Source organism: Mucilaginibacter lutimaris (assembly GCF_042676625.1).
GTDB classification, from domain to species: domain Bacteria; phylum Bacteroidota; class Bacteroidia; order Sphingobacteriales; family Sphingobacteriaceae; genus Mucilaginibacter; species Mucilaginibacter lutimaris.
In genome coordinates this window covers 1727992-1841066 of record NZ_JBHTIA010000003.1, presented here as the reverse complement: position 1 = coordinate 1841066, position 113075 = coordinate 1727992, and the positions used below count along the sequence as shown (strand labels likewise).

At 42.6% G+C, this 113075-nt stretch carries 123 protein-coding genes, 1 other RNA gene and 1 riboswitch (2 of these 125 only partly in view); of the genes, 64 read left to right on the top strand and 60 right to left on the bottom strand.

The annotated features are described in order from the left end of the window. Window positions 1-428, bottom strand: partial view of a hypothetical protein gene (locus tag ACFQZI_RS09270; protein WP_377141519.1) — the 5' portion only. It extends 154 nt beyond the left edge of the window; 428 of the gene's 582 nt are visible here — the first part of the coding sequence; its start codon is at window positions 426-428; the stop codon falls past the left edge of the window. A 360-nt stretch (window positions 429-788) separates the two neighbouring features. Between ACFQZI_RS09270 and ACFQZI_RS09265 the strand changes: the two genes are divergently transcribed. The 6 genes from ACFQZI_RS09265 (at window position 789) to ACFQZI_RS09240 (ending at window position 5609) form a co-directional block, all read left to right on the top strand. Continuing rightward, window positions 789-1502, top strand: coding sequence for a CoA transferase subunit A (locus ACFQZI_RS09265; RefSeq protein WP_377141516.1), 714 nt, complete (start codon window positions 789-791; stop codon window positions 1500-1502). Window positions 1503-1512: 10 nt separating this feature from the next. Next, window positions 1513-1863 carry a four helix bundle protein gene (locus tag ACFQZI_RS09260; RefSeq protein ID WP_377141513.1) on the top strand — a complete coding sequence of 117 codons (351 nt, stop codon included), beginning with the start codon at window positions 1513-1515 and terminating at the stop codon, window positions 1861-1863. 40 nt (window positions 1864-1903) lie between these two features. After that, complete coding sequence (locus ACFQZI_RS09255) at window positions 1904-2560, top strand: 3-oxoacid CoA-transferase subunit B (RefSeq protein WP_377141510.1); 657 nt, start codon at window positions 1904-1906, stop codon at window positions 2558-2560. 120 nt (window positions 2561-2680) lie between these two features. Beyond that, window positions 2681-3331, top strand: coding sequence for a ribulose-phosphate 3-epimerase (rpe, locus tag ACFQZI_RS09250; RefSeq protein ID WP_377141508.1), 651 nt, complete (start codon window positions 2681-2683; stop codon window positions 3329-3331). Between the two features lie 170 nt (window positions 3332-3501). Then, the gene (serC, locus tag ACFQZI_RS09245; RefSeq protein ID WP_377141506.1) at window positions 3502-4569 is read left to right on the top strand and encodes a 3-phosphoserine/phosphohydroxythreonine transaminase; all 1068 of its coding nucleotides are present in this window, start codon (window positions 3502-3504) and stop codon (window positions 4567-4569) included. 83 nt (window positions 4570-4652) lie between these two features. Continuing rightward, complete coding sequence (locus tag ACFQZI_RS09240; protein WP_377141504.1) at window positions 4653-5609, top strand: D-2-hydroxyacid dehydrogenase; 957 nt, start codon at window positions 4653-4655, stop codon at window positions 5607-5609. Window positions 5610-5672: 63 nt separating this feature from the next. Here ACFQZI_RS09240 and ACFQZI_RS09235 read toward each other — a convergent pair whose 3' ends face one another. From ACFQZI_RS09235 to ACFQZI_RS09220, 4 genes are all read right to left on the bottom strand, one after another. Beyond that, window positions 5673-5867: a hypothetical protein gene (locus ACFQZI_RS09235; RefSeq protein ID WP_377141502.1), complete on the bottom strand. Its 195-nt coding sequence runs from the start codon at window positions 5865-5867 to the stop codon at window positions 5673-5675. Between the two features lie 44 nt (window positions 5868-5911). Next, entirely contained in the window at window positions 5912-6919 is a 1008-nt protein-coding gene (locus ACFQZI_RS09230; RefSeq protein ID WP_377141500.1) for a hypothetical protein, read from the bottom strand. Between the two features lie 112 nt (window positions 6920-7031). Beyond that, entirely contained in the window at window positions 7032-8156 is a 1125-nt protein-coding gene (gene corA, locus ACFQZI_RS09225; protein WP_377141498.1) for a magnesium/cobalt transporter CorA, read from the bottom strand. Further along, window positions 8156-8767: a WbqC family protein gene (locus ACFQZI_RS09220; protein WP_377141495.1), complete on the bottom strand. Its 612-nt coding sequence runs from the start codon at window positions 8765-8767 to the stop codon at window positions 8156-8158. Before ACFQZI_RS09220 ends, corA begins: the two co-directional genes overlap by 1 nt. A gap of 35 nt (window positions 8768-8802) precedes the next feature. Between ACFQZI_RS09220 and ACFQZI_RS09215 the strand changes: the two genes are divergently transcribed. After that, window positions 8803-9687: a lysophospholipid acyltransferase family protein gene (locus tag ACFQZI_RS09215; RefSeq protein ID WP_377141493.1), complete on the top strand. Its 885-nt coding sequence runs from the start codon at window positions 8803-8805 to the stop codon at window positions 9685-9687. Next, window positions 9684-10742: a glycosyltransferase family 2 protein gene (locus ACFQZI_RS09210; protein WP_377141491.1), complete on the top strand. Its 1059-nt coding sequence runs from the start codon at window positions 9684-9686 to the stop codon at window positions 10740-10742. Before ACFQZI_RS09215 ends, ACFQZI_RS09210 begins: the two co-directional genes overlap by 4 nt. A 30-nt stretch (window positions 10743-10772) precedes the next feature. On the opposite strand, the gene aroQ is transcribed toward ACFQZI_RS09210, so the two are convergent. After that, window positions 10773-11195 (bottom strand): type II 3-dehydroquinate dehydratase, encoded by a 423-nt coding sequence (gene aroQ, locus ACFQZI_RS09205; protein WP_377141489.1) that lies wholly within the window; start codon window positions 11193-11195, stop codon window positions 10773-10775. Between the two features lie 40 nt (window positions 11196-11235). Between aroQ and xerD the strand changes: the two genes are divergently transcribed. Both xerD and ACFQZI_RS09195 read left to right on the top strand, forming a co-directional pair. Next, on the top strand, window positions 11236-12141 hold the full coding sequence (gene xerD, locus ACFQZI_RS09200; protein ID WP_377141487.1) for a site-specific tyrosine recombinase XerD: 906 nt from the start codon (window positions 11236-11238) through the stop codon (window positions 12139-12141). A 132-nt stretch (window positions 12142-12273) separates the two neighbouring features. Further along, window positions 12274-12645 (top strand): hypothetical protein, encoded by a 372-nt coding sequence (locus ACFQZI_RS09195; RefSeq protein WP_377141485.1) that lies wholly within the window; start codon window positions 12274-12276, stop codon window positions 12643-12645. On the opposite strand, the gene prmC is transcribed toward ACFQZI_RS09195, so the two are convergent. Further along, window positions 12646-13509 carry a peptide chain release factor N(5)-glutamine methyltransferase gene (prmC, locus tag ACFQZI_RS09190; protein WP_377141482.1) on the bottom strand — a complete coding sequence of 288 codons (864 nt, stop codon included), beginning with the start codon at window positions 13507-13509 and terminating at the stop codon, window positions 12646-12648. It abuts the gene before it with no gap. 33 nt (window positions 13510-13542) lie between these two features. Between prmC and ribD the strand changes: the two genes are divergently transcribed. The 5 genes from ribD (at window position 13543) to bioB (ending at window position 18566) form a co-directional block, all read left to right on the top strand. Continuing rightward, window positions 13543-14595: a bifunctional diaminohydroxyphosphoribosylaminopyrimidine deaminase/5-amino-6-(5-phosphoribosylamino)uracil reductase RibD gene (gene ribD, locus ACFQZI_RS09185; RefSeq protein ID WP_377141480.1), complete on the top strand. Its 1053-nt coding sequence runs from the start codon at window positions 13543-13545 to the stop codon at window positions 14593-14595. A gap of 12 nt (window positions 14596-14607) precedes the next feature. Beyond that, entirely contained in the window at window positions 14608-15471 is an 864-nt protein-coding gene (locus tag ACFQZI_RS09180; protein WP_377141478.1) for an EamA family transporter, read from the top strand. A gap of 3 nt (window positions 15472-15474) precedes the next feature. Beyond that, complete coding sequence (locus ACFQZI_RS09175) at window positions 15475-16089, top strand: IMPACT family protein (protein ID WP_377141475.1); 615 nt, start codon at window positions 15475-15477, stop codon at window positions 16087-16089. Between the two features lie 81 nt (window positions 16090-16170). Continuing rightward, window positions 16171-17520 (top strand): magnesium transporter, encoded by a 1350-nt coding sequence (gene mgtE / locus ACFQZI_RS09170; protein WP_377141472.1) that lies wholly within the window; start codon window positions 16171-16173, stop codon window positions 17518-17520. Between the two features lie 29 nt (window positions 17521-17549). Further along, window positions 17550-18566, top strand: coding sequence for a biotin synthase BioB (gene bioB, locus ACFQZI_RS09165; protein WP_377141469.1), 1017 nt, complete (start codon window positions 17550-17552; stop codon window positions 18564-18566). A gap of 73 nt (window positions 18567-18639) precedes the next feature. Here bioB and ACFQZI_RS09160 read toward each other — a convergent pair whose 3' ends face one another. Both ACFQZI_RS09160 and ACFQZI_RS09155 read right to left on the bottom strand, forming a co-directional pair. Continuing rightward, window positions 18640-18918, bottom strand: a complete 279-nt coding sequence (locus ACFQZI_RS09160) for a UBP-type zinc finger domain-containing protein (RefSeq protein ID WP_377141466.1) — start codon at window positions 18916-18918, stop codon at window positions 18640-18642. A gap of 42 nt (window positions 18919-18960) precedes the next feature. Next, window positions 18961-19587 carry a class I SAM-dependent methyltransferase gene (locus ACFQZI_RS09155; protein WP_377141463.1) on the bottom strand — a complete coding sequence of 209 codons (627 nt, stop codon included), beginning with the start codon at window positions 19585-19587 and terminating at the stop codon, window positions 18961-18963. A gap of 123 nt (window positions 19588-19710) precedes the next feature. Here ACFQZI_RS09155 and ACFQZI_RS09150 point away from each other — a divergent pair, with 123 nt between their 5' ends. The 4 genes from ACFQZI_RS09150 (at window position 19711) to ACFQZI_RS09135 (ending at window position 24964) form a co-directional block, all read left to right on the top strand. Next, a complete protein-coding gene (locus ACFQZI_RS09150; RefSeq protein WP_377141460.1) occupies window positions 19711-20967 on the top strand; it encodes a putative DNA modification/repair radical SAM protein in 1257 nt (418 codons plus the stop codon). 2 nt (window positions 20968-20969) lie between these two features. Further along, on the top strand, window positions 20970-21728 hold the full coding sequence (locus ACFQZI_RS09145) for a TIGR03915 family putative DNA repair protein (RefSeq protein ID WP_377141453.1): 759 nt from the start codon (window positions 20970-20972) through the stop codon (window positions 21726-21728). A 1069-nt stretch (window positions 21729-22797) separates the two neighbouring features. Continuing rightward, a complete protein-coding gene (arr, locus tag ACFQZI_RS09140; RefSeq protein ID WP_377141451.1) occupies window positions 22798-23223 on the top strand; it encodes an NAD(+)--rifampin ADP-ribosyltransferase in 426 nt (141 codons plus the stop codon). Window positions 23224-23329: 106 nt separating this feature from the next. Beyond that, window positions 23330-24964, top strand: coding sequence for an ABC-F family ATP-binding cassette domain-containing protein (locus ACFQZI_RS09135; RefSeq protein ID WP_377141449.1), 1635 nt, complete (start codon window positions 23330-23332; stop codon window positions 24962-24964). 45 nt (window positions 24965-25009) lie between these two features. On the opposite strand, the gene ACFQZI_RS09130 is transcribed toward ACFQZI_RS09135, so the two are convergent. Both ACFQZI_RS09130 and ACFQZI_RS09125 read right to left on the bottom strand, forming a co-directional pair. Next, a complete protein-coding gene (locus tag ACFQZI_RS09130) occupies window positions 25010-26128 on the bottom strand; it encodes an FAD-dependent monooxygenase (protein WP_377141447.1) in 1119 nt (372 codons plus the stop codon). 76 nt (window positions 26129-26204) lie between these two features. Next, window positions 26205-27077: an AraC family transcriptional regulator gene (locus tag ACFQZI_RS09125; protein ID WP_377141444.1), complete on the bottom strand. Its 873-nt coding sequence runs from the start codon at window positions 27075-27077 to the stop codon at window positions 26205-26207. Between the two features lie 117 nt (window positions 27078-27194). Between ACFQZI_RS09125 and ACFQZI_RS09120 the strand changes: the two genes are divergently transcribed. After that, on the top strand, window positions 27195-28544 hold the full coding sequence (locus ACFQZI_RS09120; protein ID WP_377141441.1) for a PhoH family protein: 1350 nt from the start codon (window positions 27195-27197) through the stop codon (window positions 28542-28544). Between the two features lie 109 nt (window positions 28545-28653). Here the strand turns inward: ACFQZI_RS09120 and ACFQZI_RS09115 are convergent, their stop codons facing one another. Together ACFQZI_RS09115 and ACFQZI_RS09110 are read right to left on the bottom strand one after the other, a co-directional pair. Beyond that, window positions 28654-28977: a hypothetical protein gene (locus ACFQZI_RS09115; protein ID WP_377141438.1), complete on the bottom strand. Its 324-nt coding sequence runs from the start codon at window positions 28975-28977 to the stop codon at window positions 28654-28656. A gap of 4 nt (window positions 28978-28981) precedes the next feature. Further along, window positions 28982-29104 (bottom strand): hypothetical protein, encoded by a 123-nt coding sequence (locus ACFQZI_RS09110; RefSeq protein WP_377141436.1) that lies wholly within the window; start codon window positions 29102-29104, stop codon window positions 28982-28984. 367 nt (window positions 29105-29471) lie between these two features. On the opposite strand from ACFQZI_RS09110, the gene ACFQZI_RS09105 reads away from it, so the two are divergent. Further along, a complete protein-coding gene (locus tag ACFQZI_RS09105; RefSeq protein ID WP_377141433.1) occupies window positions 29472-29654 on the top strand; it encodes a hypothetical protein in 183 nt (60 codons plus the stop codon). A gap of 185 nt (window positions 29655-29839) precedes the next feature. Here the strand turns inward: ACFQZI_RS09105 and proC are convergent, their stop codons facing one another. Both proC and argB read right to left on the bottom strand, forming a co-directional pair. Further along, window positions 29840-30655 (bottom strand): pyrroline-5-carboxylate reductase, encoded by an 816-nt coding sequence (proC, locus tag ACFQZI_RS09100; protein ID WP_377141431.1) that lies wholly within the window; start codon window positions 30653-30655, stop codon window positions 29840-29842. A gap of 1 nt (window position 30656) precedes the next feature. Beyond that, the gene (gene argB, locus ACFQZI_RS09095) at window positions 30657-31448 is read right to left on the bottom strand and encodes an acetylglutamate kinase (RefSeq protein ID WP_377141429.1); all 792 of its coding nucleotides are present in this window, start codon (window positions 31446-31448) and stop codon (window positions 30657-30659) included. A 259-nt stretch (window positions 31449-31707) separates the two neighbouring features. Between argB and ACFQZI_RS09090 the strand changes: the two genes are divergently transcribed. The 3 genes from ACFQZI_RS09090 (at window position 31708) to ACFQZI_RS09080 (ending at window position 35174) form a co-directional block, all read left to right on the top strand. Beyond that, window positions 31708-32076 carry a BlaI/MecI/CopY family transcriptional regulator gene (locus ACFQZI_RS09090; RefSeq protein WP_377141427.1) on the top strand — a complete coding sequence of 123 codons (369 nt, stop codon included), beginning with the start codon at window positions 31708-31710 and terminating at the stop codon, window positions 32074-32076. Then, window positions 32073-33761 carry a M56 family metallopeptidase gene (locus ACFQZI_RS09085; protein ID WP_377141425.1) on the top strand — a complete coding sequence of 563 codons (1689 nt, stop codon included), beginning with the start codon at window positions 32073-32075 and terminating at the stop codon, window positions 33759-33761. The genes ACFQZI_RS09090 and ACFQZI_RS09085 overlap by 4 nt, the downstream gene beginning before the upstream one ends. Before the next feature lie 162 nt (window positions 33762-33923). Further along, window positions 33924-35174 carry a cation:proton antiporter gene (locus ACFQZI_RS09080; RefSeq protein ID WP_377141423.1) on the top strand — a complete coding sequence of 417 codons (1251 nt, stop codon included), beginning with the start codon at window positions 33924-33926 and terminating at the stop codon, window positions 35172-35174. A 25-nt stretch (window positions 35175-35199) separates the two neighbouring features. Here ACFQZI_RS09080 and ACFQZI_RS09075 read toward each other — a convergent pair whose 3' ends face one another. The 7 genes from ACFQZI_RS09075 to ACFQZI_RS09045 all read right to left on the bottom strand — a co-directional run bounded on the left by ACFQZI_RS09075 (window position 35200) and on the right by ACFQZI_RS09045 (window position 40998). After that, window positions 35200-36150, bottom strand: coding sequence for an acetylornithine carbamoyltransferase (locus ACFQZI_RS09075; protein WP_377141421.1), 951 nt, complete (start codon window positions 36148-36150; stop codon window positions 35200-35202). A gap of 71 nt (window positions 36151-36221) precedes the next feature. After that, window positions 36222-37352, bottom strand: coding sequence for an aspartate aminotransferase family protein (locus ACFQZI_RS09070; RefSeq protein ID WP_377141418.1), 1131 nt, complete (start codon window positions 37350-37352; stop codon window positions 36222-36224). A gap of 57 nt (window positions 37353-37409) precedes the next feature. Beyond that, window positions 37410-38405, bottom strand: a complete 996-nt coding sequence (gene argC / locus ACFQZI_RS09065) for an N-acetyl-gamma-glutamyl-phosphate reductase (RefSeq protein ID WP_377141415.1) — start codon at window positions 38403-38405, stop codon at window positions 37410-37412. Continuing rightward, entirely contained in the window at window positions 38386-38736 is a 351-nt protein-coding gene (locus tag ACFQZI_RS09060) for a cupin domain-containing protein (RefSeq protein WP_377141412.1), read from the bottom strand. The genes argC and ACFQZI_RS09060 overlap by 20 nt, the downstream gene beginning before the upstream one ends. Window positions 38737-38738: 2 nt before the next feature. Next, window positions 38739-39932, bottom strand: a complete 1194-nt coding sequence (gene argG, locus ACFQZI_RS09055) for an argininosuccinate synthase (RefSeq protein ID WP_377141409.1) — start codon at window positions 39930-39932, stop codon at window positions 38739-38741. A 30-nt stretch (window positions 39933-39962) separates the two neighbouring features. After that, window positions 39963-40325, bottom strand: a complete 363-nt coding sequence (locus ACFQZI_RS09050) for a four helix bundle protein (protein WP_377141406.1) — start codon at window positions 40323-40325, stop codon at window positions 39963-39965. A gap of 19 nt (window positions 40326-40344) precedes the next feature. Next, window positions 40345-40998 (bottom strand): GNAT family N-acetyltransferase, encoded by a 654-nt coding sequence (locus ACFQZI_RS09045; protein WP_377141403.1) that lies wholly within the window; start codon window positions 40996-40998, stop codon window positions 40345-40347. A gap of 358 nt (window positions 40999-41356) precedes the next feature. On the opposite strand from ACFQZI_RS09045, the gene ACFQZI_RS09040 reads away from it, so the two are divergent. After that, the gene (locus tag ACFQZI_RS09040) at window positions 41357-41860 is read left to right on the top strand and encodes a 2'-5' RNA ligase family protein (RefSeq protein WP_377141400.1); all 504 of its coding nucleotides are present in this window, start codon (window positions 41357-41359) and stop codon (window positions 41858-41860) included. On the opposite strand, the gene ACFQZI_RS09035 is transcribed toward ACFQZI_RS09040, so the two are convergent. The 4 genes from ACFQZI_RS09035 to ACFQZI_RS09020 form a co-directional block, all read right to left on the bottom strand. Beyond that, a complete protein-coding gene (locus ACFQZI_RS09035; RefSeq protein WP_377141397.1) occupies window positions 41850-42806 on the bottom strand; it encodes a YpdA family putative bacillithiol disulfide reductase in 957 nt (318 codons plus the stop codon). The genes ACFQZI_RS09040 and ACFQZI_RS09035 overlap by 11 nt on opposite strands. 100 nt (window positions 42807-42906) lie before the next feature. Continuing rightward, window positions 42907-43005: signal recognition particle sRNA small type (ffs, locus tag ACFQZI_RS09030), an RNA gene on the bottom strand. A 98-nt stretch (window positions 43006-43103) separates the two neighbouring features. Beyond that, window positions 43104-43676: a 2'-5' RNA ligase family protein gene (locus tag ACFQZI_RS09025; protein ID WP_377141394.1), complete on the bottom strand. Its 573-nt coding sequence runs from the start codon at window positions 43674-43676 to the stop codon at window positions 43104-43106. A 5-nt stretch (window positions 43677-43681) separates the two neighbouring features. After that, entirely contained in the window at window positions 43682-44281 is a 600-nt protein-coding gene (locus ACFQZI_RS09020; RefSeq protein WP_377141391.1) for a 2'-5' RNA ligase family protein, read from the bottom strand. Between the two features lie 71 nt (window positions 44282-44352). Between ACFQZI_RS09020 and dinB the strand changes: the two genes are divergently transcribed. Beyond that, the gene (dinB, locus tag ACFQZI_RS09015; RefSeq protein ID WP_377141388.1) at window positions 44353-45537 is read left to right on the top strand and encodes a DNA polymerase IV; all 1185 of its coding nucleotides are present in this window, start codon (window positions 44353-44355) and stop codon (window positions 45535-45537) included. Between the two features lie 164 nt (window positions 45538-45701). On the opposite strand, the gene ACFQZI_RS09010 is transcribed toward dinB, so the two are convergent. From ACFQZI_RS09010 to ACFQZI_RS08995, 4 genes are read right to left on the bottom strand one after another with little or no spacing between them, the layout of a single operon-like run. Further along, a complete protein-coding gene (locus ACFQZI_RS09010) occupies window positions 45702-46232 on the bottom strand; it encodes a GNAT family N-acetyltransferase (protein WP_377141385.1) in 531 nt (176 codons plus the stop codon). 3 nt (window positions 46233-46235) lie between these two features. Further along, window positions 46236-46826: a hypothetical protein gene (locus tag ACFQZI_RS09005; RefSeq protein WP_377141382.1), complete on the bottom strand. Its 591-nt coding sequence runs from the start codon at window positions 46824-46826 to the stop codon at window positions 46236-46238. Beyond that, window positions 46813-47310, bottom strand: coding sequence for an RNA polymerase sigma factor (locus tag ACFQZI_RS09000; protein WP_129875093.1), 498 nt, complete (start codon window positions 47308-47310; stop codon window positions 46813-46815). Before ACFQZI_RS09000 ends, ACFQZI_RS09005 begins: the two co-directional genes overlap by 14 nt. Window positions 47311-47353: 43 nt before the next feature. Continuing rightward, window positions 47354-47881 carry a hypothetical protein gene (locus tag ACFQZI_RS08995; RefSeq protein WP_377141379.1) on the bottom strand — a complete coding sequence of 176 codons (528 nt, stop codon included), beginning with the start codon at window positions 47879-47881 and terminating at the stop codon, window positions 47354-47356. Window positions 47882-47930: 49 nt separating this feature from the next. Here ACFQZI_RS08995 and ACFQZI_RS08990 point away from each other — a divergent pair, with 49 nt between their 5' ends. From ACFQZI_RS08990 to rpmA, 4 genes are all read left to right on the top strand, one after another. Beyond that, a complete protein-coding gene (locus ACFQZI_RS08990) occupies window positions 47931-49328 on the top strand; it encodes a dicarboxylate/amino acid:cation symporter (RefSeq protein ID WP_377141377.1) in 1398 nt (465 codons plus the stop codon). A gap of 132 nt (window positions 49329-49460) precedes the next feature. Continuing rightward, window positions 49461-49883, top strand: coding sequence for a hypothetical protein (locus ACFQZI_RS08985; protein WP_377141374.1), 423 nt, complete (start codon window positions 49461-49463; stop codon window positions 49881-49883). A gap of 68 nt (window positions 49884-49951) precedes the next feature. Continuing rightward, a complete protein-coding gene (gene rplU / locus ACFQZI_RS08980; protein WP_377141371.1) occupies window positions 49952-50260 on the top strand; it encodes a 50S ribosomal protein L21 in 309 nt (102 codons plus the stop codon). Between the two features lie 50 nt (window positions 50261-50310). Beyond that, window positions 50311-50721, top strand: a complete 411-nt coding sequence (gene rpmA / locus ACFQZI_RS08975; RefSeq protein WP_377141368.1) for a 50S ribosomal protein L27 — start codon at window positions 50311-50313, stop codon at window positions 50719-50721. Window positions 50722-50785: 64 nt separating this feature from the next. Here rpmA and ACFQZI_RS08970 read toward each other — a convergent pair whose 3' ends face one another. The 4 genes from ACFQZI_RS08970 to rnr are packed head-to-tail and all read right to left on the bottom strand — an operon-like array spanning window position 50786 to window position 54710. Further along, window positions 50786-51181, bottom strand: coding sequence for an energy transducer TonB (locus ACFQZI_RS08970; protein ID WP_377141365.1), 396 nt, complete (start codon window positions 51179-51181; stop codon window positions 50786-50788). 1 nt (window position 51182) lies between these two features. Beyond that, window positions 51183-51578 (bottom strand): energy transducer TonB, encoded by a 396-nt coding sequence (locus ACFQZI_RS08965; RefSeq protein WP_377141362.1) that lies wholly within the window; start codon window positions 51576-51578, stop codon window positions 51183-51185. A 9-nt stretch (window positions 51579-51587) separates the two neighbouring features. Next, window positions 51588-52562 (bottom strand): polyprenyl synthetase family protein, encoded by a 975-nt coding sequence (locus tag ACFQZI_RS08960; RefSeq protein WP_377141359.1) that lies wholly within the window; start codon window positions 52560-52562, stop codon window positions 51588-51590. Window positions 52563-52571: 9 nt separating this feature from the next. Beyond that, a complete protein-coding gene (rnr, locus tag ACFQZI_RS08955) occupies window positions 52572-54710 on the bottom strand; it encodes a ribonuclease R (protein WP_377141356.1) in 2139 nt (712 codons plus the stop codon). 143 nt (window positions 54711-54853) lie between these two features. Between rnr and ACFQZI_RS08950 the strand changes: the two genes are divergently transcribed. Continuing rightward, window positions 54854-56173: an MFS transporter gene (locus ACFQZI_RS08950; RefSeq protein ID WP_377141353.1), complete on the top strand. Its 1320-nt coding sequence runs from the start codon at window positions 54854-54856 to the stop codon at window positions 56171-56173. Window positions 56174-56188: 15 nt separating this feature from the next. Beyond that, window positions 56189-56917, top strand: coding sequence for a (Fe-S)-binding protein (locus ACFQZI_RS08945; protein ID WP_377141350.1), 729 nt, complete (start codon window positions 56189-56191; stop codon window positions 56915-56917). A gap of 645 nt (window positions 56918-57562) precedes the next feature. Here the strand turns inward: ACFQZI_RS08945 and ACFQZI_RS08940 are convergent. Continuing rightward, on the bottom strand, window positions 57563-58960 hold the full coding sequence (locus ACFQZI_RS08940; RefSeq protein ID WP_377141347.1) for an MBL fold metallo-hydrolase: 1398 nt from the start codon (window positions 58958-58960) through the stop codon (window positions 57563-57565). Between the two features lie 339 nt (window positions 58961-59299). Continuing rightward, a complete protein-coding gene (locus ACFQZI_RS08935) occupies window positions 59300-61138 on the bottom strand; it encodes an ABC transporter ATP-binding protein (RefSeq protein ID WP_377141344.1) in 1839 nt (612 codons plus the stop codon). A 260-nt stretch (window positions 61139-61398) separates the two neighbouring features. Here ACFQZI_RS08935 and ACFQZI_RS08930 point away from each other — a divergent pair, with 260 nt between their 5' ends. Continuing rightward, window positions 61399-61611, top strand: a complete 213-nt coding sequence (locus tag ACFQZI_RS08930) for a hypothetical protein (protein ID WP_377141341.1) — start codon at window positions 61399-61401, stop codon at window positions 61609-61611. On the opposite strand, the gene ACFQZI_RS08925 is transcribed toward ACFQZI_RS08930, so the two are convergent. Next, the gene (locus ACFQZI_RS08925; RefSeq protein ID WP_377141338.1) at window positions 61595-62371 is read right to left on the bottom strand and encodes an SAM hydrolase/SAM-dependent halogenase family protein; all 777 of its coding nucleotides are present in this window, start codon (window positions 62369-62371) and stop codon (window positions 61595-61597) included. The two genes, ACFQZI_RS08930 and ACFQZI_RS08925, sit on opposite strands and share 17 nt — an antisense overlap. A gap of 102 nt (window positions 62372-62473) precedes the next feature. On the opposite strand from ACFQZI_RS08925, the gene ACFQZI_RS08920 reads away from it, so the two are divergent. The 4 genes from ACFQZI_RS08920 to ACFQZI_RS08905 are packed head-to-tail and all read left to right on the top strand — an operon-like array spanning window position 62474 to window position 65779. Next, window positions 62474-63439, top strand: coding sequence for a PhoH family protein (locus ACFQZI_RS08920; RefSeq protein WP_377141335.1), 966 nt, complete (start codon window positions 62474-62476; stop codon window positions 63437-63439). Between the two features lie 29 nt (window positions 63440-63468). Then, a complete protein-coding gene (locus ACFQZI_RS08915) occupies window positions 63469-64413 on the top strand; it encodes a phosphoribosylaminoimidazolesuccinocarboxamide synthase (protein ID WP_377141332.1) in 945 nt (314 codons plus the stop codon). A 53-nt stretch (window positions 64414-64466) separates the two neighbouring features. After that, window positions 64467-64844 carry an STAS domain-containing protein gene (locus ACFQZI_RS08910; protein ID WP_377141329.1) on the top strand — a complete coding sequence of 126 codons (378 nt, stop codon included), beginning with the start codon at window positions 64467-64469 and terminating at the stop codon, window positions 64842-64844. A gap of 17 nt (window positions 64845-64861) precedes the next feature. Beyond that, window positions 64862-65779 carry a ribonuclease Z gene (locus ACFQZI_RS08905; protein ID WP_377141326.1) on the top strand — a complete coding sequence of 306 codons (918 nt, stop codon included), beginning with the start codon at window positions 64862-64864 and terminating at the stop codon, window positions 65777-65779. A 26-nt stretch (window positions 65780-65805) separates the two neighbouring features. On the opposite strand, the gene ACFQZI_RS08900 is transcribed toward ACFQZI_RS08905, so the two are convergent. Continuing rightward, the gene (locus ACFQZI_RS08900) at window positions 65806-66396 is read right to left on the bottom strand and encodes an acetate uptake transporter (RefSeq protein ID WP_377141323.1); all 591 of its coding nucleotides are present in this window, start codon (window positions 66394-66396) and stop codon (window positions 65806-65808) included. 99 nt (window positions 66397-66495) lie between these two features. Here ACFQZI_RS08900 and gpmA point away from each other — a divergent pair, with 99 nt between their 5' ends. After that, window positions 66496-67188, top strand: a complete 693-nt coding sequence (gene gpmA / locus ACFQZI_RS08895) for a 2,3-diphosphoglycerate-dependent phosphoglycerate mutase (RefSeq protein WP_377141320.1) — start codon at window positions 66496-66498, stop codon at window positions 67186-67188. Window positions 67189-67238: 50 nt separating this feature from the next. Here the strand turns inward: gpmA and ACFQZI_RS08890 are convergent, their stop codons facing one another. From ACFQZI_RS08890 to ACFQZI_RS08875, 4 genes are all read right to left on the bottom strand, one after another. Beyond that, window positions 67239-70049: a S9 family peptidase gene (locus ACFQZI_RS08890; protein ID WP_377141317.1), complete on the bottom strand. Its 2811-nt coding sequence runs from the start codon at window positions 70047-70049 to the stop codon at window positions 67239-67241. A gap of 82 nt (window positions 70050-70131) precedes the next feature. After that, a complete protein-coding gene (locus tag ACFQZI_RS08885; protein ID WP_377141314.1) occupies window positions 70132-70464 on the bottom strand; it encodes a hypothetical protein in 333 nt (110 codons plus the stop codon). 142 nt (window positions 70465-70606) lie between these two features. After that, the gene (gene lepB / locus ACFQZI_RS08880) at window positions 70607-71707 is read right to left on the bottom strand and encodes a signal peptidase I (protein WP_377141311.1); all 1101 of its coding nucleotides are present in this window, start codon (window positions 71705-71707) and stop codon (window positions 70607-70609) included. Between the two features lie 360 nt (window positions 71708-72067). After that, window positions 72068-75112, bottom strand: a complete 3045-nt coding sequence (locus tag ACFQZI_RS08875) for a GH92 family glycosyl hydrolase (protein WP_377141308.1) — start codon at window positions 75110-75112, stop codon at window positions 72068-72070. Between the two features lie 171 nt (window positions 75113-75283). On the opposite strand from ACFQZI_RS08875, the gene ACFQZI_RS08870 reads away from it, so the two are divergent. Beyond that, window positions 75284-75676 carry an ester cyclase gene (locus ACFQZI_RS08870; protein ID WP_377141305.1) on the top strand — a complete coding sequence of 131 codons (393 nt, stop codon included), beginning with the start codon at window positions 75284-75286 and terminating at the stop codon, window positions 75674-75676. A gap of 45 nt (window positions 75677-75721) precedes the next feature. Here ACFQZI_RS08870 and ACFQZI_RS08865 read toward each other — a convergent pair whose 3' ends face one another. From ACFQZI_RS08865 to ACFQZI_RS08855, 3 genes are all read right to left on the bottom strand, one after another. Then, window positions 75722-76501, bottom strand: coding sequence for an amidohydrolase (locus ACFQZI_RS08865; RefSeq protein ID WP_377141302.1), 780 nt, complete (start codon window positions 76499-76501; stop codon window positions 75722-75724). Between the two features lie 53 nt (window positions 76502-76554). Further along, window positions 76555-77700, bottom strand: coding sequence for a methionine aminotransferase (locus tag ACFQZI_RS08860; protein WP_377141299.1), 1146 nt, complete (start codon window positions 77698-77700; stop codon window positions 76555-76557). Between the two features lie 65 nt (window positions 77701-77765). Then, window positions 77766-79016: a TPR end-of-group domain-containing protein gene (locus ACFQZI_RS08855; protein WP_377141297.1), complete on the bottom strand. Its 1251-nt coding sequence runs from the start codon at window positions 79014-79016 to the stop codon at window positions 77766-77768. A 114-nt stretch (window positions 79017-79130) separates the two neighbouring features. Here ACFQZI_RS08855 and ACFQZI_RS08850 point away from each other — a divergent pair, with 114 nt between their 5' ends. From ACFQZI_RS08850 to ACFQZI_RS08830, 5 genes are all read left to right on the top strand, one after another. Then, window positions 79131-80102 (top strand): ABC transporter substrate-binding protein, encoded by a 972-nt coding sequence (locus ACFQZI_RS08850; protein WP_377141295.1) that lies wholly within the window; start codon window positions 79131-79133, stop codon window positions 80100-80102. Beyond that, window positions 80102-80968 carry an ABC transporter permease gene (locus ACFQZI_RS08845; RefSeq protein ID WP_377141293.1) on the top strand — a complete coding sequence of 289 codons (867 nt, stop codon included), beginning with the start codon at window positions 80102-80104 and terminating at the stop codon, window positions 80966-80968. The genes ACFQZI_RS08850 and ACFQZI_RS08845 overlap by 1 nt, the downstream gene beginning before the upstream one ends. Beyond that, window positions 80965-81714, top strand: coding sequence for an ABC transporter ATP-binding protein (locus ACFQZI_RS08840; protein ID WP_377141290.1), 750 nt, complete (start codon window positions 80965-80967; stop codon window positions 81712-81714). Before ACFQZI_RS08845 ends, ACFQZI_RS08840 begins: the two co-directional genes overlap by 4 nt. Window positions 81715-81749: 35 nt before the next feature. Beyond that, window positions 81750-81998, top strand: a complete 249-nt coding sequence (locus ACFQZI_RS08835) for a hypothetical protein (protein ID WP_377141287.1) — start codon at window positions 81750-81752, stop codon at window positions 81996-81998. A 345-nt stretch (window positions 81999-82343) separates the two neighbouring features. Beyond that, window positions 82344-82820, top strand: a complete 477-nt coding sequence (locus ACFQZI_RS08830; protein ID WP_377141284.1) for a hypothetical protein — start codon at window positions 82344-82346, stop codon at window positions 82818-82820. Between the two features lie 81 nt (window positions 82821-82901). Here the strand turns inward: ACFQZI_RS08830 and ACFQZI_RS08825 are convergent, their stop codons facing one another. After that, the gene (locus ACFQZI_RS08825) at window positions 82902-84212 is read right to left on the bottom strand and encodes a PQQ-dependent sugar dehydrogenase (protein ID WP_377141282.1); all 1311 of its coding nucleotides are present in this window, start codon (window positions 84210-84212) and stop codon (window positions 82902-82904) included. 277 nt (window positions 84213-84489) lie between these two features. Between ACFQZI_RS08825 and ACFQZI_RS08820 the strand changes: the two genes are divergently transcribed. Then, complete coding sequence (locus ACFQZI_RS08820; RefSeq protein WP_377141279.1) at window positions 84490-85398, top strand: hypothetical protein; 909 nt, start codon at window positions 84490-84492, stop codon at window positions 85396-85398. A gap of 74 nt (window positions 85399-85472) precedes the next feature. Here ACFQZI_RS08820 and ACFQZI_RS08815 read toward each other — a convergent pair whose 3' ends face one another. Next, window positions 85473-86423, bottom strand: a complete 951-nt coding sequence (locus ACFQZI_RS08815) for an aldo/keto reductase (RefSeq protein WP_377141276.1) — start codon at window positions 86421-86423, stop codon at window positions 85473-85475. After that, the gene (locus tag ACFQZI_RS08810; RefSeq protein WP_377141273.1) at window positions 86423-86656 is read right to left on the bottom strand and encodes a hypothetical protein; all 234 of its coding nucleotides are present in this window, start codon (window positions 86654-86656) and stop codon (window positions 86423-86425) included. The genes ACFQZI_RS08815 and ACFQZI_RS08810 overlap by 1 nt, the downstream gene beginning before the upstream one ends. A 164-nt stretch (window positions 86657-86820) precedes the next feature. Between ACFQZI_RS08810 and ACFQZI_RS08805 the strand changes: the two genes are divergently transcribed. From ACFQZI_RS08805 to ACFQZI_RS08795, 3 genes are all read left to right on the top strand, one after another. Beyond that, entirely contained in the window at window positions 86821-87057 is a 237-nt protein-coding gene (locus ACFQZI_RS08805) for a helix-turn-helix domain-containing protein (RefSeq protein ID WP_377141270.1), read from the top strand. 50 nt (window positions 87058-87107) lie between these two features. Then, window positions 87108-87347, top strand: coding sequence for a DUF3820 family protein (locus ACFQZI_RS08800; protein WP_377141267.1), 240 nt, complete (start codon window positions 87108-87110; stop codon window positions 87345-87347). 289 nt (window positions 87348-87636) lie between these two features. Beyond that, window positions 87637-88734, top strand: a complete 1098-nt coding sequence (locus ACFQZI_RS08795) for an AAA family ATPase (RefSeq protein WP_377141264.1) — start codon at window positions 87637-87639, stop codon at window positions 88732-88734. A 49-nt stretch (window positions 88735-88783) separates the two neighbouring features. On the opposite strand, the gene ACFQZI_RS08790 is transcribed toward ACFQZI_RS08795, so the two are convergent. From ACFQZI_RS08790 to ACFQZI_RS08780, 3 genes are all read right to left on the bottom strand, one after another. Further along, on the bottom strand, window positions 88784-90268 hold the full coding sequence (locus tag ACFQZI_RS08790) for a reverse transcriptase domain-containing protein (RefSeq protein ID WP_377141261.1): 1485 nt from the start codon (window positions 90266-90268) through the stop codon (window positions 88784-88786). Between the two features lie 440 nt (window positions 90269-90708). Then, window positions 90709-91254 (bottom strand): REP-associated tyrosine transposase, encoded by a 546-nt coding sequence (locus tag ACFQZI_RS08785; protein WP_377141258.1) that lies wholly within the window; start codon window positions 91252-91254, stop codon window positions 90709-90711. Window positions 91255-91328: 74 nt separating this feature from the next. Continuing rightward, window positions 91329-91928 (bottom strand): hypothetical protein, encoded by a 600-nt coding sequence (locus tag ACFQZI_RS08780; protein ID WP_377141255.1) that lies wholly within the window; start codon window positions 91926-91928, stop codon window positions 91329-91331. 457 nt (window positions 91929-92385) lie between these two features. Here ACFQZI_RS08780 and thrS point away from each other — a divergent pair, with 457 nt between their 5' ends. The 4 genes from thrS to rplT all read left to right on the top strand — a co-directional run bounded on the left by thrS (window position 92386) and on the right by rplT (window position 95589). Next, the gene (gene thrS / locus ACFQZI_RS08775; RefSeq protein ID WP_377141252.1) at window positions 92386-94311 is read left to right on the top strand and encodes a threonine--tRNA ligase; all 1926 of its coding nucleotides are present in this window, start codon (window positions 92386-92388) and stop codon (window positions 94309-94311) included. A 1-nt stretch (window position 94312) separates the two neighbouring features. Continuing rightward, the gene (infC, locus tag ACFQZI_RS08770) at window positions 94313-94879 is read left to right on the top strand and encodes a translation initiation factor IF-3 (RefSeq protein ID WP_377141249.1); all 567 of its coding nucleotides are present in this window, start codon (window positions 94313-94315) and stop codon (window positions 94877-94879) included. Between the two features lie 88 nt (window positions 94880-94967). Then, on the top strand, window positions 94968-95168 hold the full coding sequence (rpmI, locus tag ACFQZI_RS08765; RefSeq protein WP_256537078.1) for a 50S ribosomal protein L35: 201 nt from the start codon (window positions 94968-94970) through the stop codon (window positions 95166-95168). 76 nt (window positions 95169-95244) lie between these two features. Beyond that, on the top strand, window positions 95245-95589 hold the full coding sequence (gene rplT / locus ACFQZI_RS08760) for a 50S ribosomal protein L20 (RefSeq protein ID WP_117381412.1): 345 nt from the start codon (window positions 95245-95247) through the stop codon (window positions 95587-95589). A gap of 202 nt (window positions 95590-95791) precedes the next feature. Here the strand turns inward: rplT and ACFQZI_RS08755 are convergent, their stop codons facing one another. Continuing rightward, window positions 95792-96685, bottom strand: a complete 894-nt coding sequence (locus tag ACFQZI_RS08755; protein WP_377141244.1) for an SRPBCC family protein — start codon at window positions 96683-96685, stop codon at window positions 95792-95794. A 110-nt stretch (window positions 96686-96795) separates the two neighbouring features. Further along, a riboswitch (cobalamin riboswitch) is annotated at window positions 96796-97004 on the top strand. Between the two features lie 104 nt (window positions 97005-97108). Here ACFQZI_RS08755 and ACFQZI_RS08750 point away from each other — a divergent pair. From ACFQZI_RS08750 to ACFQZI_RS08735, 4 genes are all read left to right on the top strand, one after another. Continuing rightward, window positions 97109-99136: a TonB-dependent receptor gene (locus tag ACFQZI_RS08750; protein ID WP_377141241.1), complete on the top strand. Its 2028-nt coding sequence runs from the start codon at window positions 97109-97111 to the stop codon at window positions 99134-99136. A gap of 12 nt (window positions 99137-99148) precedes the next feature. Then, entirely contained in the window at window positions 99149-100210 is a 1062-nt protein-coding gene (locus ACFQZI_RS08745) for a YncE family protein (RefSeq protein WP_377141238.1), read from the top strand. Window positions 100211-100261: 51 nt separating this feature from the next. Next, a complete protein-coding gene (locus ACFQZI_RS08740; protein WP_377141235.1) occupies window positions 100262-100828 on the top strand; it encodes a DUF6580 family putative transport protein in 567 nt (188 codons plus the stop codon). A 197-nt stretch (window positions 100829-101025) separates the two neighbouring features. Next, window positions 101026-101715 (top strand): SIR2 family NAD-dependent protein deacylase, encoded by a 690-nt coding sequence (locus tag ACFQZI_RS08735; protein ID WP_377141232.1) that lies wholly within the window; start codon window positions 101026-101028, stop codon window positions 101713-101715. Between the two features lie 295 nt (window positions 101716-102010). Here ACFQZI_RS08735 and ACFQZI_RS08730 read toward each other — a convergent pair whose 3' ends face one another. Then, entirely contained in the window at window positions 102011-102259 is a 249-nt protein-coding gene (locus ACFQZI_RS08730) for a hypothetical protein (RefSeq protein WP_377141229.1), read from the bottom strand. An 11-nt stretch (window positions 102260-102270) separates the two neighbouring features. Next, window positions 102271-102969, bottom strand: a complete 699-nt coding sequence (locus ACFQZI_RS08725) for a DUF3291 domain-containing protein (protein ID WP_377141226.1) — start codon at window positions 102967-102969, stop codon at window positions 102271-102273. A 75-nt stretch (window positions 102970-103044) separates the two neighbouring features. Here ACFQZI_RS08725 and ACFQZI_RS08720 point away from each other — a divergent pair, with 75 nt between their 5' ends. The 4 genes from ACFQZI_RS08720 to ACFQZI_RS08705 are packed head-to-tail and all read left to right on the top strand — an operon-like array spanning window position 103045 to window position 105383. After that, complete coding sequence (locus ACFQZI_RS08720; protein ID WP_377141223.1) at window positions 103045-103527, top strand: GAF domain-containing protein; 483 nt, start codon at window positions 103045-103047, stop codon at window positions 103525-103527. Then, a complete protein-coding gene (locus tag ACFQZI_RS08715) occupies window positions 103520-104170 on the top strand; it encodes an alpha/beta hydrolase (RefSeq protein ID WP_377141220.1) in 651 nt (216 codons plus the stop codon). The genes ACFQZI_RS08720 and ACFQZI_RS08715 overlap by 8 nt, the downstream gene beginning before the upstream one ends. A gap of 60 nt (window positions 104171-104230) precedes the next feature. After that, window positions 104231-104833, top strand: coding sequence for a DNA-3-methyladenine glycosylase (locus tag ACFQZI_RS08710; RefSeq protein ID WP_377141217.1), 603 nt, complete (start codon window positions 104231-104233; stop codon window positions 104831-104833). Window positions 104834-104882: 49 nt separating this feature from the next. Continuing rightward, complete coding sequence (locus ACFQZI_RS08705; RefSeq protein ID WP_377141214.1) at window positions 104883-105383, top strand: pyridoxamine 5'-phosphate oxidase family protein; 501 nt, start codon at window positions 104883-104885, stop codon at window positions 105381-105383. Here the strand turns inward: ACFQZI_RS08705 and ACFQZI_RS08700 are convergent, their stop codons facing one another. Beyond that, on the bottom strand, window positions 105384-106028 hold the full coding sequence (locus ACFQZI_RS08700) for a hypothetical protein (RefSeq protein ID WP_377141211.1): 645 nt from the start codon (window positions 106026-106028) through the stop codon (window positions 105384-105386). A 101-nt stretch (window positions 106029-106129) separates the two neighbouring features. On the opposite strand from ACFQZI_RS08700, the gene kynU reads away from it, so the two are divergent. The 3 genes from kynU to ACFQZI_RS08685 are packed head-to-tail and all read left to right on the top strand — an operon-like array spanning window position 106130 to window position 109189. After that, complete coding sequence (gene kynU, locus ACFQZI_RS08695; protein ID WP_377141208.1) at window positions 106130-107416, top strand: kynureninase; 1287 nt, start codon at window positions 106130-106132, stop codon at window positions 107414-107416. A 6-nt stretch (window positions 107417-107422) separates the two neighbouring features. After that, window positions 107423-108280 (top strand): bestrophin family protein, encoded by an 858-nt coding sequence (locus ACFQZI_RS08690; protein ID WP_377141205.1) that lies wholly within the window; start codon window positions 107423-107425, stop codon window positions 108278-108280. Window positions 108281-108286: 6 nt separating this feature from the next. Continuing rightward, window positions 108287-109189, top strand: a complete 903-nt coding sequence (locus ACFQZI_RS08685; protein WP_377141202.1) for a histone deacetylase family protein — start codon at window positions 108287-108289, stop codon at window positions 109187-109189. On the opposite strand, the gene ACFQZI_RS08680 is transcribed toward ACFQZI_RS08685, so the two are convergent. From ACFQZI_RS08680 to ACFQZI_RS08665, 4 genes are read right to left on the bottom strand one after another with little or no spacing between them, the layout of a single operon-like run. Continuing rightward, window positions 109186-110556 (bottom strand): MATE family efflux transporter, encoded by a 1371-nt coding sequence (locus ACFQZI_RS08680; protein ID WP_377141199.1) that lies wholly within the window; start codon window positions 110554-110556, stop codon window positions 109186-109188. The two genes, ACFQZI_RS08685 and ACFQZI_RS08680, sit on opposite strands and share 4 nt — an antisense overlap. A gap of 40 nt (window positions 110557-110596) precedes the next feature. Continuing rightward, window positions 110597-111220, bottom strand: coding sequence for an AlbA family DNA-binding domain-containing protein (locus ACFQZI_RS08675; RefSeq protein WP_377141196.1), 624 nt, complete (start codon window positions 111218-111220; stop codon window positions 110597-110599). Between the two features lie 11 nt (window positions 111221-111231). After that, the gene (locus ACFQZI_RS08670) at window positions 111232-111687 is read right to left on the bottom strand and encodes a GNAT family N-acetyltransferase (RefSeq protein ID WP_377141194.1); all 456 of its coding nucleotides are present in this window, start codon (window positions 111685-111687) and stop codon (window positions 111232-111234) included. Further along, complete coding sequence (locus tag ACFQZI_RS08665; protein ID WP_377141192.1) at window positions 111688-112167, bottom strand: DUF4442 domain-containing protein; 480 nt, start codon at window positions 112165-112167, stop codon at window positions 111688-111690. A gap of 202 nt (window positions 112168-112369) precedes the next feature. Between ACFQZI_RS08665 and ACFQZI_RS08660 the strand changes: the two genes are divergently transcribed. Next, window positions 112370-112570, top strand: a complete 201-nt coding sequence (locus ACFQZI_RS08660) for a hypothetical protein (RefSeq protein WP_377141189.1) — start codon at window positions 112370-112372, stop codon at window positions 112568-112570. Window positions 112571-112639: 69 nt separating this feature from the next. On the opposite strand, the gene ACFQZI_RS08655 is transcribed toward ACFQZI_RS08660, so the two are convergent. Continuing rightward, window positions 112640-113075, bottom strand: the 3' portion of a protein-coding gene (locus ACFQZI_RS08655; RefSeq protein ID WP_377141186.1) for an SDR family NAD(P)-dependent oxidoreductase. It continues 359 nt past the right edge of the window; only the last 436 of its 795 coding nucleotides appear in the window; its start codon lies beyond the right edge, outside the window — the gene reads right to left on this strand; its stop codon occupies window positions 112640-112642.

The following is a 113075-nucleotide window of genomic DNA, read 5'->3' as shown; positions in this document are numbered from 1 at the left end:
CCTTCGGTAACACGTTCGCCGCTTTCTTCGCTTTCCTTAGCAGGCCCTTCATTTTCTGCGTCGGACTGCCCGGTTGGTACCGCACCGGTCGACTCGGTGTAGTTGGATTGCCCTAACTGGTTAGGATCCTTAAAGTTGTTATGCTCGGGGTGCTCTTCAGATGGCTCGCTCCGTTTAAAATATTCGTTGCTGTAACCTGCGTTTTGCGAAGGGTTGTTACCATCATCGCCCGATGGTGTATTGGCATTCTCGCCAAAGCGTTGCCCACCCGCGCCGTTTGCTTCCATTCCCGGCTCAGTGCCATTCTTTTCTTCGCTGCCAAACATAAATACTTCGCGGCGCAGGTCTTTCTCTTCTAAATTATCGTCGTCTTTTACTTCGTAAGCAGTTGGTTTGCTTTGCTCTTCGTTATCATTATATGCTGTCATGATGTTTATAGATTGATGTATAGTAATAAAGGATCGGGTTGTGTATTTGTTTGCTTTTATTAATTGCAAGTTAAAAAACAGGGTGTCCCATTCCGTCCCGTTTTTTGCAGAGTGGGACACCCCGACTTTAGATCATAAAGCACTTAAAAACAGTTCATTAATAATAATTTAGAAAAGTGTTTATTTAAGTAAGTTTACAACTTTAGTAAAATTAAAATATTGAATATCAATATTTTATGAATTTATACCTGTAGTGTAACAAATAGTGGGACACCCGGGAAAAAGGCTGATAAATATTATGCTTGCATAGTATTAAGCTTCGGTCAAAATACCTAATTTTACCGCAACCAATTATATAAGATGAATAAAGTTGTGAGCGGTGCCGACGAGGCCATACGCGATATTAAAGACGGCGACACGCTGATGCTGGGCGGTTTCGGCATGTGCGGCCTGCCCGAAAAATGCATCCTTGCGCTGGTGAAAAAGGGCGTAAAAGATCTTACCTGCATATCTAATAATGCCGGGGTAGATGATTTTGGCATCGGCTTATTGCTACACCAGCACCAGGTAAAAAAGATGATCTCATCATACGTAGGCGAGAACGCCGAGTTTGAGCGCCAGCTGCTAAGCGGCGAACTGGAGGTAGAGCTCATTCCGCAGGGTACACTGGCCACCCGCTGTATGGCAGCGGGTTACGGTATGCCAGCCATATTTACCCCCGCAGGCATTGGTACCGAAGTTGCCGAAGGCAAAGAGGTGCGCAATTTTAACGGAAAAGACTACCTGATGGAAATGGCCTTTGATGCCGATTTTGCCATTGTGAAAGCCTGGAAGGGGGATAGGCTGGGTAACCTCGTATATCGTTCTACTGCCCGTAATTTTAACCCCGTTATGGCCATGGCTGGTAAAATAACTATTGCCGAAGTTGAGGAACTTGTAGAGCCCGGCGAACTTGACCCGGACAACATACATACTCCTGGTATTTACGTGCACCGCATTTTCCAGGGAGAGAACTACGAAAAGAGGATAGAACAAAGAACGGTAAGGAAGAGATTTGAAAATGATGTAATTTGAAGATTTGAAAATGAGAAATGACAAAGAAAATCTTATAGTTACATTAACATTTGAGTTCGCTTTAGATATTATCACTTTTTGCGAGAAATTAGAATCACAAAAGAAATTCGCTATCGCGCGACAATTAATTAGATGCGGAACCTCAATAGGAGCTAATGTTAGGGAAGCCCAAAACGCAGAAAGCAAAGCTGATTTTATTCATAAAATAAAAATCGCGGCCAAAGAGGCGGATGAAACTGAATACTTTCTGCTATTATGTCAATTTTCAAATACGTATCCTTTTGAGCCGGTTCTGTTAAATAAGTTGTCAGTAATAATTAAAGTTATCTCTAAAATTATTTCAAGTTCAAAAAGCAATTGAAGCAATTTTCAAATTTTCAAATCGCCAAATTTTCAAATTAATGTTAAACAAAGAAGGCATTGCCAAGCGAATAGCTAAAGAAGTGAAAGACGGTTACTATGTTAACCTTGGAATCGGCATCCCAACACTGGTTGCCAACTACATTCCCGATAATGTGGATGTGATATTGCAATCAGAAAATGGTTTGCTGGGTATGGGGCCTTTCCCCTTTGAGGGCGAGGAGGACGCAGATACTATTAACGCCGGTAAGCAAACTATTACCAAGCTGCCTGGTTCGGCAGTGTTCGACTCGGCCATGAGTTTTGGAATGATCAGGGCGAAAAAGGTTAATCTGACTATCCTCGGCGCTATGGAAGTATCCGAGAATGGCGACATAGCTAACTGGAAGATCCCCGGCAAAATGGTAAAGGGCATGGGCGGCGCTATGGACCTGGTAGCATCTGCCGAGAATATTATTGTAGCCATGCAGCACGTAAACAAAGCAGGCGAATCTAAACTGTTACCAAACTGCACCCTGCCTTTAACAGGCATTAACTGCGTAAAAAAAATAGTGACCGAACTGGCGGTGCTTGATGTACTGCCCGAAGGCGGGTTTAAGCTCCTTGAACGCGCCCCCGGTGTAACAGTTGAAGAAATAAAAGCCGCTACCGCCGGTAAATTGATCATTGATGGCGACGTACCGGAAATGGTGATATAATTGCGATGGAAATTTCGAATGATGAATTTCGGATGTCCCAATATCGAATTTATAGCTTCATTATTTGATATTGGACATTCGGTGTTCAATATTAGTTAAGAACCTTTTATATTTACCGCTATGAACCATCTGATAGCACCTTCTATATTATCTGCCGATTTTGCAAACCTGCAGCGCGATGTTGAAATGATAAATAACAGCGAAGCCGACTGGTTTCACGTGGATGTGATGGATGGTATGTTTGTACCGAACATATCATTTGGTTTCCCGGTGGTAAAGGCTACCAAACAGCACGCCACCAAACCGCTGGATGTGCACCTGATGATTGCAGACCCCGACCGTTATTTGAAAGGATTTGCCGAAGCCGGCGCAGATAGTATTACCGTACATTACGAGGCCTGCCCGCATTTGCACCGCACTGTGCAAGCCATTAAACAACTGGGTTGCAGGGCAGGGGTAGCTATTAACCCCGCTACGCCAACGGCTCTACTCAAAGATATTATCGCCGATATAGACATGGTGTTGGTGATGTCGGTTAACCCGGGTTTTGGCGGGCAAAAGTTTATTGAGCATACCTACACCAAGGTTGCCGAAGTTAAAGCCATGAGCGCGAATGCTAACCCCAACCTGTATATTGAGGTTGATGGTGGCGTAGGTAATCAAAATATATCGAAGTTAATAGAGGCCGGCGCTAACGTTTTTGTGGCCGGTAATTCGGTTTTTACGGCAGCAGATCAGTCGCAGGCTATATCCATGTTAAAACACCCATAATTATCGATCTGATAATTTATTCCTTCAATCAACGCCTTATTGTGATTTAAAACTACTTTTTTATAAAATTATAAAAAATAGTCTATAAAAGTTGTCGAATTTATTATCTTCGGCCTTCCTAAATATAAAGTTGATAATTAGTTATTAGTCAAATATATAGTTTAACCATTATGAAACACAATTTCGGTGCCGGCCCCGGCATATTACCTAACGAAGTTTTAAAACAGGCTGCAGAAGCAGTAATTGATTTTAACGGAACCGGTCTATCCCTGCTTGAAATTTCGCACCGTTCGCCGGAATTTGAAGCTGTTTTAAATGAGGCCGTAAGCTTAGTTAAAGAACTTTTTGGCGTGCCCGAGGGCTACTCTGTTTTGTTTTTACAAGGTGGTGCAAGCACACAGTTTGCGTTAGCGCCCTACAACCTTTTACCCGAAGGTGGCAAAGCCGCTTACCTCGAGAGTGGCGTGTGGGCTAACAAGGCTTTAAAAGAAGCGAAATTTTTTGGTGAAGTTGAGGTTGTTGCTACATCAAAAGAAAGCAATTTTACATACATCCCTAAAGATTATACCATCCCTACGGATGCTGCCTACTTCCATATTACGTCAAACAATACTATTTACGGTACGCAGATGCAGGAGTTCCCTAAATCGCCCGTTCCGTTGGTATGCGATATGTCGTCAGATATATTCAGCCGTACCGTTAACGTAGCCGATTTTGGTTTGATATACGCGGGCGCTCAAAAAAATATGGGCCCTGCAGGTGTTACGCTGGTAATTGTTAAAGATGACCTTTTGGGTAAAACAGGCCGTAAAATACCGGCTATGTTTAACTACCAGGTACAAATAGAAGGTGGTTCGATGTATAACACGCCTCCTTGTTTTGCTATCTACGTATCTATGCTTACCCTTAAATGGTTAAAAGCAAAAGGTGGCGTACCGGCAATCGAAACCGAGAACAATGAGAAAGCAAAAGCACTTTATGCTGAAATTGATAGCAACCCATTCTTTAAAGCTGTGGCTGTAGAAGAAGACCGCTCACGCATGAATGTTTGCTTTGTTGCCGAAAACCCTGAGCACGAAAAACCATTCCTTAAACTTTGCGACGAAAAAGGCATTGTTGGCTTAAAAGGCCACAGGAGTGTTGGCGGTTTCCGCGCTTCAATTTACAATGCATTGCCAATCAGCAGCATTAACGTGCTGATTGAAACGATGCAGGAATTTGCTGAGAAAAATAAATAATATTTAGCGATCGGAGATTGGTGATTAGAGATCAGTTCTCATTCACCAATCTCTAATCTCAAGTCTCTAATCACTAAAACAAAATGATCAAAATATTAGCTAACGACGGTATTGACCCAATAGGCAAAAAAATGCTGGAAGATGCCGGGTTCTTTGTAGAAACCAACAACATCCCACAGGATGAATTGCCTGAGCGTTTACAGGAATTTGACGCCATAACTGTACGCAGCGCTACTAAAGTGCGTGCTGCCTTAATTGATGCCTGCCCTAACCTTAAGCTTATTGGCCGCGGTGGTGTAGGTGTTGATAATATTGATGTAGATTACGCCAAAAGCAAAGGCATTGGCGTGTATAACACACCTGCATCATCATCACTATCTGTTGCTGAATTGGTATTTGCGCAATTGTTCACAGGCGTACGTTTTCTGCACGATAGTAACCGTAAAATGCCTGTTGATGGCGCCACAAAATTTAACGACCTGAAAAAAGCTTATGCTAAAGGCGTTGAGCTTAGAGGAAAAACTTTAGGTGTTGTTGGGTTTGGCCGCATTGGCCGCGAGGTTGCAAAAATTGCCATAGGCGTTGGCATGGATGTAATCGCTTATGATCTGTTTGAGTTTAATCCTGAGGTTGAAATTGTTTTAGGTAGCGGCGGTACAAAAGTAAATGTGGCCGTAAAAAAATCAACCCTAAACGAGATCATTGAAACCGCCGATTTTATTACACTACACACGCCGTTTATAGATAAAGCCCTGATCGGTGCAGAAGAATTGGCGCAAATGAAAAAAGGCGTTCAGTTGATCAATATCTCACGTGGTGGATTGATAGATGAGCTGGCATTAATAGAAGCATTAAACAGCGGCCAGGTAGCTTATGCGGCGTTAGACGTTTTTGATAACGAACCAACTCCACGCCAGGAGATTCTGTCACATCCAAAAATTTCGTTAACCCCGCACATTGGCGCCGCCACAAACGAAGCTCAGGAGCGTATAGGTGTTGAACTGGCCAGTTTAATAATTGGTCACTTTAACAAGTTATAGTATAAATATAATAGAAAGGGCCTTTTGCAACAGCAAAAGGCCCTTTCTATTTAGGTGTATTTATTATTTATCAATACCCCCGGTCAATGGCTCGGTTGCAGGGGAATAATTTATTAATATTAATAGCTGGAACATTTCATCTACATTGGCATATTGGTCTTTATCCATTAAAAAGCTCTTTTGGCCCTTAAATGGTGTACCCTGTGCGGTAAGGTTAAACAGCACCGCTTTACCACTTTCCGAAAAAGCGTTCAGCAAATTGCCGTCAGTAAAACTGCCTGTGAAATAATCATAAGTATTAGCTACGCGTTTATATTTATTTTGCCCGTATTGGTGGTGTTGCTTTTGCCTTTCGGCATCATAATAAATCCACCATTGTAAACTATCACAGCCGAGCAAATGCCCTTAACCGCCCCCGAACGTTTTAACAGCGAGGCAAAGCGGATGTCGTTTGGTTGGTCTGTCTGCTTTACGTGGAAACCGCCAAACAGGCCCACTAATTTTTCATTGTCCAGGTGATAACGCTTTTTATAAATGTTAAAATTCTCGAGCATTACACTATCTCTGCGGGTATCTGCAACTTTATTAAGCGCAATATTTAGCATCTCGTAGGTATTACGCATCAGGAAATCGGCGTCATCAAACTGGTTGCCCAATTTTTTTTGATAAGTAGCCATATCTGCTTTGTAGATGGGATAGATCCTTACTATTTCGGCGGCAATTTCTTTACCAATTCCTTTTTCGCTATCGAGTTTGCTCAAAGCTTGGCCTACCGTAGTTTTGGCATTATCGCCGGTAAATATCCTGGTTTGCAAATACTGTATGGCCTTACGATAGCCATGCTCAATATCAACTGGCAAAATCACTATCTTTTGGTTGTCTGGCAAGGTTGTATTTAGCTTGTATAATTTTTTAAATAGTTCGTGAACACTTTTATTGTAATAATAAGTGCCGTTATATTTCTGAAAAGCAGTTGTATAAGTAGAGTCGTCACCGGTTTTCAGGTAATTGTTTAAAATAATACCATCAAGATAACCAAGTTCCATAAACAGGTACTTTACGCCTGCCTTTTGTCGCAGATAATTAACCAAAGAATATTGAATGTCGTAAGAATAAGCTATGCCGTGCCCCTCACCAATCATAAAGAGCTGATTTTTTAGTATTTCGGGCGTAAAAACGCAGTCCATATTTTTAAACCCTTTATCATCCCATGTTGCTGAATTTTTTGCGAGGTATGCGGTTTTGATGTTCTGGGCATGTCCAACAATGGCACTTAGTAAAAATACTGCAAGTAAAACTTTGATTCTCATTAAAATTATGATGCTTTTATGCAAGACTATCAATCCCCGCAAAAAGTTGCATAGGATTAATTTTATTTTATTGCAGGGACAAGTGGCTTAATTCATAGCTCATTTACTAATCCTAAAGCTTATTGAACCACCCCTTGCGCCAAAAAACCAACACCTGAAACGCGCCAATTAAAAACATACCTGCCAAAGCATAAACATACCCGTGATGTACATATAGCTCGGGCATGTTGTCTTTTATAAGATGCCCGTGAGTATCCTGGCGGCTAAAGTTCATGCCGTAAATGCCGGCAATAAAAGTGAGGGGGATAAATATTACGGAAATGATGGTGAGCACCTTCATAATTTCGTTCATGCGGTTGCTTACCATACTCAGATAAAGGTCTATAATGCTGCTGGTTACCTCTTTGTAGCTTTCTACCATATCCATCGCCTGGATGCAATGGTCGTAAGCATCACGCAAAAAAAGCTTGGTTTCTTTAGTTATTTCCGGGCTTTCGCTGCGGATCATATCATTTATCTTATCACGCTCGGGCCAGCACGACCGGCGAATGATAATCAGCGTTCGTTTTAGCTGTTGCGCATCAAACATAATGCTTTTATCGGGGCTTTGGTAAAGCTTATCCTCCGTTTCGTCGATCATGTCGCCTATTTTAGAAAGCAGCACAAAATAATTATCAAGGATGGTATCTGTTAAAGCATAAAATATGTAGCCTGGTCCGGCAGTGCGTATTACGCCTTTGCCTGCCTTTAACCTTGTGGTAACCACTTCAAAATAATCAAGATGGCTCTCTTCAAAACTAATAATGATGTTGTCTTTTACGATGCCACTAAACTGGCAGTTCACCAACTCATCCTGTTGGTTAAAGTAAATAATGCGGCTGGTGCCAAACACGTATCCATCATACTCGTCAAACTTAGGGCGTTGGTGGGTATTTACCACATCCTCTAATACCAGTTGGTTAATGCCCAGGAATGTACCAATGTCTTCTATCAGCCCGGCATCACCAATGCCATTAATTTTTATCCAATGCGTATGGTCGTTACATTTAGCTATTTGTTTTGTAATGGTTTCAATATCCTTGCCCTTGCTGGTTTGCAGGTCGTTTTCGTTGAACGAGTATATGGTAATTTTCGGGGGCAGGGCATCCTCTGGTATAATAATGCTGCCAGGGCGGGCACCCACGTTAATATTGCGTTTTTTATGTTTATAGTGTACGCGCCTGGTATAAGTAGCCATTATAGATAATTTAAGGCCTGCGGCCCTTGGTTAAACAGCAGGTCTGCAATGCTTAAATTTTGCAAAAAGCCCTGTCGTTCTTCAAAAACCTGAAAGTATGGCTTTTGTTGCGTATGGTTCGCATTTTTGCCGTTTAGGCTGGTACGCAGGTCTGTAAGGTGAGGGTATGCAGGTTCGTAGGTATCGGTAACCTGTATATCTATTTTGATTTTTAGCAGGCGCAATAAAAGTTCCAGCAGTTCGCGGTTATAATCAAATAGGTATTTGGTTTGCTTTTCATAAAATGGCGCAAAATCATCTTCATAATATTCAAAGTAGGCCGAGCTGCGGTAGCAGGTTTGCAAACCCATCCAATGCGCGCGCTGCCACCTAAAGTCGTAGCTTATTTTTACATCTTTAATTACCGTGTGGTTTTTAGAGCCTTTAATAACAGGTACTGTAAGCACCTGCCTTCCATCGGGCGAGTAGATATTTGCCCGGTTACGGTAGGTCTGTTTTGGAAAATGTTCTTCCCGTTCAAATACCACGTTTGGTTTAAAAGCCAAAAGGTTTGTAAAATAATCTACCGGCGGCAGGTAAAACATCGGCAAAACAGCACCGTTCTCAATCATATATATTTTTTATGTTTGTGGCAAAATTGGGAAAAATGTTAAGAAAAGCGGCTTTAAATACGGGTATATTTTTTTTATACCTTGTGTCGTTGCTGCCGTTTTGGTTTTTATATGGCTTAGCCGATGTTATTTTCCTGGTTTTGTATTATGTTGTGCGCTACCGCAGGGATGTTGTAAAAACCAATCTCGCCAATTCATTCCCTGACCGTAGCGAGGCCGAGCGCCATAGAATAGAACGCTGTTATTACCGCTACCTGGGCGACCTAATGGTTGAAACCATTAAAATGATAACGGTGAGCGAAAAGGCTTTGCGAGAACGAATGAAACCTACTAACCCCGAACTGGTAGAACATTACTTTAGCCGGGGCCGCAGCATAATTGCAGCTGCCGGGCATTACTGCAACTGGGAAATGGCGGCGCTGGCCTTTGGGTTGCTTACAACAGAAAAACGCGTTATAGTGTATAAACCGCAAACCAACGAAGTTTTTAATGATCTGTTTAACCGAGTAAGGGCACGTTTCGGAGCCATATTAGTGGCCATGAAGCAAACATTACGCACTATGATAGCGTTTAAAAACGACCTTACATTTAGCGTGCTGGTAAGCGATCAAACACCAAACTATCATGAAATAAATTATTTTACTAATTTTTTGAACCAGCCCACGGCTGTTTTTCTGGGGATTGAGAAGCTGGCGAAAATGATGGATGCCGTAGTATTATTTTACCGGATAGACCGGGTTAAGCGCGGATATTATACTTACACCTTAGTGCCGCTTATTGAGCAACCTAAAGAAACCACAGGACACGAGATAACAGAGGCACATGTACAGTACCTGGAAAAATTGATACAGGAAACGCCCCAATATTGGCTTTGGAGCCACCGCAGGTGGAAATACAAGCCGGAGGATATGAATAAATGACAGATACACCAAAAGTTGCCGTAGTAATATTGAACTGGAACGGCATTAAATACCTTCGCGATTTTCTGCCCTTTGTGCTGGCCTCTACCTGGCCTAACCTGGATATTGTGGTGGGTGATAATGGCTCGACGGATGGGTCGCTGGAGTTTTTAAGGGGTGCCTACCCGGGTATCTGTATCATCGAAAATAAAGAGAACTTTGGCTTTACCGGCGGTTATAACCGTGTGTTGGCTCAGGTAGAAGCAGATTATTATATCCTCCTAAATTCCGACGTGGAGGTACAGCCGGGTTGGATAGAGCCTGTTATCGCATTAATGGAGACTGATGCCCGAATCGCTGCCGCCGCGCCTAAGATCATGTCATACGCGCAGAAAGATCACTTTGAGCACGCTGGGGCTGCCGGGGGCTTTATTGATAAATTTGGCTACCCGTTTTGCCGCGGGCGGATATTTTACGAGATAGAGGAGGATAAGGGCCAATATGACCAACCGGGCGAGATCTTTTGGGCATCGGGCGCGGCCATGTTCATCAAAAAGAAAAATTGGGATGAGGCCGGTGGTTTTGACGAAAGCTTTTTTGCCCACATGGAAGAAATTGACCTTTGCTGGCGATTAAAAAATATGGGATACAAAGTGATGTATTGCCCGCAATCGGTTATATACCATGTTGGCGGCGGCACCTTAAATGCCGAAAACCCTTTTAAAACATATCTTAACTTTCGTAATAACCTGCTGTTGCTCAAAAATAATCTACCATTCTGGCGCGCGTTATGGACCATTAGCATACGGTTTTGGATGGACCTGCTGGCACTGGTGCGTTTCCTGATGGAGGGTAAACGTAAAGACGCCTGGGCAATTAGCCGCGCGCACCAAAACTTTGTAAGGCGTTTATTTCAATCGAAGGTTAAGAGCGATGTTATCAAAAAATATCACAAACAGATCTCGAACGAAAAATACCACCACGTTACAGGGGTTTATTCGCGCAGTTTGGTTTGGGATTTCTTTATGAATAAGAAAACCAAATTTACCGATCTGGAGAAGAAAGACCTTGCATAATAATCAACTATACTTTGCAGTTACTAAAACTTAGTATTTAAGCAACAAACTCTCTATCGCGAGCCTATAAGAATGCATTCCAAAACCGGCAATAACACCTTTGCAGCTTGCTGCTAACATAGAGTGGTGCCTAAATTCTTCGCGCTTGTAAACGTTGGATATGTGCACTTCAATAGTAGGAGATTTGATGGCGGCAATAGCATCGGCAATAGCGACAGAAGTATGGGTGTAAGCACCGGCGTTAAGCACAATACCATCGCATGTAAAGCCAACTTCGTGCAGTTTATTTATAATTTCGCCTTCAACATTACTTTGGTAATAATTAATGGTGATGTTTGTAAAGTGGTTTTGCAATTCGGCAAGGTAGCTTTCAAAATCGCTGCTGCCGTATATAGATTTTTCGCGAACGCCAAGCAGATTTAAATTTGGCCCGTTTATAATTTGTATGTTCATTTGCTCAAACTTAGGTATAAAACATTAAAACTAAAATCAATTGGACTGGCCACGGGCAATTAAAGGATTTAAAACCTATCTTAAACTGGAGCGCTCGCTGGCGGCCAACTCTATTGAGGCCTACACCCGCGACCTGGAGAAGCTGTATCAATATGCCGAAAGCTTGCCTGCCCAACCAACGCCCATTAAATTTACCTTAACCGATCTGCGCAATTTCATCACCTGGGTAAACGAGTTAGGGATGATCCCGTCTACACAATCGCGCATCCTGTCGGGCATTAAAGCCTTCTACAAATATTTGCTGATGGAAGATCTGATTTCGGCCGACCCATCGGAGCTATTAGAAACGCCTAAAATAACGCGCAAGTTACCGGACACGTTAAGCATCCACGAGATCAATAAGATGATAGCTGCCATAGACCTCTCTAAACCTGAGGGTGGCCGTAACAAAGCTATGCTGGAAGTTATGTATGGCTGCGGGCTGCGCGTGTCTGAGTTAACGGAGTTGCGCCTGTCAAACCTCTACCTCGACCCGGAAATTGAATTTATAAAAGTAACAGGCAAAGGCAGCAAGGAACGCCTGGTGCCCATAGGTGGGGAAGCCATAAAGGCTTTAATGATCTGGATAGAGCAAATCCGCGTACACGTACCCATCCAAAAAGGAGAGGAGGACCTGGTTTTTCTCAATCGCAGGGGTAAGCGCCTAAGCCGCGTTTATGTTTTTATGCTGATAAAGCAGCTGGCCGAAATTACCGGTATTAAAAAAAGCATTAGTCCGCATACCTTTCGCCATTCTTTTGCAACACACCTGGTAGAAGGTGGCGCCGACCTGCGCGCCGTTCAGGAAATGCTGGGGCATGAGAGTATTACCACAACAGAAATTTATACCCACTTGGACAGAGAGTATCTGAAAAGTACAATCATCGAGTTTCATCCCAGGAATTAAAATATTCGCAATTGCACAACCTATGGTTTTATGTTTTATATAATAATTAAAACATTTACCGCCCTTTGTTATTATACAATCAAGTAATTTAAAATGATAAAATATTTAAAGGGATTAACGACTATAATTTGCTTGGTATTATTTGTTGCTTTAACCGGCTGTAAAAAAGATACTACAGGGGCAGACCCTGCCACTTATGATGTAACAAATAAAATTTTCAGGGTTCATTCTACTACAGATGCAAATACGCCCTTTAATGTTACTATAACTCAAAGCGCCACAAATAGCATAAGCAACGTAATAGCTGCCAAACAAAATAACGGAGGCGATTTTAATTATGGCTTTACGCCGCAAATAGGAAGTACTATAACTGTTAAAGTGCAGGCCAACAAAGCAATTAATTGTTATGTTTTTTATGCCGGGGCAAATTATGGCATAGTTAATATGACCAAAACGGCAGACGGAACGTTTGAGGGCGAAATGACTAAGTCAATTACGCAATAATTAAATAGATATAGCTTTCAGCATCCTATCTTTACCACTCATGTCCTTCCGTAATTCAACATTATTAAACAATTTGTCATCCAATAAATCAACCATTTCTTTACCAAAGCTTTCGTTGATCTCGAAGAATAACTGACCACCGGAGTTTAGGTGTTTATTCGCGAAATCGGCTATGGCTCTATAGAATATGAGCGGGTCATGCTCGGGTACAAACAAAGCGCTATGCGGCTCAAAACCGGTAACGTTTTGATGCATTTGGAGTTTGTCTTCTAAAGTAACATAGGGAGGGTTAGAAACTATTATATCGAACTTTTCAGTTGTTATTTTGGTCTTTAATATATCATCCTCAACAAATTCAACTTCCACATCGTTGATCACCGCGTTTTGCTTAGCCGTGTGTAACGCATCCAAAGAAATATCGATAGCTGTAACCAAAGCATGGGGCAAATTCTTCTTTAGACTGATAGCTATACAACCACTGCCAGTACCTATATCTAAAATAGAAAGGGGCTTTTGACTTTTAATCTTCGATTTTTGACTTTGTAAAATCCATTCTACCAACTCCTCGGTCTCCGGTCTGGGTATCAGTGTGGCGGGGTTCACTAAAAAGTTAAGTCCGTAAAATTCCGCGTTACCCAATATATATTGCACCGGTCTGCCGGTTTTAAGCTCTTCAAGTATGCTTTGGATCTTTTCGGCTGCTTGGCCCGTTATCTCTTCTTCGGGGAATGCTTTAAGTTTAGCACGGGATACACCTGTAATTTCTTCCAGTACCAATAGCGCGATCGATTGTGATTCACGACTATCGTACAACCCGTTTAAACCCTGCTGAAAGAAAAGGAATACATCCTTAATAGTTTTCATGCAACAAAGTAACATAAAACCTACTTTTGCACAATGGCATTACACGATATTTATATGCAGCGCTGCCTTGAACTGGCCGCATTGGGCGCGGGCAATGTTAGCCCTAACCCTATGGTTGGGGCGGTAATAGTGTGCGATGAAAAAATTATAGGCGAGGGGTACCACCAAAAATATGGTGAAGCTCATGCCGAAGTAAACGCCGTTAAAATGTTGACAGACAGGTACGATAACCATGCCGACCTGCTGCAAAGAGGTACTATTTACGTTTCATTAGAACCATGCGCGCATTATGGTAAAACACCGCCATGTGCCGACCTTATTATAAAGCACCGCATCCCGCGAGTTGTAGTTGGATGCCGCGACCCATTTGCGCAGGTAGATGGTAAGGGTATTGAAAAACTACAGGCTGCCGGTATTGAAGTATTAGTTGGCGTACTCGAAAAGGAATGCCAATGGCTAAACCGGCGCTTTTTTACCAAGGTGCAAAAGCAAAGGCCTTATGTTATATTAAAATGGGCGCAAACCGCTGATGGCTTTTTTGCCCCTGCAGATGGTAGCCAGCAATGGATAACCGGCCCCGAAAGCCGCAAACTCGTACACCAATGGCGGGCCCAGGAAGATGCAATATTGGTTGGAAAAAACACTGTGTTAGCAGATAACCCGCAGCTAAATGTGCGGTATGCCGAAGGCAGATCACCTAAGCGGGTAGTGATAGACAGGAGGCTGGAGTTAAATACCGAATTGAACGTGTTTGACCACTCGGTTGAAACATTGATATTTAACGAGGTTAAGTTTGATGTGATCGGCAAAAACAAGTATATAGCGCTTGAGGATTTTGAACGTTACGTGCCCGAATACATTACATTTCAGCTTTATCTTCAGGATATACAGTCGGTAATAATAGAGGGTGGGGCGCAAACATTAAACTCATTTATTAATGCCGGTTTGTGGGACGAAGCACGTATTTTTACCGGGGCACCTGTATGGTTAAAAGGCATTGAAGCACCTAAGGTACACGGGACTGTAGTTTCGGAACAGTTTGTGGGTGCTGATCAATTAACCATCATTACAAATACACCTACCTAATCTGTAAAAAACATGTTATACGTTTTTTTAAGTATTTGCTGCAGCGTAATTGTATCTATTATGCTAAAACTGGCCAAACGTTACCAGATAGACGTTTTTCAGGCCATTACATGGAACTACAGCATGGCTATATTGCTTACCTGGCTGTTTTTTAAACCCGGCGTTCCACCCCTGCAAAGTGCCCCTTTAGGAATTTACGTTGCTGTAGGTTTTTTACTGCCGGTGATTTTTATGGTGATGGCAGTATCAGTTAGGGTTGCAGGGATAGTACGTACAGATGTTGCGCAACGGTTGTCGTTATTTATCCCGTTGCTGGCATCGTTCCTACTGTTTGGCGATAAGCTTAATCTGTTAAAAATAGTGGGCCTGGTAATTGGTTTTGCTGCAATTTTGCTATCTATACCATGGCAAAAGAAAACGGCCAACCGCAAGGTGGTATCAAACGCTTGGATCTATTTACTCATCGTATTCTTCGGGATAGGCATCATAGATATACTATTTAAGCAGGTAGCAGCATTTACTGCGGTACCTTATACCAGTTCGCTTTTTGTAATCTATATCCTGTCGTTTGTTATTGCGCTTATCATACTTGGCATCAGGATATTTACTAAACAAACTAAATTTTCGTGGCCGCATATTGGCTTTGGCTGGTTGTTGGGCGTGGCCAATTTTGGAAATATCCTGTTCTACTTAAAAGCGCACAAAGCTTTATCGGGCACACCATCAACCGTATTTTCGGCCATGAATATCGGTGTTATTGCATTGGGTACCCTTGTAGGCCTGGTAGTGTTTAACGAGCGGCTCAGCATACTTAATAAAATAGGAGTAGGCCTGGCAGTTGTAGCTATTGTGGTGATAACCCTCTCAAATAAATAACAAGTGCTGTTCGACGATACCTACAAAACCATTAGCGCGCCTACAGAAAACATCTTCCGCGACCGCGGGAGCAAGTTCCTGGCATATGCCTACCCGGTTACATCCGATAATGACATTAAACCCTTGCTTGCAAAACTAAAGGCAGAACATCCTAAAGCAAACCACCATTGCTGGGCTATAAGGCTGGGTATTGACCGTTCGGTATTCCGTGTGAATGACGACGGCGAACCTTCGGGCACCGCTGGCAGGCCTATTTTAAATACCCTGCTATCCCGAAATATCACTAACGTATTGGTGGTAGTGGTGCGTTATTTTGGCGGTACATTATTAGGGGTGCCTGGCCTTATAAATGCCTACAAAACCGCTACCGAAATGGCGCTGGATGTGGCTGAAGTTATTGAGAAAACGGTTAATGACATTTACACCACTACATTCGATTATGTGCAGATGAATGATGTTATGCGCATTATAAAAGACGAGCAACTACACATATTAGAGCAGGTATCAGAACTAAACTGCCAGATAAAAATCTCCATCCGCAAAACCCAGGTAGAACAGGTAATGAGCAAGTTGAATAAAGTAAGCGGAGTAAAGGTGGTTTATAATTATAGCGGATAGCTAAATTTAACCCCCGCCGATAACACAAATCCTGTAACACCGCGTACGCCTTCTCAGTAAAATTGCTTATTTTGCCTGCATATGCAATCTTTTGAAATAGATAAAACTGACCTGCTCCGCGTTAAGACCGCTCTTGAAGGCGACGATGCTGAATTACAGGACGTTCTGAAAGAGTACCACTCTTCGGAGATTGCTATCCTGTTCGAAAAACTTCCACAAGAAGCTAAAGAACGCATCATTAACCTTCTCTCCACCGAGATAGCTACCGAAGTTATCTCTGAAATGGATGAAGAGGCCCACCCGGAAGAGCTTTTGATAGGCCTGCACCCCGAAAGGCGTACCGAGATTGTGGAGGAGATGGATTATGACGTTGCTACGGACATTATCTCCCAGCTCGATGAGGAAGACCAGCAGGAAATTTTAGAGGACCTTGACCATGAAGATGCCACCAGTATCCGCGCCCTGTTAAATTACGACGAGGATACTGCCGGTGGTTTAATGAATTCGCAGGTTATTTGTGTAAACATTAACCTGGATAAAAAAGAAGCACTGGACGAGATCATCCGCCAAAGCGAAGAGATGGAGGAGTTTTATACCATTTACGTGGTTGATGACGCCAAAATTTTACAAGGCATTGTGTCTATAAAAGACATTATAAAAGCCCGCGGCGAGGCCAAAGTGCGTGGCCTGGTACAAACCGACTATGTTTACGTAAAAGCCGATCTTGACCAGGAAGAAGTTGCTAAACTTATATCGCAATATAACCTAACAACCATACCCGTGGTTGACGACAATATGAAGCTGTTGGGCCGCATTACGGTGGATGACATCATCGACGTTATGGAGGCCGAAAACACCGAGGATATTTTAAAGATCTCGGGTGTATCTGAAGACGAGGAACTAAGCGGTAACTGGCAGGACGCGGTGAAAAGCCGTTTACCCTGGTTAATAGTCAATCTGGGTACAGCTTTTTTGGCTGCATCGGTCATCAGGCATTTCAGCGATGTGGAAGAGCAGCTTCCCATTATAGTCGCCTATATGAGCATCATTAGCGGTATGGGGGGTAACGCGGCAACGCAGGCCCTTGCGGTTACCGTTAGGCGTATCTCGTTAAGTGACCTTACCGACAGGCAAACCTATACCACTGTTATTAAAGAAGTTTCAGTAGGGATGATAAACGGCGGTGCAAACGGGTTAATCGTATTGCTATTCGCGATATTTTACGATAAAAACCCCATGCTGGGCCTGGTGCTGTTCCTGGCCATGACAGGTAATTTACTGATAGCCGGGCTAACGGGTGCCGGTATCCCACTGATTTTGAAAAGGGTAGGGATAGACCCTGCTGTGGCATCATCTATCATTATCACTACGTTTACAGACTGTATTGGATTTTTGCTGCCTTTGTGGCTTGCAAGCCAACTTTTATTATAATTTTGAATTTTCAAAAAACGCATATTAATATGACCGAAGTTAGATACGACTGGACACAGGAAGAAATCTCAAAAATATACCATTCACCACTGCTTGACCTGATCTTTCGCGCGGCAACTATACACCGCGAAAATAAAGATTATGCAGAAGTACAAATAAGTTCGTTAATTTCTATTAAGACCGGCGGCTGCCCCGAAGACTGCGCTTATTGCCCGCAGGCAGCCCGTTATAATACAGGTGTTGATGTACACGCCATTATGCCTAAAGAAGAAGTTATTGCCGTAGCGCAACGCGCTAAAAATGGCGGCGCTTCCCGTTTATGTATGGGCGCTGCATGGCGCGAAGTACGCGACAACCGCGACTTTGATAAAGTGATAGACATGGTAAAAGCCGTAAATGACTTAGATATGGAAGTTTGCTGCACGTTAGGCATGCTTACCGAAAGCCAGGCGCAACGCTTAGCTGATGCCGGCCTTTACGCTTATAACCATAATTTAGATACATCGGAAGATGATTACAAACGCATCATCACCACCCGTACATATGACGACCGTTTACAAACCTTAGACCACGTACGTAAGGCTAAAATATCTGTTTGCAGCGGCGGCATCATAGGCCTTGGCGAAACCGCTCAAGACAGGATCTCGATGCTGAAAACACTATCTAACATGCCTAAACACCCCGAGTCTGTTCCAATTAATGCTTTAGTACCGGTACAGGGAACGCCTTTGGCCGAGCAGCCACGTGTATCTGTTTGGGATATGGTAAGGATGATAGCTACCACTCGTATCATTATGCCTAAAACTGTTGTAAGGCTTTCAGCAGGCCGCACTGAAATGAGCACCGTAGAGCAAGCTATGTGCTTTATGGCAGGCGCTAACTCCATCTTTGCAGGCGAAAAATTATTGACCACACCAAATCCTTCATTTGATGAGGATATGGCCATGTTCCAGCTTTTAGGTTTAACACCGCGTAAAGCGTTTAAGAACGGTCGGCCAAATGTTTCCAAAGAAATTAAGGAAATGAGCATTAATGAGGTGATCTAATTAATCGACTCATATAAATATTAAACGCCCCTATCATGATGATAAGGGCGTTTTTTGTAATAAGATTGATAGATCAATATTCTACAAATTGCTCATCGGGGTAGCACCAAAGCCAGCGTTCGCCGGGTTGTGCCGATGCTATAACGGGGTGGTGTTCGGCATGGTAATGTTTGGTCATGTGCTTTTGGTCGCTTTGGTCGCAACATAGGGTAACGCCACATGTTTGGCAGGTGCGGAGGTGAAACCATTCTGTGCCTTGTTTTATACATTCTTCGCAAACATGATTGTCGCTTAGCTTAACTTCTTTTATGGCTTTCAGGTGCTGGCAAAAGCTTGGATCTATTTCTGGCATAAGTTTGTTCGATTGATATACTAAGATAATAAAGCAGGCTAATTAATTACCGCCCTTTCTGCAATTTATTAAATAGAATGGATATGCTTCATCTATTTCGGTGATCTCAAACAACCCGGCATGGGCAAATTCTTCGGTTACAGATGCTTTATCATAAAAAAACATTTTAACCCCTTCAAATATTTCATAACGGTTAGGGCTAATGTATTTGCCTTTGCCATAAGTGGAGGCCTGCGTTGTAATGGCGACAAAAACCATATAACCGTTATCAGATAACTGTGCATAACAATCGCGGATAAGCTTAGCTCTGTCATCATCATCCAGTAAGTGGATCAAAGCATAACAGAATATTCCGTCATACAGGCAATTGTCAAATGGCATATCGGTTACAGAACCATGGTAAATGTCCATATCTTCACCATAGTGTTTTCGGGCTAACGCGATAGCTGTTTCCGAGATCTCTATACCTGTTACCTTCATTCCGCTTTTTCTGAATATCTCCGCATTGCGCCCATAACCAACGCCGGGTATAAGTACATTTTTTACTGAATGCCGCAAAAAAAGATCCTTTGTTAGCACTGCGGACTTAGCGGGTTCGAACCCCCACATTTCCTTATTTTTAATAAAGCTTAATTCCCAAAATTCGGGCTTAGATGTACTACCTTTCATAAATTTTAATAGCAACAAAGTTGCAATTAAACAGATTTAATTGCAAATGTATTCCTAAATCATCTGAACTATATTTTTGCTAATCAATATAAATGCTAATAATATTAGTATTTTTGAAATGATATGAATGTAGACAGGATTACAGATAAGTTGAACATATTAGCCGATGCAGCCAAATACGATGTATCGTGCGCCAGCAGTGGCAGTAAGCGCAAAAACGAAAATAAAGGCTTAGGCAACGCCAGTAACGGCATTTGTCATTCCTATACCGAAGATGGGCGATGTGTATCTTTATTAAAAATATTATTAACCAACCATTGTATTTTCGACTGTGCCTATTGCGTATCGCGCAAAAGTAATGATATTCAGCGGGCTGCCTTTACGGTACAAGAGGTGGTTGATCTAACGATCAATTTCTACCGCCGTAATTACATAGAAGGTTTATTCCTCAGCTCGGGCATTTTTAAAGATGCAGATTATACCATGGAACGCCTGGTACGTATCGCTAAAAAGCTCCGTACCGAGGAGAATTTTAACGGCTATATCCACCTAAAATCCATCCCCGGCGCCAGCGATGAATTGATGAATGAGGCCGGATTATATGCCGACCGCCTAAGCGTTAATTTGGAAATGCCAACCGAAGCAGGGTTAAAACTTTTAGCGCCCGATAAGAATCAGGCCGATATGATAAAGCCTATGGGGTATTTAAAAAACGCCATCATTCAACGTACCGAAGAAAAAAAGCTATTTAAAAAAGCACCCATATTTGCACCCGCCGGGCAAAGTACGCAGGTTATTATTGGAGCCACGCCAGAGAACGATAGCGAGGTATTGCGCTCTGCGAATTACTTTTATAAAACTTTCAATCTTAAACGGGTTTACTATTCAGGTTATGTGCCGGTACTGGCCGATAGCCGGCTGCCTGCTTTAAATACCAGCGTACCCATGGTGCGCGAGAACCGCCTTTACCAAGCCGACTGGCTCATGCGTTTTTATGGCTTTAAAGTAAATGAGATAGTTAACGACAGCCAGCCACATCTCGACCTGGATATCGACCCCAAATTGGGCTGGGCTATCCGTAATATGCAAGCTTTCCCGGTAAATATTAATAAAGCCGACTTGCAAATGATCTTGCGCGTGCCGGGCATAGGCTTGTTATCGGCACAAAAAATTGTTAGCGCGCGTAAGTTTGGAAAACTCAGTTGGGATCATCTCAAAAAAATGGGAGTGGCCTTAAACCGCGCCAAATATTTTATCACTTGTAACAGCAATGAGTTCGAACGCCGCGACCTTACGGGCAGCAACATTAAACAATTTATTTTGGCTACATCGCAAAGCAAGTTCTTGAAAAATACGCAGGTACAACTTAACCTCTTTTAATAATGACCACTTTAATTTACGATGGCACCTTTGAGGGGTTACTTACAGCCGTATTTGAAGTGTACGACCGCAAGCTGGATAAAGTAAATTTGCAAAAATCTTGTTTGGATAGCAGCGCAATGTTTGAAGATAAGTTGCAAGTAATCACCAACGAAGAGCGGGCCAAAAGGGTATTGAAGGGTTTGGGGACAAAGATCTCGGCGATGGGGGTGCAGCGCTTGTATGCCGCGCATTTGGCTGAGATGGTTGGAGAAGATAACACATTACTTGGTTATATACGGTATGCTTTTGATGCCGGGCAAAATATTGAGGAAGATTACGGAAACAAATTTGTGCTGCGCATATCAGAAATGGTGCGGATGGTAAGGCGCGAAAAGCATAGGATGGAGGCTTTCGTCCGTTTCCAGAAACTAAAGGACGGTATATTTTACGCGGCTATAGAACCTGATTTCAATGTTTTGCCGTTACTCATCCGCCATTTTAAAAGCCGATATGCCGACCAGAAATGGATCATATATGACCTGCGTCGGAAATATGGCCTTTACTACGACCTGCACGACACCCAATATATCTCGCTCGATTTTGCAAACGTAGGTAAGCCCGATGATGTAATAGATGCTTTTACAGATGATGAAGGCATTTATCAGCACCTTTGGCAAAATTATTTTAAAAGTGTAAATATCCCCTCGCGCAAAAATACTAAGCTGCATGTGCGCCACATCCCTAAAAGATACTGGAAGCATTTAACTGAAAAAATTTGACTTTAATAGATTTTACGCTTTTTAGATCTGTATAGTTGGCAAATTTAGGGACCGGCTGTGGATAAAGGGTGATGTTTATAAACTTGCTCCGGACATCACAAATCACTATTAAACACCATTAACCTATGTGGATAAGCCTCCATTTAATGTTAATTACGTGTTAAAAAGAAAAATGAAAAAACACTTGACATGTATTGATTTAAGTCCCTATATTGTAAATATCAAGAACGACGTACTTTGACAGCCTTACAGGAATACAGAAACTTAATCGGGTGAACCTCAGGGCGAACTAAAGATAAGGGAAGTGCCTGAATCATGTGGAGGGAATAGGATACGAAAGTAAATTACCCCGAAAATGATTAATAAGGTATTACAGGTTTTGCGAAAGCCTATGGGCAGCAGCAAACAAAGTAATGGCCTTTGAAGGAATTGGCGTTAGCGTAACAAAGAAACATCGGCATTCAAACGAATAAAGAAGTAGCAGCGTTTACACAGATAACGAAGGAGTCGACTTCCCCTCGGGAGAAGTGACAAGATCAGCATCGGTATACGAGATGACCCATCTGCACTCGAAAGAGGAACGAAGGACACATACGGAACAGAGCTGGAGGAGTTACCATCCGCAAGGAGACAGACGAGATCAGCATCAGTGTTAATAGTTCAAACATCGGCATTCTAAAAGAATAAAGAGACATCAGCGTTCGCATTTAACAAAGATGAGAGCAGGTCGGTTAATTTTACACAAAACTTGATGCTTCATGATGGCTATGGTCATTCATGAGGGCAGGAAAAACGGAAGTCATTTCGCAAGAAGAGGCTTCCGTTTTCCATTTTAAAGGCAGGCCGGTTCCAGTCGGGGCGAATTAATTAAGCCGCTATTTTAAACATCCACCCCAGAATTAATACAAAGATATAGGGCTCGTGCCAAGTCTTCCAGGTTGGTTAAATGCTTGATCTGTTGTAAGAATAACGCCTCTACAATTACCTTATTGCGCCCTAAAAAATATAGTTACGAAATAGATACTAAGACCTTTGAATCTTATATTTTTGATTGTAAAACCAACAATATATGTGCATTACAACTGAAAATAACGACCAAAATACACCTCTATTTTACCATGGCACAAAAGCCGATCTATCCCCGGGCGACTTAATTGTTCCGGGGTTTAATTCCAACTATGGCAAGCAAAACAAGGCCAAATACGTTTACTTTACCGCAACTTTGGATGCTGCAATTTGGGGCGCAGAACTTGCTTTAGGCGACAGCCCCGGCAGAATTTATGTTGTAACACCAACCGGACCTTTTGAAGACGACCCTAACTTAACAGACAAAAAGTTCCCAGGTAACCCAACAAAATCTTATCGCACGGCGCAGGCACTGCTTGTGACTGGTGAAATTACCGAATGGGAGGGACATACGGCAGAGCAACTAAAACATATGCACGACAACCTTAAAAGGCTAAAGGAGCTTGGTATAGAAGCGATTGAAGATTAATTTTTGCTACTTTATTGCCATACAGCAGCAATAATCATTAAAGGCGTTTTTCGGTATATGTACCAAATTCCACTATCTTTGCCGCTCAATTTAATATTCTCATTTCGTGATCAATGTAAATAATATCTCCGTTTCGTTTGGAGGAACCGTTTTATTTAGTGATGTAACTTTCTCTATTAACGAAAACGACAAAATAGCCCTGATGGGTAAAAATGGTGCAGGTAAATCTACCATCCTAAAAATTATCGCTAATGCTATAAAGCCAACATCGGGCAATGTAACCGGCCCTAAAGACGCGGTAATTGCTTATTTGCCGCAACATTTGCTAACGCAAGATAATGTTACTGTTTTTGAAGAGACCATGAAAGCTTTTGCAGAGGCCAACCAAATGCAAAAGGAGTTGGAGGAGGTGAACGAGCAGCTTAATACCCGTACGGATTACGACAGCGACGATTACATGAAGCTGATAGAGCGGGTTTCTGAACTTAGCGAACGGTTTTATTCGTTAGAGGAAGTCAATTACGATGCGGAGGTAGAAAAAGTATTAAAGGGGCTGGGGTTTGAACGTAAAGATTTTAACCGCCAAACATCTGAATTCTCGGGCGGGTGGCGTATGCGGATCGAACTCGCTAAGATCTTATTAAAAAAGCCCGATTTGATCTTACTGGATGAGCCTACTAACCACATGGATATTGAGAGTATACAATGGTTAGAGGACTTTTTGATCAATTCGGCAAAGGCGGTAATGGTCATATCGCACGACCGCACCTTTGTAGATAATATCACCAACCGTACTATTGAGGTTACAATGGGCCGCATATATGATTATAAGGCTAAATACACCCATTACCTGCAGTTACGGGCCGACCGCCGGTTACATCAATTAAAAGCTTACGAAGAACAACAGCGCTTTATTGCCGATAACCAGGAATTTATAGATCGTTTTAGAGGCACATACTCCAAAACGCTGCAGGTGCAATCGCGCGTAAAAATGCTCGAAAAACTCGAAGTTATTGAGATAGATGAAGTGGATACCTCGGCATTACGCCTAAAGTTCCCGCCGTCGCCACGGTCGGGCCAATACCCTGTAATTGTAGAAGACCTTACCAAGGGATACGGCGATCATGTGGTGTTTGAGAAGGCATCCATGGTAATTGAGCGTGGCGAAAAGGTTGCCTTTGTAGGTAAAAACGGCGAAGGTAAGTCTACCATGATCAAGGCTATTATGGGCGAGATTGATTTTGAAGGAAGTTTAAAGGTGGGGCACAACGCCAAGATTGGCTATTTTGCCCAAAACCAGGCGGCGCTGTTAGATGAAAGCTTAACAGTATTTGAAACCATTGACCAGATCCCGCTAAGCGATAACACCATCAAAATAAAAGACCTTTTAGGGGCATTTATGTTTAGCGGCGACGATACTACCAAAAAAGTTAAGGTACTATCCGGTGGTGAAAAAACCCGTTTAGCTATGATAAAGCTGCTGCTGGAGCCTGTAAATGTGTTAATACTGGATGAGCCAACCAACCATTTGGATATGAAGACCAAAGACATTATAAAAGATGCGCTTAGGGATTTTGATGGTACATTGATACTGGTATCTCACGACCGCGACTTTTTAGATGGCCTGGTGAAAAAGGTATTTGAATTTGGTAAGAAACGCGTGAGAGAGCACTTTGAGGATATTAAAGGCTTCCTGGCATACAAAAAGATGGATAGCTTAAAAGAGATAGAACAGGGTTAACTGACCCTGTTCTATCTCTTGGGTAAATTAGTTGGATATTAAATACTAAAAGCCCTTTTCATTTCGCTCACGGATGGCTTCTTCGGTTCTGGGGACGAAATTCTCTTTTACATTTAATTCGGCTATTGCCTGCACTTCTTCTACAAACGGGCGCAATGCTTTATCATAATCGGCAAAGGCCGGTTCAAGATCGCCGTTATGCTTCACTAACGCATCTGCCAATGCTGCCGCGCCCGCTACAGACAAAGATGCGCCCTTACCTGCCGCGGGCGACGCACAATAACCGGAGTCGCCTACCAGCGCCACCCTGCCTTTTGTCCAGGCCGGCATTTTTATCTGGCAAAACTTATCAAAATAAAAATCGGGCAAGTTTTGCACCTCTTCCAAAAGTTCGGCCGCCCGCCAGCTTTGCCCGGTAAATTGATCTGTTATTATTTGTCGTTGCTGCTGTATATTACGATAATCGTAGGGTATCTGTTCATCTGCATAAAAGCAAAAAATAATATCTGTTTTATTTTTGTAGGCATTAAGCATAACTGCCTTATCGGGCACATTATACATTTGCATTGTTTTTTGTTTAACCAGCAATTTGTTAACTATTGTGATGGAAAAGTATGCCTTCAGGAAATGTTCATAATCTTTCTCGGGGCCAAACCAAAGTTTGCGTATGCCGGAATGTGAACCATCGCAGCCCAGTACCAGGTCAAATGATCTTTCGGTACCGTTTTTAAATGTGGCTATTACCCCATCCTGGGATTCACTTAACGCGGTTACCCTGTCGTTAAAAATAAATTCAACATCATCTTTTAGCTTCTCGTGTAAAATGCCAATAAACTTATCCCGCTCAATCTCTATCTCATCGTCGGGTAGTTGTGTTATGTCGGTTGGCATTGGCATCGAGCCTACGGTAACATCACCCGCATCTTTAAATTCAATCAGTTCTACATTTAGCCGTTCGGCTTTTAACTGTTCAAAAATACCCATGCGTTTGGTGGCTTCTAATGCGGGGCCTTCTATATTTACAGCTCCGCCTGCAACCCGTGGCTCATTGGCGAGTTCAACAACGGTTACGTGGTAGCCTATATCGTTCATCCACCAGGCTGCCGAAAACCCTGCTATGCTGGCGCCCGAAATAAGCACCGTTTTATTTTTAATTGCTTCCATTCTTCGTAATTATTAATAATGCAAAGAAAGGCCGCGTAAGTGTGGCAAAGAATAGTAATAAGGTGTAAGTATTGGACTAACCGAGGTTTTTGTTTCGAAATGCCAGGGCAGACATTCCCGTCATTTTGGTGAACATCCGCGAAAAATAGGGGTAATCATCATAACCCAATGCAGCGGCAATTTCTTTAACCGAGCTTTTGGAGTGATAAAGTAAACGCTTTGCCTCTAAAATAACACGTTGTTGAATGTGATATGATACGGAATATCCGGTAGTGCTTTTAACACATTCGTTAAGGTAGGGTATAGATATATTTAGCATCTCCGCGTACTCGGCCGGGCGTTTAAGGTTGGTGTAGTTTTGTTCCAATAGCTCTCTAAACGATTTGTTGATCACATCAAACCGCGTAAGTTTATCAGCAGGCTTGGCTGCCTTTAAATATTGCGAAATAACTAAAGCTACCAGCGCGTTGCAGCAATCTTTCAATAATAAACGATGTAACCTGTCGGGTTTTTGCCCCGTGAGTTTAATGCAGATGTCAGCAGCTTCATCTATCATATTAAAGGTTTCATCTGTTAGCACCAAAGGCTTTGCGGGTGTTATACTTTCCAGCAATTTCAGGTATTCGGGATTCAGGTTTTCGTTGGTGATGGCCCAACTGCTCACAACCATATCCGCTGAGGCCACAGCATGGTGGACCTGGTCGGGATGAATGTAAATTACCGACCCGGGCGTTATTACATATTGTTCAAAGTCGATAATAATATTTACGGTACCGTTCTTAAGTAAGAAGAACGAATGGGAATCGTGGCGGTGTACCGAAGCCGCATGATCTAAAGCGCCAGCTCCCAATTCCCCAAGGTCGCTCATCGAAAATTTTTCGATAGCGATACCTGTGCCGAACTCAGTCGCCATGGCGTTTACCGGTATAGATCGCTGTTTACGGGGCATTGCTTTATCAGACAACAAAGCAAAGATAAATTTTGGATATGCGCATACCTTTCCCAACAATTACAACATTTTCAACATCTGCTGCAAGTCACCAATCAAAATGCCTATTTTGCCTAAATGAAGGAATCTACAGGAAAAACAGACGGAAAGAAAAAGATATTTGTGCTGGATACCTCGGTCATTCTTTATGACCATAATGCCTTTGAGAACTTCCAGGAACATGATGTGGCCATACCTATACAGGTATTAGAAGAGCTTGATAATAAGAAGAGTGGTAACGATACCCGCAACTTTGAGGCCCGCAGCTTTATAAGATTAATGGACGATATGTCTAAAAGCCGACTTATTAACCAGTGGGTTCCGCTGAACGGCAAAAATAAGGGTTGTTTTAAAGTTATAATGGATGCCAAGAACAGCAGTGCCGACGCGGAAGTTGTTTTTGGGTCGGATAAGATAGACCACCGCATCCTGAACGCAGCACTTGGCGTACAGTTCGAAAACCCGGACAGGAAGGTAATACTGGTATCTAAAGATATATGTCTTCGCCTCAAAGCCAAGTCGCTTAATTTATACGCCGAAGATTACGAAACCGGCAAAGTAAAAAATCTGGAAGAGCTTTATAGCGGCAAAACCACGCTGAACAAGATCACCGAGAAAATTTTAGGTAAACTCAACAAAAACGACAGCCTGCCTATAGATGGCCTGGCTATTGACCATAATAACGGTAACCAGTTTTATATTTTAAATAGCAAGAACGGGGAGGCTTCAGGCTTTTATAATTCTCAAAGCGGAATGTTAGAAAAGGTGACCGAGCAGCCGGTTTTAAACATTTATCCCCGTAATGCCGAACAGGCTTACGCCATACATGCCCTTTTACATCCCGATATTAAACTGGTAACCATACAAGGCAACGCCGGTACAGGTAAAACCCTGCTGGCCTTAGCAAGCGCGCTGGAACAGCGTAAGCACTACCGCCAAATCTTCGTAACGCGCCCTATTGTACCACTAAGCAATAAAGATATTGGCTTTTTACCCGGTGATGTAAAATCGAAGATCGACCCCTATATGGCCCCCATATGGGATAACCTTAAGTTTATTAAAGACCAATTTGCTGAGGACGAAAAAATGCAGGCTAAGCTTGACGAGTTAGTAGCTAATGATAAGATCTCTATCACCCCGCTGGCATTTATAAGGGGGCGCACGCTAAGCAAGATCTTCTTTATAGTAGACGAGGCCCAAAACTTAACCCCGCACGAAGTTAAAACCATTATATCCCGCGCAGGCGAAAACAGCAAGTTTGTATTTACCGGCGATATTTACCAGATCGATACACCATATTTGGACGCCGAAAGTAACGGCCTGTCGTACCTGATAGATAAAGCAAAAGGCCACCCGCTTTACGCGCATATCACCTTGCAAAAAGGCGAAAGGAGCGAACTGGCTAATTTAGCTACGGAGCGGTTGTAAAAAAGCCCAGTTCATCCTGAACTTGTTTCAGGATCTTTTGGGCTAAGTATTGCAACAGCCTTAAACTATATTAGTGAGATGCCGAAATAAATTCGGCATGACGCATGTTCTACGTCCTTGGCCTCTTAGGGTTAAACGCTACAAGGTAATCCAGCTCATCGGCTATTATACTGTTTTTATCAATATGGCTGTCATCGCGCGTGTAGGTTTGCTTAAGCCCGGCTTTCACAAGGTTTAAAACCTGCAAAAGTATTTCGGGTCCCATTTTAGCTGCATTTGTAGGGAAGTAGCTACGTTGAATCTTAATCCTGTCGGCATTTGAAGCCATGCTAAATTCCCAGCTATCATCAGCTTTGAAACCATGTTCTTTCGAAAGGTTATTAAGCTCGTATAGATACATTTTTGTTTGTGTCTCGATGCTTTGTTCGCTCATTTAATTATTTTTTACCCAGATCGGACGATGCCGAACCTTTACCTGATTGATATGCCGATTGCTTTTTGTTAACGTTTACGGCAGGCTGCTTTTTAGTTTCCTTAACCGTCTTTCTGTCTTTACTCATTGTGTAAAATTTAATTGTTAATAATATAATAATGGGCATGTGCCCGTAAATGAAGCTACAATATTGGCAATGCCTTTATTATTTGATTTTGCAAGAAGGGATTTCTTAAAGCTACCCTTTATTTGTTGAATATCAGCAGGTTTTATATTTTAAATGAATTGCCACTTAAATTAGCCTAACCGTACCAAAGTATTACCGCTTGATTTACAGGACGATAACTGTTTAAACAAAGCTTAAAAGATTTTATTTAAAGGAAACACCAATTATTATGCCTATATTGTACACTTACAAAGCATCCGCTTTTAAAGCGGATGCTTTTTTTATTCACTAACCCCGATAATTTATGGCTAAATCCCAGGCAACATTCATGAAAAAACAGCTCGAAAAAAACAGGGCAAAAAAGAAGGAAGATAAAGCACAACGCAAACAAGAACGCCAGGAAAACTCAAGCGGCGGCGGCTTAGACGGCATGATGGCTTACGTTAATGAATTTGGCGAGATCGTATCAACCCCACCAGAGAAAAAAAACAACAGCAACGACGAGGACTAACCTCACGCTTTCGTATGCACACCTTGCAGATGGCATTGCCCTAATACCCCCTAAAGGGCAGCGCCTTTCTCTTAAGCGCAGGCTAAATCAAAGGGCTATACAACTCAAAAGCGCTTATAAAAATCAACCAAACGCCGTGTAACATAGAGTATTATATGATATGCTGCTTTAAGTTTGGTTAACAATTATTCGCTTTTATAAAGCGCCCCGGCTTTCTCGGCAGACGTTTTTATACCTTTTATCATGGCCGAACTAAAACCATTGTGCTCCATCTCATTAAGGCCGGCTATTGTACAGCCTTTGGGTGAGGTTACTTTATCAATTTCCTGTTCGGGGTGTGATGCCAGCTGTAAAAGCAGGTCCGCAGCGCCTTTGGCGGTTTGCGCGGCCATTTTAAGCGCGTCATGCGCGTGGAAACCAATTTCGGTGCCGCCTTGTGATGCCGCCCGGATAGAACGCAGGAAAAAGGCTATGCCACAGGCACAAAGCGCCGTAGCCGATGTCATCAGTTCTTCGTTTATCTGGATGCTTACGCCAACAGTGTCAAATAACGAAAGCACAAGGCTTACGTTAGCCGCCGATGCATTATCGGTGGCAATACACGTCATGCTGTGGCCTATGGCAATGGCGGTGTTAGGCATAGCGCGGATAACCTGCACATCAAGCCCCAATTGGTTACGGATATCCTGGCAACTAACGCCCGAAACTACTGATATCAGGAGGTGTTTAGTTTGATTTGCGGCAGGCTTTATCTCGTCTAATAACTTGTTCAACTGTTGCGGAAGAATGGCTAACACCACAATATCAGCCTTGCTTACCGCTTCGGCATTGTTAGCGGTAACGTTATAGCCTTCATCTGCCAGTGCAGATAGCGCCGCCACTTTACGGCGGGTAAGAGTAATTTGCTGAGGGGTAAAAATACCTGCTTTTACAAGCCCTTTAGCTAATGCCAGGCCTATGTTACCGCTGCCTAATATGGCTATATGTTGTTGTGTTTCCATTTTAATTACTTAAACGTGTGCCAAAACCTTCTTTTTTTCTTAACCGGCCAAGATCATCTGAATTACCGATGATAACCGCTTTAACCCCGCATGAAATGGCCGTAAAGGCGTTATCCAGCTTGGGGAGCATACCGCTGTGTATGATCTGCTCTTGCTTTAATTGCTCGTACCTTTCGAGGTTTATTTCCCTTATCAGCGAATCCTCATTATTAATATCCTGTAATACACCTTTTTTCTCGAAGCAATAGATCAGCGTGGTATCATACAATCCGGATAGTGCTACCGCCAATGCCGATGCAATAGTATCGGCATTTGTATTTAAAAGCTGGCCTTCGCCATCGTGCGTTAAGGCGCAAAAAACAGGGGTGAAGCCACTATTCAAAAGCTTACTTATATTATCCGGGTTAATAGAGCCTTCGAACAGGTCGCCTGCAAAACCGTAATCTATCGTTTTTACCGGGCGTTTTTTGGCGCGTATAAAATCGCCATCGGCACCGGTTAGCCCTATGGCATTGTTGCCATAGCGCTGTAGTTGAGATACAATGTTCTTATTAATGAGCCCACCGTAGACCATGGTAACAACGCGTAGGGTATCAATATCAGTTATCCTGCGGCCATCTACCAGTTTGGCCTCTATGCCCATACTCTCTGAAATAGTAGTGGCAACCTTGCCGCCGCCATGCACCAGTATTTTATACCCCTCAAGCGCGGTAAAATCTTTCAGGAAACGATGCAGGTTCTCTGAGTTATCAATAACGTTACCGCCAATTTTTATGATGTGGAGGGCTTGCATAGTATATTATATATATGTTCGATGGCAATAATAGGCATTTTTTAGGGTAAGAGGATTTATTTTAACTACAAAGGAGATAGATTGTCACAAAGGTTGTGAAAGAAAGAAATCAATCGACAATTAGAATCATAGCAACCGTTGCGTTACATTTTAAATTTATATCTTTAATAATCAACTTTTTATAAAATAAAACTGACAAAATAGTTATATAACTTATAATTTAGTTGTATAACTGAATTTTAAGTTATACATTTGGTTTATGGAAGAGTTGACAAAAGCAGAAGAGCGGGTAATGCAGGTATTATGGAACCTTAAAAAGGGGTTTGTAAAAGATATTATTGAAGCTTTGCCTGATAACCCTAAGCCACCTTACAATACGATATCATCGGTAATAAGGCTGCTGGAGAAAAAGGGATATGTAGATTATAAAGCCTACGGCAAAACCTATGAATATTTCCCTGCCATTAGCAAAGCCGAATATCGAAAGGCATCATTCAAAAAAATGTTTACCGGATACTTCGATAATTCGGTAGATAGCCTTTTATCTTTTATGGTAAAAGAGCAAAAATTAGGAGAAGATGATATTAAAAAGATCCAGGAAATGATCAATAAAAATTCAGGCAAATGAAAACGATAACTTATCTGCTGCAGGTATCGGCATGCACCGGTATCTTTTACGGGTTTTACTTTCTGTTGCTGCGCAGGCTAACGTTCTTCACTTTAAATCGGTGGTATCTGCTTGCTACCTTGCTGTTAAGCTTTATAATACCGGCCATTAATATTAGTATCGATACTGTAAGGCCACCAACTATTATTCAGCCGGTAATGTATTTAAACCAAATACAGGTAATAGATGAGCCGGTAAAAGACATGCCAGAGGTAACAACGCAACCGGTAGTTGAAAAGGCTTATGATTGGGTAACACCAGTTAAAGTAGTTTACATGATGATGATGGCTATATCGGTATTGCACTTAGCCTTTACATTACTTGTGTTTTATTGCAGGAGCAGGGCTGGGCGGCTGATGCAGATAGGTAACGTTAAAGTATTAAGGGGGAATGGTAAACAGGGGAATAGTTCGTTCCTGAATGTGATTTTTGTTAATGATGATGGACTGGAACCTGATGAAATTAAACAAATTATAGCGCATGAAATGCTACACGTACAGCTTCTGCATTCTGCCGACAGGATAATTGCGCGCTTGGTACAAATAGTGCTTTGGTTTAACCCATTTACTTACTGCTATATCCGCTCGATAGAAGAGAACCATGAGTTTGAGGTAGATCGTATTATAGCTTGTAATGCCAATAAAAGCATATATGCTCAACTGCTTTTTAAATTATCAATATCAGGCCAAAGCTACCTGATGCACAGCTTTAGCAAAGTGCCACTTAAAAGCCGTATAGCCATGTTATTTAACAAACCCACCTCAAATATGAAAAAAATAATTTACGCGCTTGTGCTACCGGTAGTAGCAATAAGCTGCCTGGCTTTCTCCAATTTAGAAACAAAAAGTTTGGGTAAAGCCCCATCTCTTAAAGTGTTACTAAAGGCACCTATTGAGGATACGACAATAAGATACCGTCAAAAAGTAAAACAAACGCCGGCACAAAAGATAGCCAACGATAAATCAAAAGCTGAGTATGAGGCTTACCGACAAACTGACGAATTTAAACAAAAAATGGCTGATGCAGAAAGGGCAACAGGAAAAACGCTAACGTATAAAGTAATTAGTTATCAAAGCCTTGACTTTGCCAAATATGTTAAAGAGGGTTTTGTTGTAGCAAATAATAATAGCGAATTTATTATATCAACAGGTTACGGACAGAGCAAGCAGTTAAAAGAAATACTTAAACCTGGCAATGAAATAGAAATGAAGGTATTAGGTGCAGCTTTGTGGGGAAAAGGCACGCCTGTTTTAATTGAGCCTGCGGTAATTTCACGCGATGGTATAGAAATATATCGTGCCGCAGAGGCGGCGCCATTACCTAAAACAGCATTTTTATACGAAGCAAACCGTGTACGTTATACTGATGGACAAGTAACAAATATCAAAAAATACCCTAACGGTAAATGGAAAAGTGCATTAATAGAAGTTGTGAATGGTTATAAAATCAAATTCAATATTAAACCCAATGCACCAGACTTTAAAAATTTGGAATGGGGAGATCATGTTCGGTTCCGCTTTGTGCACGAATTTAAAACCGGCGCTAAAGAATACACTGTTAACGATTGGGTATCATTAAGTAATGATATTAAAGATTACGGCACTAAAAACCCGGATTTCTTTTTTAAATTCTACGAAAAAATGTAGTAACACAATAGGTAACGAAGGGCGTAAAGGTGTAAACCTTTGCGCCCTTTTCTGTTTAAGTGCTTTGGGAAACATTAATTGTTAAAACACATAATTGGTTTACGATGTTAGTACCGTAATGCACTTTATAACAGGGATACATTAAATATTTTAGCCGACTATATGCACTTGTTTTTGATCATAGCGCTGCTGGTAATTGTTAGCGCTATTTATTCGTATATTAACGCACGTTGGCTTAAGCTGCCCGGTACAATCGGTATTATGTCGCTGGCTATCCTGGGTTCTATTATAACTATTGTTGTTGATAAAGTAGACCCAAGGAGCGCTAAGTATCTAACGCTTTTGGCTACCAATATCAATTTTTCAACTACCGTACTCAATATTATGCTGGGGTTTTTGCTATTTGCAAGCGCATTTAACCTTAACACCAAGCGGTTGAAAAAGGAGATGCGCCCGGTGTTTGTATTAAGCACCATAGGGGTAATTATTTCCACCGCTATATTTGGCTCGCTGCTTTACTGGATCACAGGGCTGCTGGATATAAAGATGCCATACATTTATTGCCTGTTATTTGGCGCGCTGGTTTCGCCAACCGATCCGGTGGCTGTTGGTGCCATCATCACCAAATCAAAACTGCCAAACAACCTCGAAACCATCATTTCAGGAGAATCTTTATTTAACGATGGTATAGGGCTTGTATTATTTATCAGTTTACTTGAAATAACGCAATCTGGTGTAGATAAAATAGATTTTTCGAAAGCTGTAATGCTATTTGCACAGGAGGTATTTGGCGGTATAGCGTTAGGAGCGGTAACGGGTTTTTTAGCACACCGGTTAATGAAATCAATAAATGATTTTCAAACTATTGTGCTGGTATCATTTGCGTTGGTTATGGTTAACTCGCTTGTCGCAACGTACCTGCACCTTTCTATCCCCCTTGCTGTTGTAACAGCCGGATTATTTGCAGGGGGGCGTTCTATAAATGTTGATAATAACGACCACTCGCATCAGGCCCTTGAGAAATTCTGGACGCTGATAGATGAGATCTTGAATACCATGTTATTTGTGATGATTGGCCTGCAGATGATCAATTTCCCTTTTTTACAGCATTACTGGTTATCTGGCGCTATAGGTATTATTGTTATACTGGCAGCGCGCTGGTGCAGTATTATGCTGCCGCTTACGTTTTTGCGGCGAAGCCTGAATGTTAATTACGGCAGTATTAACATACTTACCTGGGCCGGTTTGCGCGGAGGGATTTCTATTGCTCTTGCATTATCGCTTCCTGCCTCAAATCACCGGCATTTTATCCTCGCAGGCACTTATTTTATTGTCATCTTTTCGATAATAGTACAGGGCCTTACACTTAACAAAGTTATTAATGCTATTTATAAGGATCATGCTAAGGATTAGCATGAGTATAAAGAGAACTCACAAATTACAACGCTTCCAGCATTTGTTTTAAAACAGCCTGAGCGGCCCAAACACGATTGCCCGCTTCATGAATCACTACAGATCTTGGCCCGTCCAGTATCTCTGATGATAGTTCCAGGTCGCGGCGTACGGGCAGGCAATGCATTACTTTGGCACTTGGCGCTACCGCATCCAGTTTGGCGTTGGTTAGCATCCAATCTTCGTTACCGCCTGTTACAGCGCCATAAGGCTCAAAAGCCGACCAGTTTTTTACGTAAATAAAGTCAGCATCTTTAATAGCTTCATCCTGATCGTGGGTGATGGTTGCGCCGTTTGTAAAATCTGGTGAAAGCTCGTACCCGGCCGGGTGCGCTATAGTAAAATCTACATCAGCCTTGCACATCCATTCGGCAAAAGAGTTAGGCACAGCCTGCGGCAGGGCCTTTATGTGCGGCGCCCAGGTTAGTACTACTTTAGGGCGCGCTGTAGTTTTAAGCTCTTCAATGGTTACCAAGTCGGCAAGGCTTTGCAAAGGATGGCGTGTAGCCGACTCGAGACTAACTACAGGAACCTTACAAAATTCTACAAATTTGTTGAAAATGGTTTCGCTGTAATCTTCTTCGCGGTCTTTTAATCCCGGGAATGAGCGTACGCCGATAATGTCCGAGTATTCACCCATAACACCTGCTGCCTCGCGGATGTGCTCCACCGTGGTGCCATTCATGATCACGTTATCGCGCAGCTCAAGCGCCCATCCTTCTTTGTCGATATTGAGTACGATCACATTCATACCTAAATTCATCGCGGCCTTTTGAGTGCTCATACGGGTCCGCAGGCTCGGGTTCAAAAAAACAAGGCTCAGGGTTTTATTTTTACCCAAATGCTGGTGCGCGTATGGGTTTTGTTTTAATTGCAATGCTTCGGCAACCAGCGCCTTAACATCTTTAACATCATTTACCGAAGAGAATAGTTTCATTGTAACCTGTTTAGCCTCACCCTAAATCCCTCTCCAAAGGAGAGGGACTTGATGAATGTTGGATTTGTAATTTAAGAGTTATTTAAAGTTGTGCTGAATGCTTCCAGAAACCTGTCTGCATAAGCCTTTGTTAAATTTAAAGCAGGCAGCAGCCTAACCACATTGGGCTTTGCTTCGCCGGTAAAGATCTGGTGTTTAAACAGCAGGTCTTTTTTAACGTTGCTTAGTTCTTCCGGCAAATCTATACCTATCATCAGGCCACGCCCACGCACTTCTTTAACCTTATCAAATTTCTTTAGCTCCTCTATCAGGTAACCGCCAACCTCAGCAGCATTTTGCATCAGGTTGTCGCGTTCAATCACTTCTAAAACAGCCAAACCGGCAGCACAAGCCAAATGATTTCCGCCAAAGGTTGTTCCTAACATACCGTAAGCAGGGGCAATTTTAGGCGATATGATAATACCACCAATAGGAAAACCATTACCCATGCCTTTAGCCATAGAGTAGATATCGGCATCGATGCATGAAAAATCATGTGAGAAGAATTTTCCTGTACGGCCATAACCGCACTGTACCGAATCTGCTATAAAAACGGCATTATGTTCATCACAAAGCGACCTTATTTTTTGCAGGAAGTTTACCGACGCAACCTGTATGCCGCCAACACCTTGTATACCTTCGATAATTACAGATGATACTTCGTTATTTTTAAATGCCTCTTCTAAAGCGGCCTCATCATTCCAGGGCAGGAATATTACGTTATCGGTTTCGTTAACCGGGGCAACAATTTTAGGGTTATCGGTAGCGGCAACCGCTAACGAGGTGCGCCCATGAAAAGCTTTTTTAAACGCGATGATCTTCTTTTTGCCATTATAGAACGATGCCAGTTTCAAGGCGTTCTCGTTTGCCTCGGCACCGGAGTTACAAAGAAACAACTGGTAATCTTCTTTGCCAGAAACATGGCCCAGTTTTTCTGCCAGTTGGGTTTGTAATGGTATCTCAATAGAGTTAGAATAGAAGCCTATTTGATGTAATTGGTCTTCTAAGCGTTTTACATAATGCGGATTGGTATGGCCTATAGAAATAACCGCATGCCCGCCGTAAAGGTCAAGATATTCGGTGCCTTTATCGTCATAAACAAGGCTGCCTATGCCGCGGGTAACATTTATATTATTTATAGGATAAACGTCAAACAGTTTCATTTTAAAATTGATATGGATTAATACTTAATGGATAAAAGCTTGAGTGGCGAGCACGGCTTAAAAACCGGTCGCCTTAAGTCGTAATCCAGCGCGCTCGTCCAAACCAAACATGATGTTCATGTTTTGCACAGCCTGGCCACTCGCGCCTTTAAGTAAATTATCCATTATACTGATTATGAATATCTTATTATCATGCTTCTTAACCTGTACAAAGCACTTGTTGGTATTCACTATTTGTTTCAGATCTATGTCCTTGCTGGTGACATGTGTAAACGGGTGCCCGGCATAATACTCTTTATAAATGCTTAAAGCCTCTGCCTCTGATAGATCACTTTCGGTGTAGATAGAGGCGATAATGCCACGGGTAAAGCCGCCCCGGTAAGGCACAAAATTAATATCCTTGTCAAAACCATCCTGTAATTGCCTTAACGACTGGCCTATCTCATTCAGGTGCTGGTGATTAAACACCTTGTAAACAGATAGGTTATCGTTGCGCCAGGTAAAATGAGAGGTAGGCGAAAGGCTTTGCCCGGCACCTGTAGAGCCGGTCGTAGCCGTGATATGCACCTCGTTATTCAGCAAACCTTTGCCTGCAAGCGGTAAAAGGCCCAATTGCAAACAGGTAGCGAAGCAACCGGGGTTAGCGATATTTTCTGCTGACTTTATCGCTTCGCGATTTATTTCAGGTAAGCCATAAACAAATTTTTTATTGCCAATTGTTGCATTTTGGTTTAACCGAAAATCCTGGCTTAGGTCGATGATCTTTATATGATCGGGAATTGCATGAGCCTCTAAAAACTTTTTAGCATCGCCATGGCCAACGCACAAGAATAATACGTCGATATTAAATGCCAGTTCTGACGCGAAGGTAAGATCGGTATCGCCAAACAGATCATGGTGTACATCATAAACATGGTTACCTGCGTTGCTGTTGCTGTGCACAAATTCGATCTCCACATTGGGGTGGTTGATGAGTATGCGTAGCATTTCGCCACCGGTATAGCCTGCGCCGCCAACAATCCCCGCTTTTATTTTAGAGGTTAATTCTGTCATTTTTTGTAGATGGTGTTGAGTAAAGTATAAATTCCAGGTCGCTGCTTTCTTTGTTACTTACAAAGTGCTTTTGGCCCGGTTTAATTTCTATACCCTGCTCGGGTTTTAAAACGCTTATCTCCCCGTCGATGGTGAAAGTGGCCCTGCCTTTTAACACAAAGAAAAACTGCGAGGCTTTTTCATGATAGTGCAACAACTCTGCAGTATCGGGCGGCATTAATTCCTGTTTTATCGATAACGCGTCGGTATCAACATAATTCCAGCCGTAGCAATCATCGCCCCACTTGTAGGTACTTAAACATTCGCTTCTCGAAAAGATGGGGTTTGCCATAATTAAGCCTGACCGTTTACTTTATGGTAGATCATTACCTGGTTACCAAATATCTTGGAGAAGCCCTTAACATCTTCGCCGCTCCACGAGTTATTCATTTCACCGTAGCTGCCAAACTTATTGCTCATCAGGTCGTGGTCAGATTCAATACCAACTACCTGGAAACGGTATGGATGCAGTTCGACAAACACTTTACCGCTAACGTTCTTTTGCGTATCGGCAAGGAAAGCCTCCATATTGCGCATAATAGGATCGTGGAACTGTCCTTCGTGCAGCCAGTTGCCGTAGAAAGCAGAGAGCTGGTCTTTCCACGAAAGCTGCCATTTGGTAAGCACGTGTTTTTCTAACGTATGGTGAGCCTTTATAATAACCATTGGCGCAGCAGCCTCAAAACCCACACGGCCTTTTATACCAATAATGGTATCGCCTACATGGATGTCACGGCCAATGCCATAAGGCTGAGCTATAGCTTGTAATGCTTGTATAGCTTTGGTAGGATGGTCGTATTTCTCATTATCAATGCCAACCAGTTCGCCTTGCTCAAACACCAGCTCTAAAGTTTTTGGCTCTGATGCGCTAACTTGGGTAGGCCAAGCTTCTTCGGGCAGGCTCAAGTTTGAAGTTAACGTTTCCTTACCGCCAACTGATGTGCCCCATATGCCTTTGTTGATAGAGTACTTCGCTTTTTCGAAGTTCATCTCAACGCCATGCTTCTTCAAGTATTCAATCTCTTCCTCACGGCTTAATTTAAGGTCGCGGATAGGGGTGATGATCTGCACTTCGGGTACCAGGATATTGAAGATCATATCAAAACGCACCTGGTCGTTACCGGCGCCTGTGCTGCCATGGGCAACAAATTCGGCACCAATTTCTTTAGCGTAGTTGGCAATTGCAGTAGCCTGGCTAACCCGTTCGGCACTTACCGAAAGTGGATAGGTATTGTTTTTTAATACGTTACCATAAATTAAAAAACGCACGCAAGTGTTATAAAAATTCTCGGTTTCGTCAACCACGTGGTGTGATGTTACACCCATTTGATAAGCGCGTTCTTCAACACCCTTAAGTTCTTCGTCGCTAAAACCACCGGTATTTACAATAACCGAGTGAACCTCGTAACCTAAATCGCGTGTTAAATAAATGCAGCAAAATGAGGTATCTAATCCGCCGCTGTAAGCCAGTACTACTTTCTTTTTCATGGTAAAAGGTAAAAGGTAAAAGGTGAAAGGTTATTTTCCATCTCTTAAAAATTTAATGAATGAGATAAGCATTGCTTTTATCTCGTTAATTGGTTGATTAACTAAATCATATTTGTCTTGAGAAATGTATCCCAGATCAAAAATTAATAAACAGGTGTATTCAACTTCAAGAGCCGAACCTAAAGCATTATCAAGATAATGCGTAAAATCCTTATCTGTATTCTTTCCACATCCTTCAACAATATTCATTGGGACAGAATATACAGATCTGCGCAATTGATTCGTTAAGGCAAATTTTTCTTCGGGTGGCATAATAGGTAATATTTCCTGATACACCAGCTTTGTAAACGAATGGGCTTTTTTCCAAATATCAAGTTTTTTGTAATCTCTCATTACCTTTTGCCTTTTACCTTTAACCTAACGCTATAATTTTTTCCATTCTTTTCTTTATCGCAGCTTCAATGCGTTCCAACAACGTCGCTTTATGCGTTATCTTTTTCATCTTTTCCTCGTATTGTTTCTGAACAACTTCGGGATCAAAAAGCATGGCGGTACACATGCAGTTCTTCCTGTCTTTACTCATTAAAATATCGTAATTAACACAGCTGCGGCAGCCTTTCCAAAACTCCTCGTCTTGTGTAAGTTCCGAGTAGGTAACCGGTTCGTAGCCAATTTCCGAGTTTATCTTCATTACCGCCAGCCCGGTTGTTAAACCAAAAAGCTTGGCGTTAGGATATTTTGTCCGTGATAGTTCAAATATTTTATGTTTGATGGCTTTAGCCAAACCCGCTTTACGGTAAATAGGGTTTACAATAAGGCCCGAGTTCGCAACAAAGTCGCCGTGGCTCCATGTTTCAATATAGCAAAAGCCCGCCCATGAACCGTCTTTATGCAATGCTATCACAGCTTTGCCTTCCAGCATTTTATTGGCAACATACTCCGGCGAACGCTGTGCTATACCCGTACCACGCGCTTTGGCCGATTCTGCCATTTCATCACATATCATAGCCGCAAAATCTACATGTTGTGCAGTAGCTACGGTTATGTCAAAATCTTGTATGGTCATTATAATAGAAAAAATTACCGTTAAATTATTGGCCTTTTTAAGCCATAATAATTAGAGAGACATTGTTTAAAGAAGGTTAAAACCACTTCTTTAACTCGGGTGGGGTAGACTAAAGCCTAATTAAAACCCTTGGGATGAATAATCGTCGTCGGGTGGGAGAGAAAAATAAAACAAAAGTAAATAAAGCAGTGGCAACCGTAGCAAAAAACGCTTTGGTTTCCATCCTGTTTATGTTTTGTTTGATCATTGTGTGTAAAGTATTATACTTTTTAAAATTTGTGCAAATTATTGCATAATAATTTACTTATGCAAGAAAAAACTTTTAATATGATACTGAGGTTAAGATTTATTAATAGTTATGACCAACCCGCTGTTACTAACACTTGCCTTAGCGCCTGACGCCCAGTTATTTTTTAATACCCTAAGGAAACAGCATTTCCCGGCAGAAAGGAACTTTTTAGATGCTCACCTGATGCTGTTTCACCAGTTACCGGCTAATGAGCCTACACTTATTGAAGATATAGTAGCTATTGTAAATGAATATCGAAATATAACTTTGACTGTATCTGGCTTATCGAGCATTGGCAATGGAGTTGCTTATAAAATTGTTAGTGATGATTTACAGCGTTTACATAAACAGTTGCAAGCCCAATGGGCACAATGGCTGATCCCGCAAGATAAAAATAAACTATGGCCGCACATCACCATTCAAAACAAAGTTAGCCCTAATGTAGCAAGGGATTTATTAGATAAACTTTCGGCTGATTTTAAGCCCTTCGAAATACAGGCGACAGGCCTTAGCCTTTGGGAGTATCAAGGCGGGCCGTGGAAGTTTATTGAGACCTTTGATTTTAGCGCTTAGCTACAATATCCGCCATAATCATATCCGCATGGATGCGCGAGTTTTCAATGAACCAAAGGTGTGTATCCAGCCCACCTACAACCACTCCGGCGAGGTAAAGCCCCGGCTGGTTGGTTTCCATTGTATCTGGGTTGTACGTAGGTATAAATTTATCTTCGGTTAATTGAATGCCAATCTTTTTCAGGAAATCGAAGTTGGGTTTGTAACCGGTCATGGCCATTACAAAGTCGTTGGGGATGGTCACTTTACCGTCAGGCGTATCAATATCAACCTCTGTTTGGCGAATGGCCGCCAGGTTTGAGTTAAAATGAGCTTTGATACTGCCTTCTTTTATCCGGTTAATAATATCGGGCCTAACCCAATACTTCACACGATTACTAATTTCTGCCCCGCGAACCACAAGGGTAACCTCAGCGCCTTTACGGTAAGTTTCTAAAGCTACATCGATTGCTGAGTTGCTGCTGCCCACAACCACTACCTTTTGCGAGGTGTAATAATGTGGGTCCTGGTAATAGTGTTTTACTTTTGGCAGGTCTTCGCCCGGAATATCCAGATTTACGGCGATATCATAAAAGCCGGTGCTAAGTATAACCTTTTTTGCCCGGTAAGTGGTTTTACTTGTAAGTATTTCGTACCCGCCTTCGATAGGCTTTACGTTTGTTACCTCTTCAAATAAGTTAAGCGGCAATTTATTTGATAAGGCTACTCGGCGATAATATTCTAAAGCATCGTTACGGGTTGGCTTATTATGTACGGTTACAAACGGTACGCCACCAATCTCTAACTTCTCTGAAGTGGAAAAGAAAGTCATGGTAGACGGGTAGTTGTAAAGCGAATTTACCAGGCAACCTTTTTCAACAATAACAAAGCTCAGCCCGGCGTATTGGGCTGCAAGCCCGCAAGCTAAACCAATTGGGCCACCGCCAATAATAAGTATATCCAGCATATGCGAAGATAGGCAGTTATGCGGTAAGAAAATATTGAATAATGAATGTTGAATGTAAAATTTCGAAGTAAGCCTCAAGGAGAAAAATTGAGGCAAAAAAATGGGATAAGCTACTTTTATCGCGCCGCTCAACTCTCTACCCTTGCTGCGTTCCCACCCTGGGGGAGTTCAAGAGGAGCTGGCCGTAAAAGACTTATCCCGCCGCAAAGATAGAAAAAGGATGCATTTTAGGTTAACAAATTATTAAAAAATGAAATAAGGCGTGGTATCAATTGATACTTAATTAGTTAAATATCATTAAGAAGCTTGAACCAGGTTGCGTTTACGTAACGGCATCACTTTATATATCTGGTATGGGCCCTGGCTGTTACTATCTTTACATAAAATAGTTATTTCTTCCACATCAAAATTATCTGTAAATTTTAGGTTTTGAAAGTGTGGCCATAGCTTGTTAAAGGCTTCGATAGAAATATTTCTCGCGATGGTGATATGTGGCACCATACGGTCTTTACGCAGGAAGGTTTTCTTTACAAAATCAAACCAACGCATGGTAACGGCGTCAGGTTCTATAGCCGCGTATATCGTGCGGTGATAAGCCCCGTGGTTAAAAAAGTTAAATCCATTGATCTTTAAATTAATGGACGGTACATTACTCAAAATGCTTTCTACCACATCATAAAACATTTTATGGTCAACAGCTTTATAGGATACATCTGTATCAAACACCAGCCGGTCAAATGAAATATGCGCCCTCGAGTTCATGCTCGGGAAATCACCTATATGTTTGGCACATGCCCGTTTAAAACGTTTGATGTTTTTGTCGGCCTGGTCCGGCAGAGATATCAGGTTTAAAAAATGTTTCTCATTCATAGCGTTTAAAATAAATTAAGCTGTTCCCTGCATTCATCAGTAACCTCATTTTTCCTCGACTTTATCCCATTAAATTTCATTGTTTTAAAGGCTTCCCACTTTGGTGAACTGCCAAAAGTTTCTCGCTTAACAATTTTGAGCTCATTTATCCAAAATGGCTCAACTAATTTCTTGTGTTTAAAATGAGGCCAAAGGGTATTAAAATCAGCCTCTTTAATGTTTCTTACAACGGTTACATGTGGCACCAGCGTCTTGCGCATGCTAAGGTTTTTTTTAAGTAATGAGAACCAGGCGTCAACCGCGGGAGTGATGCGGATATGCGCGTAAATTGTATACTGACTATGCAGGTGAGTGAAATATTTAAACCCATCAATATGCAATAATACAGGCGGCGTTATATTAATGGCCCTTTCAATTTGTAGGATGGTATGGTCTGCAAAGTATGGCTTTTGCCGTTCCATATGCATTACAGAAACATGCGCGGGCGAATCCATACCATTGAAATTACCGATATGTTTTACCGATGCTTTTTTGTATTTGCCAATAAGCTCATTAATAGGATCGGGAGGCGTAAGGAGGAAAAGATAGTCGGCATAACTGGTCATACAACAGTGAATTAACGACACAAATCTTGCTAATTATTTTAGCAATTCAAATTATATTTTCATATTTGTGCATGGATGCTAAGCGGCATATTGTACATATCGACCTCGATTCTTTCTTCGTATCGGTAGAGCGAAAATTTAATCCGGCCCTCATTGGCAAGCCCGTAATTATAGGTGGCTCGGCAGATAGGGGTGTGGTGGCTTCGTGCAGTTACGAGGCCCGTAAATTTGGGGTACATTCGGCAATGCCTACACGGCAGGCGCTAAAGCTTTGCCCTCAGGCCATCGTGATCCACGGTACGCACGGGCGATATTCTGAAGCTTCGCGGGAGGTTACCGAGATCATACATAACATGGTGCCGCTGTACCAAAAATCGTCGGTAGATGAATTTTACATTGACCTGAGCGGCATGGAACGTTTCCATGATCCGTTCAAGCTGGCCTGCGACCTGCGGCAAAAGGTTATCCGCGAAACAGGGCTGCCTATATCTTTTGGAATGGCATCCGGCAAAACCATTGCTAAAATGGCTACCAACCAGGCAAAGCCCAACGGGCAACTATGGATAAAACATGGTGAGGAAAAGGCTTTTTTGGCGCCGCTTAATATCAGCAAGATCCCCGGCCTTGGCGAAAGCACCTGCCAAAAACTTTATCAATACGGCCTCGAAAAAATCGGCGACCTGCAACGGGTAAACTTAAAGTTCCTGGAAGCGGTTTTTGGCAAAATGGGATTGTACATCTACAACAAAGCTAACGGAATAGACGACAGCGAGATCATCCCGCACAGCGACCGTAAGTCTATCTCCACAGAGACAACATTCCATAGCGATGTAAACGATAAACGCACATTAGAAAATGTATTGGTAAGCATGACCGAAGAACTCTCGGGCAAGCTTCGTCGCGAGAACAAGGTTTCGTCCTGCCTCGCTATCAAGATCCGGTATGCCAACTTTGAAACCCACACACAACAAACCAAGATCGCCCTTACCGCGGCCGAGCATATCCTCATCCCCGGCATCAAAAACCTGCTTAATAAAGCCTGGAACCAGCACCGGCCCATCCGACTGATCGGGGTACGTTTAAGCAACCTATGTACCGGCAGCTACCAGATCAACCTGTTTGAAGATAACGAGGAACGCATCAAACTTTACCAGGCGATGGATAATATAAATTTTCGCTTTGGCGATAAAACGGTTTGCAGGGCGGCAGGAATGGAGATCGGCGCGAGAACTTTTAATCCGTTTTTGAAGGGATAGGAGAATCCCCCTCTAAATCTCCCCCGAGGGGAGACTTAAAAACATGTCATTGCGAGCGATAGCGTGGCAATCTTCGATAGGCATGTCGACAATTATTCTATCGAGGATTGCTTCGTACCTCGCAATGACATGGTTGGCAAATCCGATTAATCGTAAAAATCCGCTTAATCCCGGTTCAAGACCAATCTCATCAAAATATCCGTTTGCTTATCATTCCCCAACATAAATGGGTGGCTGCCGAATTGTTCGAAACCTTTGCTTTTGTAGAATTTGATGGCTTTGTTATTGTGTTCCCATACGCCGAGCCAAACGGACTTTAAGCTTTTCGCTTTAGCTGTTTGGATGGCGAAATCTATCAATTGCTTACCAATTTGCCGGCCCTGAAAATCATTTAGCACATAAATGCGCTCAACTTCTAACGCTTCGGGGTTTTGTAATTCGGTTTGGGCTGTGCGGTAATTAAGTTTGATGTAGCCGACTATCGTCCCATCAACCAAAGCAAAAAAGAATTGCGAATCGGGATTGTTGAGTTCCTGCTCAAACTTTGCTGGTGTAAACGCTTTAGAAGCATATGCTTCCATAGCTTCGGGGCTGTTAGTAGGCAAAAAAGCATCAAAAAATGTTTTGCGGCTTAATGTCAGCAGGGTATCGGCATCCGCTAAAGTTACCTGCCTGATATCGGTTGATACAGCCATGGTTTAATCAAATTGCTCCTGCAGTCGCTCTAACCTGTCAATCATCAGGTTAAGTTTTTCTTCTTCGTTTTTAAACATTCTTGGCTTAATATAAAGAGTAGTGAACATAAACCATAGGAATGTTGAGCCATACACAGTAAGCTTAAAATATAGCGGTGCATGCTCCAATACTTCAACAAAATAAAGGCCAAGCCCGGCGCTTAGCAACAGTATGTAAGTGTAATAAAACCAGCCTACTACTTTCGTACGATTACGCTGGTACTCTTTCAGGCTGTCTAAGTAATCGATAGGATTTTGGGTGAGGTCGTGTTGCTTCAGGATATGATAGTGCCTTAATATCATGCTAAGGTACATTATCATCGTAATCACTATAATCAGCATCCCAATAGTAGTTGCCGGTGATTTAAAGGGCAGGAAAAACATCATTAAAAAGGCTATAGCAATAGTTACTATCATCGCAATAATAGCCCAATAGATGCGCGTAGTAAAGCTACGCACGCCATTCTTAACTTGCTTAAGCACTTCATCAACCGATAAGTGCCCCTTTTTTGGCTGCGCTTGCCAAACCGACATTAAATGATCAAAGTCTTTCATGCTGATTGTATAACTCTGTCAATTTTTGTTTAATGCGATAGATCTTCACCCTCAAATTCCCCTCTGATATGCCCGAAACTTCCGCTATTTCGGGGTATGGCACTTCATCCAATACTAACGTTATAATTATTCTTTCCGATTCTTCCAGTTTCGAGATACACTTATAAAGCAAAGCAACCTGCTCGTTCTTTTCCGAAAATACCTCCGGTTTGTTTTCGGCAATTGCGGGCGTTAGTTCGTCTTTAGCTTGTCGTTTTTCCGATCTTAAATAGGTTAAACAGGTGTTTACCGCTATACGGTATATCCAGGTAGATATGAGCGCCTGGTTACGAAACTTGTGCAGGTTTTGCCAAACCTTTAAAAAGGTTTCCTGCAGCAGATCGTTGGCAGCATCATCATCGCCGGTATAACCATAGCACAAATGGTAAATTTTCTTTGAATTGGCTTCGTATATTTTCCTGAAAGCGTCTTCTCTGTCGGCCACCTGATTAGTTAATTTTTAGTTTGACAAATTAACACCATTAATGTTACAACAAGTAACTTTTTTTATTAAACCAGGGTAATTTACCGGCTGCATCCTCTAAAAGTTTGTTATAGTCCTGGCTATAATCGAATTGCAGGTCCTCATGTAATTTGCCGATAGCGGTTTTTATCTTCTCTACCTGCCGGGTGAGTATTAAGCGTATAGGTTTGTACGATGTTTGCCGCACTACATATTGCAGGTAGTTGTGGCAAAAGTTTAATAACAGCTCTATTTCGGCCGGTTTAGAACCAATAAATTTGGTGTACTTGGTAAGCATCTTTAATATTTTACGCAGGCCTTTTGCCGTAAAATAACTTTGCGAGGGCAACTGGCTAAACATAAATCCGGCTTCGGCTTTAACGCTTTCAATAAAATCGCTTTCGTTGTGCGCTTCAAATAGCAAATAGGCAAGCAGTTCTTTATTCTCCTTTTTATAACGTACCAACCTCAGGCACAACTCGGCAAGTTGCTCTTGCGATAAATGCTGCACTTCTTTCTTTATTTGCTGTAACCCGTAGGTGGTAATACTCATGGATGTAGGTAAACTTAATTTTTGTAGTTTTACGGCACTAAATTAACGTATGCAGAAGAGCAAACTAACCCTGTACATTTTTATAGCACTGATATTAGGTGTAATAGCCGGATATATTTACAATACTACCGTTATAAACAATATTAATACCAAGATAAATACCGCCGAGGTAAATATAAAAACAATTGACGGGCAAATAGAAGCCATTAAAGACACTACAACCGCCGCTTACAAAAACCTTAAACTGGAACGTGCCGCACAAATTACAGAACGCAAAGCCGCCGATACCGCCCGCGAAGGTAAGCTTGTAGGTTTCACCGTATTAAGCGATATTTTCCTGAGGTTAATAAAAATGATAGTTGCGCCGCTGGTGTTTACCACCCTTGTTGTAGGTGTTGCCAAGGTTGGTGATATTAAAGCTGTAGGCCGCATTGGCGGTAAAACGCTGCTGTGGTTTTTAAGCGCCACCCTGGTATCGTTATTATTAGGAATGTTGCTGGTGAATTTTTTTAAACCCGGCGAGGCTATGCACCTGCCATTGCCCGATAGCCACCTATCTACCGGTATTCAAAAAACGGCCTTATCGCTGCGCGATTTCATTGGGCACGTTTTCCCCAAAAGCTTTATTGAGGCTATGGCTAATAACGAGATCCTGCAGATCGTGATCTTCTCCCTGTTCTTTGGTGTGGGTACTGCTGCCATCGGCGAAAAAGGCGAAGTGGTTATAAAAGCTATGGATGCTATAGCGCATGTTATTTTAAAAATAACAGGCTATGTGATGCAGGTTGCACCCTTAGCGGTTTTTGGCGCTATAACCGCAATAATAGCTAAACAAGGTTTAGGCATACTATCAACCTACGCTATTTTTATAGGCGAGTTCTACTTTTCGCTACTGGTATTATGGTTGGTAATTATTCTTGCAGGTTCTGTTGTATTAAAAGGCCGGGCGTTTAAATTAGTAGCACGTATAAAAGATGCCATGCTTATTGCCTTTGGTACATCTACAAGCGAGGCGGCTTATCCAAAAGTGCTATTAGAGCTGGAGCGCTTTGGCTGCAATAATAAAATTGTAAGCTTTGTACTGCCTTTAGGTTATTCGTTTAACCTCGATGGTTCTATGATGTACATGACCTTCGCGTCATTATTCCTGGCGCAATCTTACAATATACACTTATCCTTTGAGCAGCAATTATCCATGTTGCTTATACTGATGCTTACCAGCAAAGGCATTGCCGGTGTGCCGCGCGCATCGCTGGTAGTAATTGCAGGTACCATATCCATGTTCAACATTCCGGAGGCTGGTTTGGCATTGCTGATAGGTATAGATCCGTTGCTGGATATGGGCCGCTCTGCCACCAACGTTTTAGGTAACGCTATGGCAACCGCTGTGGTGAGCAAGTGGGAAGGGGAGCTAAGTGGCGGAAATGAAATATCGAACATCGAATAATGAATTTCGAATTTTAAAGTTTAATCAAGCATAAATCACTAATTAAATATAATGGTTACCCGTTCTAAAAAAATATTCCTAATCGCCAGTATTATCGTGCCGTTTCTACTCTACTGTTTTTACTATTACGGTATGATGATCAAAAACGCGCCTTACAAATTTTCGGAGTTTCAATCACTGCGTTTTGAATATGGTTATGGGGATACGCTCAACAATACATACGATTCTAAAACCGGGGAGTACCAGTTTATTAACCGCCGCGATTCGTTGGTGAAAATTAACCTGAAATTAAGTAAGGACGAGCTTTTATACCTGCACCGCAAAGCGGCCGACCTGGGTTTTTGGGATTTCCCGGCAAATGAGCTTAACCCTGATGTTAAGGGCCGTGTGCCAAGGTTTGTAATACAGTTTAATTACCTGCGTAAAAGCAAAAAAGTAATGTACGATGCATCTTTTAATGGTAACGAAAAACTGAAAGATGCCAACGAGCGCCTTATAAAAGAGATACAAAAGATAATTACCGAGGTCGAGGCCCGCCAAAGAAATAGTAAATAATGCATTGTATATTGATTTATTAATCCATATATTTGCACCTCAAAATTTAAAACAATAATTAATCAACAATGTACGCAATAGTAAGTATAGCCGGGCAACAGTTTAAAGTTGCGAAAGACCAGCAGATCTTTGTACACCGTTTACAGGGAGATGAAGGCGCTAATATTGAATTTGACAATGTGTTGTTAGCAGAAAACGAAGGTAAATTCAAATTAGGTTCTGATTTGAGCGGCGCTAAAGTATCGGCTAAGATCGTGTCTCATTTAAAAGGTGATAAAGTAATTATCTTCAAAAAGAAACGCAGAAAAGGTTACCAGAAGAAAAATGGTCACCGTCAGCAATTTACCAAGATCGAGATCACCGGTATAACATTATAATTAAATTTTAAACCGACTCGGTCAAACAGGGTCACAAAAGAAATTAAGAAATGGCACACAAAAAAGGGGCCGGTAGTTCACGAAACGGCCGCGAATCACATAGCAAACGTTTAGGTATCAAAATTTTCGGTGGTCAGCCAGCAATCGCGGGTAACATCATCGTTCGTCAGCGTGGTACCAAACACAACCCGGGCCTTAACGTAGGTATCGGTAAAGACCATACTTTATTTGCATTAGCTGCAGGTCAGGTAATTTTCAAAAAGAAAGCAGATAACCGTTCATACGTTTCTGTTATCCCTTTTGAAACCGCGCCGGTTGCAGAAGACGCAGCACCTAAAGCTGCTGCTAAAGCAGTTGAAGCACCTGTTGCTGAAGAAGCTCCTAAAGCAAAAAAAGCAGCAGCACCAAAAGCTAAAAAAGAAGAAGCTGCAGACGCAACTGAAGAAGCCGCTGCTGAATAATTAAGCAGAAGCTAAAATATAAAAGCCCTTATCTATTTGATAAGGGCTTTTTTTGTTTTATAAACTATTCACCAGATATAGTAAAATTCATGGATTCGTGATGAAGAGTACGTACAATTTTGCCGTCCTTTTCTCCCGGTATCCATTTAGGCGACTTTTTCATCGCCCTTAAAAATTCAGCATCAAGTTCGGGATCGGCACTTTTGGTAACCTTAAAATTTGTTAGCGTACCATCTTTTTCTACAACGAAGGACAATTCCACTCGCCCAGTTATCTTATTCTCGTAGGCGTTTTTGTGATATTTAATTTTCTTACCAATTAGTTTTAACATGCCGCCAGCCAGCCGTGGTTCTTTATCAACCTCCGTGTAAACGGTGGTATCGGCTGTTGTTGTTTGCGCTTTTAGTTTAGATGATGAAGCAACGAAAATTAACAGGAATAGCAATATCTTAGTTTTCATATCAATATGCTAACGCGAAGTTAAATGGCGTTTGGGCCCGCGTCCTTACCGGGTGACCATCCTTAACGCCTGGCGACCAATTTGGCGAAAGGCTTAACACGCGCAGTGCTTCGGCATCAATATCCGGCGCAACGCTTTTGGTGATGATAATATTGGAAAGCTTTCCATCAGTTTCTACAATGAAAGATAATTCCACTTTGCCCTGGATGTTGTGCTCACGCGCATTTGCGGGGTACCTCGTTGTTTTACCAAGAAACTGATAAAATTTTGATTTACCGCCAACAAACTCGGGCTCCTTATCAACCTTCGTGTAAACAGTAGTATCGGCAGTTATAGTTTGCGCTTTTACCCCTGCAAACGCGCAAAGGCATAGAATGGTAAATAATAGAGTTTTCATCCATACTGCTTAATATTCCCTCACCAATAATCCATCCGCAAAATCGCGCAGGTATTGCTTGTTTTCTTCGGGCAGGTTTATGCTGTTTAGCGCTTCAAAGGCCTTTTCGGCGTAGGCTTGCATCTCGGCTTCCGCTTGCTGGCGTACGTTTACGCTGTTGTAAATCTCAGTTACCGCGGCAACCTTTTCCGTTGCATCAAACGTGGTTAAACTAATCCAACGGGCAAGTTCTTCGGCATCGGTACCTTTAACCAGTTCCAATGCTTTTATAAGCAGGTATGTTTTTTTGTTAGAGATAATATCACCGCCAACCTGCTTGCCAAACTTTTCGGGGTTACCGTAAACATCTAAGATATCATCCTGTAATTGGAATGCAATGCCGAGATTAATACCGAACTCCGAAAGTAAACTGGCATCCTTTTCATCCGCCTCGCCGATAAGTGCGCCAATTTTTAACGCACCGCCAAGTACCACGGCAGTTTTCAGGCGAATCATGTTGATATATTCTGCTATGCCGATGTTGTTACTGGTCTCAAAGGTCATGTCCAGTTGCTGGCCTTCGCAAACGCCTATGGCGGTATCGTTAAAAATATCAAGTACGGTGCGCAGGAGGTCATTACGCACTTGCATCATCAGCCTGTAACCCTCAACCAGCATCACATCGCCCGATAGAATAGCCACGTTGTTATTCCACTTTTCGTGAACGGTGGTTTTGCCACGGCGTTTAGGGGCGTTATCCATAATATCGTCATGCATCAGCGTGAAGTTATGGAACACTTCAATAGCCAGGGCAGGGGGAAGGGCGGCTTCCACATCGCCGCCAAAAAGGTCGCAGGCCATTAATAGGAGCGCGGGGCGCATGCGCTTGCCGCCCAATGCCAAAATGTATTTGATGGGTTCGTAGAGTTCTGCCGGGTATTCGGGATATTTAAGGTCTGCTACGGCATTTGCTATCAGCGATTGCAGGTCTTCAAGTTTTCTCATTCTAATATATTAATCCTGTACCAGGCTAAAATCTATTTGTTTTTTGGTAAGGTCTACATTTTTTACGCGGATCTTCACTTCATCGCCAAGCTGGTAAACTTTCTTTTTGCGCTGACCGATGATGGCGTAGTTCTTCTCATCCAAAGTATAAAAATCGTCGCTAATGTCACGCAGGCGTATCATTCCCTCACATTTGTTTTGCTCAATCTCTACATACATACCCCACTCGGTAACCCCCGAAATAATACCGGTAAATACGTTTCCGATCTGGTCTTTCAGGTATTCGGCTTGTTTGTATTTTACTGATGAACGCTCGGCATCGGCAGCCTTTTTCTCCATTTGCGAACTGTGTTTGCACAATTCTTCGTAATGGTCGGCATTGGCGCTTTGGCCGCCGTTAAGGTAATGCTGCAGTAAACGGTGCACCATCACATCCGGATAACGGCGAATAGGCGAAGTAAAGTGCGTATAGTGGTCAAAAGCCAGGCCATAATGGCTGGTGCTTTTAGTGGTATAAATAGCCTTCGCCATAGAGCGGATGGCTAACTGGGTAAGTACATTTTGCTCTTTTTTGCCCTCTACATCCTCCATCAAAAAGTTAAGTGAGCGGGCAGTTTCCTTGTCAGACTTAGTATTGATCTTATATCCAAACCTCGCCGCGAACTGCGCGAAGTTGGCCAGGGCATCAGGCTTTGGCGTATCATGCACACGGTAAACAAAGGTATATTTATGTTTGCCTTTTCCCATTTTGCTCACATGTTCGGCTACCTTGCGGTTGGCTAAAAGCATAAAATCTTCAATCAGTTTATGGGCGTCTTTACGCTCTTTAACATAAACCCCAATTGGTTTGCCGCTTTCATCCAGCTTAAATTTAACCTCGGTTGTTTCAAAGCTGATAGCGCCCGCCCTAAACTTGCGTTCGCGAAGTTTATAGGCAAGGGCATTTAGTTTCTCTATTTCCTCAACGTAATCGCCGGTTTTGGTTTCTATCACGTCCTGCACTTCTTCATAGGTAAAACGCCTGTCGGAATGGATAACCGTTTTACCGAACCATTGGTCAATAACATTAGCATTCTCATCCAGTTCAAATACAGCGGCAAAACAAAGTTTATCCTCTTTTGGGCGAAGCGAACATAGACCGTTAGATAACCGCTCAGGCAACATCGGGATAACCCTGTCTACCAGGTAAACAGATGTACCGCGTTCGTAGGCCTCTTTATCCAAAGCCGAATCCGGGATGATGTAATGCGATACATCGGCAATGTGCACACCTACTTCATAATTACCGTTCTCCAGTTTCTTAAATGATAAGGCATCGTCAAAATCCTTGGCATCAAACGGGTCGATGGTAAAAGTTAACACATCCCTAAAATCGCGGCGTTTGGCAATTTCTTCGGCGCTTATTTCGCTCGGGATATCCTCGGCATCACGTTCAACCTCCGCAGGGAAGGATAGGGGGAAGCCATACTCAGCCAGGATGGCGTTCATTTCGGTATCATTTTCACCCTGTTCGCCTAAAATATGTTTAATGCGGCCTATTGGGTTTTTAGCACCGGCCGGCCAGTCGGTAATTTCGGCAACCGCCTTGATGCCATTTTTAGCGCCGTTAAGATCGCTGATGGGGATAAAAATATCGTGCATCATTTTACGATCATCGGGAATAAAGAACGCGAACCGCTCAGACAGTTTAACCACACCGGTAAACTCCATTTTATTGCGCTGCAATATTTCTATCACTTCACCTTCCTGGCGTTTACCGCGGCTTTTTGCGTACACGTAAACCTTCACACGGTCGCCGTTTAGCGCGTTGCGTAATTTACGCGGGGCTACAAAAATATCGGTTTCGCTTGGGTCGTCGGTCACAATAAAGGCTGATCCATCATTAGTGAGGTCAACCTTGCCTTCTACAAAGGTTTTAAGCTCCAGCAGTTGGAATTTGCCCGGCGACAGTTCTTTTAGTACACCTTTAAAGGCTTCGTTCTTTAAAATATCCAGTATAACGCCACGGGCATCAGGGTCGCGTACGTTTAGCTTGGCAGAAACTTGTTTATGGTTTAGCGGCGTATTGCCGTTTTGTTCAAATATATCAAGTACCATTTGCGTTAGCACCTGGTCTATAGTAGAGTTATGTTTATTCTTTTTTGACATTTATAGATGTTTGTTGCTAAGGTACGAAATGCAAGGGCTTTATAGGTTAACGATTGCTAACAATATTACGGTATATGTACAGTTCACAGTTGCTTTGTTCAATTTTTTCTAAAACTCTAAAAATTGTATACTTTTAGTGTGCAATGCAAGAAAAAAATCAACCTAAAACCATCCGTGCCTGGGCCATGTTCGATTGGGCCAACTCGGCCTATAACCTGGTAATTACCACAACCGTTTTCCCGGCTTACTATGTAGCTATTACCACCAATGCGGCTAATGGTAACAGGGTAAACTTTTTCGGGTTCAGCGTTATTAATACCGCCCTGCAAGATTATGCACTTGCTGCCGCCTACCTTGTTATGGTACTATTGCTGCCCATCCTAAGCTCCATTGCCGATTACCGGGGTAACAAAAAGGTGTTCATGCAGTTTTTTACAGCACTTGGCTCATTAGCCTGCTGCAGCCTGTTCTTGGTTAATGAGCAAAATATAGAATGGGGCATCGTAGCCTTTGCTATTGCCGCAATTGGCTATGCCGGTGGTTTTGTGTTCTATAACTCTTACCTGCCCGAAATTGCCACGCTGGACATGCAGGATAAGGTAAGTGCCAAAGGTTTTACTTACGGCTATATAGGCAGTGTTTTGCTGCAAATTATATGCTTTGTATTTATTTTGATGCCAGGCACCTTTGGGTTAACCAAGGGTTCGGCCTCGCAACTATCATTCCTGCTGGTAGGCATCTGGTGGATAGGTTTTGCTTTAATACCCTTCTCGGTGTTGCCAAAAGGCAGCCCGAACGCGCAATCGCACCATCAAAATATAATTAAGGGCGGGTTTGTGGAGTTGAGTAATGTTTGGGCGAAAATACAACGAATGCCTTTGCTTAAACGTTTCCTGCCGTCATTCTTCTTTTACTCTATGGGGGTACAAACTATTATGCTGGTTGCTACAAGTTTCGCCGCAAAAGAACTGGGTATGCCAACCGAAGCCCTGATCAAAATAATCCTGATCATACAGGTTGTCGCCATTGCAGGCGCAACCATCATGTCGCGCTTATCTGATAAATATGGCAACGTACGTGTGCTGATATTTGTAGTGTTGCTTTGGATAGGCATTTGCATAGCCGCGTACTTTACTACAACCGCCACTCATTTTTACATTGTAGCCATTTTTGTGGGACTGGTAATGGGAGGCATTCAATCATTATCACGCTCTACTTATTCTAAATACCTGCCGCAAAACATCCCGGATACGGCATCGTTCTTTAGCTTTTACGACGTTACCGAAAAGCTGGCCATTGTTGGCGGCTTATTTAGCTTTGGCTTCATTGAACAGTTAACCGGCAGCATGCGTAACTCAACCCTTGTGCTGGGCTTATTTTTTGTTGTTGGTTTGCTTTTGCTGTTTTCTTTATTCGCTGCCGAGAACAAAGCGAAGAAAAATGCCGAATTTAGCGCCCGTTAACATTTACCCGTAGCAATGACAATTGAGTTATTTATCCCGTGTTTTATAGATCAGTTGTATCCGGCTACCGCTTTTAATACTGTTAAAGTACTCGAAAAGGCTGGTTGTAAGGTAAATTACAATCCCGAACAAACCTGCTGCGGTCAGCCCGCTTTTAACGCCGGGTTTTGGGATGATGCCAAGGCTGTAGGTAGCAAGTTCCTGAATGATTTTCATGATGACAGCGTTATTGTTTCCCCATCGGCATCTTGCACCGGTATGGTACGCAACTACTATAACGACCTGTTCACCAACACCTCCTCCCACAATAAATGCCGCGCTATTCAAAGTAATATTTACGAACTAAGCGATTTTTTGGTGAATATCTTGGGCGTCGATTACTTTGGAGCCGAGCTGGAAGGCCGTGCTGTTTATCATGATAGCTGCGCCGGCCTACGTGAATGCAAAATTAAGGATGAGCCGCGCCAATTGCTCTCTAAAGTATTAGGCCTGGAGCTGGTTGAGCTTAAAGATAACGAAACCTGCTGCGGTTTCGGCGGCACTTTTGCTGTAAAGTTTGATGGCATTGCCACCGCTATGGCACAGCAAAAGGTAGATAATGCCCTCGCTGCCGATGCCGAATACATCATATCGACAGATGCATCCTGCCTGCTGCACCTGCAAAGTTATATCGACAAAAATGATCTGCCCATCAAAACCATTCACCTTGCCGATGTGCTTGCGCATGGGTGGGGAAATGTGTAAGCAAGTTCAATTCGCCAGTTATTGCTTCGTTAGGAATGACAATTCGAAATTGTTTAGCCTGTGGATGTTCATTTCTTTTCTCTCAAAAGAAACGAACCAAAGAAAAGTCGCGACTTGGTAACACCCTATTTAAGTCAGTGCTTTATCAGGTGCGGTGCCACCCGTGTGTTACGCTATGTCGCAGTTTAAGGTTATCGTTCCGTCCTTCAAGCTCGAACGACTAAATATTTGTCATGCTGAGCGACAGCGAGGCATCTAATCTACGACATGCAATTCTGTTAGGCAAAGTTCAACAATCTATCCTTCACTATCGCTCAGGATGACAAAGTAAATATGATTTCTATCGAGCGGTGGCCTTAATGTCAAAGCGGGCGGGCCGGGTGTATGGCGGGAATGCCGGTTTAGCTTTCGAAGTCCGCGCATGCGGCGAGAACGCGTTAAGAACCGGCAGGGCGGGCGGAAGCTTTGCTTTGACTTGGCCTTTTGTTTTGGTTACTTTTCTTTGTGGCTAAGACAAAGAAAAGTAACATCCACAGGCTTGGCAATAACTCATTGGCGTACCTAACTAAGAACTAATCAACGGCTCTGTACAGCAAAGAGATTGCTTCTATCTTGTAATGAAGTGCGGAGAATAGGTAAAGCCATTTACAACTCGTACGCCACCGCTTTCTCCGGTATGGTAACCTTATAACCATCACTTTCCAAAGCATCGGCCATGGCCTGCATGCTGGTGGCCTCGCCGTGTACTAAATAAACGCCTTTAAGCTTGTTTGGGTCCTGCGACTTAATATTGTTGACCAAGTCTTCATGATCGCCGTGAGCGCTTAATACGTCTGTTTGTTTGATGGTAGCATAAACGGCCAGGTCGCGGTCTTTGATGTGGACTATAGGGTCGCCGCGCAGCAGGCGATAGCCCAAAGTACCTTTTGCGCAATAGCCTATGAATAGTATGGTGCAGTAGTAATTCTGGATATTATAAAAAAGGTGATCCTGGATGCGGCCACCCTCCAGCATACCGGCCGATGAAATGATAATGCAGGGCTCGTAGTAGTTAGATACCTGGCGACTGTCCTTAAGAGTCTCTACGTAGGTGAGGTGTTCAAATTCAAATTCATCACCTTGTTTGTTGTAAAACTCCTGCGCTTCGGTATTAACCAGGTGATGGTGCTTGCGGTACAAGCTGGTAGCGCGTGCAGCCATGGGGCTGTCTACAAATACCTTAACAGGAGGGAGCAAACCCGCGTTAAAAATTTTATTAAGCGCAAACACCAGCGACTGCGTGCGGCCGATACTGAAGGCAGGTATGATTAACCGGCCCTGCTCATTAATACAAACTTTTTGGATAGTTTCTATCAGGGTTTCCTGTACGGTTTTACCTTTGGAATGCATCCTACCACCATAGGTAGATTCGGAGACGATGTAATCAACCGGAGGCAGCGGGTCGGGGTCGTTTAACACCGGATAATTTTTGCGGCCAATATCACCGGTAAAGGCGATAGATTTTTCTTCGCCGTTATCGTTTATTTTTAATACCGCTGCCGCGGCGCCAAGCAGGTGACCGGCAGGGATAAAAGTTAACTCAATGTCGCCGGTTATGCGGAATGGTTTATTATAGGCAATGGTTACAAAGCGCTCAACCGTATCCATCACATGCTTTTGCAGGTATAAAGGTTGCGGCCCGCCGCTGCCATGTTTATGCTTGCGGCCCCTGCTGCGGCCTTTTTGCGCTTTAGATAAAAAGATGTTTACCGAGTCTATCAGCAATAGTTCTGTAAGGTCGGCAGTAGGTGGCGTACAAAGGATCTGGCCGTTAAAGCCCATGCGCACCAAAGTTGGCAGGTTGCCCGAATGGTCTATATGGGCATGGGTGAGTATCACCACGTCTATCTCTTCGGGCCGGAAGCCGAAATCTTCGTTTACCTGTATATTATGGTCTTTTTCGTAATCCAGCCCGCAGTCTATCAGTATTTTATATTGCCCTACCTGTAGCAGGTGCATACTGCCCGTAACCTGGCGGGCAGCGCCGTGTATCGTTAGTTTCATTTATTCAGTTCGCAAGCCCTCATCAAGTATTGGGCCTATTGCAATAATAGCGATTTAATGTGGTTCAAGGTGTAAATCAACCCCGTTATTAGTACAACAAATAGTTTAAACTTATTTCGGGAAGGGTTGTAAATAAGGGTGTCCCATTCCGTCCCGTTTTTTACAGTAGTGGGACACCCTAATGAAAAATTATAATTAATTAAATTATAAACACTTATGATATTTATTTAAATTTTTAAATAAGATAAATTTAAAAATGAAATTTCATTAACTATCTCATTTTCAATTTATTAAATCACTGTCCCGCTTAGTGTCACAAATAGTGGGACACCCGGTAATTTAGCTATGTGCCGTTTCGAATTGCAACTGGCTTAAGTAGCGGTATAAGCCTTGCTCATTAGCTATCAATTCCTGGTGGTTGCCGGTTTCTACTATGTTGCCTTTCTCCAGCACTATGATCTTATCTGCCTCGCGGATGGTTGACAGGCGATGGGCGATTATGATGGACGTACGGCCTTTCATCAACACTTCTAAAGCTTCCTGTACCAGGCGTTCAGATTCTGAATCGAGCGACGAGGTGGCTTCGTCCAGTATGAGGATAGCAGGATTTTTAAGCAGGGCACGGGCAATGGCAATACGCTGGCGCTGCCCGCCCGATAGCTTTACGCCACGCTCGCCAACAATGGTTTCGTAACCTTGGGGGAAGGAGGTGATAAACTGATCGGCATTGGCTTTCCTGGCTGCCGCGATGATCTCTTCTTTGGTAGCGCCGAGTTTGCCATAGGCGATGTTCTCTAAAATAGTACCGCCAAACAGCAATACATCCTGCGGTACAATGGCTACCTGGTTACGTATATCCGTTAATGCATATTCGTTTGCGTCCAACCCGTCGAAATAAATGCTGCCGCTTTGCGGATGGTAAAATTGTAATATCAGCGCAGCCATAGTAGATTTACCTGACCCGCTTGGCCCAACTATAGCCACTTTTTGCCCGGCGTTAGCGGTAAAAGAAACGTCTTTTAAAACGGTAAGCTCCGAACGGCCTGGGTAAGCAAATACAACATTGTTAAAAGCCAGGTTGCCGTTTATTTTCTGTTTAATGGCGTTATCTGCTATATTAATTGAAACATCTTCGCCTTTTTCGCCAAGTATCTCCAGAACACGCTCGCTGGCGCCCACAGCTTTTTGAACATTAGCATACAGATCTGGCAGGCTACCCATTGCAGCACTAATAAATGCCGCGTAAACGATGAAGTTGGTTAGCTGCCCAAAGGTCATGCCCTTATCATGAATAGATACAAGGTAGGAGCCATACCATATCTCGCAAAAAACTGTACCAAACAGACAAAAAACTATAAATGCCCCAAACATGCCGCGATATTTTGCTCCGCGTACTGCAATAGACACTACACGTTGTAATGTTTTATCGTACCTACCTGCTTCAAAAGCCTCATTAACAAAGGCTTTTACGTTCGCTATGCCTTGTAGTGTTTCTTCAACAATTGTATTAGATTCTGCTAATTGGTCCTGTGCTTCCCTTGAGATACCCCTAATGAATTTTCCAAATACTATGGCCACAACTATTAGCACAGGCAGTACAACTAACAAGGCGATGGTAAGCTTCCACGAGATGATAACCAAAAGTGTGATACCGCCTATCAGTATGATTACCTGGCGTATAATTTCCGCTAAAGTTGTAGTTAAAGTTTCCTGTATCTGCGAAAGATCGGCACTGATGCGGCTATTGAGTTCGCCAACCCTGCGATTAGCGAAAAAGTTCATTGGGAGGGTAATAAGCCTAAAGTAAGTATCCCTGCGGATAGCCGCCAATGATTTTTCAGCTACCTGAACAAACCAGGTGATCCTGAAATAGGAAACAAAACCCTGTAGAAATAAAACTACGATGGCAACTTCTCCAATCTTTTTAAGGTCGGCAGGTACAAACCCGTACCGTTTAACGCCCTGTGAGGCATCTATCAGCGCCCCAAAAAATCCCGGAAAAGCCAATCCAACCAAACTGGAGATGACAAGAAAAAGCAATCCACCTATAAATTTTACCCTGTAAGGTTTTATATAGCTCAACAACTTGCTTACATTCCGTAGGGTTTCGGTATTTAATTTTGCTTTGGGTAATTCTGCTTCTGCCTTGCTGCCACTGTTCAGTCTGCCTCGTGCCATTTATAATATGTAGTATATGTTATATGTACAAAGCCGCTAAATTAAGCCTTTCTTTTGCTTTTTGTAAAGGCTAAAGCTAAAATTGACGCAAAGGTGAGAACAATCACTTTATTTGCGGGGTAATGTTGGTTTTTAAAAATTGAAGATGCCAATGACCAGGATAAGATTCATAAAACCAAAACTTTATTTTAATGATGCTTAAACTTAGTTTACTTATTGTAATTTACCTACATTAGATTAAATTATTAAAAGTCATCACCATGAATATCAGATCATTTCCAAAAAACACCAGTAAATTTTTATTGGTGGGATTGCTTGTTGTTTCCTTTACGCTGTTACTTGGGCAGTTTACAACATTGCCTGATTTTGTAAGAGGGGCGCTAATGGGAGTAGGCATAGGTTTGGAGATTATTGCGCTAACCAGGCTTGCCGCTTATAAGCAGAAAATGCGCGGTACTACTGAAAATCAATAATTACGCTATCGCCGAGATTTAGGCCTAAAAGCCCGCTGGCATTACCTTTATTAATAGCAATCTCCAGGTGGTCGCTTATGCCAAAGAGGCAAAGTTTTTCGCCTTCGGGCACTTCATTATAATGCCAGCTAAGGTGGTTGATGGTTTCGTTACGCTTAAAATAAAGCACAAACTTGCGGCCCTGCTGCACGCGGTTAAAAAACTCTTTGGTGATGTTAGTGATCACATTCTGGAACGAGTCGATATAGATCACCGCGCCTTTGATAATATTTTTTTCGATAACAGGCTGCAGGGTCATCTTATTCTCCACGCTGGTTACAGGCAAGCCAATTTCGGCAAGGGTGCCGCCGTTGGCTAAATGGCAGGCGGCCTTCACAAAAATATCTGCCAACGGGAAGTGCAGAAACTTAAGGTCCTGCATAATATTTATTTCCACAATCTCATCAGGCTCATCGTTAAACATTAACGAAAATATGCCGTTATCGGCGCCAACAAAATAGTGGTTCTTGTAGCGTATGGCAAGGTAGCGGGTTTGTGTATTGTACACAGTATCAATACCAATAAGGTGTACTGTGCCATCTGGGAAATAGTAAAAACTATTCTTTAAAATAAAGGCTGCCTGCTGTACATTAAAGGCTGCGACATTGTTAGTAATATCTACAATATTTACTGTCGGGAGCAATTTATAAATACTACCTTTAAGGGCAGCCTGATAAATATCTTTATCGCCCAGGTCAGTAGTTAAAGTTATAATTGCCATTAATTTTGTAAATATTTATTGCTAATCTTGTAGAGTATTAAAGGTGCAAATATTCAATTTTTAATTCATAAAAATTCGTAAACTGTCAAAAATCAATTCCTATTGAACGAGCTAAAGTTAACAATTGAGCAAGTAAACCCCGCCGTATTATGGGGCCCGAACAACGACCATTTCGAGATCTTAAAAAAGCAATTCCCTAAGCTTAAAATAGTTGCGCGCGGCAGCGATGTTAAAGTTTTGGGTGACGAACAGGAACTAACCGCTTTTCAGGAAAAGTTTGACCACCTGCTGCAGCATGTAGAAAAATTTGAAAGCCTTAACATAATTGATGTAGAACGCATTTTAGGCAGCAAGCCTACAGCAAAACCCGCGGCAGCCGGCGAAAGTACCCCTGATAAATTTGCAAGCGGCGAGGTATTGGTTTTTGGCCCCAACGGTATAATGGTTAGGGCGCGCACGCCAAACCAGCACCGCATGGTTGACAGCCTTGCCAAAAACGACATCCTTTTTGCTATAGGGCCTGCAGGTACGGGTAAAACCTACACCGCGGTTGCACTGGCCGTAAGGGCGTTAAAAAACAAAGAGATAAAACGCATTATACTTACACGCCCGGCTGTTGAAGCAGGGGAGAACCTGGGATTTTTGCCGGGCGACTTAAAAGAGAAGATAGACCCATACCTGCGCCCGTTATACGACGCGCTGGATGACATGATACCAGCCGAAAAACTAAAGCTTTACCTGGAGAACCGCACTATTGAGATTGCGCCACTTGCCTTTATGCGTGGCCGTACGCTTGATAATTGCTTTGTGATATTGGATGAGGCGCAAAACGCTACCGATATGCAGTTAAAAATGTTTTTGACCCGTATGGGACCATCGGCTAAGTTTATTGTTACGGGCGATGTTACCCAAATAGATTTGCCAAAGAAACAGCAATCGGGTTTGTATACCGCCCTGCGTATTTTAACGGATATAAAAGGAATTGACATTGTTTACCTGAGCGGGGAAGACGTTGTTCGCCACAAACTGGTGAAACGCATTTTGGAAGCTTACGGGGACATTCAATAACGTAATCAAGACTTATAGAGTCAAGAAACATGAACGCTATAAAAGAAACACATTTTAATTTTGAGGGGCAAACCAATTACTATAAAGGTAAGGTCCGTGATGTTTATACCATAAAAGATAAATACCTGGCTATGGTGGTTACCGACCGCATTTCAGCGTTCGATGTAGTATTGCCGGAGGCCATTCCCTACAAAGGGCAGGTGCTAAACCAAATTGCCGCTAAGTTTTTAGAAGCAACCGCCGATATCGTGCCTAACTGGGTTATTAGCGTGCCAGATCCATCTGTTACTATTGGCCGCATTTGCGAGCCCTTTAAAGTAGAAATGGTAATTCGCGGATACCTTGCCGGCCATGCTGCCCGCGAGTATGCTGCCGGACGTAAACAAGTATGTGGTGTAGCGCTTGCCGACGGCCTAAAAGAGAACGATAAACTACCCGAGCCTATCATCACCCCAACAACCAAAGCAGCAGTAGGGCACGATGAAGATATATCCCGCGAGGACATTCTTGCTAAAGGCATCGTAAGCGAGGCCGATTATATTCAGTTAGAAAATTATACACGTCTGTTATTTCAGCGTGGTACAGAGATAGCCGCTAAACAAGGCCTTATCTTGGTTGATACCAAATATGAGTTCGGCAAAGTTGGAGATACCATTTACCTGATAGATGAAATTCATACTCCCGATTCTTCGAGGTATTTTTACAGTGAAGGATACGCCGAAAGGCAGGAAAGCGGCGAACCACAAAAACAACTTTCTAAAGAGTTTGTTAGAAAGTGGCTTATCGAAAATGGTTTTCAGGGTAAAGACGGGCAAAACGTACCTGTAATGACGCCGGAGATCGTGAGTTCGATATCTGAAAGGTATATTGAGCTCTATGAGCAAATTACCGGCGAAAAATTTATTAAACCCGAGCTTGCAGATGTTATAAAGCGGGTAGAGAACGCCATAAAAGGAGCTTTAGCTTCTATTTAAATTCTTTAATTAGAGATAAAATAATTATATCTTAGCTTTTTAATAATAATAAAATGAAATATACGGTTGACAAGCACGAGAAGTATATTCTTATTAAGCTTAACGAATCAAAGTTAAATTCGTTGGTTACCCCCCAGCTAAAATCTGAGTTGATACTGATCAATACCGAAGGCCAGAGGAATATCATCCTGGATCTGTCGCAGGTTAAGTTTGCAGATTCATCAGGCTTAAGCAGTTTACTGGTAGGGCACCGCTTATGTAAGAATGCGAGCGGTTCATTTATCCTTTGTGGTTTAAATGACGCTGTTTCACGTTTAATAACTATCTCGCAATTAGATAATGTTCTTTCTATTGTGCCAACCTGCGAAGAAGGTATCGACCTTATTTTCATGGAAGAGATCGAGAAAGAACTGAAAAGAGAAATCAGATAATAACCTGTTACCCCGGTATGAAGTTTGAAGTTACAATACTGGGCAGCAGCTCTGCAACCCCCATTTTTAACCGTAACCCCACGGCGCAAGTACTCAACATAAACGAAAAGCTTTATTTAGTTGACTGCGCCGAGGGCACCCAGCAACAAATGCTGCGGTTTGATGTTAAAGCCAGCCGTATAGATTATATTTTTATTAGTCACCTGCATGGCGACCATTATCTTGGCCTGGTTGGTCTGCTCTCGTCCATGCATCTAAACGGGCGTAAAAAAGCTATTAAGTTATTTTGCCCCGCGCCGTTAAAAGAGATTATAGAGTTGCAGTTAAAATACTCAGAAACCACGCTGCATTACCCAATAGATTATGTATTTACCGATGCCACCCAAAAGGGCATTATATTAGAGAACCAGGATGTATTTGTAGAAACCATTCCGCTGGATCACAGGATACCCTGTACCGGCTTTTTATTCCGCCAAAAAAAACGCCTGCGTAAATTAATAAAAGAGCAAATTGAGGGGCTTGATGTACCTATAGCTCAATATAGCGCGCTTAAAAAAGGCGCAGATTATACCGCCCCGGATGGTACGGTTTACAAAAACGAAACCCTAACCATTGCACCCGAGGAGCCAAAATCATACGCTTACGTATCAGATACGCTTTATACTGAAAAGTACCTGCAACAAATAAACTCAGCCACGCTGCTTTACCACGAAGCTACATTTTTACATGATATGCTGGACAGGGCTAACCAAACACACCATACCACCGCCTTACAAGCAGGGGAAGTGGCCGTTAGGGTGAATGCCGGAAAGCTGATAATTGGCCACTTCTCTGCCCGTTATAAAACGCTTAACGAGTTGCTTGAAGAAGCGCAAAGCGTTTTCCCTAATACAGAACTTGCCGTAGAAGGAAAAACGTTTATTATAAGCGAGTAACCAAAGAATTTGTTAATTAAGTACGGCTAAACCGTACCTATAGGCAACACTTCCCGGCCATAAACTTCATTCATTACGCCTGCAATGCCGGTGTAAATAGCCGAAAGGCCGCAGATGATACCCTCATACCCCGCAAGGTGTTTAATAGTTTCGCTGCCTGTTGCATCGCCCCAAACCAACAAGCCAAACAACACGGTAAGCGAACCGAAAACAAATTGTAGCGCACGGTTTAGTTTTAATGTGCCAAAAAACAGGCAGAATGTAAAGAATCCCCAAATGCCTAAATAAGCGCACATGGCACCTTCACTTGCTTTTGACGCCCACCCTAATTTGGGCATCACTATCAAAGCAACCAACGATAGCCAAAAAAAGCCGTAAGATGTGAATGCAGTAAGCCCGAAGGTGTTGTTCTTTTTAGCCTCTATAATACCTGCAATAACTTGTGCCAAACCGCCGTAAAATATGCCCATAGCCAATATCATAGCATTTAGCTCAAAAAAACCGGCATTGTGGATGTTTAATAATACGGTTGTAATGCCGAAAGCGCAAAGACCAAGCGGTGCAGGGTTGGCAATGCCATCCTTTACAACCACAGGTGTGGGTGTGGTAGGTATCATAATAAAGTTTAAATTTGATTTATAATATGCAATCTAATTCAAATAAATCGAATTAGCAATAGTTTTTAAACCTGCACAGCACTTGTGCGTTAAACTTATATGATGCAAAAGTTAGTATTGATACGCCATGGTGAAAGTATTTGGAACCAACAAAACCGCTTTACAGGTTGGACGGACGTCGACCTTTCTGAAGGAGGGCTGCGACAAGCTATAAACGCGGGTAAACTACTTGCCAAACATGGTTATACTTTTGATATTGGCTTTACATCCGTATTAAAACGCAGTATTAAAACCATGCACTTTGTGCTGGAACAGATGGATGCGCTTTGGATCCCGGTACATAAATCGTGGCGGCTAAACGAGCGGTTCTATGGTGCTTTACAGGGGTTAAACAAAACCGAAACCATTGAGAAATACGGCGAGGAGCAGGTACAAAAATGGCGCCGCGACCCGCATGAAAAACCACCGGCCATAACTGAAAAGGATGAGCGTTTCCCCGGGCACTATTTAAGATATAACGATTTGACATATCGCGAACTTCCCTTAACCGAAAACTTAAGCGAAACCATGGACAGGGCATTACCGTTTTGGCATGAAAGTATTGTGCCTGCCATTCGCGAAAACAAAAAGGTGATCATTTGCGCCCATGGCAACAGTCTGCGCGCACTTATCCAATACATCGAAAACCTGAGCGACGAAGAAGTGACTAAACTTGACATCCCCACCGCAACCCCATGGGTTTATGAATTGGATGACAGGCTGAATTGCATAAAGCATTATTATCTTCAGTAGGCATTTATAAGTTTGCAGCTTGCATACAAATTCTGCAAACTGCAAACTCCTTACTGCGAACTTATTTCAAGCCCCCAATCCTTACCTTTATCTACAGCAGGTATGCCTTTATCCATCCATACAGGCATTGGCGCGCCTTTCAGGATGTGGTCGAAAAACTGCGCTTCGCGGATGCTGATATCTTTACGGTTCTGGCGTTTAACAAGGTTATGTGCCTCATCATTATATTGTAACAGCCAAACAGGTTTGCCTAACCTGCGCAAGGCAGTAAACATTTCAATGCCCTGATACCACGGCACAGCGCCGTCTGCATCATTGCTCATGATAACCACCGGCGTTTTAACTTTAGGAAATTGAAACAAAGGAGAATTTTCGATATATAGATTAGGTTTTTCCCAAAGTGTAGCACCAATACGGCTCTGTGTTTTTTCGTACTGCGACTGGCGATTAATACCACTTTCCCAACGGATGCCGCCATAAGCGGAAGTCATGTTAGCAACAGGTGCACCTGCCCACGCCGCGGCATACATGTTGGTTTGGGTTATTAAATAAGCCACTTGGTAACCGCCCCAACTTTGCCCTTGTATGCCAATATGCTGCCCGTCAACCCAAGGGTTTTTCTTTAAAGCTTCTACACCTGAGTTTACATACTCAACAGCAGATTGCCCGGGATGGCCGGCCTCATAACTAATATCGGGCGCGAATACCAGGTAGCCATTACTTACAAACCAAGAAATTGGCAGCCTTGATGGTGTGGGAGAGGGTGGGATATAATTGTATAAACCGTCGGATAGCTTCTCATAAAAATAAGCTATCAGCGGGTATTTTTTGTTTGGGTCAAAATCTTCGGGCTTGTACAAAACCCCTTTAGATCTGTAGCCTTTAGGTGTTGTCCATTCCACCAACTCTGCAGTACCCCAGTTGTATTGGGCTTGCTGTGGGTTAATGGCGCTAAGCCTGGTTTCTTTCATCAGATCTTCTGATACATAAAGATCCGGGGATTGCGTATAGCTGTACTTGGTATAAATAAATTTATTATCATCCTTAGCTTTTTGCAAGGCGCTATAACCCATAGGCGCCATAACCATTTTTTTAGGTGCGTAATCGCTCAACAGCGCTTTTTTATAATATCCCCATTGCTTATTCTCGTCATTCTGTACAATCATCCACAAAGTCTTTTTAGATGGGATAAATTTTTCTTCCGGGTCGTTTGCATTGTAGCGGAACTCCAGTTTATACCTCCGGCCCATGCCGTTTGTAAAGTTGGTTGCTTTGCCGGTTGCCGGGTCAATAGCCCAAATATCGTAACGGTCGTATATCAACACCCGCTTGTCGCCTTCTTCCCAGCCTGCAATACCATATGGCGACGGGTCATCGGGTACGTCGTTATCCTCAGCACCCATTTTAACATGGGTACCCGCGGTTAAATTTACTTTTTTACCGGTTGCTATGTTGTAACTATGCCAGTTTTGATCTTTCGAATCAAACCAAATCACGTAATTACCGCCGGGAGAAATGCTGTACCGGGCTTTCAGCCTATCGTTTACGCGCACGCGTTCACCGGTTTTGATGTTAATTAAATATGCTGCTTGCTTAGTGCCGCCTTCCCATTGCGATTGTACACGTGCGCCGGTATCTGTAAGCCCTAAAGCATACGGCGCATCATTATTATCAGCAATTGATATTTCACGAATAGCCGGGTCGCCTAACTGCACTAACTTCTTTGTGCCATCTGCAGGGCGTATAATTGCCTGGTAACTGCGTTTTAGCTCGCGCTGAAGGTTTTTAAGTTGTTGAGGCTGCAGGTAATCATCCTTATAATTCCAGATATCTAAACGGGCGTTCTCAAACTCAACTAAAGTAGTATCGGCGGGCTTGGGGATAGGCGCGGTACCAAAAAAAAGGTTGTTGCCGCTTTTACTGAATGATACTTTACCATCACCGCTAACTGTCCATTTAACCGGCATGCCTTCAGAGCCCGGCCCGGCAAGCACAATAGCGCTATCTTTAGACGGTGTATAATAATATAAACTAAAAGGCTTAACCAATGCTTTCTCCGGGTTCTTTTCGGCAGTAAAGGCTAATTGTTTACCCGCGTCATCAAACGTTATATTTTTATAATTACCCCGGCCCGTACTTACAGCTTTCAGCGAATCTTTCTCTACATCGTAAACAAATAATCCTGACTTAACTGTTTTACTTTTCTTTGGTGCGGTTACAGAGAATGCCAGCCATTTACCGTTCTTAGCAAGTTGGTAATCGCTTACATAATTAAAACTACGTGTTTTACCATTTAATAGCTGATGAATGGTAAGCTCTGCACCATCTTTTGTTGGTGGTGCTATGGTTGTAGCAATGGCTTTTTTTGAAGTATCTGATGCTTCTGGTTTTTTCAATGTATCGGCAGAAGAGAGGTAGGCTACAACTGTTGCTTTATCTGCTATTTTAAACAAGCGGATAGCCGGAATTTTTTTGATGGTGTTTTTACCCAGTGTGATAATACCCAGCGTGTCTTTTGGAAAGTCGGACTGTTTTTTCTTTTTGATCTTTGCCTGGCGAATGTCCTTATAAAACGGCCTGATCATAAATAACGCGTATTTGGAGTCGGGTGTAAACCTTACCGTGTCGGCACGCGGAATGGTTATTTTATTTTTGCCTGACGCATCAGAAACTATTAAGTTAGCATCCCCTTCCTGTGGTTTTACAACATAAACAACCCATTTGCCATTGTTGCTTATACGTTCATTAGCGATGCTTTGCCAACCATCGTAAACGCTATGGTCGAGCGGTTTTTTAGGTGCCTTTTGGGCAATTGCGTATAAACTAAGTATTAATAAGGTTGGAAGTAAAAGTTTTTTCATAAAAGGGAAGTTATGTAACCAGCCCTAATATCTTAAATTTTAATGCGTTGAGAGGGAATGAAATGAAAAAGTTACAACTATACTATAAATCATAATTAGCTGTCGGCACTAAACGGTCGGAGGTAAAAGCATGGAACAGCTTGTTTAAAAACGACTTTACTTTTTCAATGAGACCCTGGCGGGCCTGCACCGGCTGCTTCGTTAGATCATGCAGATCTGTATCCTTGTAAGGATTATTTTCGCTTTCCATTTCTTCCAGCACAAACTGGCGCACACCCGCGTCGCGGTTGATGATCTCGTCCATTTCTGTAAGGTCGCGCAGTGTTGCATGGCCATTCCTGCGTTTTTTCCAAAGTACTTCAAAGCGCTCTTGCGACAGGGTGCGCCTGATGATAAACTTATTGTCTTTGCTCATAACAATTGCTATAGGCTTATATTGCCTCAAAGCAAATGCCATTATTACAAGTGGTTAATATACTGATAGATATATCAATTCAAATAAGCTTTTGCGGTCGGTTTTATTACATTCAGCGTTCGGTACCGTGCAGTATTGCCAATTAGTGTATCGGCCTTAATATCCTGTTCCAGCGTATCTGGTTAAGCGCGTTTTGAGTACTGTCAATACTCATCCAGGTTATCATGGCCTTACCTACTATGTGGTCTTCAGGAACAAAGCCCCAAAAACGGGAATCTTCTGAATTGTGGCGGTTATCGCCCATCATCCAGTAGTAGTTCATTTTAAAAGTATAGGTATCAGCCTTTTTGCCGTTGATCATAACAGCGCCGCCATTATGGATAACTTTATTATGTTCATAAACCTCAATAGCACGGCCATATAAAGCCATGGTAGAATCGTTTAGGGCGATCACTGTACCACGTTTTGGGATAAGCAAAGGGCCAAAATTATCTTCGTTCCATTTAAATTTGTCGTTATGGGGGAATATCTGCGGGCTATACTCACCTTTGGGTTCAATAACTTCCTTTACCGATACAATATTGGAATATCCTTTAAATTCGTTTAAACTCGCCGGGGGGATGATCATCTCATAACTGTTAGGCGCATATTGGTACCGCACATCAATTTTAAGATTTTGGATCATTTCGGGGTTAAGGTCGGTACCGGTGGTGGTGACCATATAAGATTTTTGAGATTTAGGCGCGTTTGCAACCATATTGCCGTTTGCGTAAACCTGGGCATCTTTAATTTCTATAATATCACCGGGGGTACCAACACAACGTTTAATAAAATGTGTACGCATGTCAACAGGACGGTCGGGGCCTTCTACGGGATAATTAAATACAACAGGATCTCCTTTTTTAACTTCACCCAACCCCGGCAGGCGGAAATATGGCAATTGCCAACCATCCCAATAAGTTTTGATCTTTGCACCGGTAACTGTCGACTCCAGGAACGGAATGGAGATAGGTGTAATAGGCATCCGCGCGCCATAAGCCATTTTACTCACAAATAAATAATCGCCGGTCAACAGGCTGCCCTCCATAGATGCGGAGGGGATAGCATAGGCCGAAAATAATAAGCCACGTATAATGGTAGATGCTACCAGCGCGAATAATATCGCGTCAAGCCATTCGCGTGCCACGCTTTTTTTAGGTTTATTTCCGTCTTTATTTTTGCGTGATAAAAATTTCCAGTTCATATTTAGCTAAGGTTATGTTTAAAGCGCCTCTATGTCAGACTACATAACCGTTATATTGTTACAAAGACAATCTAACATGCTATTTGAAATTATAATTTGGCAACCGGTTATGCGTGTTGTATTTTGATACTAACCACTTTTTTAAATACAGGTAAATTAACGAACCCACAAAAGGAACCAAAAATATAAAACCCAATAAATTAGTTTTAACCCTGTGCGAAAAAGCCCGGTTGTTAAGAATGTCTGCTACTGTGTATATAATAAGAATTATACAGCAGGTAAATATTAAGACAGGTAGTATATTTTGCATAATGTATTGATTTAGGATGTATAAATCTAAAAAAAAATATTTGGAAAAAATTACTCTACTGTTATTTCATCAGCAAAGATGTAAGTTGGGCCGCCTTTACTTTCGTGCCACTCGGGTAAAGCGCCAAACTGCCTGGCTATAACTTTAATATATCTTGTTTTTTTATTTATGGAGGCGGTATATTCCTGCGTTTGTGGTTCCAGTGCTTTTACTTCTATCTTGCTATTTATGGTAGACGCCAGTTTGTAATTTTTACCATCGTCAGATAACCAGTACTCCACTTTTGAAGGGAAAACTATCCACGAACGGGTATCCTGCAAGGTTCCGATACTCACTTGTTTAACGGGCTTTACCTGTCCTAAGTCTATTACAGCTTCCAGGTCATTACCCTGGTATCCCTGCCAGTTGCCAAGGCGCCAGTTTGCTGTACCGTGTATGCCGTTCACCAGCGTTTCATCACCCTGTGCCGAGTAGTTTGGCAGGTATTTATTAATAAGCGTAAGTTTAATATCACCACGTATTTTAGTAAAGTTGGCAACATCAACAAAGCTACTTTTGCCGTCGCGTATAGCTATTGCCTTAACCGTTGTGTTTACTACAATATTTACCGGTTTATTATATTGCGTTGACGATGCGGTGGGTGTACTACCATCAAGCGTATAATATATTTTGGCCAATTTATCAGCGCAACCTATCTCTATCGTAATTGAATTTTTAAATGTTTTAGTGCCGGACGTTATGTAGGGGTTAGGGACAATTAATTTATCGGTAATTTTTGATGTAGGTTTCTCCAGTTCCTGCATAAATAATTTATTGGCCAATGAGCCGGTGAATACCTCAAAATCCCCGCCGTTAGCTACATCTTCGTAGTTTAGGAAAATCTTATTATAGGGTTTCCTGTCGAGGCTCATACCCTGTATATAAAAATTACCACGGCCAACGGTAGCACCCGGGTTACTGATCGTAAACTTTTTACCATTCTCAAGATTGATCACTATTTTGGCAAACTGCGGCGCGGTTATCTGGTATTGCTGTTGCCCCGGCGCAATGTTATATAAACCAAGCGAGCTCATGATATACCATGCGGACATCTGTCCGCAATCTTCATTGCCCGATAGCCCGTCGGGCTTGGCACTATACTGTTCTCGTAATATTTTATCTACATAATATTGTGTTTTATCGGGCGAATTGGTGAAGTTGTACAGGTAAGCTATATGATGGCTTGGTTCGTTACCATGGGCGTATTGGCCTATCAGCCCGGTTACATCATCCTGCCGGCGGCCGCTCAATTTAGCTGTGGTACTAAATAACTCGTCGAGCTTGTTTTCTAACGCTTGTTTGCCACCCAGGCTTTTCGCCAATCCTTCTACATCCTGTGGTACAAGGAAGCTGTATTGCCATGCGTTACCTTCTGTGTAGTTGTTGTTGATCTCGGTTGGTTCAAAAGGCGTATACCAGCCACCGTTATCGCGTGCCTGCATAAAGCCGTTTTGGTTGTTGTGCACATTTTTCCAGTACTGGGCGCGCTTGATGTACTCTGCATAATCATCAGGCTTGTTAAGCATTTTGGCCATTTGGGCTATACACCAGTCGTCAATAGCATAATCTAATGTCTTGGCAACCGACTCGTGCTCCACATCGGCATTTACCCCCCCTGTAGCGCGGTAATTATCTAACCCGAACTGGTTGCGGTTAACGGATGCCTTCATGGCTTTAAACGCCTCTTCGGCATCAAACCCACGAATGCCCTTAGCATAAGCATCTACAATAACCGGGATTGAGTGGTTACCCACCATACAATATGTTTCGGTAGTTGCCAGCGGCCAAATAGGTAACAAGCCACCCTGCTCATAAACCGCCAGGAAGGTTTTTATAAAATCGAGGGTGCGTTTACGGTCTATGATATTTAACAGCGGATTTTCGGCACGGTAGGTATCCCAAAGCGAAAAGGCCGTATAATAGTTAAAGCCGTTGGCTGTATGGATCTTTTGATCAAGGCCCCGGTACTGCCCGTCTACATCATTATAGATACTGGGTGCCGAAAAGCAATGGTACAAAGCCGAGTAAAATATTATTTGCTTTTGCCTGGCATAATCCGGCATAATTATTTTTTTATTACCTTTTACACGTGCGGCTGAAGAGTTGGATCCGTATGGGTTATAAACCGCGTTGGCTTCCTGTTGCTGCGAAAGGGCAGGGGCGCCACCCTCTACCTGGATCTTAGAAAGTTCTTCATTCCAGGCGAGTTTGGTGTTTTTTACTACCTTTTTAAAGTCGAAATCGGGCGTTTCAGAGTCGAGGTTTTTCAACGCACCATCGGTACTTACAGATGAGATACCCACCTTGGAAATAACCACGCCCGGGTCATCAAATTGGATGCACATCTTTACATTTTTACCCTGCGCTTTTTTGGCGCCCTGTTGAATATTATCATTTACCGCTATGCCATAGCTTTTGAAAGGTTTTGAAAATTTGGCATAAAAGTATAAATGCTGATCGGTAGCCCATGACCTGGAACGGCGAAACCCGCGGATCTCGTGGTCGTTAACAACCTCTATCCAGCTATCAAGCACCTCGTCGCGGTGTTGCAGGTCAATAATGATGTTACCTTGTTTTGCATCCTTGTAATCATACCTATGCATGCCTACACGGGTGGTGGCCGTTAATTCAACCCCAATATTATATTTATCAAGCAAAGTGCTGTATAAGCCTGGCGAAGCGGTTTCATTCCTTTTTTGAAAGCCCGAGCGGTATTCGGTATTTTTTAATTGAGGCTGGCCGGTTGTGGGCATAAACAGTACATCGCAAAGGTCTGCAATGCCTGTACCGCTTAGGTGGGTATGCGAAAAACCATAAACAACAGTATCGGTATAATGATAGCCAGAAACACCATCCCAACCCTCTAAACGGGTGTCGGGACTTAGCTGAACCATGCCGAAAGGAGCTACCGCGCCCGGGTAAGTATGGCCATGGCCGCCTGTGCCTATAAAGGGATCAACAAACTGGGTGAGGTCTTTCTTTTTCTTTTGGGCGGATGCATTAAACACGCCAAACATCATAAATGCAACTACAACACTACGAACGATCAATCTCATGTAAAAAACGGTTTTAACTCATCGAAAATAGTAAAATAGTGTGTAAATGAATGGGGAAACTTTGCAAGTGAGCGCGTAGGATAGAGACCGCTGGCATAATCCTGATGCAGGAATGCAGTGTAGTGCCAACAAATAAAATATTTTGTGGTTAAAGCTTTAGAGTAGATAGTTATGAAAGCTTTAGAAAACAGAGAGGTTTACTTAAAATATATAGATTGTTTAAACAGCAGAAGGCTTGACGATATTGCCGAATTTGTACACGACGAACTAACCTATAACAAAAAGCTTATCACATTAAAAGGTTATAAGGATATGCTGGCGGAAAATATAAGCGATATACCCGACCTTTATTTCAATATTGACTTGCTTGTTGTTAATGAAGAAACCGTGGGATGCAGGTTAAAATTTGATTGTACACCCGTTGAAGAATTTATGGGAATTAGGGTAAACGGCAAAAAAGTTTCGTTTACCGAACACGTGTTTTACAAACTAAAGGATAAGAAAATTATTGAGGTGTGGTCGCTTATAGATAAAGACGCAATCCGGTCGCAAGCGTCATCGTAACACAGCCGTCAAATATCAGGTTACACGTATGCGATGATGGACCGATTAGTCCTCAATACTAAACCTATCAGCATCTTTTAAAAACGGCAAAGCACGACGGGCCTTTTTAACTTCATCGCCAATGATAGAGAAAGTGTAAACATCTTCTTCGTCGCGTTTATAATACACTACGTTACCATTAGGATCTATACAGGTAGAATCTCCCGAATGGTAAACTTCGTTACCATCGTGGCCAACGCGGTTTACGCCAATAACATAGGCCTGATTCTCAACTGCCCGGGCGGGGATTAGCGTACGCCAGTGCAGTGCGCGCTTTTCGGGCCAGTTGGCAACTATCATCAGCAGGTCGTAATCTTCATTTACGTTACGCAGCCATACAGGGAAGCGCAGGTCGTAGCATATGGCGGGGCAGATCTTCCAGCCGTTAAGTTCAACAATAAGTTTTTTAGTGCCGGGGGTATAAACGGTGTGCTCTTTACCTAACGCAAAAAGGTGGCGTTTATCATAATGCTCGTGGCTGCCATCGGGTCGCACCCACAGCAGGCGGTTGTAAAATTTGCCGTCTTCTTTAATAATAATGCTACCTGTAACTACCGCCTCATATTTCTGCGCGGTTTTCTGCATCCATTGCATGGTTTTGCCACTCATTGTTTCGCCCAGCGCTTCAGCATTCATAGTGAAACCGGTATTAAACATCTCGGGCAAAATTATAAGGTTGGTTTTTTCGCGTATGCCGGATAATCGCAACGAAATATTTTGCAGGTTCTTATCTGTATTTTCCCAAAATAAATATCCCTGGTATACCGTGATCTTCAAATTATCCATATATGCAGTGCTTTATAGGTAGCGGCAATTTATACGTAAATATTAATGTAAGGTTAAACCTTGATCAATCTATCAACGGCTTTATCAAGCGTTTCTTGCCTTTTGGCAAAACAAAATCGTAGTACATGCCTGTCTGTACCCTTTCTGTAAAACGCCGAAACAGGAATTGCCGCAACCCCAATTTCTTTAGTTAAGCGTATGGCAAAATCGGTGTCTTTTTCATCTGTAATGGCATCATATGTAACCGACTGAAAGTATGAACCCGCACAGGGAAGTAACTGAAACCTGCTTTGTTCTAAACCCTTACGAAAATAGTCGCGCTTTTCCTGAAAAAATCCCGGCAGGTTAAGATAGGTGTTTTCATCCTTTAAATATTCGGCAATGGCATATTGTAACGGCGTATTTACGCTAAATACTAAAAATTGATGAATTTTCCTGAACTCGGCCGTTAAATAGGCAGGAGCGAGGCAGTAACCCATTTTCCACCCCGTGGCATGGAATGTTTTACCAAACGATGCTATTATCAAACTGCGTTGCTGCAGCTCGGGGTACCGGGCCATACTATGGTGCTCCTGTCCGTCAAATACCAGGTGCTCGTAAACTTCATCGCTCAGGATCAATATATCCTGATTTTTAACCAGCGCGCTTAATTCGTCAATATCCTCGCGGCTCAAAATAGTGGCTGTAGGGTTATGCGGCGAATTAAGGATGATCATCCTCGTTTTATTTGTAATAAGCCTTTTCACCATTTCCCATGGAATGCGGTAATTGGGCGGTTCCAGCTCTAATGATTTTACAACACCACCCATCAGCTTAATGGCAGGGGCATAGCAGTCGTAAGCCGGCTCAAATATGATAACCTCATCATTAGGGTGTATAACCGCGCTAATAGCTGTAAACACCGCTTGTGTGCCGCCGGCAGTTATGGTTATCTCGCTTTCGGGGTTGTATTGTGCGCCGTAAAGCTTTTCGGTTTTGATAGCAATTTGTTCGCGCAGGGCCATTACGCCGGCCATGGGTGCGTATTGGTTATGGCCATTTTGCATTGCCTTATGTACAAGTTCTACCAATTTTGGCGAACAATCATAGTCCGGGAAACCTTGCGACAGATTTATAGCGCCGTGCTCGGCAGCCAAGGCCGACATGGTTGTAAATATGGTGGTTCCGGTTTGGGGTAATTTCGAAATAACAGGTATCATTCAGGGGCTAAATTAACCAATTAACCCCACTATCCTTTAAATTGTTTAAAAATGAACATCGCCTGTTACTTGTCAACATTCCAAAAAGCATCCGCGTTATTGGTGCGGTAACGCTCTATGGTTAGGTTGGTTAGATCGTTTTTTTCTTCAGTTTTATCGGGGCTTTGTTTAAAGTACTCAACCGGTAAAAGGTTAACGTAGGTAATGGTTTTATTTTTGTCGCGGGTTTCGTAATCATACTCGTTACGCAACGGGCTATACATTCTGTACAAGTTTTTAGCCATGTAGTTATCAAGGTAAAATTCCCTGGTTATTTTTTGGCGGTTGTTCCAGTTGGCATCATCATTTACAAATAAAGGCTGGTTTTTAATGAGGCGTTCACGTACTTCGGCAACGCTTAATAACTTGTTGTTCTCATCTTTTACGTATGCGTTATTGGTAGGATCCATCCAAACCCATTTGCTCAATGTAGGCAGGTAAACCACGTTTATCACATGGGAATCGTAATCAACCTTAAGGCTGTCTTTAGGGAAACAATACACCTTGCGCGATTTCCAACCCATGGCCAAATAACATTCGTTAAGCGTGGTTGCCAGTTCGCCGCATGATACACCTATTTTTTTAGCTGTAGCCTTGCTGATTATCTCGTTGGCGTTGATCTTAGTAATGCCGCTCTCATGCTGTCCATCGTGGTTAACGGTATTGTGAACCCATTTAAGTATATTAATGGCTTTGGAGGCTTCATCCCCTTTGCCTGCTATAGAATCGAGCTTAAAGTTTTTGCGGATGGCGACAAGGTTGGCATTGCTTGCTGGCTGGTAAGTGAACACAGGTATTTTACGTGTATCTTTTGCGTTAAACTTTTCTGCTTTTTGTAAAATGTATTTATAATCGCCAACAGAGCGCACATTATCGGCTATCTGTTTAAACTTTTGCTCGTTTTTAATGTTGGCAAAATCACTATCCTCCATTAAATGTCTGTAGTTGGTGTAGCCATAATGTACCGCGCTATCCAGCGTACTTAATGCTTCTGCCTTTTTGTTGATAAGCGAGTAAAGGCAGCTTACATTATACCAGTTGTTTGTTAAGTAACCTTTATAGGTTCGTTTATCGTCGGCATTTAACTCGCGGTATTTTACAACTAATTCGGTCATTAGTTTTAGCCCTTCAGCATCATCGCGTTTATCATAAGCTTTCTGGATAAGGCCGCTTTGGTTATTAGCGAACTTATCAAACGGATTGGTCGGCGCGTTTTGGGCAAACAGGCTGCCACCGGAAAAAATTATAATTGCGGATAAGGTAAGTTTAAGTTTCATAAAGTTTATCAGGTTAACAAATATAAGCGAATAATGCCTTTAAGACGGCTTAATCCATCAAAACGTTGCATTTTAATGTTTTTCTTTTTTAGGCCGATTATCTAACTTAGTATCATGAAATTTCTGCGGATTTTACCTTTACTTGTGTCAACTATCATTATCGCATCCTGCTCATCATCAACAAAAAACAATGTGCCTGTTGTAGGTTTTGTGGATGCCTTTGAAGACGCTACGATATCACAAGCCAAGAACGGTTTTATCGACGCACTAAAAAAGAATGGATTTAACGAAGACAACCACACTGTTAAGATAGAGTACCGCAACGCGCAGGGCAGCATACCAACGCTTACGCAAATTGTAAACTACTTTGTATCAGATAAGGTTGATTTGCTGGCAACTTCCACCACTTTAGCTACAGTTGCCGCCATTCAAAAAACCAAAACTATCCCCATTTTCCAGATGGTATCACCAACGCCCGAGAGGATGAAGGTTGCCGATGCTAAAGGCAACGGACCGGCCAACCTGTTTGGCACTATGGAAGAGTTGAATTACATTGACACATCTTTCGCTTTGATACCTAAGTTGTTGAAACCCAAAAGTGGACAACTAACAGTAGGGATGATCTACAATCAGTCCGAACCGCAATCTGCTGATGCTTTGCAGCGCATACAAGGCCTCGCCGCTAAACTGAACGTAAAGATCATCGCACTGCCGCTGAACTCATCTGCTGATGCGCAACTGGTTACGCAAGCACTGCTAAACAAAAACATCGACGCGTTTTTTGCCAACCCGGATAACACGGTTTTCGCCGCGTTTGAGACCATCCAAAAAAGCTGCGACCAAAAGAATGTGCCCATCTTCACCAGCGAGGCAGGGCTTGTGCAACGCGGAGCGGTAGCCGCCTTTGGTGCCGATATTTACCAATGGGGGTATCAATCGGGCTTGCAGGCCGCGCAATATTTAAAAACGCATAAAACCGACGGCTTAAAGCTTGAAATGGTGAAGGTGCGCAAACGGGTTTATAATGCCGCAGTGGCAAAGAAATATAACATCAGTGTGCCTGCCGATTTTGAAGCCGTAAAATAATGGATTTTTACCTCACCGCCTTATTACAGGGATTTTGCTTTACGGGTATAGCCTTTGGCATCTACATCTCTATGAAGATCTTTAACATCCCGGATATTACCACTGATGGCAGTTACACCCTCGGCGGTGTTGTAACAGGGGCAATGCTTACACATAACCAGCCTGGCTACATCATTTTGCCAGCGGTGTTATTAGCGGGGGCTTTAGCAGGCGCGCTCACTGGAATTATCCATACCAAACTAAAAATAAACGCTCTGCTTGCGGGCATCCTGGTTATGACGGCACTTTACTCGGTAAACCTTACCGTACTTGGGCGCTCTAACCTGCCGCTGTTAAACGTTCCTACCATATTTTCTGTAGTTAATTTCATTAACTATCCCAATCAAAACTCGTTAGTTGTATTATTGACTCTTGTAATGGTTTTAACGCTGATCATCGGTTACCTGCTTAAAACAGATTTTGGGATTGCCATGCGCGCCACAGGCAACAGCGAGCCCATGATCCGTGCGCTTGGCGTAAATACCGACCGTATGAAAATTACGGGGCTGGCTATTGCAAATGCACTTACAGCACTTAGCGGCTACCTGATGGTACAGTTGCAAGGTTTTGCAGATATAAGTATGGGGATAGGCATTGTTATAGTTGGTTTAGGATCAGTTATTATTGCCGAAACTATTATCAATTGGCTGCGCATTACTTCGGTTTGGTTGAATTTGGGTTTAGTGATGGCGGGAGCTGTTATCTTCCAATTTGTGCTGGCCTTTACCCTAAATATTGGGGTAGACGCCAACCTGCTCAAGTTAATTACGGCTGTTTTTGTATTGATCATCGTAGGCTTGCCACGCTTAACGGGGAGGACGGCATGATCAATTTAAGCGACATCAAAAAAACATTTAATACCGGTAAACCCAACCAGGTTGTGGCTATCGATAAATTAAACCTGCAGATTAACGCGGGAGAATTTGTGGTGATAGTTGGCTCTAACGGTTCGGGTAAAACCACCTTGCTTAATTTGGTTGCAGGTAATATTATACCAAACTCCGGTTCAATTACTATCGAAAATAACAACGTAACCCGCCTGCCGGAATACAAACGCAGTAAATGGATTGCACGCATCTTTCAAAATCCGCTATTGGGTACCGCTGCCGACCTGAGCATTATTGATAACTTTCGTTTGGCAGCTTTACGTACGCAAAGCAAGGGGCTTGCCATAGGCAAAAACGCCCAGTTTAAAGCTTTGGTACGCGATAAAATCGCCACCCTAAACATGGGGCTCGAAGATAAAATAGAGCAACCCATTGGCACCTTATCCGGCGGACAGCGTCAGGCGCTTACCTTATTGATGAGCGTAATGGATACCTGCAAGATACTGCTGCTTGATGAACCCACCGCCGCACTCGACCCACGTTCGGCAGAGAATGTGTTACGCATTGCCGATGACCTGATCAAAGAATATAAGCTGACGGCTGTTTTAGTAACACATAATTTAAAAGACGCCGGAAACTATGGTTCACGCATCATTCAAATGGGCGAGGGGCAGATTTTAAAGGACGTAGCGGGCGAAGAAAAATACAATTTAAAGCAAAACGACCTGTATGATTGGTTCGGGTAAATAAATGGCAAAGAAATTGTATTGCCATTAATACCATGAAGAACACAACATTCGAAAACATATTCGACGCTTACCAGCTTGTGAGCGGCGCAAAAATAAAAGCCAAAAATTACGATGAGGTTTACGAACTGGGCCAATACGACGGCACTAAGCGCGGTTACGTACTTTACGCCTTTGAAGACGGCGTACGTTTCGAAGATTTCAGCGTCATCATTTCTGAAAACGAACTGATGAACAACTATCAAATTGAAAAAGGCAGGGTTAATACGGCTATTGCTGCATAACTACTTACTTTTTGTCATCCTGAGCCATAGCGAAGGATCTATTTTTGAGCACTGCATTTTCGATAAGCATTGTGGCGGATAGATGCGTCACTATCGTTCAGCATGACAATCTGGTATCATTTTGAAATAAACCCGCCTTTCCTTATCTTCGCATCAAATAATACTACGATGCTATTTAATAACTCTATCTGTAACACCTTTAAGCGGCCCATGGGCACGCTACAGAAGAGTTATGCATCAAGGATCCAACTCTTCTCATAGCACACCTGATAAACAGGGATAACAATTACTTTTATTTACAAAACCTACAAGGCATTTGCCATGGGTTAACATTTTTGAATTTTTATGGACACTTACTATACTATTGAAGAAAAGTATTTACAGGCTGTGGAAGAGCTATCATATGGAGAAACCCCAAAAGCGCTGAATTTACTCAACGAGTTGATCAATAACGACCCGCTGTATGCGCGTGCGCATTTTCAGTTAGGAAAAATATATTATTATGATTTAAAGGATTACCAAACCGCAGGTTACCATTTTAAAACCTGCATGGAAATAGACCCATTATTTTGCGATAATTATTTCCATTACTTAAGCCTGGTGGTTTTTCTTAAAATGGATAAACAGGTTAAAGCGGTTGCTGACAAGGCACTAATTACGCCAGGCGTAAGCGCATCCTCTATTTACGAGTTGCTTGGCCTTTATGCCGAAAAAACAAAGAATGGGTTAAAGCGCTGGATGCTTACCACCATGCTTATATGGAAGCAACCACGAAAGAACAACTCGACAGCACAGAGCAAAACATTGGCCGCGTTAAATTAAAAATGCGGCAGGGTATTGTTTACCAATATACGCTTGCCGGCTAACAAGAAAGGCCTCCGATTTGGAGGCCTTTCTTTGATTTTATTTCTTGTAGCTTATCTTATAAACAGTTCCTTTAGAATCGTCGGTTACGTAAAGTGAACCATCGGGGCCCTGGGCTAAACCACATGGGCGGCGTACCGCCCTGCCTTTTGCGGTGTTCTCTGCCGAACCTGAGAAACCATCTGCAAATACTTCCCATTTACCATCGGGCTTGCCATTTTTAAAGGGCTGGAAAACTACAAAGTAACCAGCCTGTGGCTCCGGCGCGCGGTTCCACGATCCATGGAAAGCAATAAAGGCACCGTTCTTATATTTCTCCGGGAATTGGTCGCCGGTGTAAAATAATAAACCGTTAGGTGCAAGGTGCCCCGGGTACGCCGCGGCAGGAGTAATGTATTTACCGGTAGGGTCGCCGTCCTTTTTACCATCGCCACCATACTCCGGTGCTAACATTTTTTTGTTTTGTTGCTGGTCGTAGTAAATATAAGGCCAGCCCGCGTTATCGCCTTTTTTTAGCGCGTACATACATTCGGCAGGTAATTCTGCCTGTTGTTTGGTATCATACATTTCCGGAAAAAGATCATGCAGGCCATCGCGCCCGTGCTGCATTACAAAAAGTTGGTTGTTCTGTTTATTCCAGTCTAACCCAACCACGTTACGCAGGCCGGTAGCATAACGCACGCCATCTTTGTAAGTTTGATTAAGCTTATCGGCTTTAAACTGCCATATACCACCTGCCGAATCAAGTATAGGGCAGCCCGGCTGGCCTAATGAACCTTTCTCCCGGTCTTTAACCTGGCAAGAGTTTGAATACGCACCTATATTTACATAAAGGTTTCCGGCATCATCTAATACAATAGCCTTGGCTTCGTGTTGGTTACGGTTTAACAAGCCTTTAACAACAGTTTCGGGCTTGCTGCCGTCTATCACTTCATTTTTATCATTCAGTTTGTAACGATAAACATCTTCATTTGAAGATGTATACAAATAACCGTTCTTGATGTAGATACCTGTGCCGTCGTAGTCGCCAAAACCGTTTTTAACTTCGGCCTTGCCCTTAGCTTCATGCAAAACCAAAACACCTTTGCCATCTTTTGGCTTACCAAGTTTTACAAAAATATCCCCTTGTGGCGATACTGCGATGTGGCGCGTGCCACCGAGGTTTTCGGCAAGTACATTAGCTGTAAACCCCGATGGAAGTGTTAAACCTCCGTTTGCCGAAGCTGTGGTATCTGTGGTTGCGGTGGTAGTATCCGCACCGTTTTTTTTGCTATTACTGTTACAGGAGGCAAATAATACCGATCCGGCTAACGCTGTAGCAGCCAATACAAAGTTTAATTTGTTTTTCATTTTGTGTGAGTGTTAAAATTGATTGATGATGGCAGGGGCGGCCATCAATTGGTAAGCGAATTTAACTTAATATACAGTAAATTCCGAAATCTGTTTTGTAGTATATGTGAGAATATACCAGAATTGACCGTTACAATAATTTAGATTCCCATAAATTAAAATTTAGTTTCATATTATATATAAGTTACAATATATAATTCTGATTATATATTTATTGTTAAAATCTGTTAAACTATTGCTGGTGGCTGCCGTCATAGATGTATAAATTTTAAAGGATATGAAAAAGTCAGTTATACTATCAGCAATATTATTTGGCAGCTTGGTTTACAACAGTGCTCAGGCACAAATTTCGGTACATATAGGTTTTAATATTCCGGCCCGCAGGGTTTATGTACCCGCACCGCCGCCACAACCTGTAATGGTTTATGATAACGACGAGTTTGATGATAGCGATGAATACTATTATCTGCCCGAAGTTGAAGCCTATTACAGTATACCACGCCATTGCTATTACTACCAGGATGGTGGCCGCTGGATCTCTGCTGCATACTTACCGGGTGCATACCGTAACTACGACTGGCGCACTGCCACCCGCTACGAGATAAGGGGCCGCAGGCCGTACTTCCGCCACGATGAATACCGTAACAGGTGGGGTGGCAACTACGACCGTAAAAACTGGAACTGGAACCGCCGCGATAACAATTATGCCGGCCGCTATAACCGCCCCGAAGTGAACAGGAACAACGATTGGAACCGCGGTAATGATTGGAATAAAAGAAATGACAGACCGCAAGGTGGTTTCAACCAACCCGGCCGCGATCGTGATAATCAGGGAGCCTGGGGCCGCCCTCAACAACCAAATCGCAACGACGATAACCGTGGCCGCGACAACCAGGGTAGTTGGGGCCAGCCTCAGCAACCTAACCGCAATAACGATAACCAAGGCGGATTTGGCCAGCGCCCGCAAAGAAACGACCGCCCGCAAGGTGGTTTTAACCAGCCAACCCGCGACCGGGGCAACTGGGGAGGCAATGGCGGACAACAGCCTCAACAACCAAACCGTAACGATGATAACAGGGGCGGAGGCCGCGGCTGGGACAATGGCGGCAACCGTGGTGGCGATGACCGCTCGCAATTAGCACAAAACAGGGGTATGTTTGGCTCGCATCGCCAGGCAAGGTTCTAAAAATTACCACCTCCATATATACAACAAAGCCGTCCGGATGTAAATGGGGACGGCTTTTTCTTTTTAAATCATTACTAATAATTACTTGCAGTGGTAAGCAACTCAATCGCTTCGCCATTTAAATTCAATTCTGCAGATTTAATTAGCTCGTTTAATTGTTGTACGCTTGTAGCGCTGGCGATAGGGGCGGTAATGCCGGGCCTTGCCATAACCCATGCCAGTGCGATGCCGGCGGGTGTAGTATCATATTCTTCGGCAACTTTATCTAAAGCCGCCAATATCTTGTAACCGCGGCCATTCAAATATTTTTTAATGCCGCCGCCGCGCTTACTTTTGTTCAGGTCATCTTCTGACCGGTATTTACCCGTTAGGAAACCGCTGGCTAAGGAATAATAGGTTATTACCCCGATATTATTTTCCCGGCAAAGCGATTCGTATTGCGTTTCATAATCTTCACGGTCGTACAAATTATATTCGGGTTGCAGGGTTTCGTAGCGGGCTAAGCCATTTTCTTCACTAACCTTTAAAGCTTCGCGAAACCTGTCCGCACCATAATTTGATGCGCCAATAGCCCTTACTTTACCTTGTTTAATAAGGCTATCGAAAGTTTCTAATGTTTCGGCCAACGGCGTATCCTTATCATCATCGTGCGATTGGTAAAGGTCTATATAATCGGTTTGTAACCTGCGCAACGAGGACTCCACAGCCCGGGTGATGTAGGCTTTAGACAAGCCCTTTTTGTCATCGCCCATTGGTTTGCCAACTTTAGTGGCAAGTATTACTTTGTCGCGCTTGCCGCTTTGTTTTAGCCAATTGCCAATAATGGTTTCAGATTCGCCGCCGGTATTGCCGGGTGCCCACTTACTGTATACATCGGCAGTATCTACAAAATCAAATCCTGCATCAACAAAGGCATCCAGCAAACCAAAGGAGGTTTTCTCGTCGGCGGTCCAGCCAAACACGTTGCCGCCAAAGCAAAACGACTGCACAAATATGCCGCTCTTACCCAATTCGCGTTTTTCCATTATTCAGAATAGTTTATTCCCGTTTCTATCTGCTCAGCCAGTTCATCAACCCAGCCGGATAAGTATGGCTCCGAGCCGCTTATTCGTTCCCAGTTACCATTCTCGTCTTTTGCAATGGTTAGTATAATAGTTTCGTCGAGGGCGTTAAACTGGTAGGTGCCATTAGTTTCTGTAACTATACCGCTAACCGGTGTATCTGTGCCTGTAAGTACTGCTTCAAATTGCTGTTCCATAGTATTAGTGTTTATTTTTTAACAAGGGTGCAGCCTTTGTGTTTTGAATTTTGCTGTTATTAAAGGTTATGGCATCCGGTGTTAGAGAATTTACAGGCATTAAAAACCGTTCTTCATATTTATCCGTTAGTTATTAATATAAACCTCTACATACCAATACCATAATGAAACCAATAGGAAAAACCCTTGCTTTGGCTATACGCCAGAAACGTACCCAACTGCATTATTCACAAGAGTTTATGGCATATAAGCTTAAGCAAACCCAAAACGCATACTGCAAAGTAGAGTTGGGGCAAACTAAAGTTACCCTTATAAAGCTTATTGAAATTTGCGAGGTGTTTGAAGTGGATATCCACGATTTTTTAAAGCCTGTGATTGAGCCGGTGTTAAAAGTTGCCTGATACGGCAGCTAAGCACACATGGTAGCTAAATAATCTGCTACATTTGCGCGGTGGAAAATATTGTACCTAACCCGCAGGTTTTAATTGATTGCGTAAACTCACGTATGCCGTTTGGCAAGTATAAAGACACCCTCATTTGCGATATGCCCATAAGCTACCTGGAATGGATGCATAGCAAGGGCTTTCCGCCGGGCAAGCTGGGTATGCTGCTAAGCACCGTGTTCGAAATTAAAAGCAACGGGATAGACCAACTGCTGAGACAAATTAAACACAAATACGGTAGATACTAACTAACAAACTGATCAATTTCTTCCCCCTTGACTTATGAAAATTTACGACACTGTGCGGGACAGTTGCATAACAATTTGTAAATCAAGTATATACAAAATATAGAAATTTAACTTTACTTAAAGTGATACTACTTAATTTATAATGTAAACATTTATAAATAAAATAGTTATGTTCTTAACACAGGGTGTCCCACTTTCTAAAAAACGGGACGGAATGGGACACCCCAAAAATTTACAATTTCTTTGAATTATAAAGATTATTCTTTATATTTACAGAAATTATAATTTCATGGACGAACCCGATTACTACCAGATCTCGCCGACGCGCCGTTTATACCGCCCGGCAGCTATTGAAGCTATCCGTACGCAAAACTACGAGAACAAGAAGCGTTTAAAAAAGCACGGCCTCGACCAATCCATTTATCTCGACCCGCAAAAAACCGACCTGCTGTTTGTTAAAACCGCCGCCGACTGGATGAAGCAGGAGTATGGCAAGCCCATGCCCCGCATGCTGATGGGCGATTTTTGGCTGGAGGGAGAAATGTGCATCCTGTTTGCCGATACCAACCTGGGCAAATCAATCCTTGCGGTACAAATGGGCCACAACCTGGCACAGGGCGTGTGTACGGGTAATTTCAACAACCAGCTGGAGCAGCAAACGTCCGTGCTGTATGTAGATTTTGAGATGGGCAGCAAACAGTTTGAGAGCCGTTACTTCGACAGGCAGTGGGGGAGTTTCCCGTTCGGCCGAACGTTTTACCGTGCCGAGTTTAATCCCGAGGCCGAGAACCCCGCGCTGTACGATAGTTACGAAACTTACCTGGAGCAGGCGCTGGAACGTGCCATTGATAAAACCAAAGCCCGGGTGCTTATTATCGATAATCTTACCTACATGGCCCGTGGTACTGAAAGCGCCCGAGAAGCTATGCCGCTGATGAAAAAGCTGAAGGCCCTAAAGAAAAAACATAACCTGAGCATGCTGGTGCTGGCACACACGCCAAAGCGCAACGCCCATAAACCCATTACGGTGAACGATCTGCAGGGCAGTAAAATGATCATCAACTTTTGTGATAGCGCCTTTGCCATTGGTAAAAGCCATACCCAACCCGGCACGCTGTACCTGAAACAGGTTAAACAACGCAGCCGCAAAACCATGTACGACGAGCATAACGTTTGCCTCTGCCGCATAGAAAAGGAACTGAACGACCTGCACTTTGTGTTTGACGGATACGCCAAAGAAGCCGACCACCTGCAAAGCGCCCGCGACCACGCCCGCGAGCAACTGCAACAACAAGCCCGCGACCTGCACCTGTCCGGCCAAAGCTACCGCCAAATAAGCGCGCAATTAAAAGTGCCTCTTAGTACTTTGGGGAGATGGTTGGGGTAGAAGAATGTTGGTTTAGGCACACTTAGTAGCCGTGTGCCAGCAGTGGCATTTAAGCTATTAATTTATTTAAAACATTCCAATGTCTTCGGGTTTGTCTTTTAATTTTATTATTAGGGAGTTTATTGGCAGCCAAATAAGCATAAGAAATAAAATTACCCCAATTGTATCGAGTTGTAGGTAACCATATAGATGGATCTGATTTGTCTTGAATATATACTCTTTTTCGCTCTGCACCTTTATAAGTGAACTTTTTATATAGTCGTGATTTAAAAATTCCGTTCTTAGCGGAATCAACTTTTGCGTAAAATTTACCTCTATGAATGGATCTTTTTAATTTCCTGTAATAGCCAGAAAGGCTTGCTGATTTTAAGAATGTGTTAAACCCATCAAATTCAAAACCTAAGTATTCAAAATTCTTATTATTATTTAATTTTCCATCGAGTTTTTGAGCACAAATAAAACGAGAGCCTATTTTATCAAACTGAAATATTTGAGTTTTTTTTGTTTGAAATTCTAAACCGAGTTTGTCAATTTCATCGTTAAATAATTTTTGGATATCCTTTTCATATTCTTCTTTACAAATAACGACCATATCATCTGAATATCTTCGATATAGACCATTTACTGAAGTTATATATGTGGCAATTGCTTTATCAAAAGAAAGCATATAAATATTTGCCAAAACAGCACTAATTGGAGAGCCTTGAGGAATACCTTTGTTGCGAATTTCCTTACTTACCAAATCAACATATTGGTTTTTTATTACTAACTTCTTATTAAGTATACGTTTTTCAAATTCGTTTAAATAACAGTAAGCAATAGCTTTTTGATTTCTAAGATATCTCTGCTTAGAAATTTTCTTCCTTCTTATGCCTACCTTATTTTGTATTATGATATCATCTTTAAATTCATTGAAGAGTTGGTTTTCATTTACAAATGAAAATCGAGTTATATTTTTAAATATGTTAAAATAATCTTTGTCTAACGAAACTTTATCAAGGATATAACAGATTGATTTTTTAAGCTTATCATGTGGAATATTATCAAAAAATGATTTTACATCTAAAGTGATTGCAGTCAACTTATTAGATTTATTTTCTAATATGTAATTGAAAATTTCTGCAGCAAAATCACAATTTGATTTGTGAATTGCCTTTGTAGCCTTTGAGTTTATAGCAATTCGCCGATACGCTGTGGCACAATCTTGAATTCCAAGATCAATTAATTTTTTCTCATATTTTTCGCCAAGTAGCTTTGCATAATAGCTAAATATATTTGCGTCTAAGTGATTAGCGTAGTATAATTCTCTGGGTTTGCGATCTGAAAAACGATAAGCCGATTTGCTACCATCTTTCTCTGTCTTTCTTCGGTATTTTCTTACTAACGTTTCTCTATGGATAAATGGATAAAAGCCGTGTGACGCAATTTTTTTTTCATCGCGTACATATTTATCTACCCATGCTCTATCTTTCAAGGTTAAAGGTAATCCAATGTGAGGATATTTTTTAAGCCTAAACCAATCTTTTTCATCCATATTTAAATAGTGCAGCACGTAATTGTGACTGAGGGCCTGCTTACTTAATGGATTAATACATGCTATAAACGATAAGTACTAATGCACTTATCACCCAATCACGTCGGGAAATATTATTAGTATCTTCACACAACATATCTGAAATGAAATTAATCATAGCATACACATTGGGCAAGCTTCTTATAAGGTCTATTCACTACTGGAGCAAAAGATTACTTACAAGTTGCATACATGAAATCAACTAAACCAATTGACATAATTTTCAATCAGCAGATTTTAAAAAACGTATTAATCGGCTCAACTACGCGCTGCACATTCAAACTTAATAATTTAGTATTGATTTATAGCTACAAATTATACTTTTACTGCGTGCCGCGTTTGCCTTTCTTATAACCTCTTGCTGGCGCACACGTGCCGCGTGTGTCCCCGCAGTTAACCGGCTACAAATATTCAATATCTACCAACCCTTTGCCGTCAGCATAGTCAATTGCGCTCGAGTACTTCCAATGATGAGCCTCATACACAAAACCAGCTTCTATAGGATTGTTATGTATATAATCCGTTTTTTGGCCTATCACTTCAGCGCTCCATAATTCAATAGGTTTATTGTTATGTTGCCAAAACTGATAGCTTTTAACATTGCTGCTTTTTGCGGCAGCCCTTTTAAACATCCAAAGCATCCATTCCTTACGCGACTCCTGTATATTCGAACTTGTCGCTTTTATCAATTGCTTTGATGTGTATTCTTTAAAACGGCCCAATATCACTTCCGGGTTATTTTCTTTAGCAGCGAAAATTAGATGTATATGGCATGGCATAAGGCACCAGCAATATATTTCCATTCCTAAATTACTCTTACAATAGTTTAGGCTGTCAACAATGAGTTCATTATAGCAAGGCCGGGTAAAAACGTCTATCCAGTTAACCGTGGCAAAGCTAACAAAGTACAATCCTTCTTTATTCAGAAATTTATATTTCCTGCTCATTAATGTAACTCGGTTAAGGCGGTTAAGGCACACGCGGCACGCGTGCGCCAGCACTGGGGCTATCCAAGTATGCGTTAATCCCTGTCTATATCTAAAAGCAGGTCTTTTTTGTTCAGGTCTTTCAGCTCGGCAACGGTTAAGAAACGTTCTTCGGTATCATATTCTTCGCGCTTTAAATCGTCTAAGCCATTTATACCATCTGTTTGCATCTTATTGTTTACAAAAAATACGCTGTCGCCATGTACACGGGTAACTTTAGATAGGCTGTAAGCATTCTCTGCAATTTTCATGTGCAATATATCATTCTTCTGTAAGGCCGGGATCATTTTGGTTACCCGCTCGGCATTTTGCTTGCCATGTATAACTACAAAGGCTATAATAACGGCGATAACAGGTATAGCCGAGAAGGTCCAGATAGGTGTAGAGGCGCCTGACTTTACGTTTCCGTAACTCAGTTTAAGAGATGGCGTCATGTCCTTTAAGGCCAACACCTGCCGGCAATGCACGCATTCGGATACGCCGGTTTTCCCTACCGGGAAAAATGGGATCCAAAAAATGTGCGCCCATTTCTGAAAAATGTGCATTTGCATACTGTTTAAAGTGTTGCAGTTGGGGCATGGGTCTGCTATGTATTCTGTTTTAACAGCTTTTGATTGTATGCCGTAGATAACCATAATTGATGTTTATTGATAGTTTATTGGCAATGAAAATAGTTAAATTTCTTGTGGGGCGAAATTATTTTTGGCTTCCGCGTTAGTGCAGACAGCAGTACTGCCAAAAATCCCTCCCCATGGGAGGGTTAGGGAGGGGTTATGCGCCAAGTTCTTCACGAGTTGTTACCACGGCAACAATGGTTGGCTAATAAATCATCCTCATACTCGTTTGAATCATAGTTATGAAAGTTGGCATGGCGTACAAACCCCTTCCTGCACCTTCCCAAGGGAAGGAATCGCACTGTGCCACCGCTTCTTGTTTTATGGTTATTTCATAACAAAACACCCTTTCCGTCAAAAAGCACAATTTACTTTCGCTGTATAAATAAAATCCTATTTTTGCCCTAAGTTCAAATCGCGTTAGTATGCGATTTAGTTATAAGTCACTTATTTATTAAAATTTAAATCATAGTTGTAGATGATTAGTATTACTCTCCCTGATGGTTCCGTTCGTGAATACGATAAAGGGATCACTTCCATGCAGATAGCCTTGTCTATCTCCGAAGGTTTAGCACGTAACGTATTGGCTGCCGAAGTAAACGGCGAAGTTTGGGACGCGAGTCGCCCAATCGAAGAGGATTCGAGCGTTAAGCTGTTAACCTGGAACGACGCCAAAGGTAAATCAACCTATTGGCACTCATCGGCCCACTTACTGGCTGAAGCATTAGAGGCCTTATACCCTGGTACCAAATTTGGTATAGGGCCGGCTATAGAAACCGGCTTTTATTACGATGTAGATTTTGGCGACACCACCATCTCATCAGACGATTTCAAGAAAATTGAAGACAAGGTTATTGAGCTTGCAAAAACCAAAAGCGAATACATTCGCAAACCGGTTAGCAAGGCCGATGCCATTGCATATTTTACCGATAAAGGGGACGAGTACAAGCTCGACCTGATCAAGGACCTACCCGACGGCGGCATTACTTTTTATACGCAAGGTAACTTTACCGACCTGTGCCGCGGCCCGCACATCCCTAACACAGGCGCTATAAAGGCTGTAAAGCTGATGAGCGTTGCAGGTGCTTACTGGCGTGGCGACGAAAGCCGCAAACAGCTTACACGTATTTACGGGGTAACCTTCCCTAAAGCGAGCGAGCTAACCGATTACCTGCACCTGATAGAGGAAGCCAAAAAACGCGACCACCGCAAATTAGGTAAGGAGCTTGAACTGTTTGCCTTTAGCGAAAAGGTGGGCATGGGTTTACCATTGTGGTTACCAAAAGGTACCGCCCTGCGCGAACGCCTGACCAACTTTTTGCAAAAAGCGCAGGTAAAATCGGGTTACGAACAGGTGATTACCCCGCATATCGGTCATAAAAACCTGTACGTAACATCAGGCCACTACGAGAAATATGGCGCAGATTCGTTCCAGCCCATAAAAACCCCGCAGGAGGGAGAGGAGTTCTTTTTAAAACCGATGAACTGCCCGCACCACTGCGAGATATATAAAACCAAGCCGCGCTCTTACAAAGATCTTCCGGTTCGTTTGGCAGAGTTTGGTACCGTTTACCGTTACGAGCAAAGCGGCGAGTTGCATGGCTTAACCCGTGTGCGTGGCTTTACGCAGGACGACGCGCACTTGTTCTGTCGCCCCGACCAGGTAAAGGAAGAGTTTAAAAAAGTTATAGACCTGGTACTTTATGTATTTGGTGCGTTAGGTTTTGATAACTATACCGCGCAGGTATCGTTACGCGACCCTAACAACAAAACCAAATACATTGGTACCGATGATAACTGGGCTTTAGCCGAAAGTGCTATCATTGAAGCTGCCGCCGAGAAAAACCTGCCAACCGTAGTTGAATATGGCGAAGCGGCGTTCTATGGCCCTAAGCTTGATTTTATGGTGAAGGACGCCCTTGGCCGTAAATGGCAGTTAGGAACCATCCAGGTAGATTACAATTTGCCTGAGCGTTTCGAGCTGGAATACACCGGCAGCGACAACCAAAAGCACCGCCCGGTAATGATCCACCGTGCGCCATTTGGTTCATTAGAGCGCTTTGTTGCGGTATTGATAGAGCATTGCGCGGGTAATTTCCCGCTGTGGTTATCGCCCGAGCAATTCATTATTCTGCCCATATCTGAAAAATATGAAGAATATGCAAAAAAACTTTCAGATGAGTTAAAAGATTCCGATATTTGCGGGCTGATTGACTTTAGGGACGAGAAGATCGGTCGTAAAATACGCGACGCTGAAGTTAAAAAGATACCATATATGCTTATTGTGGGCGAAAAAGAGGCAGCCGAAGGGTTGGTTTCTGTACGTAAACATGGCACCGGTGACTTGGGCAGCATGAGTATTGAAGAATTTAAACAACAAATAATTAAAGAAATAACAGTATAACTTGGCTTTAAACAAACCCTTCAACAGAGGACCAAGGCTTCCATTTAAGAAAAAAGAAGCCGAACATAATATCAACCAGTTTATAAGGGCACAGGAAGTGCGCCTTGTAGGCGACAATGTGGAACAAGGCGTTTACTCGTTAAGAGATGCTTTGGCCATTGCGCAGGACTTGGAACTTGACCTGGTTGAGATATCTCCAAACGCAGTACCTCCCGTTTGTAAAGTAACCGATTACAACAAATTCGTTTACGAGCAAAAGAAGAAGCTTAAAGAGATAAAAAGCAACGCCAAGCAAACCGTTATCAAAGAGATCCGTTTCGGGCCGAACACTGATGACCATGACTTTGAATTTAAATTGAAGCATGCGCAAAAGTTTTTGGAAGCCGGCGAAAAGGTAAGGGCTTACGTACACTTCAAAGGCCGTGCAATTGTTTATAAAGAACAAGGCGAGATATTATTGCTGCGTTTTGCACAGGCATTAGAAGATTTAGGTAAAGTAGAGCAACTACCAAAGCTGGAAGGTAAACGTATGTTTTTAACGGTTGCTTCAAAAGCGCAGAAAAAGTAATAATTAAGGCAGATGCGTTGGTATGCAGATGCAATTAAAATAAAACGTTGAGATAACGTAAATCATCTAAACACAAATAAATAGAGTTATGCCAAAAATGAAAACCAATTCCAGTGCAAAAAAGCGCTTTAAGCTTACTGGAACCGGTAAAATTGCCAGAAAAAACGCATTCAAAAGCCACATCTTAACCAAGATGTCGACTAAACGCAAGCGTAACCTTAGTCACACCAGCTTAGTATCAGCTGCAGACATGGGCAACGTAAAACGTATGCTTTGCATAGGCAAGTAATCAAACAAATTTTTTAACCAGGTATTAGAGTACAGAAGCTCCTGGAAAGGACACTCACTACCAAAAACAACACAACATGCCACGTTCAGTTAACGCAGTAGCGTCGAGAAGACGCAGGAAAAGGATCATGAACCTCGCCAAAGGTTATTGGGGTTCACGCAGCAAGGTTTACACCGTTGCTAAAAACACAGTAGAAAAAGGTTTACAATACGCATACCGCGACCGTAAGACCAAAAAACGCGAGTTTAGGGCTTTATGGATCCAACGTATCAACGCAGGTGCACGCCAGCACGGTATTTCTTACTCTCAGTTAATGGGTAAGTTAGCCGCAAAAGAAATTGGTTTAAACCGTAAGGTATTAGCCGATTTAGCGATGAACAACCCTGACGCTTTTAAAGCTATCGTTGATGCTGTAAAATAATCAGCGCATAATTTATAAAAAAAGGCCTTCTGTTTATTCAGAAGGCCTTTTTTTGTTTATTACCCACATCATGTCATTTCGAACGAGCGATAGCGAGGAGAAATCTTGTTAGATTAGGCAAGTTGCAGGCTTTGCATCGGTCACACTATCTAACAAGATTTCTCACTATCGTTTCGAAATGACATTTGTTTTATGTTAATTATTACATCACCGAACTATCCGCTCTGGGTGTTTGCCTGCCATCAACCGGTTCAATGTGTGAGCGGAAACGGTTTGTGTTATCGTCCTGATTAATCTCTTCCGGTGCGCTTTCTTCAATAATGGTTTCTTCTATCACTACGGCCACCGGCTCGGCAAATTCATTATCGTTAGCCTGTGGTGCGGTATCTGAGGCTATGCCGCCATCAATATCCATATATTGTTTAAAGTTGCGCACATCGTTATCAACCATGTTTTTAAATACCGGGTTTAAGATGTGTGCGATACCGCCGCCAAAACCACCTGCAGGTGGGCGATAGCTGATCACTACATCTACCAGGGTGCCGTTACCATCAATGCTGTCCTGGAAGCGCACCTTACCGGCATTATCTATCAACGAATCGGGCATCGAACTCCAGCCAATGCTATAACCCGGTTCATCCTTTACAATTTCGGCATCCCAGCTTACTTTTGCGGCGCCCATAGGTAATTTCAACACCCAGTGCGAGCGTTTGTCATCAATTACTTCCACACTCTCCAGGTGTTTCATAAAAAGTGGAAGATTATCCAGCTTGCGCCAAAAGTCATAAACTTCCTGGCGTGGCTTATCTATATGGTATGATGAGCGGATGTTTACGTTCACCGGTTCTGTACTGTTACGGCCCATACGGGCGTAAAGGTCGCAATGGCCGGTTAAGCCGCGGTTTAGCAGGTAACCACCAGCCCCAAGTTTAATAATACTGCTGAATGGGCTTTTAAATAAGCCCTTAAAGCCCGATAATGCCAGCTTTATACCTGTGGCTATTGATATAGTGCGCTCGGCGGTTGACAAGTTTAAACTTGGTTCCTGGCTTTCGGCCGGGCCGCGGTATCTGTTTTGCAATGCTACTGTTGTCATAATAATGTGCGTTTGTACCTATTAAACACCTTAGGCTACAGCGGGTTTTCGTTAATTGAAAATATTTTAACCGATGATGATAATTGCTTTTGCTGTTTACATTTGTAATGTTACATTTGCACCGCTTTAGGTTCCTGCTTTGTATAAGATTCATTGCAGGATTAAAAGGGAATACAGTGTAAATCTGTAACTGTCCCGCAGCTGTAAGCTCCGTTAACCAATGTCCGTTCAAAAAATGTCACTGTGCCGAGTGTTTCGGGATGGGAAGGCAGGGCAAAGGGGAGCAAGTCAGAATACCTGCCTCAGCATTATATTATTCATAGCTTTCGGGGATTGAAGCTTGGATGTGAATGCTCTTCCTATACGGCAGTATTTCCATTCGTGTGTTTTCCTTTTTAAGGCTATGATGCATCAAACATCAGCATGAGGCACGTGTACTTATTTAAGAAGTTAATTTACAGCAAGGGCTTTCTCTTATTGATGTGCTTGTGTGCCCCACGTACTGTTTGTGCGCAGACCGATACCACAAAAAAGCTAAAGGAGGTAGCCGTAAAAGCTTTACCGATACCTCAAGTGCAAACGCTTACGCCTGCACAGCAAATCAGCCAAAAAGAATTTGCAAGGTACAGCGCTTTTAACGTAGCTGATGCGGTTAAAAATTTTTCGGGCGTTACGGTTAAAGATTATGGCGGCATCGGTGGATTAAAAACAGTTTCGGTAAGAGGTTTGGGCGCCAACCACACCGCCGTGATGTACGATGGTGTGCAAATAAACGACGCGCAAACCGGCCAGGTTGATTTTAGTAAACTTAACCTCAATAATGTTCAGCAACTTACTTTATACAATGGCCAGCCAGAGCAGATCTTACAACCTGCGCGTGCTTATATATCGGCAAGTGTCCTCAGCATTCAAACCATACGGCCACAATTAACGGCAGATAAGCCTTACCAATTGCAGCTTGGCGTAGAAGGAGGGAGCTTTGGCCTGATAAACCCATACTTGCAATGGCAGCAGCGGCTAAGCGATAACTGGCAGTTTATTGTAAATGCTTACACCGAAAATGCCAACGGCAGGTATAAATTTCATAAAAGCGGAGATGGACTGGATACAGTACGCACCCGCACCAATGCAGACATTGCAGCGCAGCAAATGGACGGCGCTTTGTATTGGACGAAAAGCGACAGCAACCGTTATAACCTCCACATCAATTATTACCATTCCCAACGTGGATTGCCGGGTGCAGTAGTTTTAAACAATGCCGCGCCCTCTCAAGACAGACTCTGGAACCGCGATCTGTTTATTCAAAGCGGCTATCAACGCGTTTGGAAAAGCGGTTTAAGTTTTTTGATAAATACCAAACTATCAGAGAATTATCTGAGGTATTTAAACCCAATTTTCTTAAATGCCCAGGGCCGTTTAGACCAGCAGTTTACACAGCGCGAATTTTATCAATCGGCCGCCCTTGCATGGCAAATAACACCTAACTGGCAGCTGTCTTACGCGGCAGACCTGGCTGTAAACCATCTTGATATCAATTTCAATTATCCTTATCCGCAGTTCGGTTATCCAACAAGGATGTCGTTACTGAACGTACTGGCGAGTAATTTAAATGTGGGCAGGTTTAAATTACAGGGCAGCCTGTTAAATACCAACATCACCGAAAATGTTAGAACAGGCCGGGCGGCACCGGCGCGCAACAACTTTGCGCCAACGTTAATAGCCTCGCTCCAACCTTTCAAAAGCGCTAACTTTAACGTCAGGGCTTTTTACAAGCGCATCTTTCGCAACCCTACATTTGATGACCTGTATTACGGAGGCATTGGTAACCCCAACTTAAAACCCGAATACACCAATCAGTACGATGCCGGTCTTACTTATAACAAGGCCCTTACCGGATTTTTAGAATATGTAACCGTTACTGCCGATGCCTACTATAATGATGTTACCAACAAAATAGTCTTTATCCCCAAGGACGCTTACAATGGTTCCATACAAAATTTTGGCAAGGTTGAAATGAAAGGGCTTGATATCGGGCTGAAAACGCAGGGTGCAATTGCGCCAGGTTATAAAGCATCACTATTTGTAAACTACAGCTACTTGCAGGCGCTAAATGTAACCGACGCTACGTCGTCGGTTTATTTAAACCAATTACCTTACACGCCCCGAAACACTTTATCTGTAAATGCCGGCGTAGATGCTGGCGCTTTGGGTATTTATTACAACATGGTTTACGCATCCGAAAGATACTATACCAACAACAATTTACCTGCCGACCGGATTCCCGGCTATGCTATTAGCGACGCGTCTGTTACATACCATAAAAAATTGAACAACAAATTATTACAAACATCAATAGAAGTAAATAACCTTTTTAATAAAAGCTATTTTTTCGTGCAGAGCTATCCCATGCCGGGCCGCTCGGTGCGCTTATCCTTTCAAATAACTATTTAACATAACATCAATATGAGATCATTCAAACTTAAAAATCTGATCGTTTTATGCGCTGCATTAGCAACGCTATCCGCCTGTAAAAAAGACCGCATCCCGGTTACGCCAGATAAGCCAGCTGCAGAGCGTGCAGGTGTGTATATTTTAAATCAGGGAAACTTTGGGGCTAACAATAGCACTTTGTCGTTTTATAATTACACCACTAAACAGCTCACAGCCGATTTTTTTGGGGCCGCAAACCCCGATAAAAAAATAGGAGATACCGGTAACGACGTGGGGATTTACGGTTCCAAAATGTACATCATTGTAAACAACTCGGGCACCATTAAAGTGGTGAACGCTAAAACAGGGGTATTTGTTAAAGAGATAGCGCTGAACCAATGCCGTAATGTGGTTTTCTATAAAAGCAACGCGTTTGTAACATCATATGATAACAAGGTGGCGGTTATAGACACCACATCGCTCACCATTACCAAAAGCATCGCCGTTGGCCGCAACCCCGAGCAAATGGTGGTATCAAACAACAAACTTTATGTTGCCAACTCCGGCGGTTTAAGTTTCGGTAACCCGGATAAAACAGTGTCTGTGATCGACCTGACATCTTTAACCGAAACCAAAAAGATAGACGTAATTGCAGACCCTGTATCAATGACAGCTGATAACTATGGAAATATTTATGTGTTATCGTTAGGTAATTTTGATGATATAGCTCCCGGCTTAACCATCATTGATAACAATACCGACGCGGTAAAATCAAAACCTGCGGTTGCCCTTGGTTACAACATTCCAATTATTGCACTGGGTGATTTCGTTTACTACCCAACTGCCGACAATAAAATTGCCGTTTATAACGCCAAAACCCAAAAGGCCGAGAAAGATAATTTTATAACCGATGGTACAACTTTTCTTAGTGCGTTCGCGCTTGCGGCAGATGAGACTACCGGCGAAATATTTGTTACCGATGCTAAAGATTTTAACTCGAATGGCACCCTAACCGCTTTTGATAAAAACGGCAAGAAGGAATATACGCTAACTACCGGCATTAGCCCGGGTAAGGTGATTCTGGTGAATAAATAGCATTTTAGATTGTACCGTATTATCAATAAATTTGCATAAGATAATTTAAATATGTCGATACAAAATACAAATACCCGTACAACTGTACTTATCCTGATGGTGGTTGCGGCCATTGCCATGCGCATTGTAAATACGCAGGTGCCTGCCTTAAGTAATTTTACCCCGGTTGGCGCTGTGGCCATATTTGGCGGAGCCTATTTTACCGATAAATGGAAAGCCTACCTGGTGCCATTACTACTGCTTTTAATAAGCGATGTTGCGGTTAACTATATGTATGCAGGTAAGTTTACGTTTTACAGTAGCTCGTTATATATGTATGGCTGTTTTATGCTGATGACGTTTGTTGGTACCTTTATCAAGAAGGTAACGGTATTAAACGTTGCGGCTGCATCAATAGTAGCTGTATTGATACACTGGCTGGTAATGGACCTGCCCTTCGTTTATGGCATAGCAAACACCTGGGCAAATTACGGTACGCTACTGGTAAAAGCCATTTACCCGTTTGAAACTAACATGTTAATTGCCGACGCCATTTACGGCGCCATCCTTTTTGGTGGTTTCGAACTGGCGAAAAGCAAATACACCGCCCTGCAAGGCAAAAAGCAACTGGCTTTGTAAGGCAATGATAATTTACAAAAAAGCGGTTGGCCAAAGGTTAACCGCTTTTTTTATGGGGTGTGAACTTGGATTTGAAGAATTTCGGAATTCACAGAATAACCACAAATAAATATTCGATAAATTCATTGATTTCATAAATTCGAGTTCAGACACTTCTTCAATCACTAAATCAATAACTCATTAAATCAATAATTAATTTGAAAAGAGTAGTAGTACTCACAGGCGCCGGGATAAGCGCCGAGAGCGGCTTAAAAACATTTAGAGACAGCGATGGGCTGTGGGAGGGATATAATATTGAGGATGTGGCCACGCCCGAAGCATGGGAGCGCGATCCGGCATTAGTACAGGATTTTTATAATCAGCGCCGCAAATCGGTTTTAGCGGCTGAGCCAAACGCCGCGCACTTTGCTTTGGCAAAGCTTGAGGAAAGATATGATGTAATCATCATTACCCAAAATATAGACGACCTACACGAACGCGCGGGTTCAACTAAAGTGGTGCATCTGCATGGCATCATCACACGATCGCAAAGCAGCGTTAAGGCAAGCCTTACTTACCCGATAGATGGGTGGGAACTAAAGATGGGGGAGACGTGCGAATTAGGTTCGCAACTACGGGCGCATGTGGTTTGGTTTGGTGAGGCCGTACCGATGATAGAAACCGCCGCGCAGATCTGCTCGCAAGCTGATGTGTTTATCCTTGTCGGCACCTCGCTCGCGGTGTACCCGGCGGCCGGTTTGATCAACTATGTGCCGCGCGATGTTACCAAATATATCATCGACCCCAATTTACCAACGGTAGGCAATAAACGCGTTATAGAAATGCCTTATAAAGCTACGATAGGGGTACCAATGCTGGTAGACGAACTCATGGGAAACAACAAATAACAAGGCTGCGATTGCAGTCTTGTGTTTAAAATCGTATCCCGTGATAAAGGTATACAATTACCTAATTTGGTATTAAATTTAGCCAAATTAAATTTCGTGAGGATAATTTATAATTCATAAATTACTTACATTCAATATTTTATATACCTTATTTACACGTTTATTGTGAAGCGATAAACGTTTAAATTTTTCGAAAATTCAATTTATACTTAAAAGCGTGCCAAATATAATTTTGTACAATGAACTATAAATACATAAGTAGCTATTTTACAAGAATTTATATAGTTTATATTCGCTAATAGTTGTACCTGTAATAGGCATCTTTGTAGTCCTTTCCCATTTCAATAAAACGAGCAGAAACGGTTTTCAAAAAGTCTTCATCAAGCAATTCAAAAACGCTGTTTACACCTTCCGTCAGATCCATTTCGGGAATCTTATAGGTTTGTTCAAGGGTGCCTTGTTCAATCTTCACAATAAACTTTTGGTTCATGCTCAGGATAGATATTTTAAAATCGGGGTGGGGTAATTCTGCAATGATCCTCATGGTGTAAATTATTATTTTAAGAGCCCGTTCAACGGGTCTTTCCCGTTAATGGTTCCCGTTTTTTCAATAATGCGGAAACGGGCAAACAGTTCTTCGCTGTACCAGCCTTCGCTGCGTGTTTTTTTGATAACCTCTGCGTGTTGTTTACTGCCGTAAGCAAAAGCCTTCATGTGTTCCATACTTTCCCAAACTGAGAATGTGGCCTGCCGGTAAACAGGTGCTTCGCCAACGCCAAAGGATGTGATATATCCCGGCGCATCAAGCATCAGGTTAGCTACCTCATTCACATGCGACCAAAAGTTTTTTAATCTGCTCATTTTAATGGTAGCCCTGGTAAGTACAGCCATAGGGCCGTCGTCAATCTTACCATCGGCTTTTCCGAATGGTTCTTTACCATCCCACTTACCGTGGCTTTGTACAGGTATGCATAACATTGTCCAGTTTTCGGTACCCAAGGCTCGCCACCATTTGCTTACAAAGGATTTTTTGGCGAAAAGCTCGTAATCTTCGCGATCATCCCATACGGCCAGCAATCCCCATTGCTGCCAGTCAGGTTGCAGGTCGAAAGTGCCGTTGCGCCCACTGCCTAATAACTTCCAAAAGCTGCAACCGTTTTGCAGCATCATAGGCAGGCGGTGTACAGCCATGGCCAGCAGGGCAAATGGTATAAAAGCTTTGCGGTAACGTATTATGGTGAGGCTAACGATCATGTTGCTGCGAAAATAAAATATTAAATATGAGATTTGGCTTATTTACTTTCAACACAGGCATATTACATTTGCTTTATGGCAGAGGACTTACAAATCACAACATCAACAAGTAAAGAGGAACAATACAGATCGCTTATCCCGCAGATAGCGGCCTTGCTTGACGGCGAGACAGACCTGGTAGCAAACCTGGCTAATGTAGCAGCAGCCTTAAAAGAACAGTTTAAATGGTTCTGGGTAGGTTTTTATCTGGTTAAGCAGGATGAACTGGTTTTAGGCCCGTTTCAGGGGCCGGTAGCCTGCACGCGCATTGCTAAAGGCAGGGGAGTATGCGGTACATCTTGGGCTAAGGCCGAAACGCTGATAGTGCCCGATGTAGAAGAGTTTCCTGGTCATATTGCCTGTAGCTCACTATCTCGTTCAGAAATTGTATTGCCTTTGTTCTCGCGTGGCGAAGTTATAGGTGTGCTGGATGTGGATAGTGCTGAGCTGAATGAGTTTGATGAAACAGATGCCAGATATTTAAACGAGGTGATCGGCTTAGTTAAATTCAATGCATAAGGTTTATTTAATATCCGGCCTCGGTGCCGACCGCCGTTTATTTACAAAAATCAAATTCCCTGCCGGTTACGAAATAATATCCACAGATTGGTTATTACCTACACCCGCAGATACTTTAACAACTTACGCGCAACGCATTATTGATCAATATGATATAGGCGTTAATTCAATTGTAATTGGCGTATCCCTGGGCGGGATGATCTCTGTTGAGATCGCTAAGCTGGTTAAGCTTAACAAGGTGATATTGATATCGAGCATCAAGACAGATAGCGAAGCCCCGTGGTATTTTAAAGTGTTCAGGAACATGCCTGTTTACAAAGCTATACCCGGCAAATTCATGACGCGCCTTGGTTTCCTGGCAAGGGCTATGTTTGGCAGCATGCAACCCGACGATATGGCCATATTTAAAAGCATGCTGCGTAACTCATCGCCGGTATTTATAAAATGGGCCATGCAGGCGTTGCTGTACTGGCGAAATGATGTGCAGGTACCAAACCTCTATCACATAATTGGTGATAACGATCTTGTTTTTCCTTATCAAAACATTAAAAACCCTACAACGGTTATAAAAGGCGGTACGCACATTATGGTGTTTGACAGGGCCGATGAGGTAAACGCTTTGTTAGCCAATATTCTTAAATAGGCGATGTTCCACATTAGTGTTTTTACCTGTGAAGAAATCACTAATTCACTAATTATTTAGATGAAATTACCCGAAAGTTATTACCATAACCCCGATGTTGTTGCCCTTAGCCGCGACCTGATAGGTAAATACCTGTTCACCAATATTGATGGTGAGCTTACCGGCGGATACATTGTTGAAACAGAAGCCTATGCTGGCGTTAATGATAAAGCGGCCCATTCTTACGGCGGCAAAGTTACACCCCGTACCCAAACCATGTATATGCAGGGCGGGATATCATATGTATACCTTTGTTACGGTATTCACGAGATGTTTAACGTTGTGGTATCAGGAGAGGGACACCCGCACGCTATTTTAATAAGGGCTGTACACCCCACTGACGGATTGGATGTGATGATGTTACGGCGCAATATGGAAATAGTAAAGCCCAACATCACAAAGGGTCCCGGCTCGGTTGCTAAAGCGCTGGGCATTTCCCGCAAGATAAACGCCATGACTTTACAAAGTGATGTGATATGGATTGAAGACCGGGGGTTAACATTTTCAAATGAAGAAGTGGCCGCGGGACCGCGTATAGGCGTTGATTACGCGGGAAATGATGCCTTGCTGCCTTATCGTTTTTATGTAAAAGGAAATATTTATGTGAGCAAGCCCAACAAATAATTTCTTTGTTGGTTTAATGCTCATATTAACTTAACAATAAAGACATAAGATGAGCAGCGATTGGTCAAAGACAGAAAGCCTGAAATACTTACAGGATAAAGTGAACGAGGTAAGAACAGCAATGCTTACCACATATAACGAAGAAAAGGGTTTTAACAGCAGGCCAATGGGCACTGCCGATATTGACGAAGAAGGAAATATATGGTTCTTCACCAATGAATACTCGCCAAAGGCCAGCGAGATCTCGGTAGAAAATACCGTTTCGTTAACCTATTCTGATGTTAAAAACCACACCTACCTAAGCATTGTAGCCGAAGCATCATTGGTTGATGATAAAGCGAAAATGAAAGAATTATGGAACCCATTCATCAAGGCATTCTTCCCCGAAGGATTGGACGATCCAAAACTTACCCTTTTAAAAGTTGTACCTACCGATGCTGAATACTGGGATAGCAGCAGCAGCAGTATGGTTGTATTATTTAACATGCTTAAAGCAAGCCTGACCGGCAAACAGTACGACGAAGGTAAACACGGCAAGATAGATCTGTAATTACCCTGCGAAGCCAAAGCTTGTTACTTCTCCGGCAACAAGGTTTGGCTTTTCATTTTTATTGCATTCAACTGGCTTTAAGCCTTCTAATTTCAATACTTCAATCATGCCTTCGGCAACAGATATGATCTCTTCATACTTTGGCAGGGTAAAGTTATAAGTTAGCATCCAGCCAATTACCCCATCCTTCATCATATACTCCTGATTAAGCAAACCTTTTAACTTAAACTTGTGCCGTATCCTTATTTCGGTTATGCGATCCTTGGTAAGGTTAGATGCTGCGCTATCGAAGAGTACATTTATCGCGATAGCAGAAACTCCGTTTGGCCAGGTATAATTAACTATAACAGTATATCGGTTTACAACACCCACCAGAACATCGTCATGTTGTTTGAAGCCGGCCATAAACAGGTCTGTAAATGGCTTTTTGTTAAACAGCTTACCCCGTGTTTTGGGCCCCCACCTGGTATCTTTAAAATAGAATAGCGTGCCTGCTATAAGGCTTACGGCAAATGCCGTAACTAATGCTATTAATAAATTTTTAGCAAAACTATTATCCGATTTGGTGAGCAGCTCTTTTATTAGCGCGCCAACAAAAAAGCCGGCAAACGTTGCCAGATAATATTTTTTAATAAATCTTAACATTTGTAATTTTTAATGCTAAAATAACCATCTGTAAGCTTATAATGAAACGATGTTGAAATTACAATAAAACAGATAAGGCAGCTTTTTTGTAATATTGGCTGATGATCTATCATGACACTTTAGAATTTGCGCATCAGCTTGATGAGCAGGATGCTTTAAAAGCCTTTCGCGATGACTTTTTAATACCAAAACATAACGGCGAACCCGCCATATATCTTTGCGGCAATTCTTTAGGGCTTCAGCCTAAGTCGGCCAAAAACTACATACAAGAGCAGTTAAATGCGTGGGAAGATAACGCGGTAGAAGGCTGGTTTATTGGAAATGAGCCATGGCTCAAATATCACAGATTGCTGCTTGGCCCGTTATCAAATATTTTGGGCGCAAAAGAAACCGAGATAACGGTCATGAATTCGCTTACAGTAAATCTTCATTTACTGATGGTAAGTTTTTATAAACCAACAGGTAACAGATTTAAGATCTTGATGGAAGCAGGCGCTTTCCCCTCAGATCAATACGCTATGGAAAGCCAGGTGCGCTTTCATGGCTTTGATCCTAAAGAAGCTATAATTGAAGTTGCCCCACGCCCCGGGGAAACGACCTTACCTACCGAAGATATTTTGAAACAGATAGCTGATAATGCCAATGAACTCGCCCTGGTAATGTTCAGCGGGATAAACTACTATACAGGCCAGTTCTTTGATCTGGAAGCTATAAGCAAAGCCGGGCATGAAGCCGGCGCTATTGTTGGGTTCGACCTTGCGCATGCCGCCGGTAACGTGCCACTGAAATTACATGACTGGCAGGCCGATTTTGCCTGCTGGTGCTCATACAAATACATGAACTCGGGCCCTGGTGGTATCAGCGGTATCTTTGTGCACGAAAAGCATTTTAATGATACTTCACTAAACCGTTTCGCGGGATGGTGGGGCTACAGAAAAGATAAACAGTTTTTAATGGCACCGGGTTTTGAGGCCGAGATCGGGGCGGAGGGTTGGAATGTTAGCACCAGCCCCATTATTTTGATGGCCCTGCATCGCGCATCACTTAATATTTTTGAAAAAGCTGGAGGACTACAGTCTCTCCGCGCAAAAAGCGAAATGCTCACCGGTTACCTTGAATATATTATAGGCCGGGTAAATGATAAATATGGTGAAGATGTGTACCAGATCATCACACCAACAGAAAAAAACCAGCGGGGTTGCCAGCTATCCGTAGTTTGTAAACGCGACGCCAGGACTATTTTTAATTACCTGGCCCAAAATGGCGTAATTGGCGATTGGCGCGAACCGGATGTTATCCGTTTGAGCCCTGTGCCGCTTTATAATTCTTATATCGACGTATACAAAGCCGCCCAAACACTTTTTAAAGCCCTTGGCGCTGTTAAATAATATAAAATGATACACTATAACCCCAAGAGCTGGTTCGCGCTTATATTCAGGTTTAATAAGGCTGATACACTGCGTGAGTTGTTTCCGTTAATGCTGTCTGTTAGTATTTACGCCGGCGCGGTTACATTTTTGCTGATGGATGTATTTAAGCTGGAAGAAACCAGCATTCTGCGTAAGGTTATATACGTTCATCAAACTATTGGTTTCGTGTTCTCGTTGTTACTGGCGTTCCGTATCAATTCCGCTTATGACAGATGGTGGGAAGGCCGTAAAATATGGGGAAGCCTTACCAATAACAGCCGCAACCTTGCCATAAAGCTTAAGCACCTTGTTAGTGATGAGGACGCCGCTTTTTTCAATTACGCTATACCGCTTTACGCTCGCTCGCTCCGTGACCATCTGCGGGATGAATATGAACCCGGCGACCAGGCTATATTACCTACGAATGGCGATAAACATGTACCTAACCAAATTGCATCCGCCATTATTAAGCAGGTTTACCGTTTAAATAAAGAAGGGCAGATAAACCCGGAGCAATTGGTGAGCATAACCGCCGAAATTACTTCATTTACAGATTTTTGTGGTGGTTGCGAGCGTATCCGTAAAACGCCGATACCATTTTCGTACAGTGTATTTATCAAAAAATTCATCTTTACTTATATCATAACGCTGCCCTTTACCTGGGCATTCGATCTTAAATACTTCATCATGCCTATCATCGGTTTTATACTGTTTGTTTTTGCCAGCATCGAACTGATAGCCGAAGAGATAGAAGATCCTTTTGGTTACGATGCCAACGACCTGCCGTTAGATAACATCTGCGAGAACATCGAAAAGCATGTAGGGGAGATATTTGCAGCTTAGCACATTATGCTTAAGATAGCTTTCGACCCGATATATGCGCACCCATTGCCACCGGGGCACCGTTTTCCGATGCTTAAGTACGAACTGATACCCGGCCAGTTGATGCACGAAGGTATTATCACACAGGCAAATCTGTTTTCGCCAAAAGCTGCAAATGAAAAAACCATCCTGTTAACCCACGATAAAGGTTACTGGCAACAACTGCGCGATCTTACTTTGCCACCAAAAGAACAGCGCCGCATCGGTTTCCCATTATCCGCCCAACTAATAGAACGTGAGGTAAGGATAGCTCAGGGTACTATTGATGGTTGCCATTACGCTTTTAAATACGGCGTAGCATTTAATGTAGCCGGTGGCACGCATCATGCCGGCACTAACTGGGGCGAGGGCTTTTGTATGCTTAACGACCAGGCAATAGCAGCTAACTATTTATTAAATAACAAGTTAGCCACTCGTATCTTAATAGTTGATTTAGATGTGCATCAGGGTAACGGCACCGCCCAGATCTTTGAGAATGAACCGCGGGTCTTCACCTTCTCGATGCATGGGGATAAGAATTTCCCGTTCAGGAAAGAACGATCTGACCTTGACATCCCGCTGAATGATGGCATAGAGGATGAAGCCTATTTAAAGCTCTTATATGATACTTTACCGGGATTGATAGATTGCCATAAACCCGATTTTATATTTTACCTGGCAGGGGTAGACGTTTTAGATTCGGATAAACTGGGTAAACTCGCCTTATCTAAAGAGGCCTGCAAAGAACGAGACCGTTTTGTATTTGAACAATGCAAAGCCCGCGGCATCCCGGTGCAGGTAAGCATGGGTGGTGGTTACTCGCCGCAAATTAAAGATATTGTAGAAGCACATTGCAATACCTACAGGGTGGCAAATGATCTGTACTTTTAAAGATCGTTAACAACCATAAGGTTGTTGCTTTTACTGATCTTTTGAAACCGTAGAAATAACATCAATGATGCCGACGCCAACCCGGCTACCAGGCCAAACCAAACACCTACTACCCCTATGCCAAGTACAATCCCCAGCAGGTAACCTACCGGCAAACCAATAACCCAATACGATAGAAAAGTTAATACCGTTGGTATCTTAACATCGCCCATTCCGCGCAATATTCCCAGCCCCACAACTTGGGTACCGTCAAATAGTTGGAAAAACGCTGCAACTATAAGTAGCTGTTCTGCAATATGTATAACGCTTTTATCTGATGTGTACATCCATGGTAATACCTGGTTTAGCAGGGTAAATATGATGGCCGTGCAGCACATAAATACAATTACAATGTGGTAGTTTGATATTGCTGATAACCTGAGTTTATAATGATCGCCGGAGCCAAAATAATTGCCGGACCGAATAGCCGATGCCGACGAAATGCCGGCAGCCATCATATAGGTCATGCTTGCCAGGTTAAGTGCAATCTGGTGGGCCGCCTGCGGAACCGAACCAATGGTGCCGATAATGATAGATGCCCCGCCAAACGCGCTTACCTCGAATGTGGATTGCATGGCTACCGGCATGCCTATTTTCAAAAGTTGTTTTATCCTGCTTTTATCAATATTCTTAAAAGCAAAATCAGACAGGTAACTTTTAAAGTTTGGCGACCTGAAAACATAAAAACACATGGCGGCAGCCATTAAAAAGCGATCGATAAGGGTACTGTACCCAACCCCCCTTATACCCATAGGGGGGATACCGAACATGCCTTTTACTAAAACTATCCCAACTAAAATATTAATTACGTTACCTACAATGGTAATGTACATGGCCTGCCGGGTAAAGCCCAAGCCTTCGGCAAATTGTTTAAAGGTATTAAACACCATTAAAGGCATTAATGATGATAACAGCAATATTAAAAACGGTTTTGCCTGTAAAACAACATCCGGTGATTGGTGAAGCCTCCCGATGAAAAACTCTACACCCACATAAAATATGAAGAATAGTACAACTCCTGTTACAACATTCAGCACCAAACTATTGCTCAACAATCTGCCGCATTCGCTATAATTTTTGCGGCCGTTATGTTGTGCAATAAGCGGTGTAATACCGTAGCTAATGCCCAATGCCATTACAAACGGTACGATAAATAAGCTGATAGATAACGAAACCGCCGCAAGGGCAATAGTGCCTGCAAATTGCCCAATAATTATAGTATCTGAAAAATGCACCAGTGTATGGCCTATTTGCGATAATACAATAGGTATAGCAAGCTTTAAGCTATCGCGATAGAAAAATTGATATTTTTGATAGAGGGCTTTCATTTATTTGCGGGGGAGCAAAAGTAACGAATAGCCCCGTAAATCAGGAGGCTGTGTAAAACTCTTCTTTTTCGGTGGTATGTACACGCAATATGCCACTTAAAACCAGATCGACCAGTATGCGTTGCGCACGCCTGCGGCCTATGTTTAGCAAACTACAAAACTCTTTAACGGTGATACGCTCTTCTTTGTCCAAGTGTTCTAAAAGGGCTTTTTCTTTTGATGAGTATTCAATGAGTACGCCTTTATCATCCGCAGATCGTTTAAGCACATCAACTACCACTTTGCTGGCCAGCACGCTTTTATCTTTTACGCGTATGTACACCCACCATTTACCATCCTCGGCAAGCGAGTAATGGGGCTTTTCGGTACTTTCAGGAATATTCACCACAAGTACCAATTTGCCGTCAAAATAAACCTCCTCAAACTCGGGCTCTAAAGCGGGACGGGCAAAGAAATGAGCAGCTTTTGTAATCATGTACCGTTCTTCATCCTCGGCTTTAACACCTTTTATAGTACCATCGTCAAGTACGCCAATAAGCAGCCTGCCGCCTACATTATTAGCGAATGATACCATTGTTTTGGCAATTTTTTCGCAGCTGGTGATGGTTTTCTTAAAATCAAGTGATACGCCTTCGCCCTCAAAAATCTGTCGCTTTAAATTCATTTTAAATCCTCTTAATCTGGTATATAAGGCGTGAAAACCTGCATCCATCGTTCGGCAAAAGTAATTGGCGTAAACCCAAATTGCTTATAAAGCCCGTGGGCGTCCAGCGTAGCTAACGACCATCGGCGCAATCCCTGCAAATCGGGATGGGCCATAATGGTTTGCACCAGCCATTTAGATAACCCAAGCCCGCGGTGCGCCCGCAGTATAAATACATCGCACAGGTAACCGAATGTCGCCATATCACTCACTACACGCGCAAAACCGGCTTGCCGGCCATCTTTATATATGCCAAAACATAAGGAATGCGCTATGGCTTTCTTTAACTTATCCGGCGGTATCCCTTTTGCCCAATACGATTCCCCGTCAAGATAGTTAAATATCGCGTCAAAATCCAGTAAAGTTCTATCGGTTGAGATCTGATAGCCTTTTTTAATAAAGGCCTCGTCGTTCATAAATGTGGCCATTTAATTAATATTGGCTGGTGTAAAATTAAGGTCGCGTATATAAACCTCGTTCATAACGTGCGCGCAAACTTCGTTATTAGTGTTATAAATTGCTATCGGGAAAACGTTTTCGTACTTCCCGGTTGTATTTAACGCTTTCAAAGCCATCTCAATATCACTATCGGTTAATTTGATATAAAACGATAAAGAGGAGTGGGCCGGCTTTAAAAAATCTATCCTTGATGATTTTGACCAGATCTTAAGTTTATTGCCATGTGTGTTAAGGACCCTGTCGAACAAAACAGGGTAAAAGGGATCGGCGGCAGCAAAAATTGTTCCCCCAAATATCGACCCGTTATAATTTTTGTTGAATAAACTCTTGAAAACCTTTACGTTAACACCTCTGAAACCCTTATCAAAACCAACAACCCAGATCCGCTGGAATAAGAGAGGAGGGTAGAGGCACATGATCCATTTTAAGGCGCGTTCTGATACAGTCATCACCGTTAAATATCAGAAAAATATGGTTCAGAACGCTTAGTTTATGGCAATTGTTGATTTAATTTGACATTATTTACCTTAAAGCATATAACTTGGAACAGCCTTTGCACAGTTAATAAAAGTTTATTTAAACAAACCTGCTTGTTAGGAGTTTTATAAACTGACGAACATTTTAATCACTTACTTTAACATTATATCCATTATGAAAAAGCAAATTTTAAGTTTCGCCTTAGTCGCGACAATGATCGGTTCGATAGCGGCAGGCTGTAGCTCAGAGAAAAAAACAGGCGGCAGCGATAGCACTCAAACCGATTCTGCAGCTGCTGTAGCACCTGCATCAACTACAGATACTGCTGCAAAAGCAGATACTACCGTAAAAGATACTACTAAGAAACCTATGTAACAGGTTCTTGATATCTCACAACAAAGCCCGGACAAATTGCCCGGGCTTTGTTGTTTATAAGATATAGTTTTAAAACGCTGATTTGATAACGCCGCCATCTGCACGCAAGGTGGCCCCGTTTGTTGCTGCTGAAAGCGGACTGGCTATGTAAGTAACCATACTGGCAATTTCTGCAGGTTCAATAAAACGTTTAATTAATGATGTACCGCGCATATGGGTAAAAAATTCGGTCTCAATTTCGTCGCTGGTTTTGCCCTGATCGTTGGCAAGGGCCTTAACGAAATCGCCAACACCTTCAGACATGGTTGGGCCGGGTAATACGGTGTTGACAGTAACGTTAGTATGCTTGGTTAGCTCGGCTAATCCGCGTGCAACAGCTATTTGCGCGGTTTTGGTAGTACCGTAATGGATCATTTCCTCGGGTATTTGTAAGCCCGATTCGCTTGAAATGAATATAATTCGGCCCCAGTTTTTAGCCAGCATCTTATCAAAATATGCCCGTGAT

Coding starts and splice junctions, on each gene's coding strand:
- ACFQZI_RS08815 (WP_377141276.1), bottom strand. CDS start 86,423: ATGGAAAAACGCGAATTGGGTAAGAGCGGCATATTTGTGCAGTCGTTT.
- ACFQZI_RS09155 (WP_377141463.1), bottom strand. CDS start 19,587: ATGAAAGGTAGTACATCTAAGCCCGAATTTTGGGAATTAAGCTTTATT.
- ACFQZI_RS09080 (WP_377141423.1), top strand. CDS start 33,924: ATGCACTTGTTTTTGATCATAGCGCTGCTGGTAATTGTTAGCGCTATT.
- ACFQZI_RS08810 (WP_377141273.1), bottom strand. CDS start 86,656: ATGGAACAGCAATTTGAAGCAGTACTTACAGGCACAGATACACCGGTT.
- ACFQZI_RS08730 (WP_377141229.1), bottom strand. CDS start 102,259: ATGAGGATCATTGCAGAATTACCCCACCCCGATTTTAAAATATCTATC.
- bioB (WP_377141469.1), top strand. CDS start 17,550: ATGACCGAAGTTAGATACGACTGGACACAGGAAGAAATCTCAAAAATA.
- ACFQZI_RS09130 (WP_377141447.1), bottom strand. CDS start 26,128: ATGGAAGCAATTAAAAATAAAACGGTGCTTATTTCGGGCGCCAGCATA.
- ACFQZI_RS08725 (WP_377141226.1), bottom strand. CDS start 102,969: ATGATCGTTAGCCTCACCATAATACGTTACCGCAAAGCTTTTATACCA.
- ACFQZI_RS09020 (WP_377141391.1), bottom strand. CDS start 44,281: ATGACCAGTTATGCCGACTATCTTTTCCTCCTTACGCCTCCCGATCCT.
- ACFQZI_RS08985 (WP_377141374.1), top strand. CDS start 49,461: ATGATGATCAAAAACGCGCCTTACAAATTTTCGGAGTTTCAATCACTG.
- ACFQZI_RS08870 (WP_377141305.1), top strand. CDS start 75,284: ATGAAAGCTTTAGAAAACAGAGAGGTTTACTTAAAATATATAGATTGT.
- ACFQZI_RS09090 (WP_377141427.1), top strand. CDS start 31,708: ATGGAAGAGTTGACAAAAGCAGAAGAGCGGGTAATGCAGGTATTATGG.
- ACFQZI_RS08755 (WP_377141244.1), bottom strand. CDS start 96,685: ATGACAACAGTAGCATTGCAAAACAGATACCGCGGCCCGGCCGAAAGC.
- ACFQZI_RS08795 (WP_377141264.1), top strand. CDS start 87,637: ATGGACGAACCCGATTACTACCAGATCTCGCCGACGCGCCGTTTATAC.
- ACFQZI_RS08990 (WP_377141377.1), top strand. CDS start 47,931: ATGCAGAAGAGCAAACTAACCCTGTACATTTTTATAGCACTGATATTA.
- ribD (WP_377141480.1), top strand. CDS start 13,543: ATGGCATTACACGATATTTATATGCAGCGCTGCCTTGAACTGGCCGCA.
- ACFQZI_RS09010 (WP_377141385.1), bottom strand. CDS start 46,232: ATGGCTGTATCAACCGATATCAGGCAGGTAACTTTAGCGGATGCCGAT.
- ACFQZI_RS08970 (WP_377141365.1), bottom strand. CDS start 51,181: ATGAAAACTAAGATATTGCTATTCCTGTTAATTTTCGTTGCTTCATCA.
- ACFQZI_RS08745 (WP_377141238.1), top strand. CDS start 99,149: ATGAGATCATTCAAACTTAAAAATCTGATCGTTTTATGCGCTGCATTA.
- kynU (WP_377141208.1), top strand. CDS start 106,130: ATGATCTATCATGACACTTTAGAATTTGCGCATCAGCTTGATGAGCAG.
- ACFQZI_RS08835 (WP_377141287.1), top strand. CDS start 81,750: ATGAAGAACACAACATTCGAAAACATATTCGACGCTTACCAGCTTGTG.
- ACFQZI_RS08805 (WP_377141270.1), top strand. CDS start 86,821: ATGAAACCAATAGGAAAAACCCTTGCTTTGGCTATACGCCAGAAACGT.
- ACFQZI_RS08785 (WP_377141258.1), bottom strand. CDS start 91,254: ATGAGCAGGAAATATAAATTTCTGAATAAAGAAGGATTGTACTTTGTT.
- ACFQZI_RS09070 (WP_377141418.1), bottom strand. CDS start 37,352: ATGAAACTGTTTGACGTTTATCCTATAAATAATATAAATGTTACCCGC.
- ACFQZI_RS09145 (WP_377141453.1), top strand. CDS start 20,970: ATGACCACTTTAATTTACGATGGCACCTTTGAGGGGTTACTTACAGCC.
- ACFQZI_RS08915 (WP_377141332.1), top strand. CDS start 63,469: ATGAACGCTATAAAAGAAACACATTTTAATTTTGAGGGGCAAACCAAT.
- ACFQZI_RS08910 (WP_377141329.1), top strand. CDS start 64,467: ATGAAATATACGGTTGACAAGCACGAGAAGTATATTCTTATTAAGCTT.
- lepB (WP_377141311.1), bottom strand. CDS start 71,707: ATGAACTGGAAATTTTTATCACGCAAAAATAAAGACGGAAATAAACCT.
- ACFQZI_RS08845 (WP_377141293.1), top strand. CDS start 80,102: ATGGATTTTTACCTCACCGCCTTATTACAGGGATTTTGCTTTACGGGT.
- serC (WP_377141506.1), top strand. CDS start 3,502: ATGAAACACAATTTCGGTGCCGGCCCCGGCATATTACCTAACGAAGTT.
- ACFQZI_RS09220 (WP_377141495.1), bottom strand. CDS start 8,767: ATGATTGAGAACGGTGCTGTTTTGCCGATGTTTTACCTGCCGCCGGTA.
- ACFQZI_RS08840 (WP_377141290.1), top strand. CDS start 80,965: ATGATCAATTTAAGCGACATCAAAAAAACATTTAATACCGGTAAACCC.
- ACFQZI_RS09240 (WP_377141504.1), top strand. CDS start 4,653: ATGATCAAAATATTAGCTAACGACGGTATTGACCCAATAGGCAAAAAA.
- aroQ (WP_377141489.1), bottom strand. CDS start 11,195: ATGAACATACAAATTATAAACGGGCCAAATTTAAATCTGCTTGGCGTT.
- ACFQZI_RS08925 (WP_377141338.1), bottom strand. CDS start 62,371: ATGGCAATTATAACTTTAACTACTGACCTGGGCGATAAAGATATTTAT.
- ACFQZI_RS08780 (WP_377141255.1), bottom strand. CDS start 91,928: ATGGTTATCTACGGCATACAATCAAAAGCTGTTAAAACAGAATACATA.
- ACFQZI_RS08940 (WP_377141347.1), bottom strand. CDS start 58,960: ATGAAACTAACGATACACGGCGCTGCCCGCCAGGTTACGGGCAGTATG.
- ACFQZI_RS08930 (WP_377141341.1), top strand. CDS start 61,399: ATGAATATCAGATCATTTCCAAAAAACACCAGTAAATTTTTATTGGTG.
- ACFQZI_RS08965 (WP_377141362.1), bottom strand. CDS start 51,578: ATGAAAACTCTATTATTTACCATTCTATGCCTTTGCGCGTTTGCAGGG.
- ACFQZI_RS08905 (WP_377141326.1), top strand. CDS start 64,862: ATGAAGTTTGAAGTTACAATACTGGGCAGCAGCTCTGCAACCCCCATT.
- ACFQZI_RS09260 (WP_377141513.1), top strand. CDS start 1,513: ATGAGAAATGACAAAGAAAATCTTATAGTTACATTAACATTTGAGTTC.
- ACFQZI_RS08935 (WP_377141344.1), bottom strand. CDS start 61,138: ATGGCACGAGGCAGACTGAACAGTGGCAGCAAGGCAGAAGCAGAATTA.
- ACFQZI_RS08900 (WP_377141323.1), bottom strand. CDS start 66,396: ATGATACCTACCACACCCACACCTGTGGTTGTAAAGGATGGCATTGCC.
- ACFQZI_RS08665 (WP_377141192.1), bottom strand. CDS start 112,167: ATGACTGTATCAGAACGCGCCTTAAAATGGATCATGTGCCTCTACCCT.
- ACFQZI_RS08710 (WP_377141217.1), top strand. CDS start 104,231: ATGAAATTACCCGAAAGTTATTACCATAACCCCGATGTTGTTGCCCTT.
- ACFQZI_RS08945 (WP_377141350.1), top strand. CDS start 56,189: ATGACAATTGAGTTATTTATCCCGTGTTTTATAGATCAGTTGTATCCG.
- ACFQZI_RS09060 (WP_377141412.1), bottom strand. CDS start 38,736: ATGGCAAACCCCATCTTTTCGAGAAGCGAATGTTTAAGTACCTACAAG.
- ACFQZI_RS08865 (WP_377141302.1), bottom strand. CDS start 76,501: ATGGATAATTTGAAGATCACGGTATACCAGGGATATTTATTTTGGGAA.
- ACFQZI_RS08685 (WP_377141202.1), top strand. CDS start 108,287: ATGCTTAAGATAGCTTTCGACCCGATATATGCGCACCCATTGCCACCG.
- ACFQZI_RS09265 (WP_377141516.1), top strand. CDS start 789: ATGAATAAAGTTGTGAGCGGTGCCGACGAGGCCATACGCGATATTAAA.
- ACFQZI_RS09215 (WP_377141493.1), top strand. CDS start 8,803: ATGTTAAGAAAAGCGGCTTTAAATACGGGTATATTTTTTTTATACCTT.
- ACFQZI_RS08850 (WP_377141295.1), top strand. CDS start 79,131: ATGAAATTTCTGCGGATTTTACCTTTACTTGTGTCAACTATCATTATC.
- rpmA (WP_377141368.1), top strand. CDS start 50,311: ATGGCACACAAAAAAGGGGCCGGTAGTTCACGAAACGGCCGCGAATCA.
- ACFQZI_RS09085 (WP_377141425.1), top strand. CDS start 32,073: ATGAAAACGATAACTTATCTGCTGCAGGTATCGGCATGCACCGGTATC.
- ACFQZI_RS08715 (WP_377141220.1), top strand. CDS start 103,520: ATGCATAAGGTTTATTTAATATCCGGCCTCGGTGCCGACCGCCGTTTA.
- ACFQZI_RS08750 (WP_377141241.1), top strand. CDS start 97,109: ATGAGGCACGTGTACTTATTTAAGAAGTTAATTTACAGCAAGGGCTTT.
- ACFQZI_RS08680 (WP_377141199.1), bottom strand. CDS start 110,556: ATGAAAGCCCTCTATCAAAAATATCAATTTTTCTATCGCGATAGCTTA.
- ACFQZI_RS09115 (WP_377141438.1), bottom strand. CDS start 28,977: ATGAGCGAACAAAGCATCGAGACACAAACAAAAATGTATCTATACGAG.
- argG (WP_377141409.1), bottom strand. CDS start 39,932: ATGAAAAAGAAAGTAGTACTGGCTTACAGCGGCGGATTAGATACCTCA.
- mgtE (WP_377141472.1), top strand. CDS start 16,171: ATGCAATCTTTTGAAATAGATAAAACTGACCTGCTCCGCGTTAAGACC.
- proC (WP_377141431.1), bottom strand. CDS start 30,655: ATGGAAACACAACAACATATAGCCATATTAGGCAGCGGTAACATAGGC.
- ACFQZI_RS09005 (WP_377141382.1), bottom strand. CDS start 46,826: ATGAAAGACTTTGATCATTTAATGTCGGTTTGGCAAGCGCAGCCAAAA.
- rplU (WP_377141371.1), top strand. CDS start 49,952: ATGTACGCAATAGTAAGTATAGCCGGGCAACAGTTTAAAGTTGCGAAA.
- ACFQZI_RS08995 (WP_377141379.1), bottom strand. CDS start 47,881: ATGAGTATTACCACCTACGGGTTACAGCAAATAAAGAAAGAAGTGCAG.
- ACFQZI_RS08885 (WP_377141314.1), bottom strand. CDS start 70,464: ATGAGCAAAGACAATAAGTTTATCATCAGGCGCACCCTGTCGCAAGAG.
- ACFQZI_RS09160 (WP_377141466.1), bottom strand. CDS start 18,918: ATGCCAGAAATAGATCCAAGCTTTTGCCAGCACCTGAAAGCCATAAAA.
- ACFQZI_RS08820 (WP_377141279.1), top strand. CDS start 84,490: ATGAAAAAGTCAGTTATACTATCAGCAATATTATTTGGCAGCTTGGTT.
- argC (WP_377141415.1), bottom strand. CDS start 38,405: ATGACAGAATTAACCTCTAAAATAAAAGCGGGGATTGTTGGCGGCGCA.
- ACFQZI_RS08790 (WP_377141261.1), bottom strand. CDS start 90,268: ATGGATGAAAAAGATTGGTTTAGGCTTAAAAAATATCCTCACATTGGA.
- ACFQZI_RS08660 (WP_377141189.1), top strand. CDS start 112,370: ATGAAAAAGCAAATTTTAAGTTTCGCCTTAGTCGCGACAATGATCGGT.
- ACFQZI_RS08890 (WP_377141317.1), bottom strand. CDS start 70,049: ATGAAAAAACTTTTACTTCCAACCTTATTAATACTTAGTTTATACGCA.
- arr (WP_377141451.1), top strand. CDS start 22,798: ATGTGCATTACAACTGAAAATAACGACCAAAATACACCTCTATTTTAC.
- ACFQZI_RS08860 (WP_377141299.1), bottom strand. CDS start 77,700: ATGATACCTGTTATTTCGAAATTACCCCAAACCGGAACCACCATATTT.
- corA (WP_377141498.1), bottom strand. CDS start 8,156: ATGGCTACTTATACCAGGCGCGTACACTATAAACATAAAAAACGCAAT.
- ACFQZI_RS09210 (WP_377141491.1), top strand. CDS start 9,684: ATGACAGATACACCAAAAGTTGCCGTAGTAATATTGAACTGGAACGGC.
- ACFQZI_RS09255 (WP_377141510.1), top strand. CDS start 1,904: ATGTTAAACAAAGAAGGCATTGCCAAGCGAATAGCTAAAGAAGTGAAA.
- ACFQZI_RS09105 (WP_377141433.1), top strand. CDS start 29,472: ATGAAAAAACAGCTCGAAAAAAACAGGGCAAAAAAGAAGGAAGATAAA.
- ACFQZI_RS08705 (WP_377141214.1), top strand. CDS start 104,883: ATGAGCAGCGATTGGTCAAAGACAGAAAGCCTGAAATACTTACAGGAT.
- ACFQZI_RS09150 (WP_377141460.1), top strand. CDS start 19,711: ATGAATGTAGACAGGATTACAGATAAGTTGAACATATTAGCCGATGCA.
- ACFQZI_RS09125 (WP_377141444.1), bottom strand. CDS start 27,077: ATGCCCCGTAAACAGCGATCTATACCGGTAAACGCCATGGCGACTGAG.
- ACFQZI_RS08700 (WP_377141211.1), bottom strand. CDS start 106,028: ATGTTAAGATTTATTAAAAAATATTATCTGGCAACGTTTGCCGGCTTT.
- ACFQZI_RS08675 (WP_377141196.1), bottom strand. CDS start 111,220: ATGAATTTAAAGCGACAGATTTTTGAGGGCGAAGGCGTATCACTTGAT.
- rnr (WP_377141356.1), bottom strand. CDS start 54,710: ATGTCAAAAAAGAATAAACATAACTCTACTATAGACCAGGTGCTAACG.
- ACFQZI_RS08855 (WP_377141297.1), bottom strand. CDS start 79,016: ATGAAACTTAAACTTACCTTATCCGCAATTATAATTTTTTCCGGTGGC.
- rpmI (WP_256537078.1), top strand. CDS start 94,968: ATGCCAAAAATGAAAACCAATTCCAGTGCAAAAAAGCGCTTTAAGCTT.
- ACFQZI_RS08670 (WP_377141194.1), bottom strand. CDS start 111,687: ATGGCCACATTTATGAACGACGAGGCCTTTATTAAAAAAGGCTATCAG.
- ACFQZI_RS09050 (WP_377141406.1), bottom strand. CDS start 40,325: ATGAGAGATTACAAAAAACTTGATATTTGGAAAAAAGCCCATTCGTTT.
- ACFQZI_RS09120 (WP_377141441.1), top strand. CDS start 27,195: ATGAAGGAATCTACAGGAAAAACAGACGGAAAGAAAAAGATATTTGTG.
- ACFQZI_RS09180 (WP_377141478.1), top strand. CDS start 14,608: ATGTTATACGTTTTTTTAAGTATTTGCTGCAGCGTAATTGTATCTATT.
- dinB (WP_377141388.1), top strand. CDS start 44,353: ATGGATGCTAAGCGGCATATTGTACATATCGACCTCGATTCTTTCTTC.
- gpmA (WP_377141320.1), top strand. CDS start 66,496: ATGATGCAAAAGTTAGTATTGATACGCCATGGTGAAAGTATTTGGAAC.
- ACFQZI_RS08875 (WP_377141308.1), bottom strand. CDS start 75,112: ATGAGATTGATCGTTCGTAGTGTTGTAGTTGCATTTATGATGTTTGGC.
- ACFQZI_RS08690 (WP_377141205.1), top strand. CDS start 107,423: ATGATACACTATAACCCCAAGAGCTGGTTCGCGCTTATATTCAGGTTT.
- prmC (WP_377141482.1), bottom strand. CDS start 13,509: ATGAAAACTATTAAGGATGTATTCCTTTTCTTTCAGCAGGGTTTAAAC.
- ACFQZI_RS09110 (WP_377141436.1), bottom strand. CDS start 29,104: ATGAGTAAAGACAGAAAGACGGTTAAGGAAACTAAAAAGCAGCCTGCC.
- thrS (WP_377141252.1), top strand. CDS start 92,386: ATGATTAGTATTACTCTCCCTGATGGTTCCGTTCGTGAATACGATAAA.
- ACFQZI_RS09025 (WP_377141394.1), bottom strand. CDS start 43,676: ATGAATGAGAAACATTTTTTAAACCTGATATCTCTGCCGGACCAGGCC.
- rplT (WP_117381412.1), top strand. CDS start 95,245: ATGCCACGTTCAGTTAACGCAGTAGCGTCGAGAAGACGCAGGAAAAGG.
- argB (WP_377141429.1), bottom strand. CDS start 31,448: ATGCAAGCCCTCCACATCATAAAAATTGGCGGTAACGTTATTGATAAC.
- ACFQZI_RS08740 (WP_377141235.1), top strand. CDS start 100,262: ATGTCGATACAAAATACAAATACCCGTACAACTGTACTTATCCTGATG.
- ACFQZI_RS08960 (WP_377141359.1), bottom strand. CDS start 52,562: ATGAGAAAACTTGAAGACCTGCAATCGCTGATAGCAAATGCCGTAGCA.
- ACFQZI_RS09230 (WP_377141500.1), bottom strand. CDS start 6,919: ATGAGAATCAAAGTTTTACTTGCAGTATTTTTACTAAGTGCCATTGTT.
- ACFQZI_RS08720 (WP_377141223.1), top strand. CDS start 103,045: ATGGCAGAGGACTTACAAATCACAACATCAACAAGTAAAGAGGAACAA.
- ACFQZI_RS09075 (WP_377141421.1), bottom strand. CDS start 36,150: ATGAAACTATTCTCTTCGGTAAATGATGTTAAAGATGTTAAGGCGCTG.
- ACFQZI_RS08830 (WP_377141284.1), top strand. CDS start 82,344: ATGGACACTTACTATACTATTGAAGAAAAGTATTTACAGGCTGTGGAA.
- ACFQZI_RS09040 (WP_377141400.1), top strand. CDS start 41,357: ATGACCAACCCGCTGTTACTAACACTTGCCTTAGCGCCTGACGCCCAG.
- ACFQZI_RS08950 (WP_377141353.1), top strand. CDS start 54,854: ATGCAAGAAAAAAATCAACCTAAAACCATCCGTGCCTGGGCCATGTTC.
- ACFQZI_RS08825 (WP_377141282.1), bottom strand. CDS start 84,212: ATGAAAAACAAATTAAACTTTGTATTGGCTGCTACAGCGTTAGCCGGA.
- rpe (WP_377141508.1), top strand. CDS start 2,681: ATGAACCATCTGATAGCACCTTCTATATTATCTGCCGATTTTGCAAAC.
- ACFQZI_RS09035 (WP_377141397.1), bottom strand. CDS start 42,806: ATGCTGGATATACTTATTATTGGCGGTGGCCCAATTGGTTTAGCTTGC.
- ACFQZI_RS09045 (WP_377141403.1), bottom strand. CDS start 40,998: ATGACCATACAAGATTTTGACATAACCGTAGCTACTGCACAACATGTA.